This window comes from Novosphingobium rhizosphaerae (genome assembly GCF_050920675.1).
Taxonomy (GTDB): Bacteria; Pseudomonadota; Alphaproteobacteria; order Sphingomonadales; family Sphingomonadaceae; genus Novosphingobium; species Novosphingobium rhizosphaerae.
On the sequence record NZ_CP137861.1, the window covers coordinates 859,684 to 974,057 of the forward strand.

At 66.7% G+C, this 114,374-nt stretch carries 101 protein-coding genes, 1 tRNA gene and 1 riboswitch (2 of these 103 only partly in view); of the genes, 56 read left to right on the plus strand and 46 right to left on the minus strand.

Features of this window, described 5'->3' with window-relative positions:
* A protein-coding gene (locus tag R9J51_RS03965; RefSeq protein WP_179505926.1) for a family 1 glycosylhydrolase crosses the window boundary here: on the plus strand, positions 1–210 show its 3' portion. 1,125 nt of this gene lie to the left of the window's left edge; only the last 210 of its 1,335 coding nucleotides appear in the window; its start codon lies off the left edge, out of view; it ends in the stop codon at positions 208–210.
* 168 nt (positions 211–378) lie between these two features.
* Here R9J51_RS03965 and groL read toward each other — a convergent pair whose 3' ends face one another.
* The 7 genes from groL to R9J51_RS04000 all read right to left on the minus strand — a co-directional run bounded on the left by groL (position 379) and on the right by R9J51_RS04000 (position 8,104).
* Positions 379–2,022 (minus strand): chaperonin GroEL, encoded by a 1,644-nt coding sequence (gene groL, locus R9J51_RS03970; RefSeq protein ID WP_168555808.1) that lies wholly within the window; start codon positions 2,020–2,022, stop codon positions 379–381.
* Between the two features lie 50 nt (positions 2,023–2,072).
* Entirely contained in the window at positions 2,073–2,360 is a 288-nt protein-coding gene (groES, locus tag R9J51_RS03975; RefSeq protein ID WP_110763794.1) for a co-chaperone GroES, read from the minus strand.
* Between the two features lie 210 nt (positions 2,361–2,570).
* Positions 2,571–3,968, minus strand: coding sequence for an MATE family efflux transporter (locus R9J51_RS03980; protein ID WP_432787826.1), 1,398 nt, complete (start codon positions 3,966–3,968; stop codon positions 2,571–2,573).
* A gap of 43 nt (positions 3,969–4,011) precedes the next feature.
* Positions 4,012–5,346: a chloride channel protein gene (locus tag R9J51_RS03985; protein WP_248290474.1), complete on the minus strand. Its 1,335-nt coding sequence runs from the start codon at positions 5,344–5,346 to the stop codon at positions 4,012–4,014.
* A 245-nt stretch (positions 5,347–5,591) separates the two neighbouring features.
* Positions 5,592–5,966, minus strand: a complete 375-nt coding sequence (gene rplL, locus R9J51_RS03990) for a 50S ribosomal protein L7/L12 (RefSeq protein ID WP_110763792.1) — start codon at positions 5,964–5,966, stop codon at positions 5,592–5,594.
* A gap of 78 nt (positions 5,967–6,044) precedes the next feature.
* Positions 6,045–6,560 (minus strand): 50S ribosomal protein L10, encoded by a 516-nt coding sequence (gene rplJ / locus R9J51_RS03995; protein ID WP_168555813.1) that lies wholly within the window; start codon positions 6,558–6,560, stop codon positions 6,045–6,047.
* Between the two features lie 338 nt (positions 6,561–6,898).
* Positions 6,899–8,104, minus strand: a complete 1,206-nt coding sequence (locus tag R9J51_RS04000; RefSeq protein ID WP_179505927.1) for a GGDEF domain-containing protein — start codon at positions 8,102–8,104, stop codon at positions 6,899–6,901.
* A 446-nt stretch (positions 8,105–8,550) separates the two neighbouring features.
* On the opposite strand from R9J51_RS04000, the gene rpoB reads away from it, so the two are divergent.
* Positions 8,551–12,714, plus strand: coding sequence for a DNA-directed RNA polymerase subunit beta (gene rpoB, locus R9J51_RS04005; RefSeq protein ID WP_169475644.1), 4,164 nt, complete (start codon positions 8,551–8,553; stop codon positions 12,712–12,714).
* 94 nt (positions 12,715–12,808) lie between these two features.
* Positions 12,809–17,089: a DNA-directed RNA polymerase subunit beta' gene (rpoC, locus tag R9J51_RS04010; protein WP_179505928.1), complete on the plus strand. Its 4,281-nt coding sequence runs from the start codon at positions 12,809–12,811 to the stop codon at positions 17,087–17,089.
* Positions 17,090–17,312: 223 nt separating this feature from the next.
* Here the strand turns inward: rpoC and R9J51_RS04015 are convergent, their stop codons facing one another.
* Both R9J51_RS04015 and R9J51_RS04020 read right to left on the minus strand, forming a co-directional pair.
* Complete coding sequence (locus R9J51_RS04015) at positions 17,313–17,699, minus strand: bactofilin family protein (protein WP_168555817.1); 387 nt, start codon at positions 17,697–17,699, stop codon at positions 17,313–17,315.
* The gene (locus R9J51_RS04020; RefSeq protein ID WP_432787828.1) at positions 17,686–18,879 is read right to left on the minus strand and encodes a M23 family metallopeptidase; all 1,194 of its coding nucleotides are present in this window, start codon (positions 18,877–18,879) and stop codon (positions 17,686–17,688) included. Before R9J51_RS04020 ends, R9J51_RS04015 begins: the two co-directional genes overlap by 14 nt.
* A 191-nt stretch (positions 18,880–19,070) precedes the next feature.
* On the opposite strand from R9J51_RS04020, the gene R9J51_RS04025 reads away from it, so the two are divergent.
* From R9J51_RS04025 to R9J51_RS04065, 9 genes are all read left to right on the plus strand, one after another.
* Entirely contained in the window at positions 19,071–20,351 is a 1,281-nt protein-coding gene (locus tag R9J51_RS04025; RefSeq protein WP_168555818.1) for a glutamate-5-semialdehyde dehydrogenase, read from the plus strand.
* An 8-nt stretch (positions 20,352–20,359) separates the two neighbouring features.
* Positions 20,360–21,082, plus strand: a complete 723-nt coding sequence (locus R9J51_RS04030; RefSeq protein ID WP_432787830.1) for a nicotinate-nucleotide adenylyltransferase — start codon at positions 20,360–20,362, stop codon at positions 21,080–21,082.
* 157 nt (positions 21,083–21,239) lie between these two features.
* Complete coding sequence (gene rsfS / locus R9J51_RS04035) at positions 21,240–21,638, plus strand: ribosome silencing factor (RefSeq protein WP_169475642.1); 399 nt, start codon at positions 21,240–21,242, stop codon at positions 21,636–21,638.
* 78 nt (positions 21,639–21,716) lie between these two features.
* The gene (locus tag R9J51_RS04040) at positions 21,717–22,142 is read left to right on the plus strand and encodes a 23S rRNA (pseudouridine(1915)-N(3))-methyltransferase RlmH (RefSeq protein WP_168555821.1); all 426 of its coding nucleotides are present in this window, start codon (positions 21,717–21,719) and stop codon (positions 22,140–22,142) included.
* A 14-nt stretch (positions 22,143–22,156) separates the two neighbouring features.
* Entirely contained in the window at positions 22,157–23,371 is a 1,215-nt protein-coding gene (locus R9J51_RS04045) for a murein hydrolase activator EnvC family protein (protein WP_246866065.1), read from the plus strand.
* Positions 23,372–23,517: 146 nt separating this feature from the next.
* Complete coding sequence (locus tag R9J51_RS04050) at positions 23,518–24,852, plus strand: S41 family peptidase (protein WP_168555823.1); 1,335 nt, start codon at positions 23,518–23,520, stop codon at positions 24,850–24,852.
* Positions 24,853–24,873: 21 nt separating this feature from the next.
* A complete protein-coding gene (locus tag R9J51_RS04055) occupies positions 24,874–25,368 on the plus strand; it encodes a disulfide bond formation protein B (RefSeq protein ID WP_169475641.1) in 495 nt (164 codons plus the stop codon).
* A gap of 4 nt (positions 25,369–25,372) precedes the next feature.
* The gene (locus tag R9J51_RS04060) at positions 25,373–25,888 is read left to right on the plus strand and encodes a demethoxyubiquinone hydroxylase family protein (RefSeq protein ID WP_179505930.1); all 516 of its coding nucleotides are present in this window, start codon (positions 25,373–25,375) and stop codon (positions 25,886–25,888) included.
* 196 nt (positions 25,889–26,084) lie between these two features.
* Positions 26,085–26,726, plus strand: coding sequence for a hypothetical protein (locus R9J51_RS04065; RefSeq protein WP_246866066.1), 642 nt, complete (start codon positions 26,085–26,087; stop codon positions 26,724–26,726).
* A 60-nt stretch (positions 26,727–26,786) separates the two neighbouring features.
* Here R9J51_RS04065 and fabI read toward each other — a convergent pair whose 3' ends face one another.
* The 3 genes from fabI to R9J51_RS04080 form a co-directional block, all read right to left on the minus strand.
* Positions 26,787–27,590 (minus strand): enoyl-ACP reductase FabI, encoded by an 804-nt coding sequence (gene fabI, locus R9J51_RS04070; RefSeq protein ID WP_168555826.1) that lies wholly within the window; start codon positions 27,588–27,590, stop codon positions 26,787–26,789.
* A gap of 65 nt (positions 27,591–27,655) precedes the next feature.
* Positions 27,656–28,741, minus strand: coding sequence for a YihY/virulence factor BrkB family protein (locus R9J51_RS04075; protein ID WP_168555827.1), 1,086 nt, complete (start codon positions 28,739–28,741; stop codon positions 27,656–27,658).
* Positions 28,742–28,822: 81 nt separating this feature from the next.
* Entirely contained in the window at positions 28,823–29,761 is a 939-nt protein-coding gene (locus R9J51_RS04080) for a DnaJ C-terminal domain-containing protein (RefSeq protein WP_179505931.1), read from the minus strand.
* Between the two features lie 128 nt (positions 29,762–29,889).
* Here R9J51_RS04080 and pdxH point away from each other — a divergent pair, with 128 nt between their 5' ends.
* The 4 genes from pdxH to thrS all read left to right on the plus strand — a co-directional run bounded on the left by pdxH (position 29,890) and on the right by thrS (position 35,144).
* A complete protein-coding gene (pdxH, locus tag R9J51_RS04085) occupies positions 29,890–30,537 on the plus strand; it encodes a pyridoxamine 5'-phosphate oxidase (RefSeq protein ID WP_179506652.1) in 648 nt (215 codons plus the stop codon).
* A 9-nt stretch (positions 30,538–30,546) separates the two neighbouring features.
* Entirely contained in the window at positions 30,547–31,518 is a 972-nt protein-coding gene (locus tag R9J51_RS04090) for a cation diffusion facilitator family transporter (RefSeq protein ID WP_179505932.1), read from the plus strand.
* Positions 31,519–31,670: 152 nt separating this feature from the next.
* Entirely contained in the window at positions 31,671–32,912 is a 1,242-nt protein-coding gene (locus R9J51_RS04095) for a glycosyltransferase family 39 protein (RefSeq protein WP_432787832.1), read from the plus strand.
* 240 nt (positions 32,913–33,152) lie between these two features.
* Positions 33,153–35,144 (plus strand): threonine--tRNA ligase, encoded by a 1,992-nt coding sequence (gene thrS / locus R9J51_RS04100; protein WP_179505934.1) that lies wholly within the window; start codon positions 33,153–33,155, stop codon positions 35,142–35,144.
* A gap of 170 nt (positions 35,145–35,314) precedes the next feature.
* On the opposite strand, the gene ppa is transcribed toward thrS, so the two are convergent.
* The 3 genes from ppa to R9J51_RS04115 all read right to left on the minus strand — a co-directional run bounded on the left by ppa (position 35,315) and on the right by R9J51_RS04115 (position 38,671).
* The gene (ppa, locus tag R9J51_RS04105; protein ID WP_168555832.1) at positions 35,315–35,869 is read right to left on the minus strand and encodes an inorganic diphosphatase; all 555 of its coding nucleotides are present in this window, start codon (positions 35,867–35,869) and stop codon (positions 35,315–35,317) included.
* Positions 35,870–35,987: 118 nt separating this feature from the next.
* Entirely contained in the window at positions 35,988–36,659 is a 672-nt protein-coding gene (locus R9J51_RS04110) for a DUF1345 domain-containing protein (protein ID WP_179505935.1), read from the minus strand.
* Entirely contained in the window at positions 36,659–38,671 is a 2,013-nt protein-coding gene (locus tag R9J51_RS04115) for a M61 family metallopeptidase (RefSeq protein WP_169475636.1), read from the minus strand. The genes R9J51_RS04110 and R9J51_RS04115 overlap by 1 nt, the downstream gene beginning before the upstream one ends.
* A 114-nt stretch (positions 38,672–38,785) precedes the next feature.
* Between R9J51_RS04115 and hisS the strand changes: the two genes are divergently transcribed.
* The 6 genes from hisS (at position 38,786) to metK (ending at position 46,166) form a co-directional block, all read left to right on the plus strand.
* Positions 38,786–40,048: a histidine--tRNA ligase gene (hisS, locus tag R9J51_RS04120; protein WP_179505936.1), complete on the plus strand. Its 1,263-nt coding sequence runs from the start codon at positions 38,786–38,788 to the stop codon at positions 40,046–40,048.
* Complete coding sequence (gene prfA, locus R9J51_RS04125) at positions 40,048–41,118, plus strand: peptide chain release factor 1 (RefSeq protein WP_168555836.1); 1,071 nt, start codon at positions 40,048–40,050, stop codon at positions 41,116–41,118. Before hisS ends, prfA begins: the two co-directional genes overlap by 1 nt.
* Positions 41,111–41,989, plus strand: a complete 879-nt coding sequence (prmC, locus tag R9J51_RS04130; RefSeq protein WP_179505937.1) for a peptide chain release factor N(5)-glutamine methyltransferase — start codon at positions 41,111–41,113, stop codon at positions 41,987–41,989. The genes prfA and prmC overlap by 8 nt, the downstream gene beginning before the upstream one ends.
* Positions 41,990–42,189: 200 nt before the next feature.
* Positions 42,190–43,149 (plus strand): DUF4167 domain-containing protein, encoded by a 960-nt coding sequence (locus R9J51_RS04135; RefSeq protein ID WP_432787834.1) that lies wholly within the window; start codon positions 42,190–42,192, stop codon positions 43,147–43,149.
* A 122-nt stretch (positions 43,150–43,271) separates the two neighbouring features.
* Positions 43,272–44,906 (plus strand): apolipoprotein N-acyltransferase, encoded by a 1,635-nt coding sequence (lnt, locus tag R9J51_RS04140; RefSeq protein WP_432787835.1) that lies wholly within the window; start codon positions 43,272–43,274, stop codon positions 44,904–44,906.
* Between the two features lie 42 nt (positions 44,907–44,948).
* Positions 44,949–46,166: a methionine adenosyltransferase gene (gene metK / locus R9J51_RS04145; protein WP_169475632.1), complete on the plus strand. Its 1,218-nt coding sequence runs from the start codon at positions 44,949–44,951 to the stop codon at positions 46,164–46,166.
* A gap of 59 nt (positions 46,167–46,225) precedes the next feature.
* Here metK and R9J51_RS04150 read toward each other — a convergent pair whose 3' ends face one another.
* Positions 46,226–46,684, minus strand: a complete 459-nt coding sequence (locus R9J51_RS04150) for a nucleoside deaminase (protein WP_179505939.1) — start codon at positions 46,682–46,684, stop codon at positions 46,226–46,228.
* Positions 46,685–46,817: 133 nt separating this feature from the next.
* Between R9J51_RS04150 and rpmB the strand changes: the two genes are divergently transcribed.
* The gene (gene rpmB / locus R9J51_RS04155) at positions 46,818–47,108 is read left to right on the plus strand and encodes a 50S ribosomal protein L28 (RefSeq protein ID WP_168555840.1); all 291 of its coding nucleotides are present in this window, start codon (positions 46,818–46,820) and stop codon (positions 47,106–47,108) included.
* A gap of 79 nt (positions 47,109–47,187) precedes the next feature.
* Here rpmB and R9J51_RS04160 read toward each other — a convergent pair whose 3' ends face one another.
* From R9J51_RS04160 to R9J51_RS04175, 4 genes are all read right to left on the minus strand, one after another.
* Positions 47,188–48,165 (minus strand): esterase-like activity of phytase family protein, encoded by a 978-nt coding sequence (locus tag R9J51_RS04160; RefSeq protein ID WP_179505940.1) that lies wholly within the window; start codon positions 48,163–48,165, stop codon positions 47,188–47,190.
* Between the two features lie 57 nt (positions 48,166–48,222).
* On the minus strand, positions 48,223–48,744 hold the full coding sequence (msrB, locus tag R9J51_RS04165; protein ID WP_168555842.1) for a peptide-methionine (R)-S-oxide reductase MsrB: 522 nt from the start codon (positions 48,742–48,744) through the stop codon (positions 48,223–48,225).
* A gap of 134 nt (positions 48,745–48,878) precedes the next feature.
* Entirely contained in the window at positions 48,879–50,111 is a 1,233-nt protein-coding gene (locus tag R9J51_RS04170; RefSeq protein ID WP_169475630.1) for an ABC transporter permease, read from the minus strand.
* Positions 50,108–51,067, minus strand: a complete 960-nt coding sequence (locus R9J51_RS04175) for an ATP-binding cassette domain-containing protein (RefSeq protein WP_179505941.1) — start codon at positions 51,065–51,067, stop codon at positions 50,108–50,110. The genes R9J51_RS04170 and R9J51_RS04175 overlap by 4 nt, the downstream gene beginning before the upstream one ends.
* An 84-nt stretch (positions 51,068–51,151) precedes the next feature.
* Here R9J51_RS04175 and queG point away from each other — a divergent pair, with 84 nt between their 5' ends.
* On the plus strand, positions 51,152–52,213 hold the full coding sequence (gene queG / locus R9J51_RS04180; protein ID WP_432787978.1) for a tRNA epoxyqueuosine(34) reductase QueG: 1,062 nt from the start codon (positions 51,152–51,154) through the stop codon (positions 52,211–52,213).
* 98 nt (positions 52,214–52,311) lie between these two features.
* Here queG and R9J51_RS04185 read toward each other — a convergent pair whose 3' ends face one another.
* The 11 genes from R9J51_RS04185 to R9J51_RS04235 all read right to left on the minus strand — a co-directional run bounded on the left by R9J51_RS04185 (position 52,312) and on the right by R9J51_RS04235 (position 63,881).
* Positions 52,312–53,109 carry a LytR/AlgR family response regulator transcription factor gene (locus R9J51_RS04185; protein ID WP_168555845.1) on the minus strand — a complete coding sequence of 266 codons (798 nt, stop codon included), beginning with the start codon at positions 53,107–53,109 and terminating at the stop codon, positions 52,312–52,314.
* A gap of 103 nt (positions 53,110–53,212) precedes the next feature.
* Positions 53,213–54,403 carry a sensor histidine kinase gene (locus tag R9J51_RS04190; RefSeq protein WP_168555846.1) on the minus strand — a complete coding sequence of 397 codons (1,191 nt, stop codon included), beginning with the start codon at positions 54,401–54,403 and terminating at the stop codon, positions 53,213–53,215.
* A 12-nt stretch (positions 54,404–54,415) separates the two neighbouring features.
* Positions 54,416–55,453, minus strand: a complete 1,038-nt coding sequence (locus tag R9J51_RS04195; protein WP_179505943.1) for a hypothetical protein — start codon at positions 55,451–55,453, stop codon at positions 54,416–54,418.
* Complete coding sequence (locus tag R9J51_RS04200) at positions 55,450–56,283, minus strand: DsbA family protein (protein ID WP_179505944.1); 834 nt, start codon at positions 56,281–56,283, stop codon at positions 55,450–55,452. The genes R9J51_RS04195 and R9J51_RS04200 overlap by 4 nt, the downstream gene beginning before the upstream one ends.
* 4 nt (positions 56,284–56,287) lie before the next feature.
* On the minus strand, positions 56,288–57,667 hold the full coding sequence (locus tag R9J51_RS04205) for a M48 family metalloprotease (RefSeq protein ID WP_179505945.1): 1,380 nt from the start codon (positions 57,665–57,667) through the stop codon (positions 56,288–56,290).
* A gap of 10 nt (positions 57,668–57,677) precedes the next feature.
* Complete coding sequence (locus R9J51_RS04210) at positions 57,678–58,622, minus strand: alpha/beta hydrolase (protein ID WP_432787837.1); 945 nt, start codon at positions 58,620–58,622, stop codon at positions 57,678–57,680.
* 202 nt (positions 58,623–58,824) lie between these two features.
* Positions 58,825–60,399 carry a hypothetical protein gene (locus tag R9J51_RS04215; RefSeq protein ID WP_179505946.1) on the minus strand — a complete coding sequence of 525 codons (1,575 nt, stop codon included), beginning with the start codon at positions 60,397–60,399 and terminating at the stop codon, positions 58,825–58,827.
* Positions 60,400–60,527: 128 nt separating this feature from the next.
* Positions 60,528–61,418, minus strand: coding sequence for an HpcH/HpaI aldolase/citrate lyase family protein (locus R9J51_RS04220; RefSeq protein WP_179505947.1), 891 nt, complete (start codon positions 61,416–61,418; stop codon positions 60,528–60,530).
* Positions 61,415–62,698, minus strand: a complete 1,284-nt coding sequence (locus R9J51_RS04225; protein ID WP_432787838.1) for an MFS transporter — start codon at positions 62,696–62,698, stop codon at positions 61,415–61,417. Before R9J51_RS04225 ends, R9J51_RS04220 begins: the two co-directional genes overlap by 4 nt.
* Complete coding sequence (locus R9J51_RS04230; protein ID WP_248290465.1) at positions 62,695–63,141, minus strand: DUF2141 domain-containing protein; 447 nt, start codon at positions 63,139–63,141, stop codon at positions 62,695–62,697. Before R9J51_RS04230 ends, R9J51_RS04225 begins: the two co-directional genes overlap by 4 nt.
* Positions 63,138–63,881, minus strand: a complete 744-nt coding sequence (locus R9J51_RS04235; protein ID WP_168555853.1) for a sterol desaturase family protein — start codon at positions 63,879–63,881, stop codon at positions 63,138–63,140. Before R9J51_RS04235 ends, R9J51_RS04230 begins: the two co-directional genes overlap by 4 nt.
* Positions 63,882–64,109: 228 nt before the next feature.
* Between R9J51_RS04235 and R9J51_RS04240 the strand changes: the two genes are divergently transcribed.
* Genes R9J51_RS04240 through R9J51_RS04285 form a run of 10 tightly spaced genes read left to right on the plus strand, consistent with a single transcriptional unit; the run spans position 64,110 to position 71,663 of the window.
* Positions 64,110–64,625, plus strand: coding sequence for an RrF2 family transcriptional regulator (locus R9J51_RS04240; RefSeq protein ID WP_168555854.1), 516 nt, complete (start codon positions 64,110–64,112; stop codon positions 64,623–64,625).
* Positions 64,622–66,130, plus strand: coding sequence for a Fe-S cluster assembly protein SufB (sufB, locus tag R9J51_RS04245; protein ID WP_169475621.1), 1,509 nt, complete (start codon positions 64,622–64,624; stop codon positions 66,128–66,130). Before R9J51_RS04240 ends, sufB begins: the two co-directional genes overlap by 4 nt.
* Positions 66,127–66,513, plus strand: coding sequence for a hypothetical protein (locus R9J51_RS04250; RefSeq protein WP_168555856.1), 387 nt, complete (start codon positions 66,127–66,129; stop codon positions 66,511–66,513). The genes sufB and R9J51_RS04250 overlap by 4 nt, the downstream gene beginning before the upstream one ends.
* Positions 66,497–67,237 (plus strand): Fe-S cluster assembly ATPase SufC, encoded by a 741-nt coding sequence (sufC, locus tag R9J51_RS04255; protein WP_179505948.1) that lies wholly within the window; start codon positions 66,497–66,499, stop codon positions 67,235–67,237. The genes R9J51_RS04250 and sufC overlap by 17 nt, the downstream gene beginning before the upstream one ends.
* Positions 67,234–67,971, plus strand: a complete 738-nt coding sequence (locus R9J51_RS04260) for a SufD family Fe-S cluster assembly protein (protein WP_179505949.1) — start codon at positions 67,234–67,236, stop codon at positions 67,969–67,971. Before sufC ends, R9J51_RS04260 begins: the two co-directional genes overlap by 4 nt.
* Positions 67,968–69,188 carry a cysteine desulfurase gene (locus tag R9J51_RS04265; protein WP_179505950.1) on the plus strand — a complete coding sequence of 407 codons (1,221 nt, stop codon included), beginning with the start codon at positions 67,968–67,970 and terminating at the stop codon, positions 69,186–69,188. The genes R9J51_RS04260 and R9J51_RS04265 overlap by 4 nt, the downstream gene beginning before the upstream one ends.
* A complete protein-coding gene (locus tag R9J51_RS04270; RefSeq protein WP_168555860.1) occupies positions 69,185–69,667 on the plus strand; it encodes an SUF system Fe-S cluster assembly protein in 483 nt (160 codons plus the stop codon). Before R9J51_RS04265 ends, R9J51_RS04270 begins: the two co-directional genes overlap by 4 nt.
* Positions 69,668–69,670: 3 nt before the next feature.
* Positions 69,671–70,036 carry a HesB/IscA family protein gene (locus R9J51_RS04275; protein ID WP_179505951.1) on the plus strand — a complete coding sequence of 122 codons (366 nt, stop codon included), beginning with the start codon at positions 69,671–69,673 and terminating at the stop codon, positions 70,034–70,036.
* 44 nt (positions 70,037–70,080) lie between these two features.
* The gene (nadC, locus tag R9J51_RS04280) at positions 70,081–70,944 is read left to right on the plus strand and encodes a carboxylating nicotinate-nucleotide diphosphorylase (protein WP_179505952.1); all 864 of its coding nucleotides are present in this window, start codon (positions 70,081–70,083) and stop codon (positions 70,942–70,944) included.
* An 11-nt stretch (positions 70,945–70,955) separates the two neighbouring features.
* Entirely contained in the window at positions 70,956–71,663 is a 708-nt protein-coding gene (locus R9J51_RS04285) for a ribonuclease T2 family protein (protein ID WP_179505953.1), read from the plus strand.
* Here the strand turns inward: R9J51_RS04285 and R9J51_RS04290 are convergent.
* From R9J51_RS04290 to R9J51_RS04300, 3 genes are all read right to left on the minus strand, one after another.
* On the minus strand, positions 71,660–72,205 hold the full coding sequence (locus tag R9J51_RS04290; RefSeq protein ID WP_179505954.1) for a GNAT family N-acetyltransferase: 546 nt from the start codon (positions 72,203–72,205) through the stop codon (positions 71,660–71,662). The genes R9J51_RS04285 and R9J51_RS04290 overlap by 4 nt on opposite strands.
* 39 nt (positions 72,206–72,244) lie before the next feature.
* Positions 72,245–72,928 (minus strand): NnrU family protein, encoded by a 684-nt coding sequence (locus R9J51_RS04295; protein WP_168555865.1) that lies wholly within the window; start codon positions 72,926–72,928, stop codon positions 72,245–72,247.
* A gap of 167 nt (positions 72,929–73,095) precedes the next feature.
* Entirely contained in the window at positions 73,096–74,892 is a 1,797-nt protein-coding gene (locus R9J51_RS04300) for a peptide MFS transporter (RefSeq protein ID WP_179505955.1), read from the minus strand.
* A 441-nt stretch (positions 74,893–75,333) separates the two neighbouring features.
* Here R9J51_RS04300 and R9J51_RS04305 point away from each other — a divergent pair, with 441 nt between their 5' ends.
* Positions 75,334–75,615, plus strand: a complete 282-nt coding sequence (locus tag R9J51_RS04305) for an integration host factor subunit beta (protein ID WP_022677879.1) — start codon at positions 75,334–75,336, stop codon at positions 75,613–75,615.
* A gap of 372 nt (positions 75,616–75,987) precedes the next feature.
* Positions 75,988–76,074, plus strand: a tRNA-Leu gene (locus R9J51_RS04310).
* 116 nt (positions 76,075–76,190) lie between these two features.
* Here the strand turns inward: R9J51_RS04310 and R9J51_RS04315 are convergent.
* The 6 genes from R9J51_RS04315 to R9J51_RS04340 form a co-directional block, all read right to left on the minus strand.
* Positions 76,191–76,646 (minus strand): DUF7336 domain-containing protein, encoded by a 456-nt coding sequence (locus tag R9J51_RS04315; protein WP_218847431.1) that lies wholly within the window; start codon positions 76,644–76,646, stop codon positions 76,191–76,193.
* Between the two features lie 138 nt (positions 76,647–76,784).
* Positions 76,785–78,707, minus strand: a complete 1,923-nt coding sequence (dxs, locus tag R9J51_RS04320; RefSeq protein ID WP_169475798.1) for a 1-deoxy-D-xylulose-5-phosphate synthase — start codon at positions 78,705–78,707, stop codon at positions 76,785–76,787.
* 85 nt (positions 78,708–78,792) lie between these two features.
* Positions 78,793–79,983, minus strand: coding sequence for a DUF445 domain-containing protein (locus tag R9J51_RS04325; protein ID WP_179506656.1), 1,191 nt, complete (start codon positions 79,981–79,983; stop codon positions 78,793–78,795).
* Between the two features lie 101 nt (positions 79,984–80,084).
* Positions 80,085–83,264, minus strand: coding sequence for an efflux RND transporter permease subunit (locus R9J51_RS04330; protein WP_168555868.1), 3,180 nt, complete (start codon positions 83,262–83,264; stop codon positions 80,085–80,087).
* Between the two features lie 47 nt (positions 83,265–83,311).
* Positions 83,312–84,547: an efflux RND transporter periplasmic adaptor subunit gene (locus tag R9J51_RS04335; RefSeq protein ID WP_432787839.1), complete on the minus strand. Its 1,236-nt coding sequence runs from the start codon at positions 84,545–84,547 to the stop codon at positions 83,312–83,314.
* A gap of 552 nt (positions 84,548–85,099) precedes the next feature.
* The gene (locus tag R9J51_RS04340) at positions 85,100–85,399 is read right to left on the minus strand and encodes a DUF1153 domain-containing protein (RefSeq protein ID WP_110764137.1); all 300 of its coding nucleotides are present in this window, start codon (positions 85,397–85,399) and stop codon (positions 85,100–85,102) included.
* A gap of 525 nt (positions 85,400–85,924) precedes the next feature.
* On the opposite strand from R9J51_RS04340, the gene mnmA reads away from it, so the two are divergent.
* Positions 85,925–87,085, plus strand: a complete 1,161-nt coding sequence (gene mnmA / locus R9J51_RS04345) for a tRNA 2-thiouridine(34) synthase MnmA (RefSeq protein WP_432787840.1) — start codon at positions 85,925–85,927, stop codon at positions 87,083–87,085.
* Here the strand turns inward: mnmA and R9J51_RS04350 are convergent.
* Positions 87,082–87,501 carry a hypothetical protein gene (locus R9J51_RS04350; RefSeq protein ID WP_432787841.1) on the minus strand — a complete coding sequence of 140 codons (420 nt, stop codon included), beginning with the start codon at positions 87,499–87,501 and terminating at the stop codon, positions 87,082–87,084. The genes mnmA and R9J51_RS04350 overlap by 4 nt on opposite strands.
* A 34-nt stretch (positions 87,502–87,535) precedes the next feature.
* On the opposite strand from R9J51_RS04350, the gene R9J51_RS04355 reads away from it, so the two are divergent.
* Entirely contained in the window at positions 87,536–88,705 is a 1,170-nt protein-coding gene (locus tag R9J51_RS04355) for a serine hydrolase domain-containing protein (RefSeq protein ID WP_179505958.1), read from the plus strand.
* A 111-nt stretch (positions 88,706–88,816) separates the two neighbouring features.
* On the opposite strand, the gene R9J51_RS04360 is transcribed toward R9J51_RS04355, so the two are convergent.
* A complete protein-coding gene (locus R9J51_RS04360; RefSeq protein WP_168555872.1) occupies positions 88,817–89,296 on the minus strand; it encodes a hypothetical protein in 480 nt (159 codons plus the stop codon).
* A 102-nt stretch (positions 89,297–89,398) separates the two neighbouring features.
* On the minus strand, positions 89,399–91,066 hold the full coding sequence (locus tag R9J51_RS04365) for an NAD+ synthase (protein WP_179505959.1): 1,668 nt from the start codon (positions 91,064–91,066) through the stop codon (positions 89,399–89,401).
* Positions 91,067–91,237: 171 nt separating this feature from the next.
* Here R9J51_RS04365 and R9J51_RS04370 point away from each other — a divergent pair, with 171 nt between their 5' ends.
* Complete coding sequence (locus R9J51_RS04370; RefSeq protein ID WP_022676495.1) at positions 91,238–92,173, plus strand: ribose-phosphate pyrophosphokinase; 936 nt, start codon at positions 91,238–91,240, stop codon at positions 92,171–92,173.
* Between the two features lie 145 nt (positions 92,174–92,318).
* Positions 92,319–94,814 carry a TonB-dependent receptor domain-containing protein gene (locus tag R9J51_RS04375; protein ID WP_179505960.1) on the plus strand — a complete coding sequence of 832 codons (2,496 nt, stop codon included), beginning with the start codon at positions 92,319–92,321 and terminating at the stop codon, positions 94,812–94,814.
* Between the two features lie 23 nt (positions 94,815–94,837).
* Here R9J51_RS04375 and R9J51_RS04380 read toward each other — a convergent pair whose 3' ends face one another.
* Entirely contained in the window at positions 94,838–95,782 is a 945-nt protein-coding gene (locus tag R9J51_RS04380) for a helix-turn-helix domain-containing protein (protein WP_168555875.1), read from the minus strand.
* A 138-nt stretch (positions 95,783–95,920) separates the two neighbouring features.
* On the opposite strand from R9J51_RS04380, the gene R9J51_RS04385 reads away from it, so the two are divergent.
* The 3 genes from R9J51_RS04385 to R9J51_RS04395 all read left to right on the plus strand — a co-directional run bounded on the left by R9J51_RS04385 (position 95,921) and on the right by R9J51_RS04395 (position 98,894).
* Complete coding sequence (locus R9J51_RS04385; RefSeq protein WP_169475606.1) at positions 95,921–96,712, plus strand: inositol monophosphatase family protein; 792 nt, start codon at positions 95,921–95,923, stop codon at positions 96,710–96,712.
* Between the two features lie 26 nt (positions 96,713–96,738).
* Entirely contained in the window at positions 96,739–97,524 is a 786-nt protein-coding gene (locus tag R9J51_RS04390; RefSeq protein WP_179505961.1) for an SDR family oxidoreductase, read from the plus strand.
* Positions 97,525–97,619: 95 nt separating this feature from the next.
* Positions 97,620–98,894 carry an amidohydrolase family protein gene (locus R9J51_RS04395; RefSeq protein ID WP_218843745.1) on the plus strand — a complete coding sequence of 425 codons (1,275 nt, stop codon included), beginning with the start codon at positions 97,620–97,622 and terminating at the stop codon, positions 98,892–98,894.
* 134 nt (positions 98,895–99,028) lie between these two features.
* On the opposite strand, the gene bfr is transcribed toward R9J51_RS04395, so the two are convergent.
* Both bfr and R9J51_RS04405 read right to left on the minus strand, forming a co-directional pair.
* Positions 99,029–99,508: a bacterioferritin gene (bfr, locus tag R9J51_RS04400; protein ID WP_168555879.1), complete on the minus strand. Its 480-nt coding sequence runs from the start codon at positions 99,506–99,508 to the stop codon at positions 99,029–99,031.
* Positions 99,509–99,596: 88 nt separating this feature from the next.
* Positions 99,597–99,776: a (2Fe-2S)-binding protein gene (locus R9J51_RS04405; RefSeq protein ID WP_022676501.1), complete on the minus strand. Its 180-nt coding sequence runs from the start codon at positions 99,774–99,776 to the stop codon at positions 99,597–99,599.
* A gap of 160 nt (positions 99,777–99,936) precedes the next feature.
* Positions 99,937–100,050: riboswitch (SAM-I-IV-variant riboswitch) on the plus strand.
* A 56-nt stretch (positions 100,051–100,106) separates the two neighbouring features.
* On the opposite strand from R9J51_RS04405, the gene R9J51_RS04410 reads away from it, so the two are divergent.
* The 13 genes from R9J51_RS04410 to R9J51_RS04470 all read left to right on the plus strand — a co-directional run.
* A complete protein-coding gene (locus R9J51_RS04410) occupies positions 100,107–101,006 on the plus strand; it encodes a homoserine O-acetyltransferase/O-succinyltransferase family protein (protein ID WP_168555881.1) in 900 nt (299 codons plus the stop codon).
* Between the two features lie 233 nt (positions 101,007–101,239).
* On the plus strand, positions 101,240–102,145 hold the full coding sequence (locus R9J51_RS04415; protein WP_179505963.1) for a hypothetical protein: 906 nt from the start codon (positions 101,240–101,242) through the stop codon (positions 102,143–102,145).
* A gap of 179 nt (positions 102,146–102,324) precedes the next feature.
* Positions 102,325–102,528 carry a 50S ribosomal protein L35 gene (gene rpmI / locus R9J51_RS04420; protein ID WP_022676503.1) on the plus strand — a complete coding sequence of 68 codons (204 nt, stop codon included), beginning with the start codon at positions 102,325–102,327 and terminating at the stop codon, positions 102,526–102,528.
* A gap of 12 nt (positions 102,529–102,540) precedes the next feature.
* Positions 102,541–102,903: a 50S ribosomal protein L20 gene (rplT, locus tag R9J51_RS04425; RefSeq protein ID WP_022676504.1), complete on the plus strand. Its 363-nt coding sequence runs from the start codon at positions 102,541–102,543 to the stop codon at positions 102,901–102,903.
* 242 nt (positions 102,904–103,145) lie between these two features.
* Positions 103,146–104,246: a phenylalanine--tRNA ligase subunit alpha gene (pheS, locus tag R9J51_RS04430; RefSeq protein WP_179505964.1), complete on the plus strand. Its 1,101-nt coding sequence runs from the start codon at positions 103,146–103,148 to the stop codon at positions 104,244–104,246.
* Positions 104,243–106,633, plus strand: a complete 2,391-nt coding sequence (gene pheT, locus R9J51_RS04435; protein ID WP_179505965.1) for a phenylalanine--tRNA ligase subunit beta — start codon at positions 104,243–104,245, stop codon at positions 106,631–106,633. Before pheS ends, pheT begins: the two co-directional genes overlap by 4 nt.
* Positions 106,634–106,757: 124 nt before the next feature.
* The gene (locus tag R9J51_RS04440) at positions 106,758–107,651 is read left to right on the plus strand and encodes an aldose 1-epimerase family protein (protein WP_179505966.1); all 894 of its coding nucleotides are present in this window, start codon (positions 106,758–106,760) and stop codon (positions 107,649–107,651) included.
* A gap of 13 nt (positions 107,652–107,664) precedes the next feature.
* Entirely contained in the window at positions 107,665–109,188 is a 1,524-nt protein-coding gene (locus tag R9J51_RS04445; RefSeq protein ID WP_168555886.1) for a peptide chain release factor 3, read from the plus strand.
* Positions 109,189–109,259: 71 nt separating this feature from the next.
* On the plus strand, positions 109,260–110,129 hold the full coding sequence (locus R9J51_RS04450; protein ID WP_168555887.1) for an alpha/beta fold hydrolase: 870 nt from the start codon (positions 109,260–109,262) through the stop codon (positions 110,127–110,129).
* A 17-nt stretch (positions 110,130–110,146) separates the two neighbouring features.
* Positions 110,147–110,902 carry an endonuclease/exonuclease/phosphatase family protein gene (locus R9J51_RS04455; RefSeq protein WP_168555888.1) on the plus strand — a complete coding sequence of 252 codons (756 nt, stop codon included), beginning with the start codon at positions 110,147–110,149 and terminating at the stop codon, positions 110,900–110,902.
* Positions 110,903–111,076: 174 nt separating this feature from the next.
* Entirely contained in the window at positions 111,077–111,415 is a 339-nt protein-coding gene (locus tag R9J51_RS04460) for a P-II family nitrogen regulator (RefSeq protein WP_168555889.1), read from the plus strand.
* A gap of 23 nt (positions 111,416–111,438) precedes the next feature.
* Entirely contained in the window at positions 111,439–112,851 is a 1,413-nt protein-coding gene (locus R9J51_RS04465) for an ammonium transporter (RefSeq protein ID WP_179505967.1), read from the plus strand.
* A gap of 283 nt (positions 112,852–113,134) precedes the next feature.
* Positions 113,135–114,374, plus strand: the 5' portion of a protein-coding gene (locus tag R9J51_RS04470; protein WP_179505968.1) for an EAL domain-containing protein. It continues 992 nt past the right edge of the window; only the first 1,240 of its 2,232 coding nucleotides appear in the window; it begins with the start codon at positions 113,135–113,137; its stop codon lies beyond the right edge, outside the window.

Genomic DNA, 114,374 nt, shown 5'->3' on the forward strand with positions numbered 1-114,374 from the left:
CCCGCCGCGCTCACCCATCTGAAAGCCGCGATCGACGACGGCGTGCCGGTCATGGGCTATTGCCACTGGAGCCTGATCGACAATTTCGAATGGATCTTTGGTTACAAGCCCAAGTTCGGCCTGGCGAGCTATGATCCCGTCACCTTCGCCCGCACGCCCAAGCCGAGCGCGGCAGTGCTGGGGGCGATTGCCCGGGCCAATCGGGTGTGATTTCGGTCCTGTGAAATTTTCGTATTGCTGAAACGGGGGCTTGAGGTTTCCACCACCCCCAACCCCCTCCTCTGAAGAGGAGGGGGCTTTTTTGTGGCTTTCAGGAACAGGAAAGGGCCGCCCGGTTTCCCGGGCGGCCCTTCCTTTTTGTCAGCCTTGGGCTTGGACTTAGAAGTCCATGCCGCCCATGCCGCCCATGCCGCCGGGCATGCCGGCCGGGGCAGGCTTGTCTTCCGGACGTTCGCTGATCGCCGCTTCGGTGGTGATCAGCAGGCCGGCGACCGAGGCCGCATCCTGGAGCGCGGTGCGCACGACCTTGGTGGGGTCGATCACGCCGGCAGCCTTCAGGTTTTCATAGACTTCGGTAGCGGCGTTGAAGCCGATGCCTTCGTCGGTCTGGTCGAGCAGCTTGCCCGCCACGACGGCGCCGTCGTTGCCGGCGTTTTCAGCGATCTGCTTGACCGGCGCGGTGATCGCCTTGCGGACGATGTCGATGCCGCGGGTCTGGTCTTCGTTGGCACCGGTGAGGCCTTCGAGAGCGCGGGTGGCATAGAGCAGAGCCGTGCCGCCGCCGGTCACGATGCCTTCTTCCACCGCAGCGCGGGTGGCGTGGAGGGCGTCGTCAACGCGGTCCTTGCGTTCCTTGACTTCGACTTCGGTGGCACCGCCAACCTTGATCACGGCCACGCCGCCAGCCAGCTTGGCCAGGCGTTCCTGCAGCTTTTCGCGGTCGTAGTCCGAAGTGGTGACTTCGATCTGCGCGCGGATCTGCTCGACACGGGCCTTGATGTCTTCGGCAGCGCCAGCGCCGTCGACGATCGTGGTGTTGTCCTTGTCGATGGTGACCTTCTTGGCCTGGCCGAGCATGCCGAGCGTGACGCTCTCGAGCTTGATGCCGAGGTCTTCCGAGATCATTTCGCCGGCGGTCAGCGTGGCGATGTCGCCCAGCATGGCCTTGCGACGGTCACCGAAGCCCGGCGCCTTGACGGCGGCGATCTTGAGGCCACCGCGCAGCTTGTTGACCACCAGGGTGGCCAGCGCTTCGCCTTCGATGTCTTCGGCAATGATCAGCAGCGGACGGCCCGACTGCACCACGGCTTCCAGGATCGGCAGCAGCGACTGCAGCGACGAGAGCTTCTTCTCGTGGATCAGGATGTAGGGGTTTTCGAGTTCCACCACCATCTTTTCGGGATTGGTGATGAAGTAGGGCGACAGGTAGCCGCGGTCGAACTGCATGCCTTCGACGACATCGAGTTCGAATTCGAGGCCCTTGGCCTCTTCCACGGTGATCACGCCTTCCTTGCCGACCTTTTCCATGGCTTCGGCGATCTTTTCGCCGACTTCCACGTCACCGTTGGCCGAGATGATGCCGACCTGGGCGATTTCGGCCGAGCCGGCCACCGGGGTGGAGCGGGCCTTGAGGTTTTCGACGACCTTGGTCACGGCGATGTCGATGCCGCGCTTGAGATCCATCGGGTTGATGCCGGCGGCAACCGACTTCATGCCTTCGCGCACGATGGCCTGGGCCAGCACGGTGGCGGTGGTGGTGCCGTCACCGGCCTTGTCGTTGGCCTTCGATGCCACTTCGCGCAGCATCTGGGCGCCCATGTTCTCGAACTTGTCCTTGAGTTCGATTTCCTTGGCGACCGAAACACCGTCCTTGGTGATGCGCGGCGCGCCGAAGCTCTTGTCGATCACGACGTTGCGGCCCTTGGGGCCCAGCGTGACCTTCACGGCGTCGGCGAGAATGTCGACGCCCTTGAGGATGCGTTCGCGCGCGTCGCGCGAAAAGCGTACGTCCTTGGCAGCCATTGCTCTGTTCCTTTGAATTCTAAGGGTAGAAAATCAGGAAATCCGGTGGATCAGCCGATCACGCCGAGGATGTCCGATTCCTTCATGATCAGCAGGTCTTCGCCCGACACCTTCACTTCGGTGCCCGACCACTTGCCGAACAGCACGCGATCGCCCACCTTGACGTCGAGCGGGGTGATCGTGCCGTTCTCGGCGCGGGCGCCCGTACCAACGGCAACGATTTCGCCCTCGGCGGGCTTTTCCTTGGCGCTGTCGGGGATGATGATCCCGCCGGCGGTCTTTTCCTCGGCTTCGACGCGGCGCACCAGCACGCGGTCGTGCAGCGGACGGAAAGTCATGGGTTGCTCCCTCTTCCAATCAGAAAATCTGCGCTGGCACTCTTAGGTCAAGAGTGCCAGCGGCCCGCATATGGGTGGATGCCGGAGGAGCGTCAAGCGTCGTGGCACAGATTCTTTTCGCCAAAATGAATGGATGGGGCCTTGGCGCGCCGGGGCGGTGCCATGGCGGGACAAGCGCCCTGGCGCGATCGGCGCGCGATCAGGCGCCGATCACGGCAGCAGGCCCAGCCTTGCCCGGTTGTGCCAGCGCCACAGCAGCAGCGCCGCCACGCAGACCAGCCCGGCCAGCAGCCCCAGCCACACGCCCATGCCGCCGAGCGGCGTATACAGCCCCAGGCCGATCGCGGTGAACAGGCCCGGCACCCAATAGCCGAAGATGGCGATGGTCATCGGCACGCGGGTATCCTGCAGGCCGCGCAGCACCGCGCCGCAGGTGGCCTGGGCGCCATCGAAAAGCTGGAACGCGGCCGCCACCACCAAGAACTGCAGGGCAAAGCCCACCAGCGCGGCATTGGCCGGATCGGTCACGTCGATATAGAGGCCGAGAAAGAAGCGCGGCATCGCCAGCATCAACGCGGCCGTCGTGGCCATGAAGCCCACGCTCATGCCCAGGGCCGTCCACCCGGCGCGGGCGATCCCGGCATGGTCGCGCGCGCCATAGGCCAGCCCCACGCGGATCGTGGCGGCCTGGCCCAGCCCGAACGGCACCTGGAACGTCATGCCGGCCAGTTGCAGCGCGACGGTGTGCGCCGCGAGTTGCAGTTCGCCGATCCGCCCGATCAGCAACGCGGCCCCGTTGAACAAGCCGGCTTCGGCCACGATCGTGGCGCAGATCGGCAGGCCGATCTTCCACACGTCGGCAAAGCGGCGCCATTCCGCGCGCCACCACCGGCCCAGCAGGCGATAGCGGTGCAGCCGCCGATCGAACCGCAGCACCATGGCATAGGCGGCGAGCATTGCGCTGCTGGTGATCACGCTGGACCAGGCCGAGCCCATCAGGCCGAGCGCCGGCATGCCGGCGTGGCCATAGACGAAGATCCAGTTGCCTGTGGCGTTGACCGCCACGGCCAGCGCGGTGATCGCCGTGCCGATGCCCGGCCGTCCCAGGGTGGACACCACCGTGCGCAGCAGCGAGGCGAGCACCGCCGGCACGCAGGCCAGCGAAAGGACCGTGAGGAACGGCACGGCGCGCACCACCACCGCCTCGCTCTGCCCGGTGGCGCGCAGCAGCGGCCCGCCCAGCTGGCACAGCGCCATGGCCACCAGCGCGGCGATCAGGCCCACCCAGCCCCCCATCCGCACGGTGCGGCGCACTTCGCGCACCGCGTGGCGGCGGCGGCCGAGTTCGGCGGCGATCAGGGGCGAGGTGGCGCCGACCAGGCCGGTCAGGCTCCAGATCAGCAGGCCGAAGATGGAAACGGCCAGCGAAGACGCCGCCAGTGCCTCTGCCCCCAGGCGCGCCACGAACAGCACGTCCACGGCAAAGACCGCCATCTGCAACAGGTTTGCGCCCACCAGCGGCGCTGCCAGGCGCAACATCTCGCGCCATTCGCTGGCGGCATGGGGCCCGGCCAGATCGGGCGAAGTGGGAAGCGTGGCTGCGGTCATGCCGCCGGCCATAGGGGCTGGGCGGCGCGGGGGAAAGGAAAAGTCAGTGCGTCTTTTGGGGCGAGCCGGCATCGCCCGCAGGTGCGCGAAAGGCGTGGCTGAGCGCGTGATAGAGCTTTTCCGGACAGACTTGCGCACTCACCTGGTCGGCCACCAGGGCGGCGGCGAACAGCGGCAGGATCATCGCGCGATCGGCGGTCATTTCCATCACGATGATCACGGCCGTGAGCGGCGCGCGGGTGACGCCGGCAAAGTAGGCGATCATGCCCAGCATGGCGACGGCGCCGGAATATTCGGGCGGAAACAGCAGGCCCACCCACTGGCCCAGCCCGGCGCCGACCGAGAGCGAGGGCGCAAAGATGCCGCCCGGCGCGCCGCTGAGCGCAGTGGCAAGCGAAGTCACGAACTTGGCCGGGCCGAACCACAGCGACGTATCGGCGCCCGAGAGCAGGCCCCGCGTGGTGCCATAGCCGGTGCCCCAGGCCAAACCACCCGAAGCCGGCCCGCCAGGGCCAAGGCCCTGCGTGGCCACGCCCACCACCGCCACGATCAGGCCAAGCCCGGCGGCCAGCGCCACGGGACGCGCGCGCAAGGCGCCGATCCAGCCATGGTCGATGGTGCCAAAGCGGCTGAGCACGCGGGCAAACAGCCCCCCGGCCAAGCCTCCGGCCACGCCCGCGCCCAGCGCGGCGATCAGCGCGGGCACGATCGGCACATGCTGGCTCATCGCGCCGAAATAGACATAGTCGCCCGCCAGGCCGAGGCTGACCAGGCCCGCCGTCATCACGGCCAGCATGACCAGCAGCGCCAGGCGCTGTTCAAAGGCGGAAGCCAGCTCTTCGATGGCGAAAGCGACCCCGGCCAGCGGCGTGTTGAACGCCGCCGCCACCCCGGCCGCGCCCCCGGCGATGATCACCCCGGCACCGATCGGCACGCGCAGCCAGCGATGCACCGCGACCATGATTGCCGCGCTCAATTGCACGGTGGGCCCTTCACGGCCAACCGATGCCCCGCCCAGCAGCATGGCCAGGGTGCCAGCCACCTTGGCCAGCGCGGTGCGCAGCGACAGCAGCGGCGCCATGGCGGGATGGTGCGGCGCCTCGGCCGCGGCCATGACCTGGGGAATGCCCGAGCCACGCGCGGCGGGCCAGCGGTGCCGGGTGAGCCAGGTCACGCCCACGAAAATCGCCGGGGTCAGCACGATCGGTGCCAGCGGATAGGCGGTGACCAGGCGGGTGAACAGCGCCTGGGCGGCTTCCCCGGCGCGCGCGAAGAATATGGCGGCCAGGCCCAGCGCCAGCGCCCCGCCCAGCGCGGCCATGCGCGGTTGCAGGTTCCTGGCGGCGGCGAGCGGTTTTTCGAGACGGGGGGCTGGCATGGCCAAGGGCCTAGCGCGCATGGACCTGAATTTCGCCTGAAAGTTTTGGAAAAAGCCCCTCCACCATCCGCTGCGCGGGCGGTCCCCTGCCCATCGCTACGCGATTGGGAGGATCAATGTCCTCCCCATGCAATGGGGAGGAGGACCGCCGCGAAGCGGTGGTGGAGGGGCATTTGGCACAAAGAAAAAGGGCGAGCCCTGCGGCCCGCCCTTTCTCTTTTTCGTCGGGAAGAACCCGAAGAAGATTACTTGATTTCGACGGTGCCGCCGGCTTCTTCGATCTTCTTCTTGATTTCTTCGGCTTCAGCCTTCGACACGCCTTCCTTGACGGCCTTGGGAGCGCCTTCGACCAGGGCCTTGGCTTCGGTCAGGCCGAGCGAGGTGATCGCGCGGACTTCCTTGATGACCTGGATCTTCTTGCCGCCGTCGCCGGTCAGGATGACGTCGAATTCGGTCTTTTCTTCAGCAGCGGGAGCTGCTTCACCGGCGGGGGCAGCGGCCACGGCCACGGCAGCAGCGGCGCTCACGCCCCATGCTTCTTCCAGAGCCTTGGCAAGGTCGGCAGCTTCGAGAACGGTGAGCTGCGACAGTTCTTCAACGAGCTTGGCGATATCGGCCATGATGTTTCACTCCGTTAATATGTGGCGCCCGGATGCCGCACGGTGCGGCACGCTCGGGCAGAAGTCGTTTGAACCGGCTCAGGCCGCGTCCTTCTCGGCATAGGCGTTGAAGACGCGCGCCAGCTTCGCCGCCGGAGCGGTGGTGAGCTGGGCGATCTTCGTGGCCGGAGCCTGGACGAGACCGATAAGCTTGGCACGCAGTTCATCGAGCGAGGGCATCGTGGCCAGGGCCTTGACACCATCGGGGCTGAGAACCTGCGAACCCATCCCGCCACCGACGATTTCGATCTTGTCGGTGGTCTTGGCGAACTCGACGATCACCTTGGCGGCGGCGACGGGATCAGCCGAGGCAGCGATGGCGGTCGGCCCGGTGAAGAAATCACCAATGCCTTCGTAATCGGTGCCCTGGATGGCAAGCTTGGCAAGACGGTTCTTCGCAACCTTGTAGGTCGCACCGGCCTCGCGGATCTTCGTGCGCAGGGCGGTGGACTGGGCCACCGTCATGCCGAGGTTGCGGGTGACAACCACCGCGCCGGCCTCGGAGAAGACCTCGTTGAGGAAAGCGACCGATTCGGCTTTTTGCGAACGATCCATGCCTTACTCCTTCACAATGGCCGCGCGAGGGGCGAGCCCCCGTGCAGCCGGCTACGTTTGTCCCGGGCCGCAAGCGACCTGGGGCGAGTCCGTTCGACAAGGGAAGGAGGTTGCGCGGGGGAAAACCACCGCGGTGGGCGCCACGATCCGAAAACGGAGCGCGCGGCCGTGAAATCTCTTTTCCCCGCCTAGGTCGGAAATTAAGCCTGGCAGCCAGGCACCGACGGTCTCGGACGGATGAGCGACAGGCAAAGCCGTCGTTCGGGTGCGGCCCCTAGCAGATGCGGGCAGGGAGTCAAGCCGTGCCGGGACGGCGCGGCGCGCGGCCAAGCCGTCGGTTATGCCGGGGCGGTGGCGGTTCCGGCATAACCGGCGCGCGCGGCCGGGCCGGAGGCGGCAGGGGCGGCCTTGACCACGCAGCAGTTTCGCCCCGCGCTCTTGGCCTGGTACAGCGCCTGGTCGGCGCGGCGCAGCGCGGGATCGAGCGTGGTTTCGCCCACGCCCACGCCCGAGACGCCAAAGCTGGCGGTGACCGGAAAATCGCGGCCAAGCAGGCGTTGTGCGCGCAGGGCAAAATCGCGCCGCACCGATTCGGCCAGATCGGCGGCGGCATTGGCCGCGCCACCACTGCCGAGCGCACCCTGGGGCAGGTAGATCACGAATTCCTCTCCGCCAAAGCGGGCGGCAAAGGCGCGGGCGGGCAGGTGCGCATCGACCGCGGCAGCCATCTGCGCGATCACTTCGTCGCCGCGGTGGTGGCCAAAGCGATCGTTGACGGCCTTGAAGTGGTCGATGTCGCACACGATCACCGCGGCGCCGGCGCGCTCGTGGCTGCTGCGCCCGGCCAGCGCTTCGTCAAAGCCGCGACGGTTGAGCAGCCCCGTCAGCGGATCGCAGATCGCCCAGTCGCGATAGCGCATGAGCACGCCGATCATGACCGAGGCGAGCGCCGCCATGGCGAACGCCACCCCGATGAGGGAGCCGGTGACCTGGTACCAGAAGGCATAAGCCGTGACGGGGAAATTGGCGATGCCGCCACTGGCCAGCCAGCGAATGGCGATCACGCGCAGCGTGCAATCGGTCACCACCACCCAGCTCATCGCCACCAGGGCGCGATCGCCGCTGCGCCGGGTGCGCCCGCGGGCAAGCAGCAGCGGCACGGCCAGCAGCAGCGCGCAGCCCACGTCGGACGCCACCAGGTGCAGGCGCAGGCTGTCGGCGGCCACGCCCCAGGCGCTCGCCGCCGTGCTGCCCACGGCAATCGCGGCGCGCAACGCCATGTGGTTGCGGCGCAGGCCGAAATGTTCGCACAGGGCCTGGCCGAAACAGAAGAACGCCGCGGCAAACACGGCGGTGGCGGCAATCGCGCGCCCTTCCACCGGCATCAGCAGGGCCAGTGCCGGCATGGCAAAGCCACTGGCGCTGCAGAGAAAGCCGCCCGCCCACCAGCCGGCGCTGGACACCCGCCAGCGGCCGGCCAACACGGCGGCAACGCCGAAGGCAACCTGCATGACCGGCAAGATGAAGGCGAATCTGTCGTTCATGAATCCGGCAAGCGAGAGGGGGGCTTGCGCAGGCTTTGCTGCACGCGCGTCCTGCCTATGGGATCAGGGTAAACAGAACGCAAACGACTGGCCCGCCCTGACGATGATTTTAGCGCTAAAATGGGGGTTCTTTAGAATTAATTACAGTTGGCCGGCGCGCAGGCGGCGCAAGTGTGGCGCGCCCCTTTGACTTTGCCCGGGCCAAAGCCTATATGGCGATGCAACACCTGCTGCTTCGAGCAAGACTTTCCCATGCGCGGGGGAAGGTTCACGGAAGGAGGCAGCGGGCATCGGCATGACGCGAAGGCTGCGGGCCATGGGTATCCGGACAAGGGTTCCCTGGGCAACGTGGCCTCTTTTGCGTTCATGCCGTGCCAATCGCCGCGCATGGCAGAATTTCCGCCGGTCTGCACCGGCCCGACTTAGCAAAGAGGCATAAACCTCCCATGGCAACCAAGGCTCCAGCCCGCGCCGGCCTGAAGAAGCGCATCCGCAAGATCTTCGGCGACATCCACGAAGTGGTGCAGATGCCGAACCTGATCGAGGTTCAGCGCGAATCGTACGAGCAGTTCCTGCGCTCCGATCCGGCCACGGGCTATGTCTCGGGCCTGGAAAAGACGCTGCGTTCGGTGTTCCCGATCCAGGATTTCGCCGGCACGGCCAGCCTCGATATCAAGGAGCGCGACGGCTATGTGCTGGAAGCGCCCAAGTACGACGTGAACGAATGCCGCCAGCGCGGCATCACTTATGCTGCGCCGATGAAGGTGACGCTCAAGCTCGCGACGTTCGAAGTGGACGCCGAAACCGAGACCAAGAGCCTCATCGATATCAAGGAGCAGGACGTCTACATGGGCGATATCCCGCTCATGACCGACAACGGCACCTTCATCATCAACGGCACCGAGCGCGTGATTGTGTCGCAGATGCACCGTTCGCCGGGCGTGCTGTTCGACCATGACCGCGGCAAGACGCACTCTTCGGGCAAGTACCTGTTTGCCGCGCGCGTCATTCCCTATCGCGGCTCGTGGCTCGATTTCGAATTCGACGCCAAGGACATCGTCAACGTGCGTATCGACCGCAAGCGCAAGCTGCCGGTCACCGCGCTGCTCTATGCCCTGGGCCTCAATGGCGAGCAGATCCTCGACCACTTCTACAACAAGGTCACCTGGGTGCGCGCCGAAGGCGGCTGGAAGGTGCCTTTCGTGCTCGACCAGTGGCGCGGCGCCAAGCCCACGTTCGACATCGTCGATGCCGCTTCGGGCGAAGTGGTGTTCCCGGCCGGCCAGAAGATCAGCCCCCGCGCTGCCAACAAGGCGGCCAAGGACGGCTTGCAGTCGCTGCTGATCCCGACCGAGGAAATCTTTGGTCGCTATGCCGCCAAGGACCTGATCGACGAATCGACCGGCCGCATCTGGATCGAAGCCGGCGATGAAGTGGCGCCGGAAAACCTTGACGTGCTCGACCGCGCCGGGGTGGACCAGCTCGACCTGCTCGACATCGACCACGTCAGCACCGGCCCGTGGATCCGCAACACGATGAAGGCCGACAAGGCCGAAGATCGCGACCACGCCCTGGCCGACATCTATCGCGTGATGCGCCCCGGCGAACCGCCGACGCGCGAAACCGCCGAAGCCCTGTTCGACGGCCTGTTCTTCGACGCCGACCGCTATGACCTTTCGGCCGTGGGCCGCGTCAAGCTGAACATGCGCCTGGGCCTGGACTGCCCCGACACGATCACCACCCTGCGCACCGAGGACATCCTCGCCGTGGTCAAGGAACTGGTGAACCTCAAGGACGGCAAGGGCGAAGTCGACGACATCGACAACCTCGGCAACCGTCGCGTGCGTTCGGTGGGCGAGTTGCTGGAAAACCAGTACCGCGTCGGCCTGCTGCGCATGGAACGCGCGGTCAAGGAACGCATGAGCTCGGTCGACGTGTCGACCGTGATGCCCAACGACCTGATCAACGCCAAGCCGGCGGTGGCCGCGGTGCGTGAATTCTTCGGCTCCTCGCAGCTGTCGCAGTTCATGGACCAGACCAACCCGCTGTCGGAAGTGACGCACAAGCGCCGCGTCTCGGCCCTCGGGCCGGGCGGTCTGACGCGTGAACGCGCCGGCTTCGAAGTGCGCGACGTTCACCCCACGCACTATGGCCGCATCTGCCCGATCGAAACGCCCGAAGGGCCGAACATCGGCCTGATCAACTCGCTCTCGACCTTTGCCCGCGTCAACAAGTACGGCTTCATCGAAACGCCGTACCGCAAGGTGCTGGATGGCAAGGTTTCGTCGGAAGTGGTCTACCTTTCGGCCATGGAAGAGCAGAAGCACACGGTGGCGCAGGCTTCGGCCGAAATCACCGGCGACGGCTCGTTCGTGGAAGAACTGGTTTCGGCCCGCCAGAACGGCGAATTCGTGATGGCGCCGCGCGAAACCGTGACGCTGATGGACGTCAGCCCCAAGCAGCTCGTTTCGGTGGCCGCCTCGCTCATTCCGTTCCTGGAAAACGACGACGCCAACCGCGCGCTGATGGGCTCGAACATGCAGCGCCAGGCGGTGCCGCTGGTCAAGGCCGACGCGCCGTTCGTGGGCACCGGCATGGAAGAAACCGTGGCGCGCGATTCGGGCGCCGCGATCGCCGCGCTGCGCGGTGGGATCGTCGACCAGGTGGACGCGACGCGTATCGTGATCCGCGTGACCGGCGATGTCGAACCCGGCAAGTCGGGCGTGGACATCTACACCCTGCAGAAGTTCGAGCGCTCCAACCAGTCCACCTGCATCAACCAGCGTCCGCTGGTGAGCGTGGGCGATATCGTCGAAAAGGGCGATATCCTGGCTGACGGCCCCTCGACTGAGTTCGGCGAACTGGCCCTCGGGCGCAACGTGCTCGTCGCGTTCATGCCCTGGAACGGCTACAACTACGAAGACTCGATCCTGATCAGCGAGCGCATCGTCAAGGAAGACGTCTTCACCTCGATCCACATCGAGGAGTTCGAAGTCATGGCCCGCGACACCAAGCTTGGGCCCGAAGACATCACCCGCGACATTCCCAACGTGGGCGAGGAAGCGCTGCGCAACCTCGACGAAGCGGGCATCGTCTACGTGGGCGCCGAAGTGCACCCCGGTGACATCCTCGTCGGCAAGATCACGCCCAAGGGCGAATCCCCGATGACGCCGGAAGAAAAGCTGCTTCGCGCGATCTTTGGCGAAAAGGCGTCTGACGTGCGCGATACCTCGCTGCGCCTGCCGCCGGGCGTTTCGGGCACGATCGTGGACGTGCGCACGTTCAACCGCCACGGCATCGAGATCGACGACCGTACCCGCGCCATCCAGAACGAGGAAATCGAACGCCTCGCCAAGGACCGCGAAGACGAGCGCGCGATTTTGAACCGTGCGACCTTCAACCGCCTGAAGGACATGCTGCTGGGCCAGGTGGCCACCGCCGCGCCCAAGGGCATCAAGAAGGGCGTTGAAATCGACGAGCAGATCCTGGCCGACGTGGAACGCCACGAATGGTGGAAGTTCGCCGTGGCCGACGATCTGCGCCAGCAGCAGCTCGAAGCGACCAAGGGCCAGTACGACACCGCGATCAAGGCGATCCAGGAGAAGTTCGAGGACCGCAAGGAAAAGCTGGAGCGCGGCGACGAACTGGCGCCGGGCGTGCTCAAGATGGTCAAGGTCTTCGTGGCGGTGAAGCGCAAGCTGCAGCCGGGCGACAAGATGGCCGGCCGCCATGGCAACAAGGGCATCATCAGCCGCATCCTGCCCCAGGAAGACATGCCCTTCCTGGAAGACGGCACCCCGGTCGATTTCGTGCTCAACCCGCTGGGCGTGCCTTCGCGCATGAACGTCGGGCAGATCTTCGAAACCCACCTGGGCTGGGCCGCACGCGGCCTGGGCCACAAGATCGGGGCGGCGCTCGACGCCTGGCGCGAAGCCAATCCCGATCCGCAGGCCGGTGAGCCGCCCGAAGCGGTGCGCGAACTGCTGCTCGACATCTATGGCGACAACTACGTCGAAGAGATCAAGGCACGCAGCGACAGCGAAATCGTCGAATTGGCCCAGAACGTGCGCAACGGCGTGCCGATGGGATCGCCGGTGTTCGACGGCGCCGTGGAAGCCGACGTGACCGCCATGCTGCGCAAGGCCGGGTTGGACGAATCCGGCCAGGTGACGCTGTATGACGGCCGCACCGGCGAAGCCTTTGACCGCAAGGTCACCGTAGGCTGCAAGTACGTGCTCAAGCTGCACCACCTGGTGGACGACAAGATCCACGCCCGTTCGATCGGCCCCTACAGCCTCGTCACCCAGCAGCCGCTGGGCGGCAAGGCCCAGTTCGGTGGCCAGCGCTTCGGGGAAATGGAGGTCTGGGCGCTCCAGGCCTATGGCGCGGCCTACACGCTGCAGGAAATGCTCACGGTCAAGTCCGACGACGTTGTCGGCCGTACCAAGGTCTATGAAGCGATCGTCAAGGGTGACGATACGTTCGAGGCCGGCATTCCCGAAAGCTTCAACGTGCTGGTCAAGGAAATGCGCAGCCTGGGTCTCAACGTCGAACTCTCGTCGCTCGACGACGAAGGCGACGAGGACGGCCTGGCCGAGGCAGCCGAATAAGCCGGTTTGGCGCGGCGGCGGGGTTTGCATCCCCCGCTGCCGCCGCCCCGGCTAGCCGCATGCACAGGATTTCCCTCCCAGTGAGGATCACGCAATGAACGACCTGACCAAATTCACCAACCAGCTGCCCAAGCCCGAAACGTTCGACCAGATCCAGATCGGCCTGGCCTCGCCCGAGCGCATCCGCAGCTGGTCCTTCGGCGAAATCAAGAAGCCGGAAACGATCAACTACCGCACGTTCAAGCCCGAGCGTGACGGCCTGTTCTGCGCCCGCATCTTCGGCCCCGTGAAGGACTACGAGTGCCTGTGCGGCAAGTACAAGCGCATGAAGTACAAGGGCGTCGTCTGCGAAAAGTGCGGCGTGGAAGTGACCGTGACCAAGGTGCGCCGCGAGCGCATGGGCCACATCGAACTGGCCGCCCCGGTTGCGCACATCTGGTTCCTCAAGTCGCTGCCCTCGCGCATCGGCCTGCTGCTCGACATGCAGCTCAAGCAGCTCGAACGCATCCTCTACTTCGAAAGCTACGTGGTCATCGAGCCGGGCATCACCCCGCTTGAACGCTACCAGCTGCTGACCGAAGACGAACTGCTCGATGCGCAGGACGAATATGGCGAAGACGCCTTTTCGGCCGGCATCGGCGCCGAGGCAGTCAAGCACATGCTCATGGACCTCGACATGGTCCAGGAGCGCGAAGACCTGCTCAAGGAACTCGCCGAGACCAAGTCGGAGCTCAAGCCCAAGAAGATCATCAAGCGCCTCAAGGTGGTGGAATCGTTCATCGATTCCGGCAACCGCCCGGAATGGATGATCCTCGACGTGGTGCCGGTCATTCCGCCCGAACTGCGCCCGCTGGTGCCGCTCGACGGTGGCCGCTTCGCCACTTCGGACCTGAACGACCTCTATCGCCGCGTGATCAACCGCAACAACCGGTTGAAGCGCCTGATCGAGCTGCGCGCGCCCGACATCATCGTGCGCAACGAAAAGCGCATGCTGCAGGAAGCGGTCGACGCGCTGTTCGACAATGGCCGCCGTGGCCGCGTGATCACCGGCGCCAACAAGCGTCCGCTCAAGTCGCTGTCCGACATGCTCAAGGGCAAGCAGGGCCGCTTCCGCCAGAACCTGCTTGGCAAGCGCGTCGACTATTCGGGCCGTTCGGTCATCGTGACCGGGCCGGAACTCAAGCTGCACCAGTGCGGGTTGCCCAAGAAGATGGCGCTCGAGCTGTTCAAGCCGTTCATCTACGCGCGTCTTGACGCCAAGGGTCTGTCGATGACCCTGAAGCAGGCCAAGAAGTGGGTGGAAAAGGAACGCAAGGAAGTCTGGGACATCCTGGACGAGGTGATCCGCGAACACCCGGTCATGCTCAACCGTGCGCCCACGCTGCACCGCCTGGGCATCCAGGCCTTCGAACCCGTGCTGATCGAAGGCAAGGCGATCCAGCTGCACCCGCTCGTCTGCTCGGCCTTCAACGCCGACTTCGACGGGGACCAGATGGCCGTCCACGTGCCGCTTTCGCTGGAAGCCCAGCTCGAAGCGCGCGTGCTGATGATGTCGACCAACAACATCCTCTCGCCCGCCAACGGCAAGCCGATCATCGTGCCTTCGCAGGACATGGTGCTGGGCCTCTATTACCTGTCGATGGATCGCAAGGGCGAGCCGGGCGAAGGCATGCTGCTGGCCGACATGGCCGAAGTGCACCAGGCGCTGTTCGCTGGCGCGGTCACCATGCACACCAAGATCGTGGCGCGCGTGCCGCAGACCGACGAGAACGGGAAGACCTATCTCAAGCGGTATGAAACCACGCCGGGCCGCATGCTGATCGGCGAGTGCCTGCCCAAGAGCCACACGGTGCCCTTCGAGCTGGTCAACCGCCTGCTCACCAAGAAGGAAATCGCCGACGTCATCGACCAGGTCTATCGCCACACCGGCCAGAAGGAGACGGTCCTTTTCGCCGACGCGATCATGAGCCTGGGCTTCCGCAACGCGTTCAAGGCGGGCATCTCGTTCGGCAAGGACGACATGATCATCCCCGCCACCAAGGACGCTTTCGTGGCCGAGACCAAGGAACTGGTCGCGGACTATGAGCAGCAGTACCAGGACGGCCTGATCACCCAGCAGGAAAAGTACAACAAGGTGATCGACGCCTGGAGCCGTTGCGGCGACCAGGTGGCCAACGCCATGATGGACGAGATCCGCGCCACGCCGAGCGACGAGCACGGCCGTGAAAAGCCGATCAACTCGATCTACATGATGAGCCACTCGGGCGCGCGTGGTTCGCCAACCCAGATGAAGCAGCTGGCGGGTATGCGCGGGCTGATGGCCAAGCCTTCGGGCGAGATCATCGAAACCCCGATCATCTCGAACTTCAAGGAAGGCCTGACCGTCCTTGAATACTTCAACTCGACCCACGGCGCGCGTAAGGGCCTGGCCGATACCGCGCTCAAGACGGCGAACTCGGGTTACCTGACCCGCCGTCTGGTCGATGTGTCGCAGGACTGCGTGGTGACGGTGAACGATTGCGGCACCGAGCGGGCGCTGGAAATGCGCGCGATCGTGCAGGGCGGTTCGACCATCGCTTCGCTGGGCGAACGTATCCTGGGCCGCACCCTGGCCGAGGACATGATCGAGGCCAAGACCGGCAAGGTGATCTGCGAAAAGGGCACGCTGCTGGATGAAGCCGCCGTGGCGCGCATCGAAGCGGCCGGCGTACAATCGGCCCGCATCCGTTCGCCGCTGATCTGCGAAGCGCCCCAGGGCGTGTGCGGCACCTGCTATGGCCGCGACCTGGCGCGCGGTACGCCGGTGAACATCGGTGAAGCGGTCGGCGTCATTGCCGCCCAGTCGATCGGTGAACCCGGCACGCAGCTGACCATGCGCACGTTCCACATCGGTGGCGCTGCGCAGGTGAACGAACAGTCGCACCTGGAATCGATCTGCGACGGTACCGTGCACTATCGCGACATCCCGACGATCACCGACAGCCGCAATCGCCGCCTGTCGCTGGCGCGCAACGGTGAAATCGTGATCATGGATACCGACGGCCGCGAACGCGCCATGCACCGCGTGCCTTATGGTACCCACCTGCTGCACGAAAACGGTGCGACGGTGGCCCAGGGCCAGCGCCTGGCCGAGTGGGACCCGTTCACCCTGCCGGTGATCACGGAAAAGCCCGGTATCGTGCGCTACCAGGACCTGATCGACGGCCGCACCCTGACGGAACAGGTCGACGAAGCGACGGGTATCGCCCAGCGCGTCGTCACCGAAAACCGTGCCGGTGGCCGCGCGAAGAAGGAAGACCTGCGTCCGCGCCTGACCCTGCTCGACGATGCCTCGGGTGAATCCGCGCGCTACATGATGGCGCCGGGCACCACCCTGTCGGTGGAAGACGGCCAGGAAGTCCAGGCCGGTGACGTGCTGGCCCGTGCCAGCCGCGAAGCCGCCAAGACGCGCGACATCACCGGTGGTCTGCCGCGCGTGGCCGAGCTGTTCGAGGCGCGCAAGCCCAAGGACAACGCGATCATCGCCAAGATCTCGGGCCGGATCGAGTTCATTCGCGACTACAAGGCCAAGCGCAAGATCGCGATCATCCCGGAAGAGGGCGAACCGGTCGAGTACCTGATCCCCAAGTCCAAGGTGATCGACGTCCAGGAAGGCGACTACGTCAAGAAGGGCGACAACCTGATCTCGGGCTCGCCCGATCCGCACGACATTCTGGAGGTTCTCGGCGTCGAGGCCCTGGCGGAATACCTCGTGGCGGAAATCCAGGAAGTCTACCGCTTGCAGGGCGTGAAGATCAACGACAAGCACATCGAGGTGATCGTTCGCCAGATGCTGCAGAAGGTGGAAATCACCGATGGCGGTGACACCACCCTGCTGCCGGGCGAGCAGGTTGACCTTGAGGAAATGAACGAAACCAACGCCAAGCTGCCGGGGGGCTCGCGCTTCGCGGAAGGCAAGCCGGTGCTGCTGGGCATCACCAAGGCTTCGCTGCAGACGCGTTCGTTCATCTCTGCCGCGTCGTTCCAGGAAACCACCCGCGTGCTCACGCAGGCGGCGGTCGAAGGGAAGCGCGACAGCCTGATCGGCCTCAAGGAAAACGTCATCGTCGGCCGGCTCATTCCCGCCGGTACCGGCGCTGGCATGAACCGCATGCGCGTGGCGGCCAACAGCCGCGACGCTGCCCTGCGCGCTGCCAACCGTCGCCTTCAGGAAGCCCTGATCGCGCCGCGCACGGCCGCCGAAGAGCATGCCGCCGAACTGGCCCAAGGCCCCGAAGCGGCGATCGGCAACGATACGCTGGCGGCTGTCGAGGGTGAAACCCACGGCACCGATGCCGATGCGGCCGATTACCTGATCAAGGGCGACGAGGACTGATCCTCGACGCCTGGTCAGATGGCTGACAAACGAAAACCCCGCCGGGCGACCGGCGGGGTTTTTCGTTTGCGGGTCTGGGGTGAGGCTTCGCCCCTCCGTCAGGCCTACGGTCTGCCACCTCCCCGCCAAGCGGGGAGGACCTGCCAGATCCTCCCCATGCAATGGGGAGGGGGACCGCCCGCGCAGCGGGTGGTGGAGGGGGCAATGGCGGAGGGGCCTGTACTCAGGCCGAAGTGCGCACCGCGATCAGGCTGTCGGGCACGGCGGCGGCGGCATTGGCGCCGCGCGGGGCAAAGCGGCCCTCCACGCGGGCGCCCTGTTCGATGGTGAGCGTGTCATAGCCGACGTCACCCACGATGCGCGCGGTGCGGGTAATGACCAGGTCGGCCACGCTCACCGCGCCGTTGACCGTGCCGGCCAGGCGGGCGTTGCGCGCGGTGATGGCGCCGGTTATCACGCTGCTTTCGCCCTGGACCAGCGCGGCGCAGGCCACGTCGCCTTCGATCTTGCCGTCGATGTGCAGATCGGCCTCGGCGGTGATGTCGCCGCGCACGGCCAGGTCTGCGCCGAGCACCGAGAAAGTGGCCGGTGCCCGATCAGGGGTGGTCATGGCCGGCTTCTTTGAAAACATCGGGTAGAGTCTCCAGGAAGGGGCGCGGATCGACCGGGCGATCGGCGATGCGCACTTCGAAATGCAGATGCGGGCCGGTGGAGCGGCCGGTGCTACCGATCTTGCCGATTTCCACGCCGGGGCCGACGCGCTGGCCGGGCCGCGCCTCGATCCGCGACATGTGGGCATAGCGCGTGACCAGGCCCTGGCCATGGTCCACTTCCACGCAATTGCCATAGCCGGAGCGGACGCCGGCAAAGCTGACCACGCCTTGGGCGGCGGCATAGATCGGCGCGCCGATCGGCCCCTTGAAATCGAGGCCGGGATGGAACGCGCCACCGCCGGTGAAGGGATCGGCGCGATAGCCAAAGCCGCTGGAGATATAGTCGGCACTGGCGGGCAGGGCATGGGGCAGGCGCGCCAGCCCCTGTTCCAGCGCGGACAGGCGCGTCATGGCCTGGCCCAGGCGGGCAAGCGCAGGATCATCCTGGCCGAGCGCGATCAGCGGGCCGCCCATGGCGCGGCGATTGGCCAGCCGCAAGGGCGCCACTTGCGCCGGGTTGAGACCGACGCGGCGGATGGCGGTTTCGGCCTGCGTGGCGCGGGCATCGGCATAGCGCGTGAGCGCCGCCACGAAGGCCGCCTGCCGCCCGGCAAGGCGCGAGAGCGTGGCGGCTTCGGGCGCGCCATTGAGCGACAAGGGCTTGCCGTCGGTGGCGCTGGCCTCGGCCGGCGGCAGATCGCCCAGCTGGCCCTTGACCATGGTTTCGATCATGTCCTGCCGGCGCTGCAGGTCTTGCAGCGCCCCGGCCACGCCGCCCTTGGTGCGGGCCATGTGCTGTTCGGCCTGGGTCACGGCGGCTTCGCGCTGGCGCAGGGCGGCAAGATCGCGCTGGGCAAGAACCTGGCCGACCAGCATGGCGATCATCACCCCCAGCCACACCAGCAAGGCCAGCGCCGCGCCCGCCGCCACGCGCATCTGCAGGCGGCCGGACAGGCGGATGAAGCGCACTTGGCCGTGCGCGCGCATGAAGAACTCGCGATCGGGAAACCAGCCGCGTACCTGCGTCGGCGCAGCCGCCAGGCGCGCGCGGAGGCGGCGCAGGCGGGTGCCGGGCGTGGCGCCGGCCGCAGGGGCGGGACCCACGCGGCGCGCGGCTTCGGATTTGGCAGACGGCAAGATTTCCAGCGACCCCGCAAGACAAGACGTGTTGACGACCCCTGGGGCGCGGCGCTTATCGAGCGGGAACCCGGGAGTCGAATCCGCAGGCGCCAGGCCGGGGCGGGCCGTGCCTGGGTGGCGATGAATCGTTTGCAATGCCCCGCGCGCCCGTGACAGCGCGGGCCAGCAATGGTAAGCCCCGCGCCACTATGTCGACCAAGCCCCAGGAAATCGCCCTCGAGTCTCCCGAGCAGCTGGTGGAGCGCCTTGCCCGCGCTGGCCGTGCTGCGCAGCGTGAACTGGCGCGCATGCCGGCGCCGGCCAAGGAAGCCGCGCTCAAGCTCGCGGCCGATGCGCTGCGCCGCGCCGCGCCGGAAATCCTGGCGGCCAATGCCATCGACATGGCCAATGGCGTCACCCGTGGGTTGACCGCGGCGCTGCTTGACCGGCTCAAGCTGGACGAAGGCCGCGTGGCCGCCATGGCCGATGCCGTGGCGCAAGTGGCCAGCCTGGCCGACCCCGTAGGCCAGGAAATCGACCGCGTTACCCGCCCCAACGGCATGATCCTGTCGCGCGTGCGCGTGCCGATCGGGCTGATCGGGATCATCTACGAAAGCCGCCCCAACGTGACGGCCGATGCAGCCGCGCTCTGCGTGCGTTCGGGCAATGCCGCCCTGCTGCGCGGCGGCAGCGAAGCGGTCCACTCCAATCGCGCGATCCACGCCGCCTTGGTGGCGGGCCTGGTCGAAGGCGGCGTGCCGGCCGAGGTGGTGCAACTGATGCCCACCCAGGATCGCGCTGCCGTTGGCGCCATGCTGACCGCTGCGGGCCTGATCGACATGATTGTGCCGCGCGGCGGCAAGAGCCTGGTGGCACGCGTGCAGGCCGATGCCCGCGTTCCCGTGCTGGCGCACCTTGACGGCATTTGCCACACCTTCGTCCATGCCGGCGCCGACCGGGCGATGGCCGAAGCGATCGTGCTCAATGCCAAGATGCGCCGCACCGGCATCTGCGGGGCGATGGAAACCCTGCTGATCGACGCGACTTATCCCGCCGCGGCTGCGCTCGTCACCCCGCTGATCGAGGCCGGCTGCGAAGTGCGCGGCGATGCCCGCGCCCGCGCGATCGATCCGCGCATCGTGCCCGCGGCCGACAACGACTGGGACACCGAATACCTCGATGCCGTGCTGTCGGTGGCGGTGGTCGATGGGTTGGACGCCGCGCTGGCGCATATCGCGCGCCATTCCTCTGGCCACACCGACGCGATCGTGACGGCCGATGCCGATGCAGCCGCGCGCTTCCTGGCCGAAGTGGACAGCGCCATCGTGATGCACAACGCCTCCAGCCAGTTTGCCGATGGCGGCGAATTCGGCCTGGGCGCGGAAATCGGCATTGCCACCGGGCGGCTGCACGCACGCGGCCCGGTCGCGCTGGAAGGGCTGACCACGTACAAGTGGCTGGTCCACGGCAGCGGGCAGGTTCGCCCCTGAAACACGGCTTGCCCCGGCTGACCGGCCTTTTGGGCGGCAGCTTCAACCCGGCGCACGGCGGCCACCGCCGGGTGAGCCTGTTTGCGCGCGCGGCGCTGGGGCTGGACGAAGTGTGGTGGCTGGTTTCGCCGGGCAATGTGCTCAAGCCCGCCCAGGGCATGGCGCCTTTGCCCGCGCGGGTCGTCTCGGCCCGGCGACAGGCCCGCCGGGCGCCGATTCGGGTGACGGCGATCGAGCGCGAACTGGGCACCCGGTTTACCGTCGATACGCTGCGCGCGCTGGTGCGCCGCTATCCGCGTCGACGCTTTATCTGGTTGATGGGAAGCGATAATCTTGCCCAGTTCCACCGCTGGCGGGACTGGCGCGGGATCGCCCGCACCATGCCGATTGCGGTTATCGCGCGTCCGGGCTATGATGGCGCTGCGATGGCGAGCCCCGCCATGGTATGGCTGCGCCGATGGCGCCGGCGGTGCAGGCAGGAAAGTGATGGCGCTCTTTGGTCCGTTTGTGGGCCAGCAGGGGGTGCCGCCCTGAACGCCAGTATCCCGCACGATCCGATGCCTCGCGCCCCAGCGCTTGTCATCCTGCGGTTCGATCCCGATCCCCGCTCCGCCACGGCCTTGCGCCAGGCAGAGCCCGATTGGGCCGACCACGTTTCCGCAAGCGGCCTGCGCGATGATGTGACTCACACTCGCATCGTGCAAATGCCTGGCGGAAGGAGCGGACACTGAGCGTCCTGGCTGCCATCCCTGCTTTCCGGCACGCCTGTCCGGTACTTCGGCTTTCCCGCCGCGCGCCCTGGCGCAAGGCGGTTTTGTCGTTGGATCGCAATGGGCGACCGGGCGTTGCGAACATAGCCATCTTTCAACCGGAGTTCACCGCAATCCAATGACCAGTGCCCAACCCCAGCCGGCAGATGCCGGCGCCGCTGTCTCGGCCCCTTCTGCCGGCGTGCCTGCCAGCCTGTTCGACCTTGTCCTGCAATCGCTGGACGATGACCAGGCCCAGGACGTGGTGTCGATCCCCCTGGAAGGCAAAAGCTCGATCGCCGATTACATGGTGATCGGATCGGGTCGCTCCACCCGCCAGGTCGCTGCCATGGCGCAGAAGTTGGCCGAGCGCATCAAGCACGCCGGTTATGGCCACGTGCGCATCGAAGGCCTGCCCGCCGCCGATTGGGTGCTGATCGATGCCGGTGACGTGGTCGTTCACCTGTTCCGCCCCGAAGTGCGCAGCTTCTACAACCTGGAGCGCATGTGGGGCTTCGGCGACGCCGGCTCTGCCTGATGATCTCTTCCCCCTCCTCGTCAGGGGAGGGGGCCAGGGGGTGGCGGAAGCCCAGCCCAACGCCAGACACGGACATCCATGCTCCTCCACATCATCGCCCGGGGAAAGATCGGCCGCTCGCCAGAGGCGGAACTGGTCGATCGCTATGGCAAGCGGGTGACCTGGGGCTTCAAGGTGACCGAGCTGCCCGACCGGGGCGGCGCCGTCCCGCCGGTGACCGCCAGCCCCACCCGCACCGTGGTGATGGACGAGCGCGGCAAGCAATTGGCCTCAAGCGAATTTGCCAAAGTGCTGGGCCGCTGGCGTGACGACGGCGTGCGCGAGGCACGCTTTCTCATCGGCGCCGCCGATGGGCACGATGAAGCCCTGCGCGAGAGTGCCGACCTGCTGATCGCATTTGGCGCGGCAACATGGCCGCACATGCTGGCCCGCGCGATGCTGGCCGAGCAGCTGTGGCGCGCCACCAGCATCATCGCCGGCCACCCCTATCACCGCGAGGGATGATGCCAGCAAGGACCATGAACGCGCGTCGCTCGCTGGTCCTTGCGGCCCTGCTGCTGGCGCCGCTGGCGCTGTGGCAGATCGCCGGGGCCGATCCCGCGCCTTCCTACCAGACCAAGGGCGAAGCGGCTGCGGCGCTGGCCCGCGCGCAAGGCGCGCTGGTCGAAGCGCGCACCCGCGGCGAAAAGCTGGAGGCCCAGGCCCAGGCTGCCACCGCGGCGGCCGACAAGACCGCGCAGGAAGCCGCCGCGATTGCTGCGCGCATCCAGCAATCCGAAGCCGAAATCCGCCTGAGCGAAGCCAAGATCGCCTTGATCGACCAAGAGCGCGCCGACTTGCGCCTGCGCATTGCCGCGCGGCAGGAACCGGTGGTGCGGCTGACCGCCGCGCTGCAGCTCTTTGCCCGCCGGCCGCTGGCGTTCAGCCTGCTGCGCGCGGATTCGCTGCGTGACACGGTCTATCTGCGCGCGGTGCTGGAAACGATGGTGCCCGAAGTGCGCCGCCGCACCGCCACCTTGCGCGGCGCGATCGTGCGCGGGCGCGCCTTGCAGGAACAGGCTGGCAGCGAGGCGGCGCGCCTGCGCGCCAGCCAATCCGGCCTGGCCGAGCGGCGCCAGCAACTGGCCGCGCTGGAAAGCCGCCAGCGCATTGCCAGCCGTGCCGCCAGCGGCACCGCCAGCCGCGAGGCCGACCATGCCCTGGCCCTGGCCGAGGAAACGCGCGACCTGGCGGCCCTGATGGAACGCCTGGGCCGGGATGGGCAGATGCGCGACCTGCTGGCCGCGCTGCCCGGCCCGATGCAGCGGCCCGACCGGCCCGGCGCGGTGCTGATGGTGGAAGACGCCGATCCCCTGCTGCGCACCGGCACGCCGCTGGTGTGGATCCTGCCGGTATCGGGCCGCGTGGTCACCGGCTTTGCCGAAGCGAGCGCAGCGGGCCCGGCGCAAGGCCTGTCCATCGCGCCCTTGCCATCGGCGCAGATCGTCGCGCCGGCGGCCGGACGTGTGGCCTTTGCCGGTTCCTACCGCGGTTATGGCCAGATCGTGATCGTGGAGCATCCGGGCGGATGGACGTCGCTGGTCACGGGGCTGGGGCGGATCGATGCGGCGGTGGGCGATCGCGTGGTGCAAGGCTCGCCCCTGGGGATCGCCGCCCCGGCCAATCCGCTGGTCGGCGTGGAACTGCGCAAGGATGGCGTGCCGGTCAACCCGCTGGTGGCCCTGCGGAATTGATCGGCAACAAGGCGCGCCGGGGTTCCACCGGCCAAACGGGAATCCGGTGTCGCTCCATCTGGCATTCAGGCTTGCGGGGCTATACAAGCGGGCAGATTGGCGCTCGTCGTGCCAGCATGCCCCCTATCTAAGGTTCGATTGCAAACATGGCACAACCGCTTGCTTCCCTGCTGCGTGCAACGGCCCTGGTCACGGCCGTGGCGGTTTTGCCCGTGGCCACGGCCGGCCTGGCGGCGGTGGATTCCCGCACCGGGCCGCAGTTCCAGAAGCTCGAGCTGGTCTATGAAAAGATCAAGGAAAACTATGTCGAGCCGGTGGACGACGACACCCTGATCAAGGGCGCCATCGATGGCATGCTGGCCACCCTCGATCCGCACAGCGCCTATCTGGAAGCCCGCGATTTCGAGAACCTGCGCACCCAGACCGAAGGCGCTTATGGCGGCCTGGGCCTGTCGGTCACGCTCGATGACGGCGCGGTCAAGGTCATCGCGCCGATGAAGGGCACGCCGGGCGACCTGGGCGGCATCAAGGCCGGCGACTATATCACCCACCTCGATGGCAAGCTGATCTACGGCGGCTCGCTCGACGATGCGGTGGACCAGATGCGCGGTGTGCCGGGCACCAAGATCAAGCTGACGGTCTATCGCCCGGGCCGCGACGAGCCGCTCGATCTCACGCTCACCCGCCAGGTGATCAAGCTGCGGCCGGTGGAATGGAAGGTGAAGGACAACATCGGGGTGATCTCGGTGTCGAGCTTCAGCGAGAACGTGGGCAGCGAAGTGGCGCAGGCCGTGCAGGCGATCCGCGCCCAGTTGGGCAACAACCTGGCCGGCGTGGTGCTCGATCTGCGCGGCAATCCCGGCGGCCTGCTCAATGAAGCGGTCTCGCTGTCCGACGATTTCCTCGACAAGGGCACGATCGTCTCGCAGCGCGGGCGCGATCCGCAGGACAACGACATCTATTCCGCCCACCCCGGCGACGTGGCGCGCGGCTTGCCGATGATCGTGCTGATCGACGAAGGTTCGGCCTCCGCCTCGGAAATCGTCGCCGGCGCCTTGCAGGACCAGCACCGCGCGCTGATCATGGGCCAGCGCAGCTTTGGCAAGGGCAGCGTGCAGACGCTGATCCAGCTGAGCAAGGATGCCGCGCTCAAGCTGACGACGGCGCGTTATTACACGCCCTCGGGCCGTTCGGTGCAGGAAGGCGGGATCGAACCCGATATCGCCGTGCCGCAGATTTCCGATCCCGACTTGCGCAAGCGCGCGCTCCGCTCCTACCGCGAAAGCGACCTGCGCCGTCACCTGATCAACGAGATCAAGGAAGACAAGGACCTGGAGAAGGACAAGATCGACGATCCGCGTTTCAAGATGACGCCCGAGGAGCTGAAGGCCAAGGGCATCGACGATTTCCAGCTCTACTATGCGGTGCAGACGCTCAAGCGCACGGCGCCCGGCGCGCTGCTGGCCCTGCGCAAGCGCTGATACAGGCTGCGGACGTTGAAGATGAGCACGGACATTCGCAATTCTCCCCTGTCGCTGGCGCATGCTCTGGCGCTGGGCGTGCCGCTGGTGGCCATGGGCACCGCGCTGGTGGCGCAATATGGCTTTGGCCTGCCCCCGTGCGAGATGTGCTGGTGGCAGCGCTATGGCCACCTGGCGGCGATCGCGCTGGCGATCCTGGCTCTGCTGCGCCGCGGCCGGCCCGAAGCGCGCTGGCTGGTGGCGCTGGCTGCGCTGGGCATCCTCTCGAGCGGGGTGATCGGTGCGTTTCACGCCGGGGTGGAGTATCATTGGTGGGAAGGGCTCACCACCTGCTCGTCCAGCCATATCGAGGGCGATCCGCTGGCTGCGATCATGGCCGCGCCGCTGGTGCGCTGCGATACTCCGGCCTGGACCATGCTGGGCGTGAGCATGGCCGGCTTCAATTTCCTGTTTTCCACTCCGGCGGCGCTGGCAATCCTGGGATTGCTGGCCAAGAGCCGCGCCAAGGGAGCCTGAAGCGATGACTCGTCCCGACACTGCACGCATGATCCGCGTGGACCAGGCCGGCGAATTTGGCGCCACCCGCATCTATGCCGGGCAACTGGCGGTGATGGGCGATCGCGGCCCGGATTCGGCCGAAATCGTGGAAATGGCGCGGCAAGAAGCCGATCATCGCGCCAAGTTCGACGCCATGATCGTGGCGCGTGGCGTGCGGCCCACCGCGCTGCAGCCGGTGTGGAATGTTGCCGGGTTTGCCCTGGGCGCGGCCACCGCGCTGCTTGGCCCCAAGGCGGCCATGGCCTGCACCGCGGCGATCGAAACCGAAATTGACCGTCACTATACCGAGCAGCTTGAGGAACTGGGCGATACCGACCCGGAACTGGCCGCCACGATCCGTGAATTCCGCGATGACGAGCGCGCCCACCGTGATGCGGCGCTGGCGGCCGGGGCGGAACATACGCCGGCCTATCCGCTGTTGTTCAACGCCATCCGCCTGGGCTGCCGCGCCGCGATCAAGCTGTCGGAACGGATTTGAAAATACCGGTGGCCGGCGGGGGAGCGGACGAAGCATCGTGCGGAAAAGCGGGAACCGGTTTTTCGCAAAACGATGTGATGACGAAAGCCCGCTTCGTGCGTTGCCCCTTCATCTATCATTCACCGCCCCGCCGCCTTATGGTGGGGTGAACCGGGGGCGGCCTGCGATCGCCTCACCCGCTGGAGACGAACCGACAATGCGCCTTGCTGCCACATCTTCGCGCCTGACGGTGCGCCTTGGGGTTCCGGCCCTGCTGCTGGGCGGGCTGCTCATGGGGGCAACGCCGGCTCTGGCCGCGCAGGGCGCCACGCGCGGCCCCGCCACCCAGCCGGTGGAAGAAGGGCCGGTGCAGGGCGATGAAAAGGTCAACCAGCTGATCATCTATGGCGATGATCCCTGCCCGGTTTCCACGGCCGAGCAGATCACCGTCTGCGCGCGCAAGGACGAAGCGGAACGCTATCGCATCCCCACGCCGCTGCGCGACAATCCCAACGATCCCAAGAACCAGACCTGGACCGACCGGGTGAAAGCCTATGAAACCGTGGGTGCGGCCGGGATCAACTCGTGCTCGCCGGTCGGCTCGGGCGGGGCATCGGGCTGCACCATGCGCCTGATCAACCAGGCCTATGCCGAAAAGAAGCAGGGCAGCGACGTGCAGTTCGGCAAGTTGATCCAGGAAGAGCGCGAACGCCGCCTTTCCACCATCGACAAGGACGCGGCCGCCGAACAATCGCGCGTGGAACAACTGGAAAAGGAATACGACGCGCGCCTGGCGCGCGAGCGCGACGGCGAGACGACGCCGGCGCCGACCCCCGCTGCGCCGCCTGCCTCGAACTGACCCCGAAACGAAAACACCCCGGCAGCGAGCCGGGGTGTCTGGGAACGCAGGCTGGGCCGATCAGCTCAGTGCGATATCCGGCGCGTCTTCCTGCTTCATGCCGACTAGGTGGTAGCCAGCGTCGACATGGTGGACTTCGCCGGTGACGCCGGCCGAGAGGTCTGACAGGAAATAGAGGCCCGAGCCGCCCACGTCCTCGATGGTGGAATTGCGGCGCAGCGGGGCGTTCAGCTCGTTCCACTTGAGGATATAGCGGAAATCGCCGATCCCGCTGGCGGCCAGGGTCTTGATCGGGCCGGCCGAGATGGCATTGACGCGCACCCCTTGCGGGCCGCAATCGTTGGCGAGGTAGCGCACGCTGGCTTCCAGGGCTGCCTTGGCCACGCCCATCACGTTGTAATGCGGCACGACCTTTTCCGCCCCATAATAGGTCAGCGTCAGGATCGATCCGCCATGGGGCATCATCGGCATGGCGCGCTTGGTCACGGCGACCAGGCTGTAGGCCGAGATGTTCATGGTCATCAGGAAGTTGTCGAGCGTGGTATCGTAGAACCGTCCGCGCAACTGGTTCTTGTCGGAATAGCCGATGGCGTGGACGACGAAGTCGATCGTTTCCCACCGCGCCTTGAGCGTTTCGAACGCGACATCAAGCGCGTCCATGTCGGCCACGTCGCATTCGATCAGGAAATCGCTGTCGAGGCTTGCGGCCAGCGGGCGCACGCGCTTGGCCAGCGCCTCTCCCTGATAGGAGAAGGCCAGCTCTGCCCCCTGTTCGTGCAACTGCCGGGCTATGCCCCAGGCTAGCGACTTGTCATTGGCGAGGCCCATGATCAGGCCGCGCTTTCCCTTCATCAATCCGGTCATGCGCCCTCGTACGCTCCTGCCCCGGTGTGCGCGTGCCCCTCAAAGAGGCGCGGCCAACGGGCATGTCATTCTGGTTCGGGCGCGCCGGCCTGGCGAATGGCCCGCGCGCGATCATCTGCCTGGCCCAGCATGTCGCGCTCCTCCGGAGTTTCGGCGAGCGCGGCATTGAGTTCGGCACCTATTACCATCCCTATGCCGACCAGCCAGAAAAAGAAAAGGGCGATCATCACCCCGGCCAGGCTGCCGTAGGTCAGATCATACGAGAAAACCGAAGCGAGGAGTTTGGGCAACAGGATGCTCACCCCCAGCCACCACAGCGAAACGAACAGCGCGCCCGGCCATTTGGGATAGCGATTCGACCGATAGGCGCTGGGCGTGAGCGAGAGAAACAGCAGCCACAGCGCGCCGAACAGCACCAGGGTGGGCAGGAAACGCCCCGCCGCCAGGCCATCGATCCAGGCGCCGAACTGCGGCAGCCAGGCCGCGATCACTTCCTGCGCCGCCCCGATCGCCACTTGCGCCAGGATGGAAACGAGAATCAACACGACCGAGGCGATGATCAGACCCGTCGACATCAGGCGATAGCGCCAGAACGCGTGCTCCCAGTTCGTGCCATAGGCGCGGCGCAGGATATCGCGGATGGTTTCGACCAGGCTGCTGACCGTCCACAGCCCGACAAGGCCGCCAATCCACAGCAGGTGGCCGGTGCGCGCTTCTACTGCGGCGCGGGCCACCGGCTCGATCGTGGTGGCCACCACCGGGGGCAGGGCCATGAGCACGGTGTTGATCGCGGCGGTGCGCTGGCTGGCTTCCCCGATCAGCGAAAACAGCGCGGCCCCGGTGATGAAAAAGGGAAACAGCGCGATCAGCACCATATAGGCAAAGTTGCCGGCGTGGATGAAACCGTCGTTGATGACGCCGGTCCAGATGCGCTTGAGCGTTTCATGGATGCGGGTGCCGGGGCGCAATTCCTCGCGCGCTTCGTCCCATTCGGCACGCAAGCGGCGGTGCAGCGCGGCGCGGCGGCGCGCCTCTGGCGAAAGATCGGGCACCAGCGCCTTGGCCCCGTCGGGAACCCCTGGCACGTGATCGGCGCGATCAGGGTCGATGTTGGCGGGATCGGCGCCGGCAGGATCGAATTGATTGTCCATCACTTGTGGCAATGCGCGGAAGGCCGGTCGGCTCCCGGCCGGGCGCAACCCGCGGGTGCCACAAGGATGGTTTCAGCCGGTTCAGGCACCAAGGCGCGCGCGCGGATTGCGCCCGTCGTGCCAACCGGCAAGGCGCGCCTTGAGATCGGCGTCGTCGGCCGGAAGGTCGATCTGCAGCGTCACCAACTGGTCGCCACGTTCGCCATCCTTGCGGGAAAAGCCCTTGCCCTTGAGACGCAGGGTGCGCCCGCTGCTGCTGCCCGGCGCCACCGTGAGCATGACCGCGCCATCGGCAGTGGGCACTTTCACCTTGGCGCCGTTGACCGCTTCTTCCAGGGTGATCGGCAGGTCCAGGCGAATATTGTCCCCATCGCGCACGAAGAAGGGATGCGGGGCGATCTCGATCGTGATCAGCGCATCGCCCGGCCCGCCGGGGCCCGGTTCGCCCTTGCCAGCCAGGCGCATCTGCTGCCCGGATTCGACACCCGGCGGCAGCTTGAGTTCGATCGTGCTGCCCGAAGACAGCGTGACGCGCTGCGCGGCGCGGGTGGCCGCCTCCACGAAGGGCACTTGCAGGCGATAGCTGACATTGGCGCCCTTGGGCGGTGGGGGACGGCGCCCGCCACCCATTCCGCCCATTCCACCCATGCCGCCGCGCCCGCCGAACAGGCCTTCGAACAGGTCCGACAGGTCAGGCCCGTCACCGCTTTCGAAGCCGCCATCGTGGCGAAAGCCGCCCTGGCCACCGCGAAAGCCGCCGCCAAACCCGCCGCCACCGCCAAAGGGCATCGTCGGGTTGCCGTCGGCGTCGATCTCGCCCCGATCGAACTTGGCGCGCTTGTCCTTGTCCGACAGCAGGTCATAGGCGCCCGTCACTTCGGCAAAGCGCTCGGCCGCCTTGGGATTGTCCTTGTTGTGATCGGGATGCAGTTCCTTGGCGAGCTTGCGATAGGCCGATTTCACGTCCTTTTCGCTCGCACTGCGCGCCACGCCGAGAATGGAATAAGGGTCTGCTGCCATGGCTCTCTAGCTAGGGACAGGGCGCCTTGCCCGCAAGGCTCGCTTTCAACATCGTTGCGCCCGCGATAGAGCGCCTTGACCCATATCATCGCGGGAATGGATGCAAGGCGTCCATCATGCCCGCCACCATGCTGCCAACAGGACATTTTCCCGTGACCCAACAGAGCCAGGACGCGATTCCCCACGGCGATCCCTTTGCCATCTTCGAGGACTGGTTCGCCCAGGCCCAGGCGAGCGAGCCCAACGATCCCAATGCCATGGCGCTGGCCACCGCCACGCCCGAAGGCGTGCCTTCGCTGCGCATGGTGCTGCTCAAGGGCCATGGCGCGAATATCGGGCCGGGCGGCGGCTTTGTGTTCTACACCAATTTCGAAAGCCGCAAGGGCGGTGAACTGGCCGCCAACCCGCAGGTTGCCCTGCTGTTTCACTGGAAAAGCCTGCGCCGCCAGGTCCGCATCGAAGGGCCGGTGGTGGAAGTGACGCCGGAAGCGGCCGATGCCTATTTCGCCAGCCGCCATCCCGAATCGCGCCTGGGTTCGGCCGCGTCGGACCAGTCGCGCGTGCTGCCCTCGCGCCAGGTCTATCTCGATCGCGTGGCGGCCCTGCGCGCGCAATATCCCGACGGTAACGTGCCGCGCCCGGCGCACTGGTCGGGCTATCGCGTGGTGCCCCGCGCCATCGAATTCTGGCAGGATCGCGACTATCGCCTGCACGAACGCCGCCGTTTCGTGGCGGATGGGCAAGGCGGCTGGACCAGCACCCTGCTTTATCCGTAAAGGGGCGGGATGACCCAGACCTCGCACGCAGACCTCAATCGCCGCGCCGCCATGGCCAGCAGCGCGGTGGCGCTCCTGCTGCTGGGCCTGAAAGGCTGGGCCGTGGTCCAGTCCGGCTCGCTGGCGATGCTGGGCAGCCTGGCGGACACCGCGCTCGATCTGGTGGCCAGCCTGGCGACGCTGCTGGGCGTGTGGATCGCGGCCATTCCCGACGATCACAACCACCGTTTCGGCCATGGCAAGGCCGAGGCGCTGGCGGCCATGTTCCAGGTGATCCTGATCTCGTTTTCCGCACTGGGCCTGGCCTGGCGCGCGATTACCCAGTTCCTGGCCGGCGCCCCGGCGATCGAGGCCGAATCGGGTATCGTGGTTTCGGCCGTGGCGATGGGGGCAACGCTCGCGCTGCTCGCCTACCAGCGCATGGTGATCGCCCGCACCGGCAGCCTGGCGATCAGCACCGACAACGTGCACTACAAGTCTGACTTGCTGCTCAACGCGGCGGTGATCGCCGCGCTGGTGATCGAGCGGACCTTGCACCTGCCCGGCACCGACGCGGTCTTTGCCTTTGGCATCGCGCTGTGGCTGGCCTGGGGCGCCTGGGGCGCCTCGCAGGAGGCGGTGGACCAGTTGATGGACCACGAATGGCCGATCGAAAAGCGCGAGCGCTTCTTGGAAGTGGTGGCCCAGCATCCCGAGCTGAAAGGCCTGCACGACTTGCGCACGCGCACCAGCGGCAACCGCGATTTCGTGCAATTCCACGTGTGGGTGGACGGCAAGATGACGGTGGCCCAGGCCCACCGCGTGATGGACGAGATCGAGGAAAAGCTGATGGCCGAGTTTCCCGGGCTGGAAGTGCTGATCCATCCCGATCCCGAAGGCCACGTCGACGAAGGCGCCCTGGGCGCGACCGACCTGCTGGCGCCCGGCCCCAATGGCGAAAGCCCGGCGCTGGCGGTGCAGGGCGGGCCGGGCGAGGGGTAGGGCCGGCGCTCAGCGCGAACGGATGTTGTGTGATTTTCTCCTCCTCCTCCTCCTCCTCTGAAGACGATGGGGCTTTTTTAACGCTGGCGTTGTAGGTCGGGGCGATGGGGTTTCATCGGGCTTGGGCTTGGCTGGCGGAAGGGCGCCGCACCGTGATCGTGCTGTTCGCCGTAGCGCTCGGTTTGCGGGCGCTGGCGATCTTGGCGGCGGTGGAGCCAAGTTCCGACGCCGCCTGGTATTTCTCGCGCGCGGCGATGCTGGCCGATGGCCGGGGTTACCTGGGCGATCATGGCGCACCGACGGCCTATTGGCCGCCGGGCTGGCCGCTGGCGCTCAGCCTGGTGTTTCGCCTGACCGGCCCTTCGATCTGGGTGGTGGGCCTGTGCAACCTCGCTCTGTCGGCGCTGGCTGGCTGGCTTACGCTCGATCTTGGGCGGCGCCTGGCCGGCCATGAAGCGGCGGGCCGCCTCGCGCTGCTGCTCTGGGCGGTCTATCCCAATGCCGTGCTCTATGTGCCGCTGGCGCTGACCGAGGTGTTCTATACCACGCTGCTGCTGGCGCTGTGCTGGATCGTGGTGGCGCGGCAGGGCTGGGGCTGGACAGTGCTGGCCGGGCTGGTGCTGGGCCTGGCCACGCTGGTCAAGGCGCAGAGCCTGATCCTGGCGCCGCTGCTGCTGGCGATTGCCTGGCTGCGACAGCCCGCGCCCTGGCTGCGCCTGCCGGGCATCGTGGGGCAAGGCCTGGTCATGGGCGCGGCCGCCCTGCTGGTGATTGCCCCGTGGACCCTGCGCAACCATCGCGAACTGGGCGCCTGGGTGCTGGTTTCCACCAACGGTGGCATCACCTTGCTGACCGGCAACAACGACAGCGCGCGCGGCGGCTTCACGCCCGGCGATCCGGTGGTCAAGGCGCTTGATGCGCGCGCCGATCTGGATGAACTGGCCTATGATCACGAGGCCGGCAGGCTGGGCATGGACTGGATCAAGGCGCACCCGGCTGCCTTCCTCAAGCTGATGCCGATGAAGTTGGCGCGGCTGTGGGGGCCCGATGGCGAAGGGCAATGGGCTTATGAAACCGGGTCGTGGGCCTATGCCGCTGCGCCGCGCGCGTTCCTGGCGCTGCGCGTGGCCAACCAGGCGTGGTATTGGGCTTTGCTGGCGCTGTTCGTCGCGGCCTTTCCCGTGATGCTGCGCGCGCGGCGCAGCGCCGGCCTCGGCCTCATCGATTGGTGGCTGCTGCCCTATGGCATTGCCGCCTATCCTAGCGTCATTGCCATGGTCTTTTCCGGGCAATCGCGCTTTCATTATCCGGCGATGCCGTTCGTGTGCGTCGCGGCGGCCTGGCTGATCGTGACCATGCTGCGCGGGCGTGACAGCACGGCGCCCTTGCGCTAAGGCGCTGCGCATGGCCATTCGTTCCGCCGCGCTGACTACTATCACCACCCCGGTGTGCCGGGGGTGGGGTCGCGCGGGCGCCTGATCGGCCCCACCGCAACGCCACCGCCCCGGTTCGGGCGGAATGGCATCTTCCTCCCGGATCGTTTCTGCCGGTTTCGGCCAAACCCGAGATGCCGCCCCTTTCGGCGCCGCGGCACTTGTGCCATGGCGCGCGCCATATCCCGCAAGAGAGATCCGATGTCAGACCTGCTCAAGATCACCCTGCCCGATGGCTCGCTGCGCGAAGTAGCGCCGGGCACCACGCCGGCCGATATTGCCGCCGCGATTGGCCCGGGCCTCGCCAAGGCCGCGATCGGCGCGCGCGTGAATGGCGAGCTGTTCGACATCACCCGCCCGTTCGAGGGTGACGCGCAACTGGCGCTCGTCACCGCGCGCGATGAAGCCGACGCCCTCGAACTGGTGCGGCACGACTATGCCCACGTCCTGGCCGAGGCGGTGCAGGCGCTGTTCCCCGGCACGCAGATCACCTTCGGCCCCGCCACCGACGACGGCTTCTATTACGATTTCGCCCCCGTCCGCCCGTTCACCGAGGAGGACCTGCCGGCGATCGAGGCGGAGATGCGCAAGATCATCGCCGCCGACAAGCCGCTGCGCCGCGAAGTGTGGAGCCGGGCCGACCTGATCGCCCGCTGGAGCGAGCAGGGCGAGACGTTCAAGGCGCAATGGGCCGCCGAACTGCCCGAGAGCGAGGAACTGACGGTCTATTGGTCGGGTAACGACTGGCTCGACATGTGCCGCGGGCCGCACCTCGCCTCCACCGGCAAGCTCGATCCCAATGCCTTCAAGCTCACGCGCGTGTCGGGCGCCTATTGGCGCGGCGACCAGAAGAACGCGATGCTCAGCCGCATCTATGGCACCGGCTGGCTCAACAAGAAGCAGCTGGATGCGCACCTCCACCGCCTGGAGGAAGCGGCCAAGCGCGACCATCGCAAGCTGGGCGCGGAGATGGACCTGTTCCATCTTCAGCAGGAAGCGCATGGTTCGGTGTTCTGGCACCCCAAGGGCTATCGCATCTGGCGCGAGCTGGAAGCCTATATGCGCCGCGCGATCGACGGCGCCGGCTATCGCGAGGTCAAGACCCCGCAGGTGATGGACGCGCGCCAGTGGGAGCAATCGGGCCACTGGGGCAAGTATCGCGAAAACATGTTCGTGATCCCCGATGAAGTGCCCAACACCGAGGATGACGGCCCGGTGATCAGCGGCGAGGCCGACTGGATGGCCCTCAAGCCGATGAATTGCCCGGCGCACGTGCTGATCTTCCGCCAGGGCCTGAAATCCTATCGCGAACTGCCGCTGCGCCTCTATGAAAACGGCTGCTGCCACCGCAACGAGCCGCATGGCGCGCTGCACGGGCTGATGCGCGTGCGCCAGTTCACCCAGGACGACGCGCATATCTTCTGCCGCGAAGACCAGATCGTGGACGAAGTGCGCGCGTTCTGCGAACTGGCCGACCGCATCTACAAGGACTTCGGCTTTACCTATTCGATCAAGCTGGCGCTGCGCCCGGAAAAGCGCTTTGGCACCGAAGCGATGTGGGACCAGGCCGAGGCGGAACTGCGCGATGCCGTCGCCACGGCCGGCCTTGCCACGCCCGAATATGGCTGGGAAGAACTGCCCGGCGAAGGCGCGTTCTATGCGCCCAAGCTGGAATGGCACCTGACCGATGCCATCGGCCGCACCTGGCAGGTGGGCACGATCCAGTCCGACCGCGTGCTGCCCGAACGCCTGGACGCCGGCTATATCGCCGAGGATGGCGAACGCCATCGCCCGGTCATGCTGCACCGCGCGATCTTCGGTTCCTATGAACGCTTCATCGGCATCCTGATCGAGCATTTCGCCGGCAAGCTGCCGACCTGGCTGGCGCCCACGCAAGCCGTGGTGGCGACCATCGTGTCGGACGCCGATGGCTTTGCCGTCCAGGCGACCGAGGCGCTGCGCGCCGCCGGCATCCGCGTGGAAAGCGACCTGCGCAACGAGAAGATCAACTACAAGGTGCGCGAACACTCACTGCAAAAGGTGCCGTACCTGCTGGTGGTGGGCAAGCGCGAGGCCGAGGAAGGCACCGTGGCGATCCGCCGCCTGGGCGAGCAGGCGCAAGCCGTGCTGCCGCTGGCCGAGGCGATTGCGCTGATCAAGGCCGATGCGCTGGCGCCGGATCTGCGGGGGTAAGGGAACCACCTCCCCATTGCATGGGGAGGATCTTTTCCCTCGATCCTCCCTGCAGAAGGCGGGGAGGGGGACCACCGCGAGGCGGTGGTGGAGGGGCCCAAGGATACAAAAAAGGCCAGGGTCGCATGTCCGACCCTGGCCTTTTTCATGCCATCAGGCGAAAGGGTGGATTACTCCGCCGCTTGCTTGGCCGCCTTGGCTTCGTTGTAGCGTTCGATCGCTTCCACCGTGATGCGGCGGGCGTCGTCGGCGCCGCCCCAGGTGCCCACGCGCACCCACTTCTCCTTTTCCAGGTCCTTGTAGTGGGTGAAGAAGTGCTCGATCTGCTTGAGCACGATTTCGGGCAGGTGATCCTTTTCCAGCACTTCGGTGTAATACGGGAAGGTGGAATCGACCGGCACGCAGACCAGCTTTTCATCGCCGCCCTGTTCATCTTCCAGGTTCAGCACCGCGATCGGGCGGGCGCGGACAACGCAGCCGGGGATGAACGGCGAGCGGGCAATGACCAGCGCGTCGAGCGGGTCGCCATCGGGCGACAGGGTGTGGGGCACGAAGCCATAGTTGGCCGGATAGCGCATCGGCGTGTGCAGGATGCGGTCCACGAACAGGGCGCCGGATTCCTTGTCGAACTCGTACTTCACCGGTTCGCCGCCGACCGGCACTTCGATCACGACATTGAGGCTTTCGGGCGGATTGTCCCCGGTGGGGATAAGGTCGATGCGCATCGGTTCTTTCTTGCCTTGGTTCAGGCCCGTCGGGCCAGTTGTTGTTCGCCGTCCACCGGCTCTAGCGCCGTGGCTTTTGCGTCGCAACAATACTTGTGACGCATTCCCCTATCGTTGGTTAACCGGCGCCCAGCGCGTTGATGGTGAAGGCGATCACGCCGATGTTGAAAACAAAGGCGGCAAAGGAATGCAGCGTCACGATCCGGCGCACGCGCCCGCTGTTGATCGCGGTGTCCGAAGTCTGGAACGTCATGCCCAAGGTGAATGAAAAATAGGCGAAATCGAAATAGTCGGGGGTCTTGGTATCGGGAAAGTCCAAGCCGCCGCGATCCTTTCCGCTGTCTTCGTCGCGGGTATAGTAAAGATGGGCATAGTGCAGGCCATAGACCGTGTTGGCAAAAAGCCAGGTCAGCAGCAGCGTGCCGATCAGCCGCACCTTGGCCAGCGAATCGCCATGGGCGGCGCGCGGCAGTTCGCCGGCGATCGCCGCCATGACCACCAGGGTCAGCACCGTGGTGATGCACAGCACCGCCGCGCGGTTGGCATCGTTGTCCACCGAGCTTTGCCGCATGGTATCGGCATCGGCACAGCGCAGCAGCGGAATCAACGAGCCCAGGAAGGCGAGTGCGGCAAAGTCAAAGCCCATGGCCAGCGAATCGGCCAGTTCGGCACCCTTCTGGCTGAGCGGGTGCCACACCCACCAGCCAGCGGTGCCGCCCATGAACAGCAACAGGAACATAAGAAAGCGGGGCGGGGCCAGGCGGCCCGGGTGCCACCCGGCCCGCGCCATCACTTGCCAGCCCTGCTCGTGCCGGTCTTGCTCTTGCCGGCCTTGGGGCTGAGCAGCTTGTCGAGACCGGTCGGCGCCGTGCCGGGCGCGGCGCGCACCAGCCAGGGCCAGCGCAGGCCATCGGCATAGGTGATCGGCAGCGTGACATAGCGATCGTCGCGCTTGACCAGCAGTTCGATCGGCCGGCCCGCGCCGGGGTTGCCGGTCTTGGCATTGGTGATCGCGGCCTTGAGCTTGTCGGCGTCATAGGCGTCGCCGTTGACGGCCACCACCTGCATCCCCGAAACCAGGCCGGCCTTGAACGCCGGGCCATCCCAGCGCGAGGCCGTGACCTTGCCGTCCTTGTCCAGCGTCACGCCGAGCGAGTTGAACAGGCCCAGCACCTTGGCATCGGCCATGCGCGCCTTGTCATAGGGGTTGGGCTCTTCGCGGAATTCCAGCTTGTAGCCGCCGCGTTCGACCCCACCCAACGGCACCGGCTGGCCCGGCGTCTGCAGCCGGGTCGTGAGGAAGCTGGCCCAGTCATAGGGATAGATGCCGTTCAGCGTCTTGACCACGTCCTCGAATTCATAAGTCAGCACGCCCCAATCGCCATCGCGCACGCCGAAGAATGCCTTGGCGAAATCGTCCAGGCCGCGTTTGCCGGCCGTGCCGTCGCGGATGATCTGGTCAGCTTCCAGCCATACCAGCGCGCCTTCGGTGTAATAGTCCTCGCCCCGGGTGAGCGAGGCATAGGGCTTGGGCTTGCGCGCGGCGAAGACCGGATCGAGCGTGGTGTCTTCGACCGAGCGCCACTCGCGCCCGGCCATCTGGCTGAAGGTGCCGGCATAGTTGGCCAGGCTGCCCAGCACCATGTCCTTGCTCTGCACGCCCGAGCGCGCGGCCAGGACCAGGCCCCAGAACTGGGTTTGCCCTTCATAGACCCACAGCAGGTTGTCCTGCATCGGCTGGCGATAGTCGGGCGTCCACAGCTTGGCCGAACGGCGATACTTGCCGTCCCAGCTGTGGCTGAATTCGTGGGCGATCACGTTGCGGTCCCAGTCATAGCCGGCCCAGTCGGTCAGGCTCTTGGGCTCCTGCTGGTTTTCGCTGGAGCGGTGATGCTCCAGGCCGATGCCGCCCATCCGGTCGGTCAGCGCGAGCAGGAAATCGTAGTGATCGAAGTGGCGCGCGCCGAATGCGGCCACGGCCTCGTCGGCCAGGTTGCGATAGGCCTGCAGGTTTTCCGGCTTGATCGCCAGCAGTTCGGGCTTGTCGGCCACCAGATCGAGAGTGACGTCATGGCCCAGATCGTGCCGCGCGGCATAGATCCCGGCAAAGATCGGCGAATCGACCAGGGTTTCATAGTCCGTCTCTGCCCAGGTCACGGTGTTGCCACTGCCGCTTTGCGTCTTGCCGTCGAGCGCGGTGAACACGGTCCACCCCTGCGGGAATGTCACCGTGGGGCGCACCTTGATCTGGCGTACGTAATAGCCGGCGGGATAGAGGCTCATCTTCTCCCACTGCAGGTTGAGCATTTCGCGCGTGACGGTGATGCGCCCTTCGCTCTCGCGCAGCGGCGAGGTGTGGACGAAGCGGGCCACCACCTCGCTGGTGCCGGCCGGCAGGGTGATGTGGAAGGCGTTCACTTCCACCGGATCGCGCGTCCATGCCAGCTTTTGGCCCTTGGCCTCGAAGGTGATCTGGGCAAGCTCGGCCACCGGGCCGCGCGGGCCGTGTTCGCCGGGCAGCCAGCGCGGCAATTGCAGGATCAGTTCCTTGGCGCCCTGCGCCACGGGCACGGTTTCCACCACGCGAAAGGCACCGGTGGCAAGATCGGTTGCGTCGATCTGCAAGCCGATCGTGCCAACGTAGGGCACATCCTGTGCATCGGGCACCGACGGCGTGATCGGCACGGCCATCGGGCGGCTGTTGCTGGGGGGCTGGACCTGGGCCAGCGCCGGCTGAACCAGCATCAGGGTGGACAACGAAAGGGCGGAAAGGAGGCCAATGCCTTGGGGGGTCTTGCGCATGGCCCCTTTCATGGCGTGATAAAGTCTCATTCGCAACGGCCAGATGGGCTCAAAGCGCGACCATTTGCCGCAGAAGCTTCCCCCACCGCGCGAAAGCCGCTATCCGCGCGCGCCATGAGCAAGCAAGCGATCCCCACTCCGCAGGCCATCCGTGGCACCCAGGACATCTTCGGCGCCGAGGCGGAAGCCTTCGGCCATGTCGTCGAAACGTTCGAGCGCGTGCGCAAGCTCTACCGCTTTCGCCGGGTGGAAATGCCGGTGTTCGAAAAGACCACGGTGTTCTCGCGCTCGCTGGGCGAAACCACCGACGTGGTGTCGAAGGAAATGTATTCGTTCGAGGATCGCGGCGGGGAATCGCTGACCCTGCGGCCCGAATTCACCGCAGGCCTGGCCCGCGCCTATCTCACCAACGGCTGGCAGCAGCACGCCCCGCTCAAGATCGCGACGCACGGCGCCCTGTTCCGCTATGAACGCCCGCAAAAGGGCCGCTATCGCCAGTTCCACCAGATCGACGCCGAAGTGATCGGCGCCGCCGAACCGCAGGCCGACGTGGAATTGCTGGTCATGGCCGACCAGTTGCTGCGCGAACTGGGCATTGCCGATGGCGTGACGCTCAACCTCAATACCTTGGGCGATGCGGCCAGCCGCGAGGCCTGGCGCGCCGCGCTGATCGAATACTTCCGCGCCCACAAGGACCAGCTTTCCGAAGAATCGCAGGACCGGCTGGAGCGCAACCCGCTGCGCATCCTCGATTCCAAGGACCCGCGCGACAAGCCGTTCACGGCCGATGCGCCGATGATCGACCAGTTCCTGAGCGCCGAGGCGCAGGACTTCTTTGGCAAGGTGACGGCGGGCCTCGATGCGGCCGGCGTGGCCTGGGTGCGCGCGCCGGCGCTGGTGCGGGGCCTGGATTACTATCGCCACACCGCGTTCGAATTCATCACCGACCGGCTGGGCGCGCAGGGCACCGTGCTGGGCGGCGGGCGCTATGACGGGCTGCTCGAAGCCTTGGGTGGCCCGGCTACCCCGGCGGTGGGCTGGGCTGCGGGGATCGAGCGGCTGGCCATGCTGGTGGCCGATAGCCGCACGATTGCCGAGCCGGCCGCCGACGTGGCGATCGTGCCGATGGGCACAGCGGCAGAGGCCGCGTGCCTGGGCCTGGCCGCCACGCTGCGCCGGGGCGGGTTGACCGTGGACATGGGCTATCGCGGCAACATGAAGAAGCGGATGAGCCGCGCCAACGAAAGCGGCGCGCGCTTTGCCCTGATCGTGGGCGACGAGGAACTGGCGGCGGGCGAAGCGACGGTCAAGAACCTGGTCACTGGCACGCAGGAGCGCATGGCCCTCCACGCGATTCCGGCACACATCGCCGCCTGATGGCCGTTTCCGACGCACGTCTGGGGCAGATCGCGGCGCGTTTTGCCGAACTGGAAGCGCGCCTGGCTTCGGGCACGCTGGAAGGCGAAGGCTTCGTTGCCGCCAGCCGCGACTATGCCGAGCTGGAACCGGTCGCGCGGGCCGCGCGGGCGGTGCAGGTCATGCGCGCCGAACTGGCCAGCCTGGCCGCGCTGGAAGAACCCGACGCCGAGATGCGTGCGCTCGCCGAAGAGGAAATGCACAGCCTGCGCAGCCTGCTGCCCGAGGCCGAGCGGACGCTGGCCATTGCCATGCTGCCGCGCGATTCGGCCGACGTGCGCCCGGCCATGCTGGAAATCCGCGCCGGGACCGGCGGCGACGAAGCGGCGCTGTTCGCGGCAGACCTGTTCCGCATGTACGAACGCTTTGCCGCCGAGCAGGGCTGGAAGGTTGAAGTGATCAGCGCCAATGCCAGCGAACTGGGCGGCTTCAAGGAAGTGATCGCCCATGTCGCGGGCCAGGGCGTGTTCGCGCGGCTGAAGTTCGAAAGCGGGGTGCACCGCGTGCAGCGCGTGCCCGTGACCGAAAGCGGCGGGCGCATACACACCAGCGCCGCCACCGTCGCCGTCCTGCCCGAAGCCGATGAAGTGGACGTGGCGATCGAGGACAAGGACATCAAGATCGACATCTACCGCGCCAGCGGCGCAGGCGGCCAGCACGTCAACACCACCGATTCGGCGGTGCGCATCACCCACTTGCCCACCGGCCTGGTGGTGACGCAGCAGGACGAACGCAGCCAGCACAAGAACAAGGCCAAGGCGATGCAGGTGCTGCGCACCCGGCTCTATGACTTGCGCCGCGAACAGGCCCAGGGCGCCGAAGCCGAAGCCCGCCGCGCGCTGGTCGGCTCGGGCGACCGTTCGGAACGCATCCGCACCTACAATTTCCCGCAAGGCCGCGTGACCGACCACCGCATCAACCTGACCCTTCACCGCCTGCCCGAAGTGCTCGCCGGCCCGGGCCTGGGCGAACTGATCGACGCGCTTACCGCCGAAGACCAGGCCAAGCGCCTGGCCGCGATGGATGACTGATCCAACCGTCCGCCAGGCGCTGTTCCAGGCCGCGCAGACCCTTGCACCCAGCAGCGACACCGCGCGGCTCGATGCCGAGGTGTTGATGGCCCATGCCCTGGGTTGCACCCGCACCGACGTGCTGCTGCGCCACATGGATGCCCCCGAGCCGGCCGGTTTTGCCGCGCTGGTGGCGCGGCGGACATGCCACGAGCCGGTGGCCTATATCGTGGGCACCCAGGAATTCTATGGGCTGGAACTGGCGGTTAATCCGGCGGTGCTGATCCCGCGCGGGGATAGCGAGACCTTGATCGAGGTGGCGCAGCGCGCACTGGAAGGCCGCCCGCCGGCGCGCATTCTCGATCTCGGCACCGGCTCTGGCGCGCTGTTGCTGGCGGCGCTGTCGATCTGGCCGCAGGCGGTGGGCACGGGGATCGAGCGATCGGATGCGGCGCGGGTGGTGGCCGCGGGCAATGCGCTTCGCCTCGGGCTGGACGCGCGCGCGCGCATGCAGCCGGGCGACTGGACCCGCCCTGGCTGGGCCGCTGCGCTGGGCCGGTTCGACCTGATCCTGGCCAACCCGCCCTATGTGGAAGACGAGGCCGCGCTCGAGCCCGGCGTGCGCGATTTCGAACCGGCCAGCGCCCTGTTTGCCGGGACCGACGGCATGGCCGATTATGCCGTGCTGGTGCCGCAACTGCCTGAACTCCTGGCGCCAGGCGGCGTGGCGGTGGTGGAGATCGGCTGGCAACAAGGCGCGGCCGTGGTCGCCCTGGCGCAGGCCCATGGCCTGGCGGCGCGGGTGCATCCCGATCTCGCCGGGCGTGACAGGGCTGTGGAAATGACGTTTTGCCACAATATTTCGCTTGGCAAGCCCGCAAGCGATCACTAATTGTGCCAGCAGGCAGGGCGACGGATGAAGGCTTCCCGTCCCGGCCAGCTCCACCATTTGCACCCGCATCGGCCCTCTTGCAGGGGCTTCCGGCTGGCAGATGCTGGGAATCTGCGCACCCGTGCGTTGCGGGCGCGTGGCGGAGGGTTGCGCGGCGACAGGATCAGCACAAGATACCGACAGCCGCCCCAAACAAGGACGTGCCTGAGTTGAACAACAATCGTGGGAACAACCGCCGGCGCGGCCGCGGTAACAATCGTCCGCAAGGTGGCGGCCAGCAGCTCAATCGAATCGACAGCCGCGCGCGGGGCAATGCGCCCCAGCTGCTCGAAAAGTATCGCAAGATGGCGCAGGATGCCCACCTCAACGGGGATCGTGTCCAGGCCGAATACTATCTGCAGTTTGCCGATCACTATTTCCGCGTGATTGCCGATACCCGGCTGCGCCAGGAAGAAGCGCGCCAGCGCCATAGCGGCAATGGCGAACGCTGGACCGAGGGCGAGCCCGAGGATGACGGCATGGATTTCTCGATCGAAGGCGATTTTCCCGCTTTCGATCGGCCGTATGTCCGCCGCGAGGACCGCGAAGCCCGCAACACCGAGCGCCAGGATCGCCCCGAGCGGACCGAGCGGACCGAACGCCCGGAACGTGCCGAGCGTCCCGAACGGGCAGAGCGGGCAGAGCGCAGCGAACGGCCCGAACGCGCGGAACGCCCGGAGCGTGCCGAGCGCCAGGATCGCGAAGGCAATGGCCGCCGCCGCTTTGAAGACCGCCGCGCGCAGCAGGCCCCGGCCGAAGGCGCAGCGCCGATCGACCAGCCGGTGCCGCTTGAAGGCGTGCGCGCCGACGAGGGCGAGCCGGTGATCGACGTGACCGACAACCCCTTCATCCGCGAAAGTCGCAGCCCGCGTGGGCCCCGTGCCCGCACCGAACGCCGCCCGCGCCGCGCCGCGCCGGCCGAAGGGCTCGATCCGTCCAGCCTGCCGCCCGCGATCGGCGTGCGCAGCGAACCTGCTGCGGAAGCGGCCCCGCAACCCATCGTGGCCGAAACGCGCGCGCCCGAAGCCCCGGTGGCCGAGCCGGCCGGCGAAGCGGCCCCCGCGCCCAAGCGCCGTGGCCGCCCGCGCAAGAACCCGCTGCCCGAAAGCGCCGAAGGCTGATCCTTTCGGCATGGCCGTACGATAAAAAGGCGCCCGCAGCCCGGGCGCCTTTTTTCGTGGTCGCAACGCTCTGCCGCGGCCGCGCTTGCCCTGGCCGCCGGGCCACCGCATAGAACGGCACGATGAACGCCTGGCTCCGCTCCCGTTTCGCCGCGCTGCTTGCGCTGGGTGATGATCCCCTGTCCCGCCGTGGCGAAGCGATCATGCTGGTGGTGGCGGGCGCGCTGGGGGCACTGGGCTTTGCCCCGCTGGGATGGTGGCCGCTCACCTTGCTGGCGCTGGCCGTGCTGGCCGCGCGGATGCAGCGGGCGCGCACGCCGTTCCATGCGCTGTTGGTGGGCTGGCTGTGGGGCTGGGGCCATTTTTCCACCGGAAACGGCTGGATCGCCACGGCTTTCACCTATCAGGCGCAGATGCCGGCCTGGCTGGGCTGGATCGCGGTGCTGCTGCTGGCGGTCTATCTCGCGCTGTTTCCGGCCGCTGCCACGCTGCTGGCGTGGTGGCTGGGGCGGCGCTGGCGCCTGGCGCCGGTGCCCACGCTGGCGGCCTTGTGGATCGTGACCGAATGGGCACGCGGCTGGGTCTGCACCGGTTTCCCATGGAATCCGCTGGCGGCCACGGCGCTGGGCGGGTTCGATCGGCCTGGCCTGGCGCGGGTGCTGCCTTGGCTGGGCACGTATGCCTTGTCGGGGGTGGTGGTGCTGCTGGCGGGGCAATGGCTGTTTGCCCTGCGCGCCGGGGTGCAGCGGCGCTGGGCCCTGGCCGGCGCGCACTTCGCCCTGCCGGTGGCGCTGTTCCTGTTGCCGCTGGGCGGGCAGCAGGGGCCGGGCACCGTGCCGTTCACGCTGGTCCAGCCGGATATCGGCCAGGATGAGATCAACGATCCCACCCGTTATGAAGCGCAGTTCCAGCGCGCGGCCGCGCTCAGCCTGCCGCGCGTCTATGGCCAGCGGCGCCTGGTGCTGTGGCCCGAAAGCGGCGTGCCCGATTACCTCCAGACCGGCTATCCGGCGGCCTGGTATGCCGCCACCACCTTTGCCGGCGATCCACTGCTCGCCCGCGCGCGGATGGGCCGCGTGGTCGGGCCGGGCGCGCTGTTGCTGACCGGCGCGGTAGACCTGGCGTTCAAGCCCAATCCCGCACCTGCCGCGATGCCGGTGGGCGCCTGGAACGTGGTGACCGCGATCGACAGCCAGGGCGCGATCCGCGGGCATTATGCCAAGGCGCACCTGGTGCCTTATGGCGAATATCTGCCGATGCGCGGCCTGCTCACACCGCTCGGCCTCTCACGCCTGGTGGCAGGCGATTTCGACTATTGGTCAGGGCCTGGGCCGCGCACGCTCGATCTTTCGGGCCAGGGCCTGCCGCGCGTGGGTGTGCAGATCTGCTATGAAATCGTCTTTTCCGGCCAGGTGATCGACCGCGCGAACCGCCCCGCCGTGCTGTTCAATCCGTCGAACGATGGCTGGTTCGGCGCCTGGGGCCCGCCGCAGCACCTGGCCCAGGCACGGTTGCGCGCGATCGAGGAAGGCTTGCCGGTGCTGCGTTCCACCACCAACGGCATTTCGGCGGTGATCGATGCGCGCGGCGGCGTGCGTGCCTTCATCCCGCGCCACGTGGCCAGCCGCATCGATGGGCTGGTGCCACCCGCGTTGGCCCCTACCCCGTTTGCGCGAATGGGCAATACATTGCCGCTTTTGTGGGCCGCAGGTCTTCTTTTGGCGGGGCTGGTTGCCTCGCGGCGCCGCCCGCGCTAGGAGGCGGCACATAAAGATTGCTTTATATCGGACCCTTTGCCCATGCGCAGCGATTACCTGTTCACTTCCGAAAGCGTCTCCGAAGGCCATCCCGACAAGGTCGCGGACCAGATCAGCGACGCCATCGTCGACCTGTTCCTGAGCAAGGACCCCGAGGCGCGCATCGCCTGCGAAACGCTGACCACCACCAACCTGGTGGTGCTGGCCGGCGAAATCCGCGGCCGCGGCATCATGGACACCAGCGGCGAATGGGCGCCCGGCGTGCGCGAGGAAGTGGAAGCGGTGGTGCGCGCCACGGTCAAGCGCATCGGGTATGAGCAGGAAGGATTCCACTGGCAGACCTTCCGCTTTGAAAACAACCTGCACGCGCAATCGGCGCATATCGCGCAAGGCGTGGACGCGGGCGAAAACAAGGACGAAGGCGCCGGCGACCAGGGCATCATGTTCGGCTTTGCCTGCGACGAGACGCCCGACCTGATGCCGGCCACGCTGGATTACAGCCACAAGATCCTGCAGCGCCTGGCCGACGATCGCCATTCCGGCGCCGCCCCGTTCCTGGAACCCGATGCCAAGAGCCAGGTAACCCTGCGTTTCCAGGATGGCCGCCCCGCGGCCGCCACGGCCATCGTCGTGTCCACCCAGCACAAGCCGGGCTATGACGAAGGCGCCAAGGATGCCGAGCTGAAGGCCTGGGTGAAGCAGGCCGTGGCCGCGGTGATCCCGGCCGAGCTGCTGTCGGACCAGACGGTCTATCACATCAATCCCACCGGCAGCTTCGAGATTGGCGGCCCGGATGGCGACGCGGGCCTCACCGGCCGCAAGATCATCGTCGATACCTATGGCGGCGCCTCGCCCCACGGTGGCGGCGCGTTTTCGGGCAAGGATCCGACGAAGGTCGACCGTTCGGCTGCCTATGTGACGCGCTATATCGCCAAGAACATCGTGGCGGCGGGCCTGGCCAAGCGCTGCACCATCCAGGTGGCCTATGCCATCGGCGTGTCGCAGCCGCTCTCGCTCTATGTCGATACCCACGGCACCGGCGCGGTGGACGATGCCACGCTCGAACGCGCGGTGGAACTGGTGGCCAAGCAGCGCCTGGGCGGGTTGACCCCGCGCGGCATCCGCGTGGGCCTGTCGCTCAACAAGCCGATCTATGGCGTCACGGCGGCCTATGGCCACTTTGGCCGCAAGCCCGATGGCGACCTGTTCCCCTGGGAGCGCACCGACCTGGTGGATGACCTGAAGGCCGCGCTCGCCTGAGGTCTCCCGCCCCAGCTTTGAAAAGCAGATGGCCCCGGACGCGTTCCGGGGCCATTTTCTTATCCCCGCCGCGCGCGGAAGAAGTCGCGCAGCAGCGTGGCGCTTTCCGCCTCGCCCAGGCCGGGATAGATTTCGGGGCGATGCAGGCAGGTGGGCTGGTCGAACAGCCGCGGCCCGTGTTCCACCGCGCCGCCCTTGGGATCGGGCGCGGCGTAATAGACGCGGGCCAGCCGGGCATGGGCAATCGCGCCGGCGCACATCGGGCAGGGTTCGAGCGTGACCCACAGATCGCATCCGTCCAGCCGTTCCTGGCCCAGCGCGGCCGCTGCCGCGCGAATCGCCAGCATTTCGGCATGGGCGGTGGGATCGTGCAATTCGCGTGGGCGATTGTGCGCGGCGGCGATCACCTCGCCCCCCTTGACGATCACCGCGCCGATCGGCACTTCGCCGTGCACGGCGGCCGCATGGGCCTGTTCCAGCGCCAGTTTCATGGGTTCGGGCAGGGGCCAACGGGTCATCGTGCAACCGCCTAACACACATTCTGGGCCGAACAAGGCATGAAGGTGCCACGAATCCTTGACTTCGCCGACGGATTCGATAATGGCCCCAGCTTCCAGATAGATCACCAGAACACGAAGCGAGTTTTTAGCCATGTCGCGCATTTGCGAACTGACCGGTAAGGGCCGCCAGATCGGTCACAACGTGAGCCACGCCAACAACAAGACCAAGCGCGTGTTCCTCCCCAATCTCCAGAACGTCACGCTGATGTCGGAAAAGCTGGATCGCAGCTTCAAGTTCCGCGTGTCGACCCACGGCCTGCGCTCGGTTGAGCACAACGGCGGCCTCGACAACTGGCTGCTCAAGCAGGACAGCGACAAGCTCAGCGCCCGCGCCCTCAAGGTGAAGCGCGAGCTGGTCAAGGCTGTCGCTGCCGCCGCCTGATCGGCTGCGCATCGATGCACAAAAGGGGCCGGGGTTCTTCCCCGGCCTTTTTTGTTGCGTTGGCGGCACCGGCCCGCCCCTATGAGAGCTTCAGCTTGAGCAGCAGGGTGCGTTGCAGCCACACCATCTGGTTGCTGTCGGAAATCAGCCAGATCGCGGTGCTGCCATCGGCCTCGGGCGTGGCCACCATGCCTTCGTAATTGTCGCGAATGCGGGGATCGTCGATCCACGCGATCGGCTGCGCTTCCACCTGCGCGCCGGGGCGAATCGCGCGGGGATCGGCCACCAGCGTCACCACCGTGCGAAAGCCGCCCAAGGTGAACTTGCGGCCCAGCACCAAGAGCCGCCCGTCGGGCGCCTGGGCCAGTTCCACCGGGCGATAGCCTTCGGGCATGACCAGCTCGAATCGCGCGGGCGCCTGGTTCGGGCGGGGCAGGCCGGGCCAGATCAGCCCGGTATGGCGCCGGCGCGACCACCAGTGGGCATAGACTTCGCCGATCGCCACGGTGCGGCCGTCGGCAAGCTGGCGCAGCGATTCGGGGCCCTGGTTGTTGGGCCATTCCATCAACACCGGCGCGGCAATCTTGCGATCGTGGGTGAAATCGGCACTGAACAGGTGGAAGCGCGGGGTGCCTTCATAGCCGATCAGCACGTCGCCGCTGCGCGGATCGACCGAAACCGATTCGCTGTCGGTATCGATTTCCTGGCCGCGCCAGGCCTGGCGGATCGTGTCGCGCTGCCAGGTGTGCCAGGGCCCCGGTCGATCCGGGCGGCTGAACACCATCACCGCGTTGCGGTCGCTCACCGCCAGCAGGTCACCCGAAGAGCGCACCGCAAGGGCAGAGAAGTTGCCGAAATCGGGATTGGCGCTGGTCAATTGCCAGGCACCCGTCAGGGTGAGCGCACCATAGCGCGGGTTGCGGCCGGCCGCGCGCAGGCCCGGCAGCAAATCGTGATAGATTACCGGACGATAGGGGCTGGGCGGCGGCAGGTGTTGGCGCACATAGATCGCCGGCACCAGGGCCAGGATCAACAGGAAAAGGGCGATACGGCGCATCGCCAGCGGCCTTGGCACGGATGGCCAAGGGGGGGAAGCCCTATCAGGCCCGCCCTATCAGGCGGGTAGGAACACCATGCCCTTGCCGTTCATGCAATAGCGCTTGCCGGTGGGCGGCGGGCCATCGTCGAACACGTGGCCCAGGTGCCCGCCGCAACGGCGGCAATAGACTTCGGTGCGCTCCATGCCGAGCGTTGTGTCGGAACGCAGGCCCACCGCGCCGGGCAGGGGCTTCCAGAAGCTGGGCCAGCCGGTGCCGCTTTCAAACTTGGTGGCAGAGGCGAACAGCGGTTGCTTGTCGGCCGCGCAGGCAAAAGTGCCCTTGCGATGCTCGTTCAGCAGGCTTGAGGAAAACGGCCGCTCGGTGCCCGCTTCGCGCAGGATGTAGAACTGTTCCGGGGTGAGCAGGCGGCGCCATTCCGCCTCGCTGTGCTGCACCGGAAACACGTCCTTGGGGCCGGACGGCGCAGGCCGGGCGCGGCAGGCGCCGGCCATCGGCATCACAAGTCCGGCGCCCAGCCAGCCCAACAGGCGGCGGCGCGATGGACGGGAGGCGGGAGGGGCAAGGCCTTCAGTCATCACCATAGGCGCCTATATCGGGCTGGCGGGCAACCGGTGCAAGATGGTCTCGCGGGCAGTGCGGGGGGCAATGCCTGCCCGCGAGACAAGACGAGTTATGCGCACGCCGGCTGAACCCAGGCTGAGCGAGGCTGTCAGCCTTTGGCAAGGAGACCCTTGCGCGCCTTGCGCCCCTTGGCGGGCCCGGACTTCATCACCGTGCGGCGGAACAGTTGCGCGCCCATGCGCACGATCAGCACCACGCACAGCGCCTGCCAGCCCAATGCCACCAGATGCGGCCAGATCGCCGGCTCGCGCGCGGCGCGGGCCAGCATGGCAAAGGGGGAAGACAGCGGAAAGGCCAGCGCGGCCCAATCCACCCAGGTGCCCGGCCGCGCCAGGGCATAGCTGGCAAAGAAGAACACCATCAATTGCAGCATGGTGACCGGCATAGACAGCGTCTGCACTTCGCGCACGGTGGTGGCCATCCCGCCGATCGACAGGAACAGCGAGCCGAGCAGCAGATAGGCCATGGCAAAATAGAGGAAGCCGAGCACGAAGAACAACGGCCAACCCACCGCCGGAGCAGCCAGCGTCGGCAGCGATTTCATGCCCAGCGCCAAAAGCGTGCCCCAGGCCGAACCCCACACGGCCATGCCCACCAGGCTCACGCCGAGCATGGCAAACAGCTTGCCCAGGAACAAGGCGTCCATGGGGATCGAGGCGGCCAGGACCTCGATGATCTTGTTGGCCTTTTCCTCCACCAGGTTGGACAGGACCATGCCCGCCAGCAGCATGGTGAGCAGGAACAGCAGCACTTGCCCGGCCTGGGCGGTCGTCACCTGCCCGCTTTGCACCTTGGCCACGCTGGTGGCCACTTCGTCCACCGCCACTGGCGGCAGCGACGCGGGCGCCAGGCTTTGCGCACGGGCGGCAAACAGCGCGATCATGCCCTGCCACATGCGCGCGCGTTCGGGCGTGGCGGTGAGGACCGGGTGCGCCAGGCTGCCCGAAACCACGGCCGCCAGTTGCCCATCAACCTTGCCGCCAGGGCCGCGATGGCCGGCGAGCGCCGCGCGGGCGTCATAAGTGCGGCCGCCCCATGGCGCGTCGAGCACCACGAAATCGGGCACGTCGCCCGGCATGGCATCGGCCAGAGCGCGATGCGCCTCGATCATCCGCGCCGCTTCATCCGCTGGCAGGGCGATGCCCACTTGCGGGTGATCGAGGTCTTTCTGCACCTGGGCGCCGATGGCCCCGGCCATGCCGCCCACGATGATCGGGAACAGCGGCCCCAGCAGGAAGAACACGAAGCTCTTGGACCAGATCACCGCCACGAAATCGCGGCGGGCGATCACCCAGGCGGCGCGCAGCTTTTCAGGGATCATCGCACGGCCTCCGGCATCTGCGCATTTTCTTCCAGGGCGCGGGCGGCCGCCTCCCCGGCAATGGCGACAAAGGCATCGTGCAGCCCGGGCCGCTCGATCGAGAGCGAGCGAATGCCCGCCTCCCCTTCGATCAGGGCGCGCAGCAGGGGTTCCACCCCGCTTTCGGGCAGGGTGAAATGCCAGAATGCGCCTTCGCTGCGCGCGTCAGCAGGGAGGGCGGCGCGCCAGGCGCCGTCGCGTGCGCGGGTTTCCAGCCGCACTTGCGGGCGCAGCCGGTCGCGTGCGTCGTCCACCAGCCCGGCGAACGGTACCTTGCCCCCGGCGATGATCGCCACCTGGTCGCACAGGCGCTCGGCATGGGCGATGACGTGGGTGGAAAAGATCACCGTGGTGCCGCGTTCGGCGAGGCCCCGAATCATCTTTTCCAGCTTGCCCTGGTTGAGCGCGTCCAGCCCTGAGAACGGCTCGTCGAACACCACCAGTTCGGGCTGGTGCACCAGCGTGCCCAACAATTGCACCTGCTGCGCCATGCCCTTGGACAATTGGCGGATCTGCCGGTCGGCGGCATAGCCCAGGCCATGTTCCTCCAGCAGCTCGCGCGCCCGCGCCCGCCCGGTCTTGAGCGGCACCCCGCGCAGCGCGGCGAGGAAGGCGATGGCCTCGGTCGCTTTCATCGCGGGATAGAGCCCGCGCTCTTCGGGCAGGTAGCCGATGCGGCGGGCCACTTGCGTCGGGCGTTCGCAGCCGAGCACGCGGCGCACGCCCGAATCGGGATCGATGATGCCCAGCAGCATGCGCAGCGTGGTGGTCTTGCCCGCGCCATTGGGGCCGAGAATGCCATAGATCGCGCCGCGCGGCACGCGGATGTCCACGCCATCGACGGCGGTGAACCCGTCGAACCGCTTGACCAGGCCCTGCGCCTCGATCGCCCAATCGCCTGCTTGCTCAAAACCCATTGCCGCGCCATGCCCCTTTCGAACGGTCGCCCTGATAGCACACAAGAGACGGAAGACTTGGTTAAAGCCGCCCCATCTGCCCCCTTGGAACAGCGCCTGCGCGCAGAAGCGTTGCGGCTGGGCTTTGCCACGTGCGGCATCGCGCCGGCCACGGACGATCCGGCGCGCGCGGCGCGGCTGCACCAATGGCTCGCCGAAGGGCGGCACGGCAGCATGGAGTGGATGGAGACGCGAGCCGAGCAGCGCCAGGGGCCGCAATCGCTGTGGCCCCAGGCGCAAAGCGTGATCGCCCTGGGCATGAGCTATGCCCCCGCGCACGATCCGCTGGCCCTGGCCGAGGTGGCCGAGCGCGGGCGCATTTCGGTCTATGCCCAAGGGGTGGACTATCACGACGTGGTCAAGCGCACGTTGAAAGCCTTGGCGCGCTGGCTGGTGGCCGAAGAGCCGGGCGCGGAAGTGAAAGTCTTCGTCGATACCGCGCCAGTGATGGAAAAGCCGCTGGGGCAGGTGGCGGGGCTGGGCTGGCAGGGCAAGCACACCAACCTGGTCAGCCGCCGGCATGGCTCGTGGCTGTTCCTGGGGGCGATCTATACCACGCTCGATCTCGTGCCCGATGCGCCGCACCAGGATCGCTGCGGCAGTTGCACCGCCTGCCAGGATGCCTGCCCCACCGGCGCATTCCCCGCGCCCTATCAGCTCGATGCGCGGGCGTGCATTTCCTACCTCACCATCGAGCACAAGGGGCCGATTGCCGAGGAATTCCGCGTCGCGCTGGGCAACCGCATCTATGGCTGCGACGATTGCCTGGCGGTGTGCCCGTGGAACCGCTTTGCCAAGGCGGCGGCGGACAACCGCGCGTTCCTGCCCCGCGCCGAACTGGTGGCGCCGCGCCTGGCGGAACTGCTGGCGCTGGACGATGCCACGTTCCGCCAGGTCTTTGCCGGATCGCCGATCAAGCGCATCGGCCGCAACCGCATGGTGCGCAATTGCCTCTATGCTGCGGGCAACAGCGGCGATCCGCGCCTGATCGGCCCGGTGCGCGCGCTGCTCGATGATCCCGATCCGGTCGTCGCCGAAGCCGCGCAGTGGGCGCTGGCGCGGCTGGGGGCGCTGGCGTTCGAATCACCATCGTCACCCCGGACTTGATCCGGGGTCCCGCTTCTTGTCGCCGTCGAACAGGAAAGCGGGATCCCGGGTCAAGCCCGGGATGACGGAGGAGAGGATGGAATGTTGGGTGGTTGCCGTCAGTGGACGAAGCGGGCCACCACGTCGCGGTAGGAGCGGCTCACCTTCACTTCGGCGCCCGATTCGAGCACCAGGAAGCATTCGCCATTGGTGTGCGGGCGCACCTGGCGCACCTGGTCCAAGTTGACGATCTTGGAGCGGTGGACGCGCTGGAACACGCGCGGGTCGAGCCGGCGCTCCAGGTCCTTCATCGTTTCGCGCAGGATCAGCGAATTGTCGCCGGTGTAGATGCACATATAGTCGCCCGCCGCCTCGATCCGTTCGATCGTGTCGACATCGACGCGGAAGATCTGGCCGCGATCCTTGATGTTGATCAGCTTTTCAAAGCGGCCGGCGGCCACTTCGCCATCGTCTTCCAGTTCCGGCATGGCATCGGGCGCCACTTCGGCCAGCACGGTCTTGAGCTTTTCCACTTCCTCCAGCCCGCGCTTTTCCGCCAGGCGCGTGCGCGCCCGGTCCAGCGCATCGGCCAGGCGGTCTTCCTCCACCGGCTTGAGCAGGTAGTCCACCGCGTTGGCCTCGAACGCCTTCAAGGCATGTTCGGAATAGGCGGTGACGAAAACGAAGAGCGGCGGATCGATTTCCATCACGCCCTTGACCACGCTGAACCCGTCGAAGCCGGGCATCTGGATATCGAGAAAGACCAGGTCCGGCTTTTCGGTCTTGATCTTGCGGATCGCTTCGCGCCCGTTGGAACAGGTGTCGATCACCTCGACATCGGGGAAGGCCTGGAGACGCAGCTGGAGGCCTTGGATGGCGAGTTTCTCGTCGTCGACGAGGATCGTGCGGATGGTCATTTGCTACCTTTGCCTGGAGCGTCTGCCCTGTTGTGGTTTTTTTGCCCCCGCGTGACAAATGCGACAAGCTCGAAAAGTTCCCGAGAGCGTCGCATGCGCCCGGTCACGCCCTGACCAGCCTGGCCGCCTGGGCCAGTTGGGATTGCCCGGGCGTTGCGGCCTCTTCCTTGGCTTCGAACGGCAATTCGATGGTAACGGCAAAGCCGCCCTCCGGCCGGTTGCCCACGTCGAAGCGTTGCTGGCTGCCATAGGCCTGGGCCAGGCGATCGCGGATGTTGGGCAGGCCAACGCCTGTGGAAACCGGATAGCCCGGTGCGTGGGCGCTATCGGCAGAGTCGCTGTGCACGCCGAACAGCGTCGATGGATCGGTGCCCGCTGGCAAGCCCGGCCCGGTGTCCGACACGGTGACTCGCAGCATGGGGCCGACGAGTTGCGCGGAAATGGTGATCTGGGCACCATCCTCGAGCGGGCTGACCGCATACTTGATGGCGTTTTCCACCAGCGGCTGCAGCAGCAGCGAAGGCATCAGCGCGGCGCGGGCGGCATCGTCGATGCGGAATTCGGTGCGCAACCGCTCCTCGAAGCGCATCAGCTCGATGTCGAGGTAGAGCTTGAGCGTCTCCACTTCCTGCGCCACCGTCACCCGGCCCGTCGGCTCGTTGATCAGGGTATAGCGCAGGAACGAGGACAGCCGGCTGAGCATGGCATTGGCCGGCTCGGTCTGTTTCAACAGCACCAGCGTGGAAATCGAATTGAGCGTGTTGAACAGGAAGTGCGGGTTGAGCTGGTAGCGCAACATGGCCAGCTGGGCCGAGGTCGCCTGCGCTTCGAGATAGAGCAGCTGGTCGTTCTGCTCTTCCACCTGGATGTAGAAATTGATCGCGTAATAGAGCGCCGACCACGCGCCCAGCAGCGTGAGGTCGATATAGAACACGCCCAGGAACAGCTGGGCAAAGCCCGCGTCGCTGCCTGGGCGATAGAGGCTGATCACCCAGGCATCGATAAAGGCATAGAGCCCCACCGCCACCGCCAGGACCAGCGCCGTGGCGCCCCAGGTGATGATCGGGCGCCGGTTGATCAGCGCGCGATAGATCACCGACAGGATCGACGAGATCGAAAAGCCGGTGATCGAGGCGATCAGCACGATCAGCAGGAACGACCAGGGCTGGGCATTGGCCAGGCTGGACATCGCGCGCAGCAGCATGGCGCCGCCCCAGCCAACGAACTGGAGCCGCCAGAACGCGCGGTTCTTGTTGCCGAAGAACGGCGTGGGACGAAGCGGCAGCATGGCCATGACCATATCGCTTTAGCGCGGCTGGGGCTGCAGCGCCATGGGGGGCTTGTCCATCGCGGGCGCGGCGGGAACGGGCATCGCCGGGGCGCCCTCTTCGCGGCGGAACAGGCGGGGCCAATCGGCCTGCGCGGCATTGGCCGTGGCGGCCTTCATCGTGGCGATCTCGGCGGTCATGTCGCGCACGCGGGTGCGCCAGCTGCCGTGATCGGGCGAGGCGATGAAGAGGATTTCATAGCGTGGCCCGATGCGGCGCATCCATGCCATGGCGGCGGCCGGGTCATAGCCGGCGTTGTGCAGCAACCACACCGAGAGGCGATCGGCCTCGCGCTCGGTCTTGCGCGTGCTGCCGCCCTGTTCCAGCCAGGTCTGGTGATCGAGCACGGCATGGGCCAGCTCGTGCGCCATCAACGCGGCGATTTCGGTCTCGTCCCATTTGGCCACTTCGGCCATGGGGCGGCCGATGCGCACCACATCGCGGTTGGCGCCGGCATTGCCCTTGCTGTCGTCCATCAGGAAGCGCACCTGGCATACCGGCGCGCCGGGGATCGTCATGGTCTTGCCTTGCGCCAGGGCCAGGACCACGCGGCCATCGCGCGCCACATCCTTTTCCAGGGCATCCTGCAGGGCAAACAGGCGGTCCCACTTGCCCTGGCGCGGCACCGGCAGGCTGGCGACGGCAAGGCTGCCCACGGCCGTGATCGTGGCGTTGAGCGGCAGGCCGGCCGCATGGGCTGGGCCATCGGCCGCCAGGGCACCAACGCCGATATCGCCAGAAAGGCCATAGACCTGGCGCGCCAGCGCGGGATCATCGAACGTGCGCGCGTCCTGCAGCATCACCCCGATGCCCGGCGCCACGCGCGCGCAGAACCGGGCATTGGCATGGGCCAGGTTCCATCCGATGGTCTGCACGATGATGTCGTCGCGCTGCACTTCATCGATCGGCTGCAGCGTGGCGGCCGCTTGGGCACGGGAGGGGGGCGGGGCGAGCGACAGGGCGGGCAGTGCAAGCGCAAGCGCCAGTGGCGCCGCCAGGGCCCGCCCGCCGATCATGCGCCTTGGGCCTTGTCGCCGGCGCGGGCGGCATCGATTGCCTGCTGCAGCTTTTCGCGGCCCACCGCGCCGCTCAGCAACTGGTCTCCGGCGACCCAGGCGGGCGTGCCGCTCACGCCCAGTTGGCGCGACAGGTCCACGTTGCGTTGCAGTTCCTTGAGCGTTTCGGGCCGCGCGGCAAAGGCATTGGCAGCGGCGGCATCAAGGCCGGCCTTGCCCGCGGCGGCAGAAATGCTTTCCGTGCTGGGCCGCTCGCCACTGAACATGGCCTTGTGAAACGCCGGATACTTGCCCTGGGCGGCGGCGGCCAGGCCCATGCGCGCGGCCGGCACGCTCTGCGCCGAAATGATCGGCAGTTCGCGCACCACCACTTTGAGATCGGGATTGGCGGCGATCAGCGCTTCCACGTCGGCCACGCTGCCGCGGCAATAGGTGCAGGCAAAATCGGTGAATTCCACCAAGGTCACGCGGCCCTGCGGATTGCCCAGCACGGCGCCGGGAAATGGCGTTTCCAACGCGCCACGCAAGGGGGCGACACGGCTGGCCGCCTCGCGCGCTTCCAGCCGGCCGGCCACTTCGCTCAGGATTTCGGGATGATCGAGCAGGGTCTGGCGCACCAGCCCTTCCAGTGCCACGCGCTCCTTGCCGTCGATCCCGGCATCGGCCAGCGCCTTGGCCAGTTGCGCTTCGTTCATCCCCCCGCCTGCCTGTGCCGACGCCAGGGCATCGTGCTGGCGGCTGGAAGCAACCCACCAGGCAAGGCCGGCGGCCACCAATGCCACCAGCACGAGCAGGATCAGGAAGGAACGGCGTTCGGCAGCAGCAGTCATCGGCTTACTTTTTCTTCCTTTGCCGTTCCATCATGGCCTGGGCCGACATGGCAATGTCTTGCGCGCGCAGCCAGTCGGGGCTGCCCTTGGGCAAGCCATCCTCGGCCGCCTGGGCACTGCGCGCCGCTTCGGGCAACTGCATCTGCATCAATTGCTGCTCGGCACTGGCCAGGCGGGCACGAGGGGTATCCCCTTCGGCCTCGTAGACCACGCCAAGCTGATACCATGCAAACGGATTTTCGCGATCCTTGGCCACGGCGGCCTTGAGCACGCGTTCGGCTTCGGCAAAATTGGCCTTGTCCTCGGTGGCCAGCAGGGCGTGGCCAAACGTGGTGGCGATCAGCGGGTTGTTGCCGGTAAGCTGCGTGGCACGGCGCAAGGGGGGAATGGCATCGGCCGGCTGGCCGGATTCGAGCAGGACCTGGCCCTTGAGCTCCAGCGCATAGGGATCGTCGGGCAACTGGCGCAGCATGGCATCCACCTCGGCCAGCGCTTTGTCCATCAGCGCTTCCTTGTGATAGGCATAGGCGCGCGCGTAGTGCGCCGGCGCATCCTGGAGGTAGTCGGGATAGGCGCGCAGTGTATCCTGCGGCTCGGCCAGATAGCCATAGAGCTTGGCCTTCACCCGCACGAACCGCGCCTGCAACTGCGGGTCCATCGGCGTGTTCCAGGCCGGATCGTGTTCGTAGGTATCCTGCAGCGTGGTCAGGCGGTCGGCGGTCATCGGGTGGGTGGAATAGAACTCGGCATCGGCATTGCGGGTGAAGCCATAGCGGAATTCCTGGTTCTGCAGCTTCTTGAAGAAATCGAGCGAGCCACGCCCGGAAATCCCCGCCTTGGACAGGAACTGCGCGCCGGCGGCATCGGCCTGCGATTCCTGCGCGCGACTGAACGCCAGGTAGCTGCCGAGTGCCGCCTGCTGCCCGGCCATGAACACGCCCAGGCCAGCGTCGGCCGATCCCGCCGCCGCCGCCAGCCCGCCCAGGAGCAGCGAGAGCAGGGTAATGCCCGTGGCGGGCTTGGACCCGGCCGTGCTGATCACGTGGCCACCGGTGATGTGGCCCAACTCGTGCGCCACCACGCCCTGCACTTCGTTGATATTGTCGGCCGCGCCGATCAGCCCGGAATGGAGATAGACCGCCTGGCCCCCGGCGACGAAAGCGTTGATCGAGCCATCGTTGAGCAGAACGATATCGACATTGCGCGGATCGAGCCCGGCCGCCTTGATCAGCGGGGCCGACATGTCGCGGAACAGCGCCTCGGTTTCGGCATCGCGCAGAACTTCCTGCGCCATGACCGGCTGGGCCGAAAGCGCCAAGGCAGCCACGGCGGAACAGACGCCCGCCAGGCGGCGGCGTAGCGGGGCGAAAGAGAGGGCGCGCATCACGATGCGGTTATTGTGGCGCGGAATGAACCGGTGGTGAAGCGCAAACCTTGGCGATGAAAGCGGCGACCGCCTCAAGGGGGCGGGTTTCGCGGGCAAAGGGCTTCGCAAAGGCCATGATCAGCCGCTCATGATCGACACCATCGAGCACCAGGGCTTGTGTCGGCTGGCCGGCGGCGGTCATCGCGGCGGCCAGGGCCAGGCTGTTGCGCGGCCGCACGCGCGGATCGTCGGCGCCATGCACCAGCAGCAGGGGCGGCGCCCCGGCGTGAACATGGTTGATCGGCTGGGTCTGGGCCAGATCGCCGCAATGGCCGAACGTGGCGATGGAGGCGGGATCGTCCAACGGCAGGAAATCGGCCGGCGTGGCCAGGCCGATCGCCCCGGCCAGGGCGTCGGCGTCAAGCCCCTCGTCGGCCAGCCAGCGCTTGTCGAGCGCCAGGGCCAGCGCATTATAGGCCCCGGCCGAATGGCCCATCAGCACCACGCGTTGCGGATCGCCACCCAGCGTGGCGGCATGATCGGCCACCCAGCGCAGCGCCCGCGCCCCATCGGCCAGCATCACCGGCCAGCGGCCCTGCGGCAGCAGGCGATAGCCCGCCAGCACGACCATGCAGCCCTGCGGCGCCGTGGCCGCGATCAGGCTGCGCGCGATGAAGCGATAGTCCTGCGGCCGCCCGCTGTTCCAGGCGCCGCCGTGGATGAACACCACCACCGGCAGCCGCGCGTTGCGTGGCGTGCCGGGTGGCGCGAATACCTCCAGTTGCTGGTGCGGATCGGGGCCATAGCGGGCGCGGGCCACGCGCTCCACGCCGCTCTGCCCGCCCTGCTTGGCCAGAGTCAGGGCCAGGTCGGCCGCATCGAGCACGGCCACGGGGTTGCGCGCCAGCGCGCGGCGGTAAAGGGCATGGCCGGCAATGCCAGCGGCAGCCAGGCCCACGATCCATCGAGACAAACTCATCGCCTTGCAAACTCAGCCGCCAAGGTGGCGGTTCCCGTGATGATCGCCGCCTTAGGGTGTGTTGAGGTTTAGGCCAGGGTGGAGCGAGAATGGCTGATTTTCGTGACCCGGAACGTAGCGTACTTTTGGCACGTGAGTACCGAAAGCGCGAAAAGCGGCCGTTCGCAGCCCACCGTGGGCTAAATCTCAACACACCCTAGTTCATCAGGCGGCGGGCGGCACGTTCCAGCAAGGGTTCGTCGTCCAGCACTTCGCCCAGCACGGCCAGCCGCCCATCGGGCATGCGCCGCACCATGACGAGCGAAAATTCGCGGCCATCGGCGGGAATGTCGTCCAGGCTGCGCGGCGGCAGGGTACGCAAGCTGGCTTCCAGCGCGGCGCGCGGATCGATGCGGGCCTGGCCTTCCTCGGCCCGGCGCAGGCGGCGTTCGGCCGCCACCACGCCCTTGAGGCCGCCCGGCGTTTGCGCCAGGAACGCGCCCAGTTCCCCGCGCGACAGGCCCAGCCGGTGCGCATGGGCCAGGGCCGTTGCATATTCGGTCAGCCGCGTCTTGTCGTGCTGCGCGCCGAACACCAGCTTGACCACTGGGATCAGCGGCGCGCGCGCCTGCATGGCAAGGCCGGCGCCGGCCACCAGCGCGGCAAAGTCCTCGGGCTCTGCTTCTGCCGCCAGGGCAAAGTCCCAGGCGCGGCCGATCGCGGCATAGAGCGCCTGGCGGGTGCGATCCTCGCTGCCCACGGCCAGGTCCGCCATGGCGCGGGCGCTGGCCAGCCAATCGGCCAGGCTTTCGGGCTCGCGCTCGTCGCGCAGCGGCGCAAGGTTGCCGGCGGCCAGCGGATCGAGTGCTGGCAGGATTTCCAGCGCGATATCGCCCAGGTCCAGCGCGTCCAGACCGGCCGGTTGGCTGGCGTCATCGGGGGAAAGATCGTGCGGGTCGCGCGCGCGCAGCGGGCCATCGGCCCACTGGCCCAGCGAATCGGCCAGCGCGCCCCAGCTTTCCTCGCCATCCCCGTCGCCGCGCAGGGCCGGATCGGCAAAGGCAGGCAGCGGCAGATCGGGCGCGGCGTGGCCAGCGCCGCCATGATCGGGACGCAGCGCGGTCACGGCCTTGCGGCGCGGTTTCTTCTCACCCAGCACCAGGCCGATTTCAGCCATGAGTTCGTTGGTCGTGGCCTGGTCGGCCAGTTCCTTCCAGTTGATCACGCCATAGATGTAATCGAGCGTGTCACCGCTGGTCGAAAACGGCAGCAGGATGCCACGATAGAGGATGGTGCGGCCGCGCTGGTTGGCAAATTCCGCCTCGAACCCGATCGGCGCCTCGTTGGCCACGATCTGCATGTAGTGGTCGGTGATGCGCGACAGGATCGAGCGGCCGGGCACCTGGCTCAACCGCAAAAGCGGCCCTGCATCCTCGCAATCGGCCAGCAGCGCGCTGCCGACATAGGCGATGGCCGGGTCTTCCAGGCCCCCCTCTTCCAGGCCGGCATCGAAATGCAGCAGCACCGAATGATCGGCAAAATCAGGCAGGTGGCCGGCGAGCAGCGGGCCAGCCAGCGGCAGGCGCGCATCGCCCAGCATGCTCGCCCAGAAATTGTAGGCGCGCACCTGCATCCGTCGCTCGTCTGCGCCCAGGAGCGGCGGCAGCGGCTCGGTCAGGTCGTCCAGATAGCCGTCTGGCAGATCGCCGTCTTGCAAATCATCGTCGGGATCGCCGTTGCCGAACAGGCCCACATGGGCCGGTCCGTCGGCAAATCCGCGCATGCTGTCCATCGCCAAGGCCCTTCGTCATGCTCCTTGCCGACCCTTTTGGCGCAACATGGTGAAGAAGCGATTAAGTTGCGCCAATGGCAAACCGCGCAAAAATATCGGCAAAAGGCAAAGACGCGGCCCGGCCGCCGTCACCCGCGCGCAGCGATCGCCGCGGCGCGCGCGATGAGCCGCTCGGCCATGTCGCGGTGGAGCAATTCGGCCATCTTGCCGTTCACCCGCAGCGCGCCCACACCGGCATTGGCCGGATCGGCAAAGGCCGCCACGATGGCCTGCGCCTGGGCCAGTTCATCGGCGCCAGGGGCAAACACGCGGTTGGCCACGGGCAGTTGCGCGGGATGGATCAAGGTCTTGCCGTCAAAGCCAAAGGCACGGGCCTGGGCACATTCGGCTTCCAGCAAGGAAAGATCCTCGATCGCGTTGCACACCCCGTCGAGCGCGACCAGGCCATTGGCGCGCGCGGCCAGCACGCATTGCGCCAGCAGCGGCACGAAGGCGTCCCGCCCGGGCGCCTGCGCCATGCCGGTGTCCTTGGCCAGGTCGTTGAGGCCCAGCACCATGCCGGCCAGCCGCGTGGTGGCGGCGCAATCGGCAATGCGCTCCACCGCCAGGGCCGCGCGCGGGGTTTCGATCATCACCCACAGCTGCACGTGGGCGGCAAAGCCGGCGCGGTCCATTGCGGCGGAAAGCGCCACGATATCGGCCGCGTCGTGCACCTTGGGCACCAGCACGGCATCGAGCGGGGAATTGAGCGAGGCTGGGGCCAGCGCAGCCAGATCGTCATGCCCCCAGGGCGTATCGATGCCATTGCACCGCGCGATCAGGCGGCGGTGGCCAAAGCCACCCGCCTGCGCCTGTTCCACCAGCGCGGCGCGGGCCGCCTGCTTGGCGTGGGGTGCCACCGCGTCTTCCAGGTCGAGCACCACGGCATCGCAATCGAGCGCGCGCGCCTTGGCCATGGCGCGTTCGTTGCTGGCCGGCATGTAGAGTGCAGAGCGCAGCGGGCGGGTATCGTCGGTCATGCGGGTTTCACCCTTGGCGAAGGAACCGGTTCCTTGACGGTATCGACGCGGCCCTCCTCGCGCGCGGGCATCGGCACGAACAGGCGCAGCACGAGGTTGAGCGCGAGCCAGGCAGCGGCGGCATGCAAGGCAAAGGCCAGGCCCCGCTGGTCGGCGATCCAGCCCCAGGCCCAGGCGCCCAGCGCCATCGAGCCGAAGGTGATTGCCTGGTAGAGCGAGAGGCAGCGCCCCAGGATCGCCTCGGGCGAACGCAATTGCATGGCAACGTTGAGGCTGGTCATCGCCGCGACCCAGCCCGATCCGGCCACGAAGCCGGCCACGATCGCTGCGGCCAGCGTGGTGGCCTGGGCCAGCAGCAGCAGCGCCCCCAGGAACACCACCGTCGCGCCCGACACGATCGCTTCGGCGCCAAAGCGGCGGCGCGCCCGCGTGACCCACAGCGCGTTGACGATCGAGCCGACCCCGAACGAGCCGAGCATCAGGCCATAGTCCAGCTCGGTGCCGGCCAGCGTATCGTGCGCCACGGCCGGCATCAGCGCCTGGAACGCGCTGGCGCCAAAGCCGAACATCGCGCCGCGCAGCAGCACCTTGCGGATCGGGACGGACCCGGCGCAGAACGCCACGCCCACCTTGATCGAGGCGAGCATCGGCTGGCGCTGCGGTGCGCGCGCTTCGGGCCGCCAGCGGGCCAGCACCACCAGCATGCCGATGTACGACAGGGCATTGGCGGCAAAGGCGGCGCTTACGCTCAGGATCGAGATCATCATCCCGCCCAGCGCCGGCCCCGCGCTGCGCGCCAGATTGGCCGACATGGCATTGAGCGCGATGGCCTGGGGAAGATCGGCCTTGCCCACCTGGAGCCGGACCGAGGCCTGCCAGGCCGGCTGGTTGATCGCCGTACCCATGCCCACCATCAGCGTCAGCACCAGCAACGAAAGCGGCCCCAGCATCCCGCGATAGCCCAGCACCGCCAGCACGGCCGAGACCACCAGCATCGCGCTCTGCGCCCAGATCATCACCCGGCGCCGATCGAAATTGTCGGCAATCCCGCCCGCCAGCAGGCCCAGCAGCAGGATCGGCAGGGTGGACGAAGCCTGGACCAGTGCGATCAGCACATGGCTGCGCGTGAGTTCGGTCATCAACCAGGCGGCCGCGGCGGCCTGGATGGTGGAACCCAGGTTGGACACCAGGTTGGCCGTCCAGATCGCGCGGAACGCGGGATAGCCGAAGGGCGCCAGCGCGCCGCCGGTCTTGGGCAGGGAGGGGGCAGTCTCGGTCAAAGCAGATAGCGCATGCGGATCGAAGTGGTCAGTTGCGTCTCGCCCAGGGTAAAGGCGGCGGCGGAAAAGCGTGGCGGGCCAAAGCGGATCGGCGCATCGCGGGAAAAGCCGAAGCCTTCGCGCGGCATCATCAACATCTTGTCGAGCCGGCCATTGGCGTTTTCATCGTGGAACAGCGCGACGGCATAGCGGCCGGGCAGCACGTGCTGGAACGCCACCACATCGTTTCCGGCGGCCGGCACGGTCTGGTGCAGCGCCTGTGGGTCCTTCTCGCAATCGGGAAAGGTGATCGGATCGGCCGTCAGGCACGCCTGGATCAGCCCCTTGTGCGAACGCAGGCCCACCACATCGACCAGCACGGTGGTGCGTTCGGGCAGGGCGGCGCCGCCCTGGCCCAACGCCACCATGCCCAGCGCGGCCCAACGCCAAGCCCGCCGCTTCACCGTGCCGCCCTTTCCGGCCAGCCCGCCAGCCCGGCGTCCGTGCCGCAAAGCCTGTCCCACACGCGAAAATAGAGGCCGTAATTGCACCGATAGCGCTCGTGATGCTGATGATGGTGGCTTGCCGTTATCAACCACTTCCCTGCCCGGGAATGAACCAGCCAGCCCGGAAACACTTCCCAGCCCATGTGGTTGGTCACGCCCATCACGGTCATGACCACCAGCACGGTGGCCAGCATGCCCGCCTGGATCGGCACCACGAAGACCAGCGCGGGAATGAACAGGCCGACCACGGCCGCTTCCACCGGATGAAAGTTCATTGCCGCCCAGGCCGTGGGCGGGCGGCTGGCATGGTGGATGGCGTGGACGCGGCGAAACACCTTGGGCCGGTGCATCCAGCGGTGCGTCCAGTAGAACCAGGTATCGTGGGCAAACAGATAGACCAGCACCGAAACCGGCATCCACCACAGCGGATAGGCGTTGGGATCGGCATAGATCCGCGTCCAACCGTGTTGTTGCCAGCCCCAGGCGATGACGCCGGCGGGCACGCCATAGATTGCTGCACTGGCCAGGCTCCAGCCGATCTCGCGGCGGATCTGTGCCTCCAGGCCGGCATAGTGGCCGGGCAGGCGCCGCTGCGTGATCCAGGCGAACAGCCCGCTTGCTGCCACATAGCGCACCGCGACGATCGCAGTCATGGCGAGCGCCGAAAGCAGCAGCGCGGCAAGTGGAGGACCGTTCATGGTTTTCCTGGGTGGCACGAGGCCGGACATTTTCCAGCGCCCCTATGCCAAGCCGGGCGGGTGCTGCCCAGCTTTTTCGCAATCGCAAAACGATTCGACACGCTCTGGCCGGCCTGCCTTGCAAGCGGGGGGACGCACGCCTAGATAACCGGAGCGATTCGGTCTGATTTGGCCTTTCGCGTTCCGCAGGGCAGCTTTGGGCCGCCCCCTATTGAGCGAGCAGGTGCGATGCGATTGTCGAGCATGGCTGACTATGCCGTTGTCATGATGTGCGCCGCCGCGCGCCATTGCGGCTGCCATAGTGCCGATACGCCGCTGCTTTCGGCCCAGCGCTTGGCCACCGAAACCGGCCTGCCCGCGCCCACCGTGCAAAAACTGGTGAGCAAGATGGCCGCTGCCGGCCTGCTCAAGTCCGTGCGCGGCGCGCGTGGCGGGCTCAAGCTGGCGCGTCCGGCCGCTGCGATCAGTCTGGCCGACATTGTCGAGGCGGTGGAAGGGCCGATTGCCATGGCCGCCTGCAGCGGGCATGGGCGCAGCGATTGCACGCTTGAAGCGGCCTGCGCTGTCCGGCCGCACTGGCCAGCGGTGGACGCAGCGCTGCGCGCCGCGCTTTCGGGTGTGTCGCTGGTACAGCTTGCCCGGCCTGCTCAGTCTCCTAAAGGGGCGCAATCGGGCCAGCTGGCCGTCCCGTCGGCGGCCACCGCCCTGGCCGTCACCCCCATTCCTGCCGAGTTGCCCGCATGACCGATGAAACCCTGAACGACACGCCGGTAAAGGACGAGCCTGTAAAGGATCAGGCCGCGCGCGATGCTGCGGCCCGCGTGGCCGAGTACGAACACGGCTGGTCCTCGGACATCGAGCAGGAATATGGCCCCAAGGGCCTGTCCGAAGACACCGTGCGCTTCATTTCGGCCAAGAAGGACGAGCCGGAGTGGATGCTGGAATGGCGGCTCAAGGCCTATCGCCATTGGCTGACCATGCCCATGCCCGACTGGGCCAAGCTGAACATCCCGCCGATCGACTATCAGGAAGCCTACTATTGGGCCGCGCCCAAGAAGAAGGATGGGCCCAAGTCCTTGGACGAGGTCGATCCCGAAATCCTGCGCGTCTATGAAAAGCTGGGCATCCCGCTGGCCGAGCAGGAAGTCTTGGCCGGGGTGGAAGGCGCGCGCCGCGTGGCGGTGGACGCGGTGTTCGACAGCGTTTCGGTGGCCACCACGTTCCGCAAGGAACTGGAAGCGGCCGGCGTCATCTTCCGCTCGATCAGCGAGGCGATCCGCGAGTTTCCCGATCTGGTGCGGCGCTGGCTGGGCAAGGTCGTGCCGATGCACGACAACTACTTCGCGGCCTTGAACTGCGCGGTCTTTTCCGACGGCACCTTCGTCTACATTCCCGAAGGCGTGCGCTGCCCGATGGAGCTGTCGACCTATTTTCGCATCAACGCGGAAAACACCGGTCAGTTCGAACGCACCCTGATCGTGGCCGACAAGGGCGCCTATGTCTCTTACCTGGAAGGCTGCACCGCGCCCCAGCGCGACGAGAACCAGCTCCACGCCGCCGTGGTCGAACTGGTCGCGCTCGATGACGCGGAAATCAAGTATTCCACCGTGCAGAACTGGTATCCCGGCGATGCGCAAGGCAAGGGCGGGATCTACAACTTCGTGACCAAGCGCGCGCTGTGCCAGGGCGCGCGGTCCAAGGTTTCGTGGACCCAGGTGGAAACCGGCTCGGCCGTGACGTGGAAGTATCCCAGCTGCGTCTTGAACGGCGAGGATTCGGTGGGCGAATTCTATTCCGTGGCCGTCACCAACAATTACCAGCAGGCCGATACCGGCACCAAGATGATCCACAACGGCAAGCGCAGCCGCTCGACCATCGTGTCCAAGGGGATCAGCGCGGGCAAGTCCAACAACACCTATCGCGGCCTGGTGCGGGTGGCCCCGCAGGCCGAGGGCGTGCGCAATTTCACCCAGTGCGACAGCCTGTTGCTGGGCGCGGAATGCGGCGCGCACACCGTGCCCTATATCGAAGTGCGCAACCCTTCGGCCACGATCGAGCACGAGGCGACGACGAGCAAGATCAGCGATGATCAGCTGTTCTATGCCATGCAGCGCGGGCTGGACCAGGAACAGGCCGTGGCGCTGATCGTCAACGGCTTTGCCAAGGAAGTGCTGCAGCAGCTGCCCATGGAATTTGCCGTGGAAGCGCAGAAGCTCCTGGGCATCAGCCTGGAAGGCAGCGTGGGATGAGCGCGCTGCTGGTCATGGCCCTGGCCACGGTTACCGCGCCCGACAGTGCCCCGGCACTGGCGGCGGTGCAGAAGTGCGACAAGCAGGCGATGCGCGCGATGGCGACCGACGAGCCGCACCGCCGCACCCAATTTGCCGCCGCCGCCTATGCCGAGCAGCGCGCGATCGCGCAGGAACGCGCCGCGCTGCTCGATGTCCAGATTTCCGGCACCCCCAGCGGCGCGGCCACCACGGCCAATGCCCTGGCCCAGATCGACGCCCGGCAGAAAGAGCTGGACGACGTGAAGGCCATCGAAAAATCGTGGCGCGACCTGTTCGACGAGGTTCGCGCCGACTTCCTTGCCAATTGCTCGAGCGGAAAACGCAATGCTGACGATAAGTGACCTCTCCAACGAAATCGCCGGCAAGGCCATTCTCAAGGGGCTTTCGCTCAAGATCAACGCGGGTGAGATCCACGCGATCATGGGGCCGAACGGCGCCGGCAAATCGACCCTGGCCTATACCCTGGGCGGGCGCCCCGGCTATGCAGTGACCGGCGGCAGCGCCACGTTCGACGGGCAGGACCTGCTCGCCATGGACCCGCACGAGCGCGCGGCGGCCGGGCTGTTCCTGGGTTTCCAGTATCCGGTGGAAATCCCCGGCGTGTCCAACCTGCAATTCCTGCGCGAGGCGCTCAACGCGCAGCGCAAGCAGCGCGGCGAGGAACCGCTGTCGGGCGGCGCGTTCCTCAAGCTGGCGCGCGAGAAGGCCGACCTTTTGCGCATGGACATGGACATGCTCAAGCGCCCGGTGAACGTGGGCTTTTCCGGCGGCGAGAAGAAGCGCGCGGAAATGGTCCAGATGGGCATTCTCGATCCCAAGCTGGCGATCCTGGATGAAACCGATTCGGGCCTGGATATCGACGCGCTGCGCATCTGCGGCGAAGGGATCAACGCGATCATGCGCAAGCCCGACAAGGCCGTGCTGCTGATCACGCATTACCAGCGCCTGCTCGATTACGTGAAGCCCGATTTCGTCCACGTGCTGGCCGGCGGGCGCATCGTCCGCTCGGGCGGGGCGGAACTGGCGCACGAGCTTGAACAGCATGGCTACGAGGCAGTGGCGTGACCACCGCCGCGCTCCTTCCCACCAAAGCGGACGAGGCGTTCCGCTATGCGGATCTTGCCGCGCTCGCCACGCTCTGGCCCTTGCCGGCTGAAGCGGTGGACGTGGCGGCGGGCGAGACCGGCAGTCTCTCGGTGGTGCTGGCGGGCAGTGCCCCGGCGGCGCGCGACCTGGCGATCACGCTGGGCGAGGGCGCGACCTATGACTTGCGCCTGCTCAACGCCGGTGGCGCCTATGGCCGCATCGCAGTGACCGTGCGGCTGGCCAAGGGCGCAAAGTTCCATCTGGGCGCGGCGCAACTGGGCGGCGGCGACCAGACGCTGGAAATCGTCACCGAGGTTGTCCATGCCGAGCAGGACGCGCAGTCCAGCCAAGTGGTGCGCTCGGTCCTGGCGGGCCATGCCACCGGCACATACCTGGGCCGCGTGGTGGTGGATCGCGGGGCGGTGGGCACCGACGGCGAACAGTCGATCCGCGCCATGCTGCTCGATCGCACGGCCACGGCCAATGCCCGGCCGGAACTGGAAATCTATGCCGACGACGTGAAGTGCGCGCATGGATGCGCCGTGGGCGAGCTGGATGCGCAGGGCCTGTTCTACCTGCAATCGCGCGGGTTGCCGCCGGCAGAGGCCAAGAAGCTGATGCTCCAGGCCTTTATCGCCGAAGCCTTCGTCGATGCGCCCGAGGAAGAGGTGCTGACCCAAGCCGCACTCCAGGCGCTGGGAGGCCTGCTGTGAGCACGCTTGCCACCGCACCACTGACCCAGGCTGCCGAATGGCCGGGGCTGGTCAATCCCGACGGCACGCGCTGGCACTATCTCGATACCGGCGCCACCGCGCAAAAGCCGCGCGTAGTGATCGACGCGGTCACCCGCGCCATCGGCGTGGACTATGCCACCGTGCATCGCGGGGTCTACACCCGCTCGGCCGAAATGACGCTGGGCTTCGAAGCCGCGCGGCGCAAGGTGGCCGGCCTGATCGGCGCGGACGAGGGCGAGATCGTCTTCACCCGTGGCGCGACCGAGGCGATCAACTTGGTGGCGCAGACCTGGGGCTTGGCCAACCTGAAAGCCGGGGACCGCGTGCTGCTTTCCGTGCTGGAGCACCATTCCAACATCGTGCCCTGGCAATTGCTGGCGCAGCGCACCGGCATTGCCATCGACGTCTGCCCGCTGACCGACGATGGCCGGATCGACCTCGACGCGGCGGAAGAGATGCTCACCCCGGCGCACAAGCTGGTGGCCTTGGCCCACGTGTCCAACGTGCTGGGCAGCGTGCTCGATGCGCCGCGCGCGGTGGCCCTGGCCCGTGGCGTTGGCGCCAAGATCCTGCTCGACGGCTGCCAGGCCGTGGCGCGCCTCGCGGTGGACGTGAAGGCGCTCGACGTCGATTTCTATGCGTTCTCGGGCCACAAGCTCTATGGCCCCACCGGCATCGGCGCGCTCTATGCCAAGGCAGACCTGCTCGCGGCCATGCCGCCGTGGCAGGGCGGCGGCGCGATGATCGATCGCGTTTCGTTTGCCAGCACCACTTTTGCCCCCGCGCCGCAGCGGTTCGAGGCGGGCACGCCGGCCATTGTCGAGGCGATCGGCCTGGGCGTGGCGGTGGATTTTGTACAGGGCGTGGGCCTTGCGGCCATCCAGGCGCACGAAACCGCACTGGTGCGCGCCACGCGCGACGCGTTGCGCGGGTTGAACAGCGTGCGCCTGTTCGGGCCGGACGATGCCGCCGGCGCTGTCAGTTTCGTGATCGAGGGGGTGCATCCGCACGACCTCGGCACCATATTGGACGAGGAAGGCGTGGCGATCCGCGCCGGCCACCATTGCGCCCAGCCCCTGATGGAACACCTGGGCGTGCCGGCCACGGCCCGCGCCAGCTTTGGCATCTACAGCGACGAAAGCGATGTTGCCGCCCTGGTGCGCGGCATCGAGCGAACCTTGAGGATTTTCGGATGAGCGCCGATACCCCCCGCTTCACCGTCGAGGAAGTCGACGCCGTCAACCCGCCGCGCCGCGCGCACGTGGACGACATTCCCGAGCCTGCGCCCGAAGCGCCGGCCGAGCGCAAGCGCGACTATCTGTCGGGCTTCCTGGCGGAAAAGCCGCAAGGCGTGAAGCCGGGCGAGCCGGGTGGCGAAATCTATGACGGCGTGGTTGCCGCGCTGCGCGACATCTTCGACCCGGAAATCCCGGTCAATATCTATGACCTCGGCCTGATCTATGGCGTGGACGTGGCCGACGATGGGCACGTGGCCGTGACCATGACGCTCACCACCCCGCATTGCCCGGTGGCCGAATCCATGCCGGGCGAAGTGGAACTGCGCGTGGGCGCCGTGCCCGGCGTGCGCGATGCCGAAGTGAACCTGGTATGGGACCCGCCGTGGGACCCGCAAAAGATGAGCGATGAAGCCAAGCTCGAACTCGGGATGCTCTAAGCCATGACCGAAACCATTACCCGCACTCGCCGCGAACGCCCTGCTGCGGTACAGCTCACGCCCTCGGCGCAGGCGCGCATCGCCACGCTGATGGCCAGCGCCCCGGCCGATTCCATCGGCGTCAAGCTGTCCACCCCGCGCCGTGGCTGCTCGGGCCTCGCCTATTCGGTGGATTACGTGAACACCGCCAACCCGCTGGACGAGCGCATCGAAACCCCCGGCGGCACGCTGTTCATCGATGGCGCCTCGGTGCTCTATCTGATCGGCAGCACGATGGACTGGGTGGAAGACGATTTCCAGGCTGGCTTCGTGTTCAATAACCCCAATGCCAAGGGCACTTGCGGCTGCGGCGAAAGCTTCACCATTTAAATTGCGCGTTGGCACCCCCCGCGCGAGCCGGTAAAGCCGCGCGCATGAGCCAATTCACCATTCCGGGGTTCGACCTCGCCGCGTTCGTCCAGGCCACTTTGGCCGAAGACCTGGGCCATGGCCTGCCCGGCGGCGGCGCTGACGTCACGAGCGAAAGCGTGATCCCCGCTGATGCCCGCTTTGCCGGGGTGATGGACAGCCGCGACGCCATCACCGTCTGCGGCTTGCCGATTGCCGCCGCATTCTTTCGCGCACTCGATCCGGCGATGGAGATCGATATCCTGGTGGCCGAAGGTGCGCGCGTGGCGCCCGGCACGGCGCTGATGCGCCTGTCGGGCCATGCCCGCGCCATGCTCACCGCCGAACGCTCGGCGCTCAACACCGTGCAGCACTTGTCGGGCGTGGCCACGCTCACCCGCGAATACGTCGATGCCATGGGGCAGACCAAGGCCCGCCTGCTCGATACGCGCAAGACCATTCCCGGCTTCCGCCACCTGGAAAAGTATGCCGTGCGTACCGGCGGCGGGCACAACCACCGCATGGGCCTGTGGGATGCGGCGATGATCAAGGACAACCACGTGCTGGTGGCCGGCGGCGTGGCCGAGGCGGTGCGCCGCGCCCTGGCTGCCGGGGTGAAGGACGTGATCTGCGAAGTCGATCATCTCGACCAGATCGAACCGGCCCTGGCCGCCGGCGCCACGCGCCTGCTGCTCGACAACATGGGGCCTGATCTCTTGCGCCAGGCCGTGGCGCTTGTCGCGGGCCGCGTGCCGACCGAGGCTTCGGGCGGGGTGCGGCTCGATACGATCGGCGCGATCGCCGCCTCGGGCGTGGACTATGTCTCGGTCGGTCGCCTCACGCAAAGCGCGCCGGCGGCCGATATCGGCCTCGATTTCTCCCCGCTTTGACAGGTGCCGCGATGAAGAAATGGCCGCTGCTTGCCGCTGCTCTGGTCCTGGCGCTGCCGTCTGCCACCTTGGCGGCCGAGGCGCCCTCGTGCCGCCTGCCCCCGCGTATCGCGCCAGAGCCGCTGCCTGCGCCCGACGGGCCGCGCCGCACCGGGCCGACGACCGGCACCACGCTGGCGCTGTCGTGGTCGCCGCAGTTCTGCCGCAACCATGTGGGCGACAGCGTCGGCGGCACGCAATGCGATGGCAGCCTGGGCCGCTTCGGCTTCGTGCTGCACGGGCTCTGGCCCGATGGCCTGCCCGGACAGTGGCCACAATGGTGCCCGGCCACGGTGCCCAGCGCGGAAACCCTGCGCCGGTCTTTGTGCATGACGCCATCGGCCCGCCTGCTGGCGCACGAATGGGCCAAGCACGGCAGTTGCATGGCCCCCACGCCCGAAGCCTATTTCGCGCAAGGCGCGCGCCGCCTGGCCGCGCTGCACCTGCCCGATATGGAAGGCCTGTCGCGCCGCCGCGTGCTGACCGCGGGCGACTTGCGCCGCGCGTTCATCGCCCGCAATCCGCGGCTCACGCCCGAATCGATCCGCATCAACGCCAATTCGGGCGGCTGGTTGCAGGAAGTGCAGCTCTGTTCCGATACCGCAGATCGGCCCAAGGCGTGTGACGGGGCAGGGCTGGACGATGGCAGCCTGCTGCGCATCTGGCGGATCAAGCGCTAAGCCGCGCCGGTATTCCGTTCCAGCAGAAGCAGCGGCACATCCCGGCCAGGATCGGGTTGCTCGGCGTAAGCGACAAAGCCCAGACGGGCTGCCAGCGCGAGCGACGGCGCATTGTCGCCATCGATCATGCAGGCCACGCGGCGCGGGCCGTGGGTCCGGTCGAACCAGTCCAGTGCGGCGGCCATGGCTTCGCGCGCCAGGCCCTGGCCCCAGCAGGATTCGGCAAAGATCCAACCGGCTTCGGGCACGTCGTCCAGCCCCTCGCCAAACCCGCGCCAGGAATGGAATACCCCGGCGATGCCGATCACCGCATCGTCATCACGCCGGCGGCAGGTGAAAATGCCATAGCCATAGAGCGCCCAGGAACCGGCATTGCGCAGCAGGCGCTGGAATTCCTCCACCGCCCCGGTCGGGCGGTTGCCCAGGTGGCGGCGCACGGCCTCGGGCGCCAGCAGGTCCACAAGGCCGGCATGGTCACGGGGGTGGGGGTGCCAAAGCGCCAGGCGCTCGGTCAGCAGGGCAGGTTGGGGATCGGTTTCCATGGCGCAAGCCTGCCCGATCGCCTGATCTAAGTGAAGGGATCAGGCGTCGAAAAAGCGCCAGGGTCCGGCCGGAATGCCAGCCAGGAGCCAGTGCAGCGCGGTGATCAGCCCCCAGGCGATCAGCGCCCCGCCCCAGGCCCAGCCCAAGCCACCCAGGTGGCGCAGATCGGGCCAGAACGGCGAGCGGCGCGACCAGATGCGCCATTCCTTGTCATAGAGCGACTGGAACTTGGTATCCTGGGCGCGGGCGCCACCCACCGCCATCAATGCCAGCCCGCCGTTGAGCAGCAGCGAGCGCAGGCTGGGGGCAATGAACAAGTGCGACACGCCCCACAGCGCGATGGCAAACATCATCGGGTGGCGCGTCACGCGGAACACGCCCTGCGGCAGCGCGGTGGACAGCCCGTTCATGTTGCGCGGCGCCAATGCGGGATTGCGCGAGAACGAGGCGAGCAGCAGCGCGGTGGCGGTAAAGCTGAGCAGCGAGGCGACCAGCCACGGCAGGGTGGCATAGCCATCCCACAGCATCGGCCCGTCGGGCGTGCGATCGTGCGCGATCAGCACCAAGGCCAGGGCGATGACCGCGACGATCGAATAGACCGCCCTAAAGCCGTTCAGGCCCAAGGACTTGATCGCGGGTTTGCGCAGCGGGTGTGACAGTATCCAGTGAGTCCCGGCAAAGAACAGCATCGCCAGGGCCAGTGGTAAGTGTGATTCGAACAAGACAAGCTCCGTCAAACCCGCATTGCAGCCGCCCTGGCACGCCGCAACACTGCCTAACAATTGTTTACCATCTTCTCCCGACAAGCATAGCCTGCCAACGTACCAGCAGTGCGTCCTTTTCAGGGACGGTTACCTCCAAATCGGTGCAAATCTGGGCCCATCCTTGTTTAGCGCACGCCGTGCATCAACTTGCGCAGCACGCCGGACAACAGCAGCAGAATGACGCCAATGCCGACGGCAAACCAGCCGATCACGTTGAAAACGCTGGTATAGGTATCGAGGCTCAGTTTGAGATTGGTAACCTCTCCCCCTACGGTTTCTACGCTTGCCACCTGCGCAACGATTCCGCCGACATATTGTGCCATCGCGATCGAAAGATACCACACGCCCATCATCAGCCCGACGATGCGCGCCAGCGACAGCTTGGTGATCATGCTCATGCCCACGGGCGAAATGCACAGTTCGGCCACCGAGTGGATCAGATAGAGGCCCGCCAGCCACCACACCGAAACCTTGAAATCGGCCCCGGCAAAGCGCGTGCCCCACACCAGGAACAGGAAGCCTGCGCCAACGCCGGCCAGCGCCACGCCGAACTTGACCGGGATCGACGGCTCCAGCCCGCGCGCGGCGAGCTTGCCCCACAGGATCGTCAGCAGCGGCGCCAGGGTGACGATGAACAGCGCGTTGAAGAACTGCGTTTGCCCGGCCGAAATGCTGAACAAGCCGAACACCGAAAGATCGGTGTTGCGATCGGCAAACAGGGTGAGCGAGGAACCGGCCTGTTCGAACAGGGTCCAGAACACGGTGTTGAACGTGGTCAGCACCATGGCCGCCACCATCATTTCGAATTCCGCCCGGTTGCCGGTGCGCCAGGCATAGACCAGGATCGTCGGCACGCCGATCAGGAAGCTGGCGAACAGGATCTTGCCCAGCAGCGGCAGCGCCAGGATATAAGCCCACAGGCTCGATCCGGCGGCCACGGGCCGGGCGTCCAGCAGGTTCTGGAACAGCAGGATCACCGCGCCCACGGCGACCACGCCACCGACATAGATCAGTGGTGCCAGGTCACGCCCGCTGCGCGCTGGCGGCTCGCCATAGCCGGACAGGCGCCCGCCATCGAACTGGATCAGCGCCCAGGCCACTGCCATGCCCACGGCTGCCAGGCCGAACCCGGCCCACCAGCCCACCGCATCGGCCAGCCAGGGGCACAGGATCTGCGAAAACAGCGATCCCAGGTTAATGCCCATGTAGAAGATGGTGAAGCCCGCGTCGCGTCGTCGGTCTCCCGGTGCATAGAGTTCGCCCACCACCGTGGCGAGGTTGGGCTTGAAGAAGCCGTTGCCCACCGCCACCAGCGACAGGCCCAGCAGCATCAGCAGGACATAGAACGAAGACCGCGTGCCGCTGGTGGCAAACTCGTTGCCCGGCACGGTGCGCGCCACGTGGCCATCGGCTGCGAGCAGGGCCACGCTGCCATCGGCATTGCCCTTGATCTGCAATTTCTCGCCGGCGATGACGACATAGCGCTTTTCCAGGCCGCTAGCCGTGGGGCGGTCCACCACGTTATCGGCCACCACGTCATAGCGCTGGCCGGCGATTTCGGCGTGCGGCTTGGCGGTTTCGCCGCCAAAGCACAGCACGAAATAGCCCAGCGACATCATGATCGCGCCGTATTTGACCGAACGCTTGGACCCGAGCACGCGGTCGGCGATCAGCCCGCCGACCAGCGGTGTGAGATAGACCAGCGCGGCAAAACCGCCATAGAGGCCGTTGGTGGTGCTGTCGCTGAACAGGAAATGCTTGGTCAGGTACAGCGTGAGCAGCGCCCGCATGCCGTAAAAGCCGAAGCGTTCCCACATTTCGGTGGTGAACAGGCGGGCCAGTTGGCGCGGATGGCCAAACCAGCCGGTGTCGCCATGGGCGGCATTGGCCGGCGGGGATTGGGGCGGGGTCGCCTCGGTCATGCGTGGATGCGCTCCATGAAAAGCCCCGCCTGCGAATGCGGATCGCCAGGCGGGGGCCAGTTCAGTTTCGCCGGAAACTAACCGGATTGTGCGCTTTGGAAAGGCGCTATTTGTGTCGCTGGCCCGCTTTGCAACGAATGTGCGCCGCTGCGGGCGCAGGCTGCATGATCGTTTCGCGCCGGCCGGCTGCGCCGAAATCAACCCGCACGCGCCGTGCCCAGGCGGGTCTGCGCCGTGCCTGACGGGGCGGCCGTGAAAAAATTCTGCAACGATCGGCCTAAATGCCCCATTTTAGGCGAATTTCTCGGCAATTTATGAACCTTCGATAAGTTGAACACTTGTCCGACGTCTGGCACAAGGGTCACTGCGCCTCGACGGGGGTCTATAGGCGCAAAAGGGACTTCAAACGGTGCCGGGGGGCATCGATGAAGGGGGAGTGACATGATACGTTCCGAATTGCTGCAAGCTCTGGCCAAAGATAGTCCCGGCCTTCGCGCCGAAGAGATCGAACGCGTGGTCGATGTCTTCTTCGACGAAATCGCCGGGCGGTTGGCCGATGGCGGACGGGTGGAACTGCGCGGTTTCGGCGCCTTTTCCACACGTGAACGCGATGCCCGCAAGGGCCGCAACCCGCGCACCGGCGAATCCGTCGACGTGCCGGGCAAGCGCGTGCCCTATTTCAAGCCAGGCAAGGAGATGCGGATCCGGCTCAACGCCGAGTGATCTGCCACAGTGCGATGACAACGATCGCACGCCTGCACAGCGTGCGATGGCGAAAACGGGGAATTTGTTTTCGCCGATCCATTGCACTTCAGCCAAGAAATAGAGGCTGATGGCGTTCCGTTGAACGCCGACAGCGTCTAGCAGCGGCGTTGCCAGGGGCACGGCAGCGCCGTTACAGGGGGGGCAGGCAGCGTTTTCGCCGTTGCGATGGCGCTGCCTGCCATTCAAAAACCGGGTTGCGTGCGATCCCGTTTCGCGCAGCCAACCGGTTCCTTGAGCACGACTTTTCCCAAATGGGCCGATGTCGCCCGTGCGCTTTTTTGCCTGGCCTCTTGGCGGGGCAAGGCCAGCCTCCTATAGCCGTGGCTGCGTGCGGGCGTGGCGAAATTGGTCAGACGCAACGGACTTAAAATCCGTCGGGCTTTGCCCATGCCGGTTCAAGTCCGGCCGCCCGCACCATCTACCATCGGTGGCGTCGAAGTGGCCAGGCGTGGGCGGAGAACGACTCTTGCGTCCCACTCATCACGTCACTCCAGACTTGATCAGGGGATAGCGCCAAAAATGGCCGGAGCGGCTCATGCCATGGAAGAGGCCACCAAACACTCTTCGCCGTTCTCGATCACCGTCTCACACCGCACGATGGAGCCGGGGCGGAAGCGCCAGTGTTCGTCCTTCGGCATAGGGCCAAGAACCTCGTATCGACCGTCGTGAAGGTCTTGCACGAGGACCATAGCCCAATTTTCCGTGGCTTCATGCTCCAGCGGCATGTTGATGCGGGTCGTGGTGACAAATCCTTCGGTCCAGTGGTCCTTGTCGAGCGGATATTCGTCGATATGAAATCCGGCGGGATATTCTCGAAATCCGGGCTGCATCGCTAGCCGTGATTGCGCATTCTTTGCGCCAGCATCGGTTGTGTAGACGCCGATGAGCTTGGCATCATCGCCGAACACGTCATCCTGACGAACATGATGAAGCACAAATACGGTAGCCATTGCCGTCATGTGGCCGATGGCTGGGGCCTTGGCAAGCAAGCGCTGGCACTGTGGGGAAAGCCGGCGCCAGCCGCGCCGAATGCTCGCCTCAGCGACCGCGCAACCCCGGATCAAGTCCTGAGTGACGCTGTCGCCGCTGGCGGGAACGGAAGCGTGTCTTGCCCGTCGCCCGCGCTCTCAGGCGCGCGCTTCCTGCACGCCGGCGCTATTGTGGCGCAGGGCCTTGAGCACGGTATCGACGATGTGCGGCGCGTTGAGGCCGGCTTGGTCGTACTGCTTTTCGGGCGAATCGTGATCCTGGAACACGTCCGGCAGGCGCATGGTGCGGATTTTCAGGCCCGTATCGGTCAGCCCTTCGTCGCTCGCCATGGTCAGCACATGGGCACCCAGGCCGCCGATCGCGCCTTCCTCGATCGTGATCACCACTTCGTGCGTGGCGATCAGGCGGCGGATCAGGTCGTCGTCCAGCGGCTTGACGAAGCGCAGGTCTGCGACGGTGGTGGACAGGCCGCGCGCATCAAGCTGGTCTGCCGCCTTGAGCGCTTCGGCCAGGCGGGTGCCGAGCGAGAGGATCGCCACCTTGCTGCCTTCGCGCACCACGCGGCCCTTGCCGATCGGCAGCACTTCGGGAACGGTGGGCAGCGCCACGCCCACGCCATTGCCGCGCGGATAGCGGAACGCGATCGGGCCGGAATCGTGGGCCGCGGCGGTGTGCACCATGTGCACCAGTTCCGCCTCGTCCGCCGCGGCCATCACCACCAGGTTGGGCAGGCTGGCCAGGTACGTGACGTCGAACGAGCCGGCGTGGGTGGCGCCATCGGCCCCCACCAGCCCGGCGCGGTCGATGGCAAAGCGCACCGGCAGGTTCTGGATCGCCACGTCGTGCACCACCTGGTCATAGGCGCGCTGCAGGAACGTGGAATAGATCGCGCAGAACGGCCGCATCCCTTGCGCAGCAAGGCCGGCGGCAAAGGTCACGGCATGCTGTTCGGCAATGCCCACATCGAACAGGCGATCGGGAAAGGCCTTGGCGAACTTGTCCAGCCCCGTGCCCGAAGGCATCGCGGCGGTGATCGCGCAGACCGTGGGATCGGTCTGGGCCTCGGCCATCAGGGCCTGGGCAAAAACGTTGGTATAGCTGGGCGGGCCGCCCGCGCTTTTCACCTGTTCGCCGGTGATCACGTCGAACTTCTGCACGCCGTGATACTTGTCGGCCGCGGCCTCGGCCGGGGCATAGCCCTTGCCCTTCTGCGTGACGACGTGGACCAGGCACGGCCCCTCGGCCGCGTCGCGCACGTTTTCCAGAACCGGGATCAGCTGGTCCAGGTTGTGCCCGTCGATCGGGCCGACGTAGTAGAAGCCCAGTTCCTCGAACAGGGTGCCGCCCATGGCCATGCCGCGGGCAAATTCGTCGGTCTTCTTGGCGGCCTGATGCAGCGGGCGGGGCAGGCGGCGCGACAGCTTCTTGGCCAGTTCGCGCAGTTCCAGGAAGGGCCGCGACGATACCAGCCGCGCGAGATAGCCCGAAAGCCCGCCCACCGGCGGCGCGATCGACATGTCGTTGTCGTTTAGGATGACGATCAGGCGGTTGCCGGCAGCCTCGGCGTTGTTCATCGCCTCGTAGGCCATGCCCGCGCTCATCGCGCCATCGCCGATCACGGCAATCGCCTTGCCCGGCTTGCCCGCCAGCTTGTTGGCCACGGCAAAGCCCAGCGCCGCCGAAATCGACGTGGAGCTGTGGGCGGTGCCGAACGGATCGTATTCGCTTTCGCTGCGCTTGGTGAAGCCGGAAAGCCCGCCGCCCTGGCGCAGCGTGCGGATGCGGCTGCGGCGGCCGGTGAGGATCTTGTGCGGATAGGCCTGGTGGCCCACGTCCCACACCAGCCGGTCTTCGGGCGTGTTGAACACGTAGTGGATCGCGGTGGTCAGTTCCACCACGCCCAGGCCGGAACCCAGGTGGCCACCGGTCTGCCCCACGGCCGAAATCATTTCGGCGCGCAGTTCGTCTGCCAATTGGCGCAACTGGCCCGGGGCCAGGCGGCGCAGGTCGGCGGGGGTATCGACGGTGTCGAGCAGAGGCGTGGCCGGAATTGCGGTCATCATCGCGCCTTACACCCCTTGTTCCGCCCTGTCGAGAAAACCCCTATGGTTCGCACCAAGGGGCGTGGAAACAAGCAGTTCATGGTCACAGCGCGCGATCGAGCGCGTGCAGCGCCAGGCCCACCAATCCGCCCACCAGCGTGCCGTTGATGCGGATGAACTGCAGGTCGCGGCCCACCGCCCCTTCGATCCGCGCGGTCACGGTGCGTGCGTCCCAGCGACGGATAGTTTCGGAAACCAGGCGCACGATCTGCCCGCCATAGCGGCTGACGATCCCCACCAGGGTGCGCCGGGCAAAACGATTGACCAGCAAGGCGAGGCGCCCGTCGGTCTGCAAGGCGCGGCCCAGATCGGCCAGTGCCACGCCAACCTGACCAGACAGTGCGCCGCCAGCGCCGCCGCGCACCGCCGCCAGCAAGCCGCCCCGCGCGCGTTCCCACAAGGCGTCGAGCCAGTCGGTAAAGGCTGGATTGTCGAGCAATTCGGCTTTCATCTGCGCCACGCGGGCACCCATCGCGGGATCGGCGACAAGGTCGTGCGCCAGTTGCTCCAGCCCTTCCACGATCTTGATGCGCAGCGGGTGGTCGGGATGCACGACGGCTTCGGCAAGCAGCTTGTAGATGCCGTCCAGGATCGTGTTGGCCAGGCGCTCGTCCAGCTTGACCAGCCGCACCAGGGCATTGGCGCGATCGTGGATCAGGTTGCGCAGCAGCGCTTCGTTGGCTTCCAGGGTCTGCGCGGTCTTGCCCAGCAGGGCCTCGATCAACGGCACGTGCCGCCCATCGGCGATCATCGCCTGCAGCATCTGGCCCAGCAGCGGGGCCAGGTCGATCCGGTCGATCTGCTGGCGCAACGCCTGCTTGGCCATGCCACCCAGCTTTTCCCGATCGAGCGATTCGAGGATATCGGCGGCCAGGCTTGCCGCGCCCGCCGCCAGGCGGCCTTGCTCCCCGCCGGTCTTGGGCGCGGTCAGGAACGCGCCGGCTGCACCGGCCACGTCCAGCCCGGCCATGCGGCGGGCCACCACCTGGGGTGTGAGGAAATTGGATTGCAGGAAACCCGCCAGCGAATCCGCGATGCGATCCTTGTTTTCAGGGATGATCGCGGTGTGCGGGATCGGCAGGCCCAGCGGGTGGCGGAACAGCGCGGTGACGGCAAACCAGTCGGCCAGGCCGCCCACCATCGCCGCTTCGGCAAAGGCGCGCAGGTAACCCCAGGCCGGCGCCGCACCAGACGCGGCAAGCATCGTGCGCGCCAGCACGAACAGCCCCGCCATGGCCACCAGTAGCCCCGTCGCCACCAGGCGCGTGGTGCGCGCCCGGTCGACCGACGGGAACAGGGGCCTGAAGGGACGGGCCGCGCGGCGGGAAGCAATGGTCACTCCGCCGGGAATGCCTCATGCGCGGCGAGGTTCCCGGCAACGGGGGGCTTGCGTGGTTCGCTGGTCAGCACGTGGCGGGCAAGCCAAGGGCCCAGGCGCTTTTCCAGGCCATCGGCCAGGCTGAAGCCGGCGGGCACGATCAGCAGGGTCAGCAAGGTGGACAAGGCGAGGCCGCCGATCACCACGGTGCCCATCGGCGCGCGCCAGCCGGCATCGCCGCCCACGGAAATCGCCGTGGGCACCATGCCCGCGATCATTGCCACCGTGGTCATGATGATCGGCTGCGCGCGCTTGTGCCCGGCTTCGGTGATGGCGTGCAGCTTGTCCTTGCCCGTCGTCATTTCCTCGATCGCAAAGTCGATCAGCAGGATGGAGTTCTTGGCCACGATCCCGAACAGCATCAGCACGCCGATGAACACCGGCAGGCTCAGTGCCTGGCCCACGAAGCCGAGCAGCAGCAGCCCGCCCAAAGGCGCCAGGAACAGCGAACCCATGTTGACCAGCGGCGAAACGAAACGGTGGTAGAGCAGCACCAGCACCGAGAACACCAGCAGCACGCCCGTGGCCAGCGCGATGAAGAAGTTGGCCAGCATTTCCTGCTGCCAGCGGTCTTCGCCAGCCGGGGCGTTGGACACGCCGGTGGGCAGGTCCTGCATGATCGGCAGCTTGGCAATGGCATCCGTCGCCGTGCTTTTCACCACGCCCGGCGGCAGGTCTGCCCCCACGAAGATGCGGTGGTTCTGGTTGTAGCGCTGGATCGTGGTCGGGCCCGAGCCGAAGCCGATGCTGGCCACGCGCGCCAGCGGCACCGAACCGCCGGTGGAGGTCTGCACCGGCATGTTCTCGATCGTGGTGAGATCGCGGCGCGAATCGATCGGCAGCTTCACCCGGATCGGCACCTGGCGATCCGACAGCGAGAACTTGGCGCTGTTCATGTCGATCTCGCCCTGCGTGGCGATGCGGATCGTCTGGCTCAGCGCCTGGGTGGTCACGCCCAGCGAGGCGGCCAGATCGAGATGCGGGGTGATGACGATTTCCGGGCGGCGCAAGTCGGCGCTGATGCGCGGCGCGACCACTTGCTTGAGTCCGCTCATCTGCTGCACCAGGGTCTGCGCCGTGCGCTGCAAGAGGTCGGGATCGGAGCCCGAAAGCATAATGCTGATCGGCCGGCCCGAACCGCTGCTGCCGCCCCCGCCGTTCTGATCCTGGAACGTCACGCGCGCATCGGCGATATGTTGCAGGCGCGGCGTCAATTCACGTTGGAATTGCAGGCTGGTGCGCGCGCGGTCCTTGCGCAGGGTCATGATGATGCGCCCGCTGCCTTCGGTGATACGCTCCAGCGCCACGTCGATTTCGGGCTCGTTCTTGATCAGGGCATAGACTTCGTCGAGCTTGGCGGCCGTCTGCTCGATCGTGGTGCCGGGCACCATTTCCACGTTGATCTGCGAGAAATCGCTGTCGGTATCGGGGAAGAACTGGGTGGGGATGACCAAGAACATCGCGCCCGTCAGCAGCAGCGCACCCAGGCCGATGCCCATCATCCACAAGCGGTGGTCGCGCAGCCGGGCGCGCACCCGGCGGCGCGGATGCAGCGCGCGATAGGCGGCCGCCTTGCTGGTATCGAGCGACCAGCGCAGCACGGCCATGTAGCGGTCCATCCACGGCCCTTCGCCGTGGGGAATGTCGCGCTGGTCCCGCTTGAGGAAATAGGCCGCGACCATGGGCGTGATCATGCGCGCCACAAGCAGCGAGAACAGCACGGCCACCACCACGGTCAGGCCGAAGTTCTTGAAGAACTGGCCTGAAATGCCGGGCATCAGGCCCACCGGCAGGAACACCGCGACGATCGAGAACGTGGTGGCCACCACGGCCAGGCCGATTTCGTCGGCCGCGTCTATCGAGGCCTGGAACGGTGTCTTGCCCATGCGGATGTGCCGCACGATGTTCTCGATTTCCACGATGGCATCGTCCACCAGCACGCCCGCCACCAGCCCCAGGGCCAGCAGCGACATGGTGTTGAGCGTGAAGCCCATCAGGTGCATCACGGCAAAGGTGGGAATGGCCGAAAGCGGAATGGCGATGGCCGAAACGAACGTGGCCCGCCAATCGCGCAGGAAGAAGAACACCACGATCACCGCCAGCACCGCGCCTTCGACCATCGAGGACATCGATGTGTGGTACTGCTGCTTGGTATAGTTCACGCTGGTGAACAGGCGGGTGAAGCGGATCTTGTGGCCCTGCTCGGCCGAAATCTTGGCCAGTTCCTTGACCGTCTCGTCATAGACGCTGACATCGGATTCGCCGCGCGCACGGGCGATGCTGAACGTCACCACCGGCTTGCCGTTGAACTTGGCGATCGAGGTGATTTCGCTGAAGCTGTCGCGCACGTCGGCCACGTCGGACAGGCGGATGACGCGGCCCGCCGAAAGCGAGATCTGCGTCTGGCCAAGGTCGAACGCCGAATGCGCATTGCCCAGCACGCGCACCGACTGGCGCGCCCCGGCCACTTCGGCCTTGCCGCCCGCGGCGTTGAGATTGACCGCGCGTAGGGCGTTGTTGACCTGGATCGCGGTGACGCCGAACGATTTCATCCGCATGGGATCGAGCGTGACGGCAATCTCGCGCGTCACGCCGCCGGCGCGCTTCACTTCGGCCATGCCGGGAATGGCCAACAGCCGCTTGGCGATGGTGTCGTCCACGAACCACGACAACTGCTCGATCGTCATGTCGTCGGCCGAAACCGCCCAATAGGCGATCGGGTCCGACGATGTTTCCGCCTTGAACACTTGCGGTTCCAGGATGCCGTCGGGCAGATCGCCGCGCACCTGGTCCACCGCGTTCTTCACTTCGGCCACCGCGCCATAGATATCGGTGCCGATCTTGAACTGCACCATCGTCTGGCTCGCGCCTTCCGATGCAGTGGAGGTGATCGTGTCCACCCCCGAAATCGTGCGCACGGCCGATTCCACGCGCTGGGTGATCTGGGTTTCGATTTCGGTCGGCGCGGCGCCGGGCTGGCTGATCGACACGATCACCAGCGGGAATTCGATATCGGGCTGGTCCTGCACCTTCATCAGCATGAAGGAGACCAGGCCCGCCAGGGTCAGCCCCAGGAACAGCACGATGGGAACGACCGGGTTGCGGATCGACCAGGCCGAGAGATTGCGAAAGTTCATGGCCGTTCCCCTGGTCCGATTGATGGGCTGCGATCAGTGCGCCGGGATTACTGGGCTGGGGCCGCGGAACCGGCCAGCACCGGTCGCACCGTGTCACCGGGATTGAGGAAGCCGCCCGCGCGCAGCACCACGCGTTCGTTGCCGGTCAGCCCTTCGCGCACGACGATGCCCTTGGCGTTCACGTCGCCGATCTTCACCGCGCGGCGCGTCACCTTGTTGGCGCTGTCGAGCACATAGACGAAGCTGCCGTTCTGGTCGCTCAGGATCGCGGTTTCGGGCAGGATCGGCGCGGTTGTCGTGCCGCTGTGGATCGTGGCGCTGGCAAAGCCGCCGGGCCGCAGCGCGGGATCATAGCGCAACGCGATGCGGGCAATGCCTTCGCGCGTGGTGGGATCGATGGTGGGGGCAACCTGCCACACCGTGCCGGGAAAGCTCTGCGTCGTGCCCACCGGATTGACCTGGGCGGTCACGCCTTCGTGCATGCGCGCCAGATCCACTTCGGCCAGGCGCGCCTGCATTTCCAGTTCGCCATCCTTGGCCATGCGGAACAGCGTGCCGCTGCCCGAGCTCACGATCTGACCCGGTTCCACGCCACGCGTAAGCACCAGGCCGTCGGCCGGGGCGACGATGTTGAGCCGGGCGGTGTTGGCGCGCAACTGGCCCAGCGTGGCGCGGGCCACGCGCACTTGCGCCACGGCGGCATCGCGGGTGGCGGTCAACTGGTCGATGTCTGCCTTGGAGATGAAGCCCTTGGCCACCAGCTTGAGCGCGCGATCGAGATTGCTCTGGGCGATCCGGGCGTTGGCTTCCTGCACTTCCACCCCGGCGGCCTGGCTGGCCACCTGCTGCACCTGGACCGAGCGATCGACCACGGCCAGCACCTGGCCGGCGTGCACCCAGGTGCCCGCATCGACCAGCACGCTCACCACGCGGCCCCCTTCACCGGCGATGCCCACGGGCATTTCGCGCTTGGCCGCGATCACGCCGCTGGCCACCACCGTGGCGTCGACCGTCTGCTGCCCCGGCGCCACGACCGTGACGGTCTGGGCCTGGGACTGTGCATCGGCGGCAACCTCGGCCCCGCCGTTGCGGTGCATCAACCACCAGGCGAGCGCCAGCAGCACGACAAGCCCGGCCCCGATGGCAAGGCCGCGCAGCCGATTGCCCCGGGTGGCCGGCATATCGGCCAGGCTGTTCATGTCTTGCGTCTTGTCCAGCAGAATTGCCTCCCCGGCCATCAGGCCCGCGCGGCAACCGTGATGGCGCCGCGTGGCCCTGGCCACGATCCCCTGTGCTCGTCCCGCCGCCACGCCAGGCGCAGCGGTGGGACGTGCGGTGTAGTCCCAACCTCAATCAAGCGCGTGCGGCCGGAAACCCGGCTGCACGCCATCGCAACGGATGGCCCGATTGCGACGGAACCAGCGCTGCAACCGGCACGATGCGGTTGCCATGCACGCCGGTCGCCGGCCCCGGTTGCCGACATGGCCCCCGCCTTGCGGACATCGGCGCGAACCGCGCAACATCCGAAGGTTCCTTACCTTGCCAGTATTTACCCCGCTATTAGCTGGCGCAACGACCAGTTGCAATCACGGCTCGACAAACAACGTCTGGCCCCAACAGGACTGGGCCATGCCATTGATAAAAATATCGCCGCCATTTTGGTGCGGTTGCAACATCGCGCGTGCGGGGCAGCAATGGCCGCGCGGTCCGGGCCAGCCGATCCGGCTGCCCGCGCATGCCAAAACGGCCGCCCGGGTTGCCCCGGACGGCCGCACCGTGGATGGCGGTGTCGCGCATGCGTGGCCGGCCGCACGGGGGCCGGGGCAGGCGCGTGATCAATACTTGAGCTGGCGCTCGTAAAGGTCGCGATAGTGCTGGATACGGGTGACCCGCAGGCCCTGCATGCCCGAACGGTCCACCGCGCGCTGCCATGAGGCGAATTCTTCCAGGGTAAGGCCATAGCGTTCGCAGGCCTCGTCGATGGTCAGCAGCCCGCCGTTCACGGCGGCCACCACTTCTGCCTTGCGCCGCACCACCCAGCGGGTGGTGTTGGCGGGGGGCAGGCTGTCGAGCGTCAGGGGTTCACCCAAGGGGCCAATAACCTGCGCCGGCCTGATTTTCTGGTTTTCGATCATGGCACTTCTCGTCGGTCAGCTGCGCCTTTGCGCGGGGGGGACGGCCTGTTTGGCTTCATCACCGTTGTGCTTCCCTCCATTTTGCCATTCGCTGAAGAGGTTGGGTTAACAAGATCTTCATGACCTACTCTGTGATGTCCTGCCCCGTGCAACATCCAGGCTGCGACCCGATGGAAGCTGCCGAGGCCCGTGCCGCCTGGCATTGCCAGTGCAGCATCCCGCGACACCCGTCGCAGGTCCTGTGCGGCTTCCAGCCGGGCACAGAATTCGGCCCAGTGCAGCTCGCGCAGCACTCCTGCCGATTCGGCGCCCACCAGGCCGCGCAGATCGTCGAAACCCAAGTCCATGGACCCGACATAGGCCCAATAGGGATAAAGGAGTGTAAAACGGCTCTTTACAAAAAATTAACCAATTGCCCAGTGGCCTTGCCCCCATGCGTGCCATTTTTGCGCTGAAACCCGTGGGAAAAGCGCCTATGGGCGCCCCATGGCGCATTGTATTCCCCCTTCCGCGATCCCGCATTCCGTGCCCGATTTTGGTGACCTGGCCGATCCGCTGGCGTTGTTCGACCTGGCGACCCCAGCCTCGGCGCGGCGCATCGTGGTGGCCATGTCGGGCGGCGTGGATAGCTCGGTCGTGGCCGGGCTGGCGGCCGCGAGTGGCGCGGAAGTTATTGGTATCACGCTGCAATTATATGATTACGGTGCCGCCACGGGGCGCAAGGGCGCCTGCTGTGCGGGCGATGACATCCGCGATGCCCGCGCCGTGGCCGATCGGCTGGGCATTGCCCACTATGTCTTCGATCACGAATCGCGCTTTCGCGAGGACGTGGTCGAACGCTTTGCCGACGATTACCTGGCCGGGCGCACGCCGATTCCCTGCATCCGCTGCAACATGGGGCCCAAGTTCACCGATCTGCTGGCGATGGCGCGCGAACTGGGTGCCGATTGCCTGGCCACCGGGCACTATGTGCGCCGCGTGCCCACGCCCACCGGCGCGCAACTGCATCGCGCCGCCGATCCGGCACGCGACCAGAGCTATTTTCTCTATGGCACCACGCAGGAACAGCTCGAGTTCCTGCGTTTCCCGCTGGGCGGCATGCCCAAGCCGCAAGTGCGCGCGCTGGCGCAGGCCATGGGCCTCGCCGTGGCCGCCAAGCCCGACAGCCAGGACATCTGCTTCGTGCCCGATGGCGATTACGCCAAGATCGTGCGCAGCGTGCGCCCCGAAGGCGGGCGGCCGGGCACGATCGTCCATGCCCAGACCGGCGAGGTGCTGGGCCAGCACCAGGGCGTGATCCACTATACCGTGGGCCAGCGACGCGGGTTGGAAATCGGCGGCCAGCCCGAACCGCTCTATGTCGTGGGCCTGGATGCCGCCGATGCCCGCGTGCTGGTCGGCCCGCGCCGCCTGCTCGGCGTGGCGGCCGCGCGCGTGATCGAAACCAACTGCATCGGCCCGCTGCCCACGGATGAGCCGCTGACTGCCAAGGTGCGCTCGCTGGCCAAGCCTGTGCCGGTCGTGCTCGACGGCCCCTTCGGCGATGGCGCGGCCACCACGCTGCGCTTTGCCGCGCCCGAATATGGCGTGGCGCCGGGCCAGGCGGCGGTGCTCTATGCCGGGGATCGCGTGATCGGCGGCGGCTGGATCGACGGCACGGAGCCTGCCGAGGCCATTTCCATTTAATCCCGCCAGGGTTGCAACTGGCAGCCCCAGCCTTGGCGATAAGTGGCGGTCTGCGCGGCGGCGAGCGGCACGCTGGCGGTTACCGTGTGGGCGCCTGCGTCTTCGGCCAATGACACCGGAAAGCGCCCCTTGGGCATGTCCTTGTCGCAGTCGCCCAGCGCGCGCCCGCCCACATAGCGGCACGAACAGGCCAGCCGTGCCGCGCGGGCCGCTTCGATTCGCGCGTTTTCGCGGGCCGGCCGCCAGACAAACGATACGAAGACCACGCCCAGCCCCAGCGCCAGACCGATCAGCAGGCCCAATCCACGCCAGGCCCAGCGCCGCGCAGGGGGGCGCCCAGGCGGCCGGCCGGAAGACGACGGACCGCCATAATGGAGCGGATCATTCGGGGAAGAAGAAGGCTTGGTGGTTGCCATGTGCATTCGATCTGGTGGAAAGACCGGGGCAACCATGCAGAGCCCCCCGCGATTCCGTATACCCTGTGCCCGCCGGTGGCTGGCCCATATCGTGCCGGTGGCGCTTGCACCAGCCTTGTTCGCCTGTTCGTCCAGTCCACCCGCGCAAGCGCCGCTCTCGCCCCAGGCGCTTGCCGCCGTGGTGGACGATCCCGGCGTCAACCGCGAAAGCCTGGCTCGCGCGGTGGACGGGCTGTTTGCCGACACTGCCGGGCAGGAGGCCGGGGGCGATAGGCAACTGGGTGAAACCCGCGCGGTGATCGTGATGCGCGCCGGGCGCATCATCGCCGAACGCTATGCCCCCGGTTATCACGAGAATACCCGCTTTGCCGGTGGCGGCATTGCCCGCTCGATCACGGCGGTGATGATCGGCATGCTGGTGTCCGATGGGCGGTTGCGCCTGAATGAAACCGCGCCGGTGCCGGCCTGGCAGCGGCCCGGCGATCCGCGTGGCGAAATCACGCTGCGCCACCTGCTGCAAATGCGCTCGGGCCTGCGCGAGGAGCCGGGCGACGAAGCGCGCATGCTGTTCGGTGCCGGGCGCGACGACATGGCCGGCGCCGCCGAAGACCAGCCCCTCGCCGCCGAACCGGGCGCGCGGTTCCAGGACGATGCAGCCAGTGGAATCATCCTGGCGGACCTGGCCGCGCGCGTGCTCGCCCCCGCGGGAGACGCCGATGCGCGCCGCCGCGCCGTGGCTGATTACTTGCGCACGCGCCTGTTCGAACCCGTGCTGATGCGCGGCATCGTGCCAAGCTATGATGCGCGCGGCACCATGAACGGCGGGGCGATGATCGATGCCACGGCGCGCGATTTCGTGCGGTTTGGCGAATTCCTGCGCAATCGCGGTGCGGTCCACGGCGCGCAACTGGTGCCGCGGCAATGGATCGATTTCATGGTCAGCCCGAGCCCGCGCGAAAAGCAATATGGCGCGGGTGTGTGGCTGAATCGCGCGCCCACCACGGGCGATGCGCGCCTGTTTCCGCAAGCCGGTCCGCGCGACATGCTGGCCGCGTTGGGCGATGGCGGCCAGGCCGTGCTGGTGGCCCCGGCGCGCAAGCTGGTGGTGGTGCGCCTGGGGGCGACGCCGCCCGGTGGCGATGCAGCGCTGATGGGCCGCCTGCGCGATATCGTCAGCCTGTTTGCCAGTGGGCCGGCGCGCTAGGGGACGTGTTCGCTGAAGATTTGCCCGTTCCGGGCCGGCGGCCGGCACCCCCTTCGGCAGGAGCGGGGCGCCAGGAATGCCGGCGGCTGCCGGCCCGGAACGGGCACACGGTTACACGCTGCGTCCTGACAGCAGCGCGGCCGCGTGTTGGGTGGCATGATAGAGGCCGTCGAGCCGGTCTGCCCGGACGAAGCCGTGCAGCAATTCGGCAAAGCCGTCGCTGTCACCGGCCAGGGCATGGCGGGTCATCGCCGCCAGCGTGGCCTCGTCGGGCGTCATCACCAGTTGGCACGGGCGGTTGACCAGAAAGCGTTCGGGCCAGGTGCGGATCACCCGGCGCACCAGGGCATGCACGGCCGCCGCCGCTTCCACGCTGCGATAGCGTTGGGCCAGGTCTGGCACGGGATCGCGGCCCACGCGCTCGAACATGGCGGAAAGGCGCATGGCCATCACCACGTGCAAGGCGGTGAGCGACAGGGCACGCACGTCTTGGGGGCGGGCAAGCGATGCCACGATCGCCGCATGGCGAGCCGAGGTGGCCGGTGCAGTGTCGGGCGAAACGGGGCCGCGCTGGGCGTGGGGTGCGGACATGACAGCCTTTCTTGCGATCGATTCGCAAATCAGACTATGCCTGCGTCCGCATCCCGTCAATGATAATCATTCGCAATAACTGCCAGCCGTGCGCTGCCCCGGTCAGGCCGTGCGGAACCCTTGGGTAATGGGGTAGCGCCGGTCGCGGCCGAAATTGCGGCTGCCCAGTTTTACCCCCGGCGGCGCCTGGCGGCGCTTGTATTCGGCCAGGTGCAGCAGCCGCTCGATCCGTTCCACCGTGGCGCGCTCGTGCCCTTCGGCGGTGATCTGCGCCACGCTCTTCTCGTGCTCCACCAGCCCCAGCAGGATCGCGTCGAGCACGTCGTAGGGCGGCAGCGAATCCTCGTCCTTCTGGTCGGGGCGCAGTTCGGCGCTGGGCGGCTTGGTGATGATCCGTTCGGGCATGACCGGGCCTTGCGGGCCCAGGCCGATGCGCGGGCGGTGTTCGTTGCGCCAGCGCGAGAGGGCGAACACCGTGGTCTTGTAGGCGTCCTTCAACGGGTTGTAGCCGCCGTTCATGTCGCCATAGATCGTGGCATAGCCCACGCTCATCTCGCTCTTGTTGCCGGTGGTCACCAGCATCGGCCCGAACTTGTTGGACAGCGCCATCAAGGTGGTGCCGCGAATGCGCGACTGCAGGTTTTCCTCGGTCAGGTCCGGCTCGCGCCCGGCAAACAGGGGGCTGAGCATATCGGTAAAGCCATCCACCGCCGGGCCAATCGGCACGGTATCGAGCCGCACGCCCAGCATCTGCGCGCAGCCGGCCGCGTCGTCCAGGCTTTCCTGGCTGGTATAGCGGCTGGGCAGCATCACGCACCAAACCCGATCGGCGCCCAGCGCATCCACCGCGATGGCGGCGCAGAGCGCGGAATCGATCCCGCCCGAAAGGCCCAGGATCACGCCGGGAAACCGGTTCTTGTTCACATAATCGCGCAGGGCCATGACCATGGCGCAATAGATGTCTTCAGGGTGCTCGGTCGGTTCGGCCACGTCGCCCGCCTCGCAGCGCCAGCGGTGGCCGTTGCCGAAGGGCACCTTGTTCCACACCGTGTCGACCACGGCTTCTTCCCATTCCGGCAGTTGCGCCCACAGCGCGCCTTCGGGGCCGACGACGAAGCTGGCGCCGTCGAACACCACTTCGTCCTGCCCGCCCACGCGGTTGACATAGGCGAGCGGGATGCCGGTATCGATCGCGCGGCGCTTGGCCACGCCATCGATGCGCAGCACGTCCTTGTCGATTTCATAGGGGCTGCCGTTGACGCAGAGGAAGATTTCCGCGCCCAATTGCGCCAGATGGCGGCACACGTCGGGGTGCCAGATATCCTCGCAGATCGGCAGGCCCAGCATTGCGCCGCGGAACGGCACCGGCTCGGGCAGGGGGCCGGGCAGGAACAGGCGCTTTTCATCGAACGTGCCATAGTTGGGCAGTTCGTACTTGAAGCGCGTCGCCACCACTGCCCCGCCATCGAGCAGGGCCACGCCATTGTGCAGCGCCCCGTCGCGCACGAAGACCGAGCCGACCAGCATCGCCGGGCCGCCATCGGCGGTGGCCGTGGCCAGCTTTTCCAGTTCCACTGCCGCGCGCGCGATCAACGCGGGTTTCAGGATCAGGTCTTCGGGCGGATAGCCGATCAACTGCATTTCGGGAAAAACGATCAGGTCGCTGCCCGATGCCTTTGCCCGTGCCTCCAGCATGGCGGCGGCATTGGCGGCAAGGTCGCCAACCCTTTGGTTGAGTTGCGCAAGCGTGATGATCAGTTTGTCGGCCATGGCCAAACCCTAGGCGGCTTGGCCGGTGGCGGGCAAGGGGGGCTGTGCCCCGGAAGGCGCAAAACCGGCGCGGCCGCGGGGCGGATGGGGCGCACAGGCGTTGCAAAACTGTCATCTTGGGCTAAGGGCGGCGCCAGGATCAGGATCACCGAAAGACTCGAGGGAAACGCCATGAAGATCATGTCCGGCAACGGCAACCTGCCGCTGGCCCGCGCCATTGCGGCCTATCTGGAACTGCCGCTGACCGACGCTTCGGTTCGTCGCTTTGCCGACGAGGAAGTCTTCGTGGAAATCCACGAAAACGTGCGCGGCGAAGATGTCTTCCTGGTGCAATCCACCAGCTACCCGGCCAACGACAACCTGCTCGAACTGTTGATCTGCATCGATGCCCTGCGCCGCGCCTCGGCCAAGCGGATCACCGCGGTGGTGCCCTACTTCGGCTATGCCCGCCAGGATCGCAAGCCCGGGCCGCGCACGCCGATTTCGGCCAAGCTGGTCGCCAACCTGATCACCACGGCGGGTGCCGATCGCGTGCTCGCGGTCGATCTGCACGCCGGGCAGATCCAGGGCTTCTTCGATATTCCCACCGACAACCTGTTCGCCGCCCCGGTCATGGCGGCCGATATCCAGACCCGCTATGGCGGGCAGGAACTGATGGTCGTTTCGCCCGACGTGGGCGGCGTGGTCCGCGCCCGCGCGCTGGCCAAGCGGCTGGACAACGCGCCGCTGGCGATCGTCGACAAGCGCCGCGATCGCCCTGGCCAGTCCGAAGTGATGAACATCATCGGCGACGTGAAGGGCCGCATGTGCATCCTGATCGACGATATCATCGATTCGGGCGGCACGCTGTGCAACGCGGCGCAGGCGCTGATGGATGCCGGCGCTGCTGGGGTTGCCGCCTACATCACCCACGGCGTGCTCTCGGGCGCTGCGGTGGCCCGCGTGGGCAATTCGGCGCTCAAGGAACTGGTGATCACCGACACCATCCTGCCCACCGAAGCGACCAAGGATTGCGACAGCATCCGCATCCTCACCATCGCGCCGCTGATCGGCGAGGCGATCCGCCGCATCGCCGACGAAAGCTCGGTCTCCAGCTTGTTCGACTGATTGTCTGATCCACCACGATGTCGTGGTGGATGGCACGGCCAACGCGGGATGTCCTAAGGGCCTTCCCGCAAGGCCCGGTCGGTCGGAATTAGCCAGGTTCGTTTAGCCCTCGCTCGCAAATCCACACGGTTTGCGAGTGAGAACCATGACCAAGCGCCTGCCCCTTTCCCTGCTGCTTCGCCTTGCCTGCGCGCTGCCCGCACTGGCCAGCGCCTCGGCCCTCGCCGCACCCGATCCGGCCGGTGCCGCGCCAGCGACCGCGCCCACCCCGGCATCGTCCGACATGGTCACGACCGGCGTTGCCAAGGGGCGTGACCGGCTCGACAGCGCCACGTCCACCAGCGCGCTGCACCAGGCCGATATCCTGCGCCTGGCGCCGCGCTCGATCGGCGAACTGCTGCGCGCGCTGCCGGGTGTCTTTTCCGAAGCGCCCAACGGCGAAAGCATTGCCAACATCTCGATCCGCGGCTTGCCGGTGGTCTCCACCGGGGGCAAGTTCGTGCAGTTGCAGGAAGACGGCCTGCCGGTAATGGAATTTGGCGATATCATCGGCGCCAGCTCCGACACGTTCCTGCGCGCCGATCTCAACCTGGCGCAGGTGGAATCGATCCGCGGCGGCTCGGCCTCCACCTTTGCCTCCAATTCGCCCGGCGGGATCATCAATTTCATCTCTGCCACCGGCGAGCGCGCGGGCGGCACGCTGATGCTGAACAGTGGCATCAACTATGAACAGCGCCGCGCCGATTTCGAATATGGCGGCCCGGTGGGTGAAAACACCCGCTTCCACATCGGCGGGTTCTGGCGCCAGGGCGAGGGGCCGCGCCGCATCGGCTTTGAAGGCCAGCGTGGCGGGCAGCTCAAATTCAACGTCACCCGCACGTTCGATGGCGGCTATGTCCGCCTCTACGCCAAGCTGCTCGACGATCGCTCGCCGTTCTATGATTCGGTGCCGCTGCGCGTGACGGGCACGGCCGAAAGCCCTGGCCTGGTCGCGGTGGCGGGGTTCAATCCCACGCGTGATACGCTCTCGACCACCTATCTCCAGTCGATCACCATGCTGGATGAAAACAACAATCCGGTGAGCGAAGACTTGCGCCAGGGGCAGCGGGTCAAGGAAAAGGCACTGGGCCTGGAAGCGCAGGTGGATCTCGATGGCTGGACGGTGACCAACCGCTTCCGCGTCGCCAGCCGCTCGGGCGGGCTGTACGGGCCCTTTTCCAGCACGCTCTACACCGCCGCCGCCGGGCTGACCAAGCTGGGCGGGGCGGGGGCCACGCTGTCCTATGCCAATGGCCCGCATGCCGGCGAGGCGATTGCCGACCCGGCGGCGCTCAACGGCAATGGCCTGATTGCCGTGCTCAACTTGCGCATCCGCCCGCAGGAAGACCTGGGCAGCCTGGTCAACGACCTGCGCGCCAGCAAGATCTATCGCGTCGGGTCGGGCGATCTCACGCTCACCGGCGGCTTCTATGCCTCGCGCCAGGCGGTCCACACCGCGCTGCGCTGGGCCGAGGTGGTTTCAGAAGTGCGTGGCGATGGCCAGGCCGCGCTGCTCAACGTGACCAATGCTGGCGGCCAGGCCGTCACCCAGAACGGCATCTATGCCTATAACTATGCGCTCAACAACGGCACCCAGCGCCGCACGATGAGCGTCGATTACGCGGTCCAGGCGCTGTACGGTTCAGCCAATTACCGCATCGGCAAGTTGGCGTTGGGCGGCAGCCTCCGCTATGATTTCGGCAGCGCGCGCGGCCAGGTCATGGGGTCTGACCTGGGCGGCGGCCGCATCGGCACGATCAGCCGCGACATGAACGGTGACGGGCTGATTTCCCTGCCCGAACAGAAAGTGGGCTATACCCCGCTCGATAGCCCGGCGCCGGTGCATTATGACTATCACTATCTGTCGTGGTCGGTGGGGGTAAACTACCGCGTCGCCCAGGCATTCTCGGTGTTTGGGCGCTACAGCCGCGGCGCGCGCGCCAATGCCGATCGCCTGCTGTTCACCTCGGCGATCGATACCGCCACAGGCGCCCTGGCCATTCCCCAGGCTGTCTACGATCCGGTGCGCCAGGCCGAACTGGGCTTCAAATTCCGCCAGAGCGGCGTGACGGTCAACCTCACCGGGTTCAGCGTGCGCAGCCAGGATACCAACGTCAACACCTCCACCGGCGTGGCCATCGCCCGCCGCTACAAGGCGCAAGGGCTGGAATTCGAAGCCGGCGTGCGGCGCGGCATGTTCAGCCTGACCGGCGGGGCAACCTATACCGACGCGCGCATCGTGGAGGATTTCATCGATCCCACTGTCAACGGCAAGCGCCCGCGCCACCTGGCCAGCGTGATCTTCCAGGCCATGCCCCAGGTCACGTTCGACCGGTTCAATCTGGGCGCGGCCTTCATTGGCACCACCAGCAGCTATGCCCAGGATAGCAATATCCTGAAAATGCCCGGCTATGTCACCACCAATGCCTTCGTGCAGGCCAATGTCACCAATCGCCTCGCCGTCTCGCTCAACGCGGCGAATCTGTTCGATGTGCTGGCGCTGACCTCGATCGACGATGCCACGGTGCCCAGCAGCGGCGTGGTGCGCGGGCGCCTGCTCACCGGGCGCACGATCAGCGCCTCGCTGCGGCTAAGCCTGTAACGCACCTGCCGCGCGCAGGGCGCTCATTGCCAGGGGCGGATACCGCCCGGCGCGATCCGCTCGGTCGTTTCCAGGCGGCGCGCCTGGCGCGTTTCCAGCGACAGCGTCATCAGCGGTTGCGCCAGGTCCACGAACTGGCGTGGCGACATGCCGAACATGGCGGTGAATTCGCGGATCAGGTGGCTCTGGTCGTAATAGCGCAGGGCCAGGGTTTCGGCCTCGGCATCGTCGGCCACGCCGCGCAGGTGGCTGGCCATGTCGAGCGCCCGGGCGCGGCGCAGCACCTGCTTGGGCGTCAGGCCGAAATCGCGCCGCACGATGCGTTCCAGCCGGCGCTGTTCGATCCCGCATTGCGCGGCAAACTCAGCCACGCCGATCGAAGGGTTGGCCAGCGCCGCGGCTTCGAACCGGGCGGTCACCGGGTCGGGCTCGGGCGCGCCACGCCAGTTGATCATGGCGCGCAGTTCCTGCTCCATCGCCTGGCACCACGCTTCGGGCGTGGCGGCAGGATCGAACATGTCGAGCCAGCGCGCCGGGTCCAGCCCCAGGCGATCGATGGTGGTAAACCGGTCGGCCAGGTCCGCTTCGGGCAGGCGCGTCAGGGCATAGCCGGCGCCCGGGCGCACCACGGCACCCACGCTGGTGAAACTGCCGGTCACGCCCACGGCCATGCGCTTGCTGTTGGGCCCGAAGACCAGCGCCGCCCGGCCCAGGGCACAGGGCCCGTCGCGGGTTTGCGCCGTCCAGGCGCCGCGCAATTGCACGCGGATGCACGCCGTATCGGCCAGCAGCCCGCATTGCAGGGCATAATTGGCGGGGGCATCGACCACGGTGACGTAGAACCGGCCGATCCACGGCGCGAGATCGGGCGCCGGCGCGCGGCTGTAGGACAGGGGTTGGCCCTGACGAGTCACCCCGGCGGCCGGCGCAATCGCCCGGTCCACGCCCGGCCTGATATTGCGGTTCATTTCTGCTCACCCCCTGCGCAAGCCGTCCTTGCCCTCTTGCCTGCTGTTCGGAAATGCAAAATTTTTGAACTATGCCCCTTATCCGGAAATAGGAGCGCCTGCTTGACCGGATCGGCGCTATCGGCAAAGCACAGGTCCATGAAGCTCGATGACGACATTGCCCTGGCCCACCGCCTTGCCGAAGCCGCCGGCGCTGCGATTCGCCCTTATTTCCGCAGCGTTGCTGCAGAACGCAAGGGGGATGCCACCCCGGTGACGCTGGCCGATCGCGCCGCCGAAGAAGCGATGCGCGCCATCCTGGCCGCCGAACGCCCGCAAGACACGGTAATTGGTGAGGAATTTGGCACCACCCAGGGCACGTCCGGGCGCAGCTGGGTGCTCGATCCGATCGATGGTACGGCCGGTTTCCTCGCCGGGCGGGCGCTGTTCGGCACCCTGATCGCGCTCTTGGTCGATGGCTTTCCGGTCCTGGGCGTGATCGACCAGCCGATTGCCGGCGAACGCTGGGTGGGGTCTTCGGGCAAGCCCACCACGCTCAATGGCCAGGTCGTGAAAACCCGGCCCTGCCGCGAATTGTCGGAAGCGACCATCGCCACCACCGGCCCGCACTATTTCAGCCAGCATGAAGGCGATCACTTCATGGCCCTGGCTGGCCAGACCGATTACCGCCGCATGGTGATGGGCGGCGATTGCTACAACTACGCCATGCTCGCCACCGGCCAGCTCGACATCGTGTGCGAGGCCGGGCTCAAGCTGCACGATTGGGCCGCGCTGGTGCCCGTGGTGGAAGGCGCGGGCGGCACCATGGCCGATTGGAACGGCGATCCGCTGCACATCGGTTCGGAAGGCCATGTCCTGGCGCTCGGCGATCCGGCGCGGCTGGACGACGCGATCGAGGCGCTGGCCGCCGGCCACAGCCACCGGCACTGATCGCGGCCTGCCGCGTTCTGCCCGGCATGACCGCTGCATCCTCGACTTCCGCCGCGCCCACTATCGTGATCACCGGGGCGGGCGCCGGCATCGGCCGGGGCACCGCCCTGCACTTTGCCGCGCTCGGCTGGCGCGTGATCGGGCTCGATCGCGATGCCGCTGCGCTCAAGGAACTGGCCGCCATGCTGCCGCGCGGCCAGGGTTTGACGATCACCTGCGACGTCGGCCGGGAAAAGGCCGTGGCGCGCGCCTTTGCCCGCATCGCGCAATGGGCAGCACAGGGCATCGATTGCCTGGTCAACAATGCCGGCATTGCCAGTCCCGATTGCGGCCCGCTCGAAGACCTGGCCCTGGCCGATTGGCAGCGCTGGATCGATGCCTCGCTCACCGCCGCGTTCCTGTGCAGCCGGGCCGCCCTGCCGCTGCTGCGGCGGCGCGATGGTGCCAGCGTGGTCAATGTCGCGTCTACCCGCGCCTTGCAGAGCGAACCCGATACTTACGCCTATGCCGCGGCCAAGGGCGGGCTTTGCGCGCTTACCCATGCCATGGCCGTGGGCCTGGGGCCGCAAGTGCGCGTCAATGCCGTGCTGCCCGGCTGGATCGAGACCGGCCCCTGGCAACGCGCCGACCGCGCCCACGATGGCGATCATCGCCCGATCGACGAGGCGCAGCATCCCGTCGGCCGCGTCGGCACGGTGCACGATATCGCCGCGACCATTGCCTGGTTGGCCAGCGCCGACGCGGGCTTTGTCACCGGGCAGCAGATCGTGGTTGACGGCGGCATGACCAGAAAGATGATCTACGCCGAATGATCGCATGATCGCGGTCGATTAGACACTTGTTCAATATCGTTGCGCATGCAACTTTGCCGCCATCCCCCCGAAGAAGAGGATGGTTCATGAAAACGATGAAGAGCGTGGCGCTGGGAGCGGCCGCGCTGGTCGCATTGGTGGCTGGCACGGCCCAGGCCAAGACCGTGGTGGTGCGTGCCGCCCATATGATCGACGTGCTGGCGGGCAAGCGCGTTGATGGCGCGCAGGTGGTGGTCACCGATGGCCGCATCACGGCCGTGGGCAAGGCGGGCGACGCGGTTCCGGCCGGGGCCGAAGTGATCGACCTGGGGCCGCGCACGCTGCTGCCCGGCCTGATCGACATGCATGTCCACCTGACCAGCGACCCCACGCTCGGTGGCTATCGCGGGCTGGAGTTCACCGATAACTTCGGCACTGTCGTCGGCGTCGCCAATGCCAAGAAGACGGTGGAAGCCGGCTTTACCACCGTGCGCAACGTCGGTTCGGCCAATTACGACGACGTCGCGATCAAGCAGGGCATCGAGATGGGCTACGTCCCCGGTCCGCGCATCGTGCCGGCGACCTATGCCTTGGGCGCCACCGGCGGCCATTGCGATTCCACCGAATTCCCGCCCTCGATCACCGTGCCTTCGCCGCAGATCGCCAACACGCCCGACGAATTCCGCGCCTTGGTCCGCAAAGTGCGCAAGTATGGCGCCGAAGTGATCAAGATCTGCGCCACGGGCGGGGTCTTTTCCAAGACCGATTCGGTCGGCGCCCAGCAGATGAGCTTTGAAGAGCTCAAGGCCGTGGCCGACGAAGCGCACATGCTGGGCATGCGCGTGGCGGCCCACGCCCACGGCACCGCCGGCATCAACGACGCGCTGCGCGCCGGCATCGACACGATCGAGCACGCCAGCCTTGCCGACGAGGAAAGCTTCAAGCTGGCCAAGGCCAAGGGCGCCTGGCTCGACATGGATATCTACAACGACGACTATATCCTGGCCGAAGGCGAGAAGAATGGCGTCTTTGCCGAAAGCCTGGCCAAGGAAAAGATGATCGGCCGCAAGCAGCGCGAAACCTTCCGCGCCGCCCATGCCGCCGGGGTCAAGCTGCTGTTCGGCACCGACGGCGGCGTCTATCCCAACGGCTTCAACGCGCGCCAGTTCGCCAAGATGGTGGAATGGGGCATGACCCCGATCGAAGCGATCCAGGCCGCCACCAAGAGCGCGGCCGAGGCGCTGGACCGCACGGCGGACGTGGGCGCGATCGCCATCGGCCGCTATGGCGATCTCATCGCCGTCGATGGTGATCCGCTGGCCGACGTGCGCACGCTGGAGCACGTGGCCTTCGTGATGAAGGGCGGCGAAGTGGTGAAGGCCGCGCAGTAAGCAACAAGCCCTCCCCTAACCCCTCCCGCACGCGGGAGGGGGACTTTCTAAACTCCCCTCCCGCGTGCGGGAGGGGCTGGGGGAGGGCCTGTTCCAAAGAGCGGAGGGCTTGTCCCCCAGCCAGCCCGGAAAAATCACTCCTCGGGCGGCTGGCTGTTCAACTGGATGTAGTTCTGGATGCCCATCTGCTTGATCAGGTCGAGCTGGGTTTCCAGCGTGTCGATATGCTCTTCCTCGCTTTCCAGGATCTTCTGGAACAAGTCGCGGCTCACATAATCGCGCACGGTTTCGGCATGGGCGATCCCGTCCTTGAGCACGGGCACCGCCTCATACTCCAGCGCCAGGTCGGCCTTGAGCACTTCCTCCACCGATTCGCCCACTTTCAACCGGCCCAGCGCCTGGAAATTGGGCAGGCCATCCAGGAACAGGATGCGGTCGGCAAGCATGTCGGCATGCTTCATTTCGTCGATGGATTCGTGCCGCTCGAACTCGGCCAGCTTCTTCACGCCCCAGTGCGACAGCAGGCGATAGTGCAGCCAATACTGGTTGATCGCGGTCAGTTCGTTGAACAGTGCCTTGTTCAGGAACTCGATGACCTTGGCATCGCCCTTCATGGCCAGACCTTCCTATGCCGTTGAACCGGAAGGCAGGCTAGGCCAGACCACGCTGGCGGGCAATCCGCAGATTATGCGCGCGGGCGCATCAGGCCATGGCGCAGGCGCGCTCGTCGGCCACCACGTCGTCGGCATCGTCCAGGCACTGGCGGCACTGCGCCTGGCAGCCCAGCGTGCCATACAGCGCTTCGGCATCGCCGCGCGCGTGGCAGCGGGCGGCCTGGCGCAGGTCCTTTTCCCGAATGGCATTGCAGATGCAGATGTACATGACGCCCGTATCTCTCGCTCTGAGGGTCTCTCGCTCATGAGAATGATTCGCAGAGTAATGCGATTCATTCTCATGAGCAAGGGGTAAACGCAGGATTGCGGCAGGGTGCGGGGCTTTGCGGGCCGCCTTGCAAAGCGCTCGCCCCGCCGCTACATGCACGGCCAAGCATCGAGAGTTGGGGGCGACGCCCCAACGCCAACCTGCCGGTTTCCGGGCAAGGTGGCGCTCCCCCAACGGGGAGGATGTGGCCGATCCGGCAACCAAGCGGAGCAAGCCCCAGGCGTCTTTCCCGGTTTCGATGCAGTTCACTGCCCAGGAAAGACTTGCCCCGTGCCGATCAGGATTGCCGACAACCTCCCCGCCCGCCGTACGCTCGAAGCCGAGGGCGTGATCGTCATGGGCGAGACCGAGGCCGCGCGGCAGGATATCCGCCCGCTGCGCATCGCGCTGCTCAACCTGATGCCCGACAAGATCACCACCGAAACCCAGATCGCCCGCCTGCTCGGCGCTACGCCGCTGCAGATCGAGCTGCAGCTGGTGCGCCTCTCGGGCCATGTCAGCAAGACCACCTCGGCCGGGCACATCGCCGAATTCTATCGCCCGTTCACCGACGTGCGCGCCGAGCGCTTCGACGGCCTGATCGTTACCGGGGCGCCGGTGGAAACCATGGACTATGGCGAAGTGACCTATTGGGACGAGTTGCGCCAGATCTTCGACTGGAGCCAGACTCACTGCCATCGCCTGCTGACGATCTGCTGGGGCGCGATGGCCGCGCTCGCCCATTTCCACGGCGTGCCCAAGCATCAACTGGGCGCCAAGGCCCATGGCGTGTTTCCCCATGTGAACCGCGCGCCGGCCAGCCCCTGGCTGCGCGGCATGTCGGACCTGGTGCCCGTGCCCGTCTCACGCTGGAGCGAAGTGCGCCGGGAAGACCTGGGCGCCGGCCTCACCGTGCTGCTCGACAGCGAGGAGGTCGGCCCTTGCCTGGTCGACGATCCGGCACGCCGCGCGCTGCACATGTTCAACCACCTGGAATACGATACGCTCACGCTCGACACCGAATACCGCCGCGATGGCGAGCGCATCGTGCCCCGGCACTATTATCCCGACAACAACCCGGCCCAGTTGCCTCGCAACACCTGGCGCACCCATGGCCACCAGCTGTTCGGCAACTGGATCAACGAAGTCTACCAGACCACGCCGTTCGATCTGGCCGATATCGGTGGTTGATGACGTCAAAGATCATGATCTTGGTTGAATAGGGCGTGATCATCTAAATAGGGTATAAGGTGCCATTGTGGCTGTTTTGCCGCGTCCACTTGATGCCTGCGGTTATATGGCTTAGTATTAATTGAACAAAAACTCGCTGGTCGCATCGATTGTCTTTTGGACGGAGTGGGGCCATGCGCAGGATTGTTTCCGCTGTTGCTGCTTGCAGTCTTCTTGCCACTTCTGGCTGTTCCATGGTGTTGGATGATCTCCATGGCAACGGTGGCTATCCGGCCAAGGCGCTTGATCGGCACAGTTTTCGCGCGCGCGATAACAAGCAGCTCGTCCTGCTCCGCGCGGCTATCGTGCTGGCCATGGCGGCGCGCATGGGCCAGTCCACCGTGCGGGTGGAAGATGCCGATGCCTTTGCCAATTACCTTGCCAGCGCAGCACGGGAAATCGATTTTGCCGCTGCCAATCTTTATCAGGCGCCCGCAGCGGCCAATACGCCTTGCCACGTTGTGGGACCGGCAGCCTCGGCAGCCAAAGCGGTCGCAGGTGGCGGCGTGGCGGCCGCCGATGCGGTGGTCAACGATGTGGCAAATCTGCAGGCCTGCACAGGCTATGCCACCAATTTCGAAAGCGAATTGCCGCTGGTCGAAGCTAGCCTGATCAAGGTGGTGGTGGCCGCGTTGCCGGCCGATCGAGCGCGGGCGTTCCTCACTGCCGTAGCCAATGGCGATGTCGTGGGCGCTGCATTCAAGGCATTGAAGGCATTGAAATCGCTCGCTGTCGGCCTCCACTATGCCAATGGCAGCTTCCGCTCGGGGCTGGAGGCCGTGGCCATCCAAAAGGGTTGCGAAGATAGTGCCAGCAAGCCGATGACCGTGGAACGGGCCGTGTCTGCAGAATGTCTAGACATCGATACCAAATCCCTGTTCGACAGCACGGATCGGGGGCCACTGGGGATCGGCGCCGTCGATCCCACCGCTTTCGATGCCCTCTTCCGCATTGCCAACAATGCCTGTTCGGGTCTGCCTTTGCTCACATCCACCCAGGGCAGCGATGAAAAGACCCGGCGCCAGGCGCGCGATGCGGCCTGTGGCACTCTATGGTTCCGCCCACAGGCGCGCCCGGTCACGATGCCTTCGACCGGTTGAACGGCGATGGGCCGATTGGCGGGGAGTCCGACGTTGCAAGGACCAAGGCCCCCGAATCAAGTTGCCAAACCGGCCCTCCCTCGTTAAGGGCCGCCCCTTCAATCCACGCGGACCTGCGTTCCTGCCTGGCCACATAGGGCTGCCACGGCAGGTACACCGCGTCGAACAAGGAGACGAAAATGCCCAAGCTCAAGACCAAGAGCGGTGTGAAGAAGCGCTTCAAGCTTACCGCTACGGGCAAGGTGAAGCACGGCGTGGCCGGCAAGCGTCACCGCCTGATCAGCCACAACGCCAAGTACATCCGCCAGAACCGCGGCACCGACGTGATCTCCGACGCTGACGCGAAGGTGATCAAGAAGTGGGCGCCCTACGGGCTGAACTGAGGAGGCTGATCCATGTCCCGTATCAAGCGCGGCACCACCACGCGTGCCAAGCACAAGCGCATTCTCGACCAGGCCAAGGGTTACCGCGGCCGTCGCAAGAATACGATCCGCGTTGCCCGCCAAGCCGTTGAAAAGGCTGGCCAGTATGCGTACCGCGACCGCAAGGTCAAGAAGCGGACCTTCCGCGCCCTGTGGATCCAGCGCATCAACGCTGCCGTCCGCGCCGAAGGCCTGACCTATTCGCAGTTCATCCACGGCACCAAGCTGGCTGGCATCGAACTCGATCGCAAGGCCATGGCGGACCTCGCCATGAACGAAGGCGGCGTGTTCGCAGCCGTCATCGCCCAGGCCAAGGCAGCCCTCCCGGCCGCCTGATCGCCTGAACGCGATACAGTTCAAAAAGGCGCTCGCCCTCACCGGGGCGGGCGCCTTTTTCTGTTGGGGTTTTCGCGAAGATGCCCTCCCCCCGACCCCCTCCCGCAAGCGGGAGGGGGAGAGCGGCCAAACTCCCCTCCCGCCTGCGGGAGGGGTTGGGGGAGGGCATGTTACGCGCAGGGCCTCTTGCCCACGCAACCCATCTTCCCTTCCGCCCCGCAAAGCGCTAGCGGCAGGCGCGTATGGAACAGCTAGACCAACAGCAGGCGCAAACCCTCGGCGCCATCGCGGCGGCCACCACGCTCGACGCCGTGGAGGCGATCCGTGTTGCTGCCCTGGGCAAGCAGGGCTGGGTTTCCGCCCTGCTCAAGACCATGGGCCAGATGAGCCCCGAGGAACGCCAGGCCCGTGGCCCGCAGATCCACGCCCTGCGCGAGGCGGTCACCACCGCGCTGGCGGAACGCAAGGCCGAACTGGAAAGCGCCGCCCTGGAAGCGCGCCTGGCGGCCGAGGCGGTGGACCTCTCGCTGCCCGCGCCCGAAGCGCCGCGCGGCTCGGTCCACCCGGTTTCGCAAGTCATGGACGAGCTGGCCGAAATCTTTGCCGACATGGGCTTTGCCGTGGCCAGCGGCCCGGAAATCGAAGACGACTGGCACAATTTCACCGCGCTCAACATGCCCGAAACGCATCCCGCGCGCGCCATGCACGACACGTTCTATTTCCCCGACAAGGATGCGCAGGGGCGCGACATGCTGCTGCGCACGCACACCTCGCCGGTGCAGATCCGTGCCATGCTCAAGCAGGGTGCGCCCTTGCGCATCATCGCGCCGGGCCGCGTCTATCGGTCTGACAGTGATGCCACGCACACCCCGATGTTCCACCAGATCGAAGGCCTGGTGATCGACAAGGGCATTCACCTGGGGCACCTCAAGTGGACGCTGGAAACCTTCCTCAAGGCCTTCTTCGAGCGCGACGATATCGTCCTGCGCCTGCGCCCCAGCTATTTCCCGTTCACCGAACCGTCGGTGGAAGTGGACGTGGGCTATACCCTGGTGAACGGCAAGCGCGTGGTCGGCGGCAGCGGCGATGCGCCGGGCGGCGGCTGGATGGAAGTCCTGGGCTCCGGCATGGTCAACCGCAAGGTCATCGAATTCGGCGGGCTGGACCCCGATGAATGGCAGGGCTTTGCCTTTGGCACCGGCGTCGATCGCCTGGCCATGCTCAAGTATGGCCTGGATGACTTGCGCGCGTTCTTCGATGGCGATGCCCGCTGGCTGGGCCACTATGGATTCGGGGCGCTCGATGTGCCCACCCTTTCGGGCGGTGTTGGAGTGAAGCCGTGAAGTTTTCCCTGTCGTGGCTCAAGGCCCTGCTCGATACGCAAGCAAGCGCCACCGAGATTGCCGAAAAGCTCACCAGCCTCGGCCTGGAAATCGAAAGCGTGACCGATGCCTCGGCCGCGCTCAGCAGCTTTCGCGTCGCCCGCGTGCTGACGGCCGAAAAGCACCCGCAGGCCGACAAGCTCCAGGTGCTCAGCGTCGATCTGGGTGATGGCCAGCCGCTCCAGGTGGTCTGCGGCGCGCCCAATGCGCGCGCCGGCCTCGTCGGCGTGCTCGGCCTGCCCGGCGCGGTGGTGCCCGCCAATGGCATGGAACTGCGCAAAAGCGCGATCCGCGGCGTCGAATCCAACGGCATGATGTGCTCCACCCGCGAACTGGGCTTGGGCGAGGAACACGACGGCATCATCGAACTGCCCGCCGATACCGCGCTGGGCCAGTCGTTTGCCGACTACATCGGCTCCGATCCGGTGTTCGACGTGGCAATCACGCCCAACCGTCCCGATTGCATGGGCGTTTATGGCATAGCCCGCGATCTGGCGGCGGCCGGCATCGGCACTTTGCGTGCCATCGATGTGGCGCCTGTGGCCGGTGAAGGTGCGTGCCCTGTCGAAATCCGCATCGAGGATGCGCAAGGTTGCCCGGCGTTTTACGGTCGCGTGATCAAGGGCGTGCAGAACGGCCCTTCGCCGCAATGGCTGCAAGACCGGCTCAAGGCCGCCGGCCAGCGGCCGATCTCGGCGCTGGTGGACATCACGAACTACGTGATGCTTGGCTATGGCCGCCCGGCCCATGCCTATGACCTCGCCAAGCTGACCGGCGCCGTCACCGCGCGAAAGGCGCGTGAAGGCGAAACCGTGCTGGCGCTCAACGGCAAGGAATACGCGCTCCAGCCGTTCATGACCGTGATTGCCGACGATGCCGGCGTGCACGACATTGGCGGCATCATGGGGGGTGAGCATTCGGGCTGTGCCGACACGACCACCGACGTGCTGCTCGAAGTCGCCTATTTCGATCCGGCACATATCGCCCGCACCGGCCAGGCCCTGGCGCTGGCCAGCGACGCGCGCGGCCGGTTCGAGCGCGGAGTCGATCCTGCGTTCCTCGACACCGGCATGGACCTGCTGACGCAGCTGATTCTCGAAATCTGCGGCGGCACGGCCAGCGAAGTCTCGCGCGTGGGCACGCCGCCGTTGGCGCCGCGCACCCTGGCCTATGATCCGGCGCTGGCCGGCCAGCTCGGCGGCATTGCCGTGGCGCAGAGCGAGCAGAAGCGCATCCTCACCGCGCTCGGCTTTGCCGTGGATGAAGACTGGACCGTCACCGTGCCCAGCTGGCGCCCGGACATTGCCGGCCCGGCCGATCTGGTCGAGGAAGTGATCCGCGTCCACGGCCTCGATGCCGTGCCGTCCACCCCGCTGCCCCGCGCCGATGGCGTGGCGCGGCCCACGGCCACGCCGGTGCAACTGCTCGAACGTCGCCTGCGCCGCGCGGCTGCGGCGCGAGGGGCTCACGAGGCGGTGACCTGGTCGTTCCTGCCCCAGGCCCAGGCCGAACACTTTGCCGATGGGCAATTCGTGTGGACGCTGGCCAATCCGATTTCGGAAGACCTCAAGGCCATGCGGCCCTCGCTGCTGCCCGGCCTGCTGGCGGCGGCGCGCCGCAATCTCGATCGTGGTGCGGCCAGCGTGCGCCTGTTCGAAATCGGCCGCCGCTATCTGCGCGCCGACGATGGCAGCAGCGACGAGCGGCTGAGCCTGGCTGTCGTGCTGGCCGGCGAACGCACCCCGCGCGGCTGGGCCACGGGCAAGGCGCAGGCCTTCGATGCGTTCGATGCCAAGGCCGAGGCGCTCGCGCTGCTGGCCCAGGCCGGCGCGCCGGTGGAAAACCTGCAAGTGATGGGCGAGGCGGGGCCGCAGTTCCACCCCGGCCAATCGGCCACGCTGCGCCTTGGTCCCAAGCAGGTCCTCGCGCGCTTCGGGGTGCTTCACCCCGCCACGGCCAAGGCCTTCGGCCTCGACGTGCCCTTGGTCATGGTCGAACTGTTCCTTGATCGCGTGCCGGCCAAGAAGGCCGCCAGCGGTTTTGCCCGCCCGCACTTTGCCCCGCCCGCGCTCCAGGCCGTGACCCGCGATTTTGCCTTCCTGGTCGATGCCAAGGTGCCCGCCGGCGATCTGCTGCGCAGCGTCAAGGGCGCGGACAAGGCCAGCATCGTGGCGGCCCGCGTGTTCGACGATTTCCGGGGGGCTGGCGTGCCGGAAGGGCAAAAGAGCCTCGCCATCGAGGTGACGCTCCAGCCCGGCGACAAGAGCTTCGACGAAGCCGCCCTCAAGGCGATTTCCGACAAGATCGTCGCCGCTGCGGCCAAGCAGGGCGCCACCCTGCGCGGCTAGGCCGGGCTTGGGGCTTCGACAAGCTCAGCCCGAACGGCGGGTGGGGCGTGGGAATTCTTCATCCCACCCCCGCACCCCATACCGCACTTGCGAAGAGCGCGCGCTCTGGCCATACCGTGCGGCCATGAGCGAAACCCAGCCCGAACTCGTCACGATTGCGTCCGACACGCTGACCGCCGCGATCAACCCGCTCGGTGCAGAGCTGTGGTCGCTCACCGATCGGGCCGGGGCGCAATGGATGACCGACGCCGATCCCGCGTTCTGGAGCGGCCATGCCCCGCTGCTGTTTCCGGTGGTCGGCTCGCTGGCAGATGACACCCTGCGCCACGATGGCCAGGCCTATGCCCTGCCGCGCCATGGCTTTGCCCGGCGCTCCACTTTCGAACTGGTGGCCCACGATGGCGCCACCGCGCATTTCCGGCTGCAGGACAGCGACGCCACGCGTGAAGTCTATCCCTTTGCCTTCGTGCTGGAAATGGCCTTTGCCGTGGAAGGCGCGACGCTGGCGATGACGGTCACGGTCGGCAATCCGGGGAATGAAACGCTGCCGTTCAGTTTCGGCTATCACCCTGCCTTCGCCTGGCCGCTGCCGGGCAGCACCGACAAGCATGCGCACCGCCTGGTCTTCACCAAGGACGAACCGGCGCCGATCCGCCGCGTGCGCAAGGACAGCGGGCTGATGCTCGACAAGGGCTTTGCCAGCCCGGTGCGCGGCCGCATCCTGCCGCTGCGCGAGGGGCTGTTCGTGGCCGACGCGGTGGTGTGGACCGACCTGGCCAGCCGCGCGCTGACCTATGGCGTGGAAGGCGGTCCGGCGCTCGACGTGGCGTTTCCCGATACCACGATGCTGGGCCTGTGGCAGGTGCCGGGCGCCAACTACATCTGCATCGAGCCCTGGGCCGGCCATGCCGATCCGGAAGGCTTTGCCGGCGACATTGCCGACAAGCCCGGCATCGTCCTGCTCGCGCCGGGCGAGAGCCGCAGCTTCCGCATGGACGTGACCGTTCGCGGCGGCTAGGGGCGGGGACGTTATGTCCAATCGCCGCACCTTCGCCATCATTTCCCACCCCGACGCGGGCAAGACCACGCTGACCGAAAAGCTCCTGCTGCAAGGCGGGGCCATCCACCTGGCCGGTGAGGTCAAGGCCCGTGGGCAGGCGCGGCGCGCGCGGTCTGACTGGATGAAGATCGAGCAGCAGCGCGGGATCTCGGTCACGTCCTCGGTCATGACGTTCCAGAAGGACGGCACCGTCTTCAACCTGCTCGATACGCCGGGCCACGAAGACTTTTCCGAAGACACCTATCGCACGCTGACGGCCGTCGATTCGGCCATCATGGTGATCGACGCGGCCAAGGGCATCGAGCCGCAGACGCGCAAGCTGTTCGAAGTGTGCCGCATGCGCTCGGTGCCGATCATCACTTTCGTCAACAAGGTGGACCGCGAAGGCCGCCCGGTGTTCGAAACGCTCGATGAAGTGGCCGATGCCCTGGCGCTCGATGTCGCGCCGATGAGCTGGCCGGTGGGCATGGGCGGCGTGTTCGAAGGCGTCTATGACTTTGCCAGCGAAACCATTGCCCGCCCCGAAGGCGACAGCCGCGAATTCCTGGGCCGGCGCGATCCCGCCGCCGGCGCCATTCCCGATGAATTTGCCGAAGAGATCGAACTGGGCCGCGAAGGCTATCCCCAGTTCGACCTGGAAGCCTATCGCCATGGCGACCTGACCCCGGTCTATTTCGGATCGGCGCTCAAGAACTTTGGCGTTGCCGAACTGATCGCGGCGATCGATCGCTATGCCCCGCCGCCGCGCCCCCAGGCCAGCGACCAGGGCACGATCGAGCCGAGCCGCGCCGACGTGACCGGCTTCGTGTTCAAGGTGCAGGCCAACATGGACCCGCAGCACCGCGACCGCATCGCGTTCATGCGCATGGTTTCGGGCACGTTCAAGCGCGGCATGAAGCTGGTGCCCTCGGGCCTGGGCAAGCCGATCGCGGTGCATTCGCCGATCCTGTTCTTTGCCCAGGACCGCGAGATTGCCGACAGCGCCGAAGCGGGCGACATCATCGGCATTCCCAACCACGGCACCTTGCGGGTGGGCGACACCCTTTCCGAACGCAACGACGTGCGCTTTACCGGGCTGCCCAACTTCGCGCCTGAAATCCTGCGCCGCGTGGTGCTGAAGGATCCCACCAAGACCAAGCAGTTGCGCAAGGCGCTCGACGATCTGTCGGAAGAGGGCGTGATCCAGGTGTTCTACCCGGAAATCGGCTCGCAATGGATCGTGGGCGTGGTCGGCCAGCTGCAGCTTGACGTGCTGATCAGCCGGCTGGAAGCGGAATACAAGGTGGAAGCGGTGCTGGAGCCTTCGCCCTTCGACACGGCGCGCTGGCTGAAAGGCACGCCCGAAGCCTTGCGCGGCTTTGCCGATTTCAACCTGTCGAACCTGGCCAAGGACCGCGACGGCGATCCGGTGTTCATGGCCCGCTCCGCCTGGGACGTGAGCTATCAGCAGGAACGCAACCCGGATCTGACGTTCAGCGCCACCAAGGAAAGGTAATTTCGGGCTACCCCATGACATGGGGCGCCACGCTCTTGCCAGCGCAGTGCAGCATGGGCAGGGTGGAAATCATGAATCTGCTCGGACCGACCTCGAACACCTTCATCTCGCAGCGCCTGCGGCTCCACTATGTGGACTGGGGCAATGCGGAAAAGCCGCCGCTGCTGCTGATTCACGGCGGGCGCGACCATTGCCGCAGCTGGGACTGGACGGCGGAGGCCCTGCGCGAGGACTGGCACGTGATCGCGCTCGATCATCGTGGCCATGGCGACAGCGAATGGGCATCGGACGGCAACTATCGCATCATGGACATGGTCTATGACGTGGCGCAACTGATCCACCAGCTGGGCCTGGCGCCGGTGACCATCGTGGCCCATTCGATGGGGGCGGCCGTGGCGCTGCGTTATGCCGGGCTGTTTCCCGAAGACGTGCGCAAGCTGGTAGCGATCGAGGGCATCTTCCCCACCCCCGATTGGGAAGCGCGCATGCGCGGCGTGCCCTTCGCCCGCCGCATCCGCGACTATATTGCCGAAAAGCGCAAGGCCGCCGGCCGCCTGCCGCGCCGCTATCCCACTATCGAGGCGGCGATCGCGCGTATGAAGGCGCAGAACCCCTATATCAACGATGCCCAGGCCCGGCACCTCACCATCCACGGCATCAACCGCAACGAGGATGGCACCTTCACCTGGAAGTTCGATCCCTACGTCCACATCGAACACCCCTATGATATCTCGCAGGATCGCAAGCACGAGCTGTGGGAAGCGATTACCAGCCCCACCTTGCTGCTCAACGGCGCGGATTCCTGGGCCGGCAACCCGGTGCGCGACGGGCGCATCGCGCATTTCCGCAATGCCGAGGCGGTGGAATTCGCCAACGCCGGGCACTGGCTGCACCACGACCAGTTCGATCGCTTCGTCGCCACGCTGCGGGACTTTCTCTGACCGCGCGGGACACACCGATGTCGTCGGGCGCTGGATCGCAGGCGGGCGCTGCATCGCAAGCCGGGCGGTCGCTGGTCTTTGCCAGCTACAATATCCACAAGGGCGTGGGCGCGGATCGCCGCTGCGATCCCGAGCGCATTCTCATGGTGCTGCACGAGTTGGGCGCCGACGTGATTGCCCTGCAAGAGGCAGACCGCCGGTTCGGCACGCGCGAAGGGGTGATCCCGCCGGCGCTGCTGGCCCACGGCAGCCCATGGCGCGCAGTGGCCCCCGGCGTGATCGATCGTGCGCGCCGTGCCGGAAGCCTGGGCTGGCACGGCAATGTCATCCTGGTGCGGCGCGATCTGGTGGTGACCGCGTGCCAGCCCGTGCCCCTGCCCACGCTGGAACCGCGCGGCGCCGTGGCGGTGGATCTCGATTGGGGTGGGCAGGGCGTGCGGGTAATCGGCATGCACCTTGATCTTTCCGGTCTGCGCCGGCGCCAGCAGGTGCGCGTGGCCTGCGCCGCCGCCGGGCAGGGTCCGCGCGTGCTGATGGGCGATTTCAACGAATGGGCGCCGCGCGGCGGGGCGCTCCAGGCGTTTTCCACCGATCTCGATGTGCTCACGCCCGGGCGCAGCTTTCCCGCGCGGCGCCCGCTGGGCCAGCTCGATCGCATCGTGGTGAGCCACGACTGGGTGGTGGAAGCCACCGGCGTGCATCACAGCGCCTTGGCGCAGCAGGCATCGGATCATCTACCCGTCTGGGCGCGGCTGCGTCTAAACCCTGCCTAAAAATTGGGCAGATTCTTTGCGCTGCACAAGAATCGAGCGCACGGCAAACGCTCGACAATGGATATGGTTTCCGTGAATCGCTGATTCCGTAAGGAAACTGATTTGGCACGCCCCTTGCTTTAACATTCATGCCGGTTCCGAACCGGATGGTTGAGGCCGTGAAAGGGGGCATGAATGAAATTCATCATCGCCATCATCAAGCCGTTCAAGCTCGACGAAGTGCGTGAAGCGCTGTCAGGCCTGGGCGTTGCTGGGATGACGGTGTCGGAAGTGAAGGGTTTTGGCCGTCAGAAAGGCCAGACCGAGATCTACCGCGGCGCCGAATACTCCACGAACATGCTGCCCAAGGTGAAGCTCGAAATCGCTGCCAGCGATGACATGGCAGCGCAGATCGTCGAGACCATCCAGCAAACTGCCAGCACCGAGGCCATCGGCGACGGCAAGATTTTCGTGCTCGATCTCGCTTCGGCGGTGCGCATTCGCACCGGTGAAAGCGGCGAGCCGGCGCTGTGACTTCCGAGAAGAGGGGAAACCATATGATCCGCAAGATGATCAGTGGCATGACGGCAGCCGGGCTCAGCCTCGGCATGGCCTCTGCCGCCTTTGCGCAAGCCGGGCCGATCAAGGCCCCCACGGCCGAACAGATGGCCACCATGGTCAACAAGGGTGACGTCGCCTGGATGCTGGTCTCGGCCGCTCTGGTGCTGATGATGAGCATTCCCGCCCTGGCGCTGTTCTACGGCGGCCTGGTGCGCACCAAGAACATGCTTTCGGTGCTGATGCAGGTGCTGATGATCGTTTCGGTCGCGGCGCTGTGCTGGGTCTGCTGGGGCTACTCGATGGCCTTCACCGGCGGCTCGCCCTATGTCGGCGGCTTTTCGAAGATGTTCCTTGCGGGTGTTTCCACCTCGACTTACGCAGCGACGTTCTCCAACAACGTCTACCTGCCCGAATATGTCTACGTCATCTTCCAGATGACCTTCGCCTGCATCACGCCGGCGCTGATCGTGGGCGCCTTTGCCGAGCGCGTGAAGTTCACGCCGCTGATGATCTTCACGGTCCTGTGGCTCACGCTCGTCTATTTCCCGATGGCCCACATGGTGTGGTACTTCGCCGGTCCCGACTTCCTGTCGGACAACACGTCTGACGCCGGCCTGATCTATGGCTGGGGCGGCCTGGACTTTGCCGGCGGCACCGTGGTGCACATCAACGCGGGTATCGCTGGCCTCGTCGGCTGCCTCGTGATCGGCAAGCGCCTGGGCTTTGGCAAGGAAGCCACCCCGCCGCACTCGCTGACCATGACCATGATCGGCGCCTCGCTGCTGTGGGTGGGCTGGTTCGGTTTCAACGCCGGTTCGGGCCTTGAATCCAATGCTGCCACCGCGCTCGCTTTCATCAACACGTTCGTCGCCACGGCCGCTGCCGCCGTCTCCTGGTCGATCGTCGAGCAGATCAAGCACGGCAAGCCCTCGATGCTGGGTGCTGCCTCGGGTGCCGTCGCCGGCCTCGTCGCCATCACCCCGGCTGCCGGCTATGCCGCCCCGATGGGCGCCATTGTCCTCGGCCTCGTCGTCTCGCCGATCTGCTTCTTCTTCGTCACCACCGTGAAGAACGCCCTCAAGTATGACGACACGCTCGACGTGTTCGGCGTGCACTGCATCGGCGGGATCGTCGGCGCCATCGGCACCGCCATCGTCGCCGACCCCCGCCTGGGTGGCCAGGGCTGGATCGACTACACCGTGTTCCCCGCCAAGGCCGGCACCTATGACCTGGTCGGCCAGATCATCACCCAGGTGAAGGCCGTGGTCCTCACCCTGGTGCTCTCGGGCGGTGTCTCGGCGATCCTGTTCATCGCTCTGGACAAGACCATCGGCCTGCGTCCGACCGAAGAAGCCGAGCGCGAAGGCCTCGACATCTCCGAACACGGCGAACGCGCCTACAACGGCTAAGTTTTCACCAGCTTGGCGGGGTGGGGGGCCTGATCCTCTCCCTCTCTCCCCCTCCTCCGCCAAACCATGTTCCTCCTGCGAACGACCTGGCCCGGAAGCGCAAGCTTCCGGGCTTCTTTTTACCCGCATCCGGAAGCGCAAGCTTCCGGGCTTCTTTTTTGTTTTCCGGCCGATTGTTATGGAAGTTTGACGGACGCCCGCTGGCACTTTGCAAAGTTAACGTTCGCGAAATTGTCCCATCGTAGAACACCGTAGCGAGAACGTGTCTCGGGCGGAGATTCGAATGGTGATCCGGCGCATGGCCTGGGGCAGGCCTGGCAACACAGGCGATGGGCTGGCACGCAATGCCGATGGCGCTGCAGCGGGCCTGTTGCCCGAACAGGCCGCCGCCTTGTGCCAGGCTTATGAATCGCTGGGGCTGGGCGCGTTCTGGTCGTGCGATGCCGATGGCCGGCTGACCTATCTCTCTCCCGCCGCACGCGCCGTGCTGGGCACCGATGGCGATCCGCTGGGCCGCACCCTGCTCGACTTGTTCCAGCATGAAGAGGGGACCGGTGAAGGCGGGACCAACGCGGGGGGCACCGAGCGATCCTTGCGCTTCGTGCTGGCGCGCCGCACCCGGTTCGAGCGGCTGACCGTGCGCAGCGGCGATACCGCGCAACCGCGCTGGTGGTCGCTTTCGGGAGAGGCGATCCATCGCAAGGGCGTGTTCGCCGGCTTCCATGGCCATTGCGCCGATATCAGCGACCAGCGCCGCCATGCCGAGGAAAGCAGCCACCTGGCGCTTCACGATTCGCTGACCGGCCTTGCCAACCGGCGCCACATGAACCTGATGCTGGCGCGCAAGATTGCCGCGCTGGCGGCGGCCAAGCGTCCCTGTGCCACGATGCTGATCGACCTCGACCGCTTCAAGCAGGTCAACGACACGCTGGGCCATGCCGCCGGTGATGCGCTGCTCAAGCAGGTGGCCGATCGGCTGGTGCGGCTGGTGGGCGATGCCAGCCGGGTCTGCCGCCTGGGCGGCGACGAATTCCAGATCATCCTGCCCGATGTCGAAGATCGCGGCCGCCTGGGCGAATTGGCCGAAGCGCTGATCGAGGACTTGTCGCAACCCTATCTCATCGAAGGCAGCCGCTGCCTGATCGGGGCCTCGATCGGGGTGGCGATCGCGCCGTTCGACGGGGCCGCCGCCGACGAACTGGTGCGCAGCGCCGATCTGGCGCTCTATGCCGCCAAGGGCAGCGGGCGCGGGCGCTTCCGGTTCTTTTCCAGCGACCTGCTCAAGGCGGCCGAGGACCGCAAGGCGTTGGAGGAAGACCTTCACGATGCCCTGGCGCAAGGCCAGTTTGACCTGCACTATCAGCCCATCGTCAAGGCGCAGACCAACCAGGTGATCGGGGTGGAAGCGCTGCTGCGCTGGAACCATCCCGAACACGGGCAGATTTCCCCGTCGCGGTTCATTCCCATTGCCGAGGAATGCAACCTGATCCGTGCGCTGGGCGAATGGGTGCTGCGCACGGCCT

Excerpts from the sequence above, each read along its gene's own strand:
- R9J51_RS04275 (WP_179505951.1), top strand. The coding sequence starts at position 69,671 with ATGACCGAAACCATTACCCGCACTCGCCGCGAACGCCCTGCTGCGGTA.
- R9J51_RS04160 (WP_179505940.1), bottom strand. The coding sequence starts at position 48,165 with ATGCGCCGTATCGCCCTTTTCCTGTTGATCCTGGCCCTGGTGCCGGCG.
- R9J51_RS04055 (WP_169475641.1), top strand. The coding sequence starts at position 24,874 with ATGAGCACGGACATTCGCAATTCTCCCCTGTCGCTGGCGCATGCTCTG.
- R9J51_RS04185 (WP_168555845.1), bottom strand. The coding sequence starts at position 53,109 with ATGACCATCCGCACGATCCTCGTCGACGACGAGAAACTCGCCATCCAA.
- thrS (WP_179505934.1), top strand. The coding sequence starts at position 33,153 with ATGTCAGACCTGCTCAAGATCACCCTGCCCGATGGCTCGCTGCGCGAA.
- R9J51_RS04040 (WP_168555821.1), top strand. The coding sequence starts at position 21,717 with ATGCTCCTCCACATCATCGCCCGGGGAAAGATCGGCCGCTCGCCAGAG.
- rplJ (WP_168555813.1), bottom strand. The coding sequence starts at position 6,560 with ATGGATCGTTCGCAAAAAGCCGAATCGGTCGCTTTCCTCAACGAGGTC.
- rpmB (WP_168555840.1), top strand. The coding sequence starts at position 46,818 with ATGTCGCGCATTTGCGAACTGACCGGTAAGGGCCGCCAGATCGGTCAC.
- nadC (WP_179505952.1), top strand. The coding sequence starts at position 70,081 with ATGAGCCAATTCACCATTCCGGGGTTCGACCTCGCCGCGTTCGTCCAG.
- R9J51_RS04385 (WP_169475606.1), top strand. The coding sequence starts at position 95,921 with ATGAAGCTCGATGACGACATTGCCCTGGCCCACCGCCTTGCCGAAGCC.
- R9J51_RS04330 (WP_168555868.1), bottom strand. The coding sequence starts at position 83,264 with ATGAACTTTCGCAATCTCTCGGCCTGGTCGATCCGCAACCCGGTCGTT.
- R9J51_RS04390 (WP_179505961.1), top strand. The coding sequence starts at position 96,739 with ATGACCGCTGCATCCTCGACTTCCGCCGCGCCCACTATCGTGATCACC.
- groES (WP_110763794.1), bottom strand. The coding sequence starts at position 2,360 with ATGACTTTCCGTCCGCTGCACGACCGCGTGCTGGTGCGCCGCGTCGAA.
- R9J51_RS04285 (WP_179505953.1), top strand. The coding sequence starts at position 70,956 with ATGAAGAAATGGCCGCTGCTTGCCGCTGCTCTGGTCCTGGCGCTGCCG.
- R9J51_RS04415 (WP_179505963.1), top strand. The coding sequence starts at position 101,240 with ATGGTGTTGGATGATCTCCATGGCAACGGTGGCTATCCGGCCAAGGCG.
- R9J51_RS04450 (WP_168555887.1), top strand. The coding sequence starts at position 109,260 with ATGAATCTGCTCGGACCGACCTCGAACACCTTCATCTCGCAGCGCCTG.
- R9J51_RS04220 (WP_179505947.1), bottom strand. The coding sequence starts at position 61,418 with ATGACCGACGATACCCGCCCGCTGCGCTCTGCACTCTACATGCCGGCC.
- R9J51_RS04195 (WP_179505943.1), bottom strand. The coding sequence starts at position 55,453 with ATGATCGGCGGGCGGGCCCTGGCGGCGCCACTGGCGCTTGCGCTTGCA.
- fabI (WP_168555826.1), bottom strand. The coding sequence starts at position 27,590 with ATGACCGGATTGATGAAGGGAAAGCGCGGCCTGATCATGGGCCTCGCC.
- R9J51_RS04170 (WP_169475630.1), bottom strand. The coding sequence starts at position 50,111 with ATGATCCCTGAAAAGCTGCGCGCCGCCTGGGTGATCGCCCGCCGCGAT.
- R9J51_RS04240 (WP_168555854.1), top strand. The coding sequence starts at position 64,110 with ATGCGATTGTCGAGCATGGCTGACTATGCCGTTGTCATGATGTGCGCC.
- R9J51_RS04205 (WP_179505945.1), bottom strand. The coding sequence starts at position 57,667 with ATGCGCGCCCTCTCTTTCGCCCCGCTACGCCGCCGCCTGGCGGGCGTC.
- R9J51_RS04340 (WP_110764137.1), bottom strand. The coding sequence starts at position 85,399 with ATGATCGAAAACCAGAAAATCAGGCCGGCGCAGGTTATTGGCCCCTTG.
- ppa (WP_168555832.1), bottom strand. The coding sequence starts at position 35,869 with ATGCGCATCGACCTTATCCCCACCGGGGACAATCCGCCCGAAAGCCTC.
- R9J51_RS04380 (WP_168555875.1), bottom strand. The coding sequence starts at position 95,782 with ATGAACCGCAATATCAGGCCGGGCGTGGACCGGGCGATTGCGCCGGCC.
- R9J51_RS04445 (WP_168555886.1), top strand. The coding sequence starts at position 107,665 with ATGTCCAATCGCCGCACCTTCGCCATCATTTCCCACCCCGACGCGGGC.
- R9J51_RS04075 (WP_168555827.1), bottom strand. The coding sequence starts at position 28,741 with ATGGACAATCAATTCGATCCTGCCGGCGCCGATCCCGCCAACATCGAC.
- R9J51_RS04325 (WP_179506656.1), bottom strand. The coding sequence starts at position 79,983 with ATGGCGGGGCTGTTCGTGCTGGCGCGCACGATGCTTGCCGCGTCTGGT.
- R9J51_RS04305 (WP_022677879.1), top strand. The coding sequence starts at position 75,334 with ATGATACGTTCCGAATTGCTGCAAGCTCTGGCCAAAGATAGTCCCGGC.
- R9J51_RS04175 (WP_179505941.1), bottom strand. The coding sequence starts at position 51,067 with ATGGGTTTTGAGCAAGCAGGCGATTGGGCGATCGAGGCGCAGGGCCTG.
- R9J51_RS04365 (WP_179505959.1), bottom strand. The coding sequence starts at position 91,066 with ATGGCCGACAAACTGATCATCACGCTTGCGCAACTCAACCAAAGGGTT.
- R9J51_RS03980 (WP_432787826.1), bottom strand. The coding sequence starts at position 3,968 with ATGACCGCAGCCACGCTTCCCACTTCGCCCGATCTGGCCGGGCCCCAT.
- R9J51_RS03985 (WP_248290474.1), bottom strand. The coding sequence starts at position 5,346 with ATGCCAGCCCCCCGTCTCGAAAAACCGCTCGCCGCCGCCAGGAACCTG.
- rplL (WP_110763792.1), bottom strand. The coding sequence starts at position 5,966 with ATGGCCGATATCGCCAAGCTCGTTGAAGAACTGTCGCAGCTCACCGTT.
- R9J51_RS04065 (WP_246866066.1), top strand. The coding sequence starts at position 26,085 with ATGCGCCTTGCTGCCACATCTTCGCGCCTGACGGTGCGCCTTGGGGTT.
- R9J51_RS04115 (WP_169475636.1), bottom strand. The coding sequence starts at position 38,671 with ATGCGCAAGACCCCCCAAGGCATTGGCCTCCTTTCCGCCCTTTCGTTG.
- R9J51_RS04045 (WP_246866065.1), top strand. The coding sequence starts at position 22,157 with ATGAACGCGCGTCGCTCGCTGGTCCTTGCGGCCCTGCTGCTGGCGCCG.
- R9J51_RS04215 (WP_179505946.1), bottom strand. The coding sequence starts at position 60,399 with ATGGACAGCATGCGCGGATTTGCCGACGGACCGGCCCATGTGGGCCTG.
- R9J51_RS04300 (WP_179505955.1), bottom strand. The coding sequence starts at position 74,892 with ATGACCGAGGCGACCCCGCCCCAATCCCCGCCGGCCAATGCCGCCCAT.
- rpmI (WP_022676503.1), top strand. The coding sequence starts at position 102,325 with ATGCCCAAGCTCAAGACCAAGAGCGGTGTGAAGAAGCGCTTCAAGCTT.
- msrB (WP_168555842.1), bottom strand. The coding sequence starts at position 48,744 with ATGACTGAAGGCCTTGCCCCTCCCGCCTCCCGTCCATCGCGCCGCCGC.
- R9J51_RS04350 (WP_432787841.1), bottom strand. The coding sequence starts at position 87,501 with ATGGCAACCACCAAGCCTTCTTCTTCCCCGAATGATCCGCTCCATTAT.
- sufC (WP_179505948.1), top strand. The coding sequence starts at position 66,497 with ATGCTGACGATAAGTGACCTCTCCAACGAAATCGCCGGCAAGGCCATT.
- R9J51_RS04015 (WP_168555817.1), bottom strand. The coding sequence starts at position 17,699 with ATGACCACCCCTGATCGGGCACCGGCCACTTTCTCGGTGCTCGGCGCA.
- R9J51_RS04080 (WP_179505931.1), bottom strand. The coding sequence starts at position 29,761 with ATGGCAGCAGACCCTTATTCCATTCTCGGCGTGGCGCGCAGTGCGAGC.
- R9J51_RS04190 (WP_168555846.1), bottom strand. The coding sequence starts at position 54,403 with ATGGCCATGCTGCCGCTTCGTCCCACGCCGTTCTTCGGCAACAAGAAC.
- R9J51_RS04290 (WP_179505954.1), bottom strand. The coding sequence starts at position 72,205 with ATGGAAACCGATCCCCAACCTGCCCTGCTGACCGAGCGCCTGGCGCTT.
- R9J51_RS04150 (WP_179505939.1), bottom strand. The coding sequence starts at position 46,684 with ATGACCCGTTGGCCCCTGCCCGAACCCATGAAACTGGCGCTGGAACAG.
- R9J51_RS04455 (WP_168555888.1), top strand. The coding sequence starts at position 110,147 with ATGTCGTCGGGCGCTGGATCGCAGGCGGGCGCTGCATCGCAAGCCGGG.
- R9J51_RS04060 (WP_179505930.1), top strand. The coding sequence starts at position 25,373 with ATGACTCGTCCCGACACTGCACGCATGATCCGCGTGGACCAGGCCGGC.
- R9J51_RS04110 (WP_179505935.1), bottom strand. The coding sequence starts at position 36,659 with ATGGCGCGGGCCGGGTGGCACCCGGGCCGCCTGGCCCCGCCCCGCTTT.
- rpoB (WP_169475644.1), top strand. The coding sequence starts at position 8,551 with ATGGCAACCAAGGCTCCAGCCCGCGCCGGCCTGAAGAAGCGCATCCGC.
- hisS (WP_179505936.1), top strand. The coding sequence starts at position 38,786 with ATGAGCAAGCAAGCGATCCCCACTCCGCAGGCCATCCGTGGCACCCAG.
- groL (WP_168555808.1), bottom strand. The coding sequence starts at position 2,022 with ATGGCTGCCAAGGACGTACGCTTTTCGCGCGACGCGCGCGAACGCATC.
- metK (WP_169475632.1), top strand. The coding sequence starts at position 44,949 with ATGCGCAGCGATTACCTGTTCACTTCCGAAAGCGTCTCCGAAGGCCAT.
- sufB (WP_169475621.1), top strand. The coding sequence starts at position 64,622 with ATGACCGATGAAACCCTGAACGACACGCCGGTAAAGGACGAGCCTGTA.
- pheS (WP_179505964.1), top strand. The coding sequence starts at position 103,146 with ATGGAACAGCTAGACCAACAGCAGGCGCAAACCCTCGGCGCCATCGCG.
- R9J51_RS04250 (WP_168555856.1), top strand. The coding sequence starts at position 66,127 with ATGAGCGCGCTGCTGGTCATGGCCCTGGCCACGGTTACCGCGCCCGAC.
- rpoC (WP_179505928.1), top strand. The coding sequence starts at position 12,809 with ATGAACGACCTGACCAAATTCACCAACCAGCTGCCCAAGCCCGAAACG.
- lnt (WP_432787835.1), top strand. The coding sequence starts at position 43,272 with ATGAACGCCTGGCTCCGCTCCCGTTTCGCCGCGCTGCTTGCGCTGGGT.
- pdxH (WP_179506652.1), top strand. The coding sequence starts at position 29,890 with ATGCTGCCAACAGGACATTTTCCCGTGACCCAACAGAGCCAGGACGCG.
- R9J51_RS04460 (WP_168555889.1), top strand. The coding sequence starts at position 111,077 with ATGAAATTCATCATCGCCATCATCAAGCCGTTCAAGCTCGACGAAGTG.
- R9J51_RS04370 (WP_022676495.1), top strand. The coding sequence starts at position 91,238 with ATGAAGATCATGTCCGGCAACGGCAACCTGCCGCTGGCCCGCGCCATT.
- R9J51_RS04405 (WP_022676501.1), bottom strand. The coding sequence starts at position 99,776 with ATGTACATCTGCATCTGCAATGCCATTCGGGAAAAGGACCTGCGCCAG.
- R9J51_RS04395 (WP_218843745.1), top strand. The coding sequence starts at position 97,620 with ATGAAGAGCGTGGCGCTGGGAGCGGCCGCGCTGGTCGCATTGGTGGCT.
- prfA (WP_168555836.1), top strand. The coding sequence starts at position 40,048 with ATGGCCGTTTCCGACGCACGTCTGGGGCAGATCGCGGCGCGTTTTGCC.
- dxs (WP_169475798.1), bottom strand. The coding sequence starts at position 78,707 with ATGACCGCAATTCCGGCCACGCCTCTGCTCGACACCGTCGATACCCCC.
- R9J51_RS04050 (WP_168555823.1), top strand. The coding sequence starts at position 23,518 with ATGGCACAACCGCTTGCTTCCCTGCTGCGTGCAACGGCCCTGGTCACG.
- R9J51_RS04355 (WP_179505958.1), top strand. The coding sequence starts at position 87,536 with ATGCAGAGCCCCCCGCGATTCCGTATACCCTGTGCCCGCCGGTGGCTG.
- rplT (WP_022676504.1), top strand. The coding sequence starts at position 102,541 with ATGTCCCGTATCAAGCGCGGCACCACCACGCGTGCCAAGCACAAGCGC.
- R9J51_RS04090 (WP_179505932.1), top strand. The coding sequence starts at position 30,547 with ATGACCCAGACCTCGCACGCAGACCTCAATCGCCGCGCCGCCATGGCC.
- R9J51_RS04465 (WP_179505967.1), top strand. The coding sequence starts at position 111,439 with ATGATCCGCAAGATGATCAGTGGCATGACGGCAGCCGGGCTCAGCCTC.
- rsfS (WP_169475642.1), top strand. The coding sequence starts at position 21,240 with ATGACCAGTGCCCAACCCCAGCCGGCAGATGCCGGCGCCGCTGTCTCG.
- prmC (WP_179505937.1), top strand. The coding sequence starts at position 41,111 with ATGACTGATCCAACCGTCCGCCAGGCGCTGTTCCAGGCCGCGCAGACC.
- R9J51_RS04235 (WP_168555853.1), bottom strand. The coding sequence starts at position 63,881 with ATGAACGGTCCTCCACTTGCCGCGCTGCTGCTTTCGGCGCTCGCCATG.
- R9J51_RS04000 (WP_179505927.1), bottom strand. The coding sequence starts at position 8,104 with ATGAACGACAGATTCGCCTTCATCTTGCCGGTCATGCAGGTTGCCTTC.
- R9J51_RS04270 (WP_168555860.1), top strand. The coding sequence starts at position 69,185 with ATGAGCGCCGATACCCCCCGCTTCACCGTCGAGGAAGTCGACGCCGTC.
- R9J51_RS04440 (WP_179505966.1), top strand. The coding sequence starts at position 106,758 with ATGAGCGAAACCCAGCCCGAACTCGTCACGATTGCGTCCGACACGCTG.
- bfr (WP_168555879.1), bottom strand. The coding sequence starts at position 99,508 with ATGAAGGGCGATGCCAAGGTCATCGAGTTCCTGAACAAGGCACTGTTC.
- R9J51_RS04200 (WP_179505944.1), bottom strand. The coding sequence starts at position 56,283 with ATGACTGCTGCTGCCGAACGCCGTTCCTTCCTGATCCTGCTCGTGCTG.
- R9J51_RS04025 (WP_168555818.1), top strand. The coding sequence starts at position 19,071 with ATGTCGACCAAGCCCCAGGAAATCGCCCTCGAGTCTCCCGAGCAGCTG.
- R9J51_RS04360 (WP_168555872.1), bottom strand. The coding sequence starts at position 89,296 with ATGTCCGCACCCCACGCCCAGCGCGGCCCCGTTTCGCCCGACACTGCA.
- R9J51_RS04375 (WP_179505960.1), top strand. The coding sequence starts at position 92,319 with ATGACCAAGCGCCTGCCCCTTTCCCTGCTGCTTCGCCTTGCCTGCGCG.